This is a genomic window from Cellulomonas dongxiuzhuiae, from assembly GCF_018623035.1.
Lineage (GTDB): Bacteria > Actinomycetota > Actinomycetes > Actinomycetales > Cellulomonadaceae > Cellulomonas > Cellulomonas dongxiuzhuiae.
Genome location: NZ_CP076023.1, coordinates 2,918,897 through 3,031,448 on the forward strand (window position 1 = coordinate 2,918,897; position 112,552 = coordinate 3,031,448).

Here is a 112,552-nt window from a genome sequence, read left to right on the forward strand (position 1 = left end):
CGGTGTCGGTGGCGCTCGTCGCGTAGTCCGTCTGAGCAACCGGTGCGGACGCCCGCACGCCGAAGGCGACCACGCCGGAGGGCATGCTGGCGGACACCGTCTCGACGTCGCGCCACAACGCCAGCGTCCCGCCACCGACCATGCCCACGAGCGCGGCGATCCCGACGGCGAGCGCCAGCACCGCGGCAGTAGGCAAGCTGACGAGCCGCTCTCGAAGGCCGCTCATCGCACCTGCTCCAGGTCGAGCTGCAGCGTCCCGCTGGCCGAGGTGGTGGGCTGGTCGGGCAGCGCTGAGGGCGCGACGACACGGTCGGTGCCGTTCCACTGCAGAGTCGCGACGAGTGTCCACTCCCCCGTGCCGCTGGGCAGGCTCGCCGGTTGCAGCGTCATGGGCGCGCCGAGCCGCGTCGGGCCGCTGGTCACGCCGGACGGAGACGTCACCACGAACGTGCCGTCGACACCCGCCGGGACGGAGGTACCGGCCAGCCAGCGCACCGTGAGCCGAGCGCGCAGGTTGTCGCCCTCCAGGGTCGTCCGGAAGCGCTGCGTCAACGTGAACGAGTCGCCCGGGACCGCGAGGTGGTCGGCGGTGCCACCGGTACCCGTGGCGATCACGTGGCCGGTGAGCCCGGGGGACGTCTCCGCCCACTGGACGCCACCGACGAGCTCGAGGTCGAGATTGCCGGTGCGCAGCACGCCGATCGCCGCCTCGGCGTCGCTCGACCACATGGCGTAGGTCGTCCCGGACGCCAGCGTGGCCGTCAGCACGGCGGCCAGCGCGATCGCGGCAAGGCGGCGGCGCGTCACGAGGCGACCTTGTCGCTCGAGGCGCGCTGCTCGGCGGTCGCGTCGGCGTCCGTGGGGTCCTCCGCGAGGCCCACGGCCGGGTCGGCTGCAGCGTCGCGGGCGGCCCGGCGGGCGCGGTCGGGGCTGAGCACCATCCACGCACCGTAGACGACGAGCGCGATGGCGGCGCCCACGACGATGGTGGAGCGGTGCTGGCCGGCCGCCAGCGTCACGTGCCCGACGTAAGGCACGTGGTAGACGACCTCGGCCTTGATCTGCTGGGCCTGCAGGGGCTCGTCATCGGCGCCGTTCGCGTCGCCGCGCGTGACCCAGCGCGGGCCGTCCGCCGTCGAGCGGAAGGACACGACGCGGTGGGTGACGAGCGTCGGGTCGTCCGGCAACGGCTGGAACGACACGACGTCTCCGACACGGACCTCGGTCGCGGCGTCCTTGACGCCACGCACGACGACCACGTCGCCGGGGTCGTAGGTCGGCACCATCGAGCCCGTCAGCACGGTCAGCGCCGCGCCGTCGAGCATGCGCGGCACGACCGTCAGCGCCACCGCGAGCACCAGCACCGCGAGGACGAGGGCCGTGGTGACGGCCGACAGGACGCCCGACGACCAGCTGTCGCGCGGTGCGCGGGTGGCGGTCATGGCGTCCTCCTGGTCGTGGGTCGCGGGGTGGTGGCGGTACGGACAGTGGTGCGCGGGGGCCGGGCGGTCGGCCGGCCCCCGCGCGGGCCGGTCAGAAGCCGGCGCCCGTGCGGACCTGCTCGAGGCTGACGCCCACGTCGGTGAGGTCGGCCACGACAGTCTGCACGCGGTCCCGGTCCTCGAGCGTGTCGGGGAACGTGACCTCGACGACGACGGTCACGTCCGCCGTCGTCTCGGTGTCGTCCAGCTCGGTGCGGGTGATCGCCGCGCCGCCCAGGTCGCTCGCACCGTCGGCGCCCCGCAGGCGGATCAGGTTGCCCGTGGCGGGCGTGATCTCGGTACCGGCGGCGTTGAACACCTTGTAGTCGACGGTCGCGCCGTTCCCCTCGAGGGCCTCGATGTCGGTGAGGTCGATGTTGGCGACGAGGTTGTCGCCCTCGAGCGCGACCGCGAAGCCGAACTCCGCGACGGCGGTGTCGCCCGGCACGATCCGCCAGTTCGCGTCCACGACGTGGCCGTTGCGGCCCGTGAGGAGGCCGGCCAGGTCCGCACCGTCGGTGCGGTCGCTCGAGACGTCGTACCAGGTGGGCGTGCCGACGGGCGCGACCTCCAGGTTGCCGGACGTGATCGTGCCGCCGTCCTGCGTGGCGTCGTCGCTCCACTCCGCGAACGTCGCACCGCCCGTGAGCAGCGCGATCCCGGCGGTGCCGGCGAGGATGCCCTTGGTCTTCTTGTTCATGGTCGTACCTTTCTGCTGGGTCCGCCCGGAGGCGCGATCTGGGACGTCCGGGCGGGCGTCCCGAGGGGTTGTGGAAGTCGTGGGTCGGGCGTGCAGATGTGTGGCATGAGGTGTCACAGCACCCCCGATGCCTGGCATCGGATCTCCTGGCCGGGTGCCAGGGTGGGGATGGTCACGGTGGTGCCGGCCGCGATGTCGGGGCGGCCCGGGCACGAGATGGACGCGAAGCCGTTGGTCGTCCCGGCTCCGTTCGTCGTGACGGTGGTCGCGTCGCGCAGGAGGATGCCCGACAGGGTCGTCTGGCCCGTGTTGCGCACGGTGTACCGCCACACCAGCGCCGTGCCGGCGTCGCGCGGCTGCGCGGCGGCGAGCGGCGTGGTGAACCCGGTGTCGCTCGCGAGGAACGCCTGCTTGACGAGGCTCACCCCCGGGCGCAGGTTGAGCACGGTGCACGTGTAGCTGCGGCCACGCTCGAGCGTGAGGTCGAAGTGGTTCGCCGTGACCGCGACCGGGACGACGCTCTGGTCGCTGCGGCGGCAGCTCACGCGGTCGAGCACGTAGCCCGCCTGCACGGTCTCGGTGACACGCACGGAGCGGGTCGGGCTCGGGACGTCGATGGTCCCGACGGCTGATCCGGCGGCACCCGCCGTCACCAGCGGTCCCCCGAGCCCGTCCGCCGTGAACGACCAGCCCGCGGTCGGGACCGCCGTCGTGCCGCTCGGGATGGTGGTGCTGACGAGCGTGAGCGTCGTCGGCGCGACGTAGGTGCTGAGGAAGGTGCAGGTGATGGGGGCTGCGGGAGCAGAGGTCGCCTCGGGGACGTTCGCGAGGGTCACGCTGCGGCTGGCCAGGTTGATCTCCAGGCCGGACGGGATTGCAGCGTTCAAGCCGTCACGGCAGGTGATCGAGGACAGCTCCCAGCTCGCGGCCGGCGCGTGCTCGGTCAAAGTGACGCTCTCGCCCGTCACCTGGAAGTCGCGGGCCGCCAGCGCCACGCTGCTGCCGACCGCGGCCGGCGTGAGCGCGAAGTCGGGAGCGAGCCACGGTGAGGTCGGCACGCTCGACCTCGACGTGAACGTCGAGGCGGGGATCGTGGAGGTGCTGTCACCGACCGCCGCGGCCTGCTTGACGACCGTCAAGGGACGAATCTGGTCCAGCCTGCCCCACAGGCAGTTGACGCTGACGGCGCTCTCAACCGTGGTGACTGTCTCGGTGAACGTGCCCGTCGAGCTGTTCGCGCAGCTACCGCTGCTGGCTGCAGGCTTCAAGCCCTGGACGCTCAGCCGGTACTTCATGCCGTTGAGCGTCACCGTCTCCGTGCGCATCAGACCCGCGACGTTCACCGTGCCGGCTGTCTCGTTCAGGACGTAGTCCGTCGAGAGGACGTTTCCGCCGACGCGGAGTTTCAGTGCACCCCGGAAGAACGGGGTTCCCGTCGTGACCCGGTTGTTGTGGTGCCTGAGGGTACCGAGTAGGAAAGAGCCGCCGTTCGGGACGTCGGCCGTCGGCCCCGGCGTCAGGCCGATGACACTTTGGCCTGGCGCCTGTTCCTGGGTGAGGAGACCGATGCTCCTGGGGCCGTATCCGGCCGCGTCGAGCGTGGCGGGGCACGGGGGGTTGCTGTCGTCGTCCCAAGCGAACCACCCGAAGATCCAGTACCGAGTCTGGCGGATCGGACGTCCGTGCGCCGCGCGTACCTCCGTGGACGACCAACGGTCGGCGGAGGGCGAGGTCGGGTCGAACCGGACGCAGTTGTTGGACTCGGAGCCGGCAGGTCCGCCGGTCGCGTCGGTCCCGCGGTGGTTGCTGAGATTGGCGTCGATGGCAACACCGGTCGCAGCCGCGGCGGGGGTCGCCGCCAGGACGCCCACGACCGGCGCGAGCCCCAGACCAAGCACGAGTGCGGCCGCTGCGCCGACGGCGGCACGACGTGTGCCCGCCCTGCGCTGCCTGCTCGCAACTGCGCCCATGTCCGGTGTCCCCTTGATCCTGCGGTGGCTGTCGTGCCGCTCTCCTGACGAGTGCGACGTGGTCCGACATCCGCTTGCAGGTTCAAGTAGGTCATTCGTCCAAGACGGCCGTCCATTACGACACAAAGGTCACACCACGCCACACCCGGATCTACGGGCGCACAACGACGGGTGCTACTCCCCAGGTCGCCGATCTGTTTCACCCGGTCGCTCGAAAGTTGAACTCGTTGCCATCGCCGGTCATGACAACCTCGCGCCGCGTCACCCGTTTGATGCCGAGGCGCAGGTCACAGACGGCAACCGTTCGCCAGAGCGATCGACGGTGCCCCGGCGCCCGCGGCCATCTACCGTGCCGACGCCTGCGTCGCGGGGCCCGACCGCCGTGCCGCACCGGACAAGGCGCCCATCCCGGGACCCTGTCGGCGGCGACGTCGACCGACTTTCGGAGATGCAGAGCCCACTTTCGTCACCGACCAGGCCCGGCGGCGCACCGACATGTGCGCCGGCCGGACCGGACGTGCCGACAACGACGCAGCGGGCGGCCCCGGGATCTCTCCCGGGACCGCCCGCTGCGTGTGGTCCGACCGTGCGGACGTCTGCGGGGCGTCAGCCCTGCGCGACACTCCCGCCGGCGGCCTCGATCTTGTCCTTCGCCGATGCGGAGCACTTGTCCACGTCGACCGAGACCTTGACCGTCAGCTCGCCGTCGCCCAGCACCTTGACGCGGTGGCCCTTGCGGACCGCGCCCTTGGCGACCAGGTCGGCGACCGTCACGTCGCCACCGTCGGGGTACAGCGCCGAGAGCTTGTCCAGGTTGACGACCTGGTACTCGACGCGGAACGGGTTCTTGAAGCCACGGAGCTTGGGCAGCCGCATGTGCAGCGGCATCTGCCCACCCTCGAAGCGGTCCGGCACCTGGTACCGGGCCTTGGTGCCCTTGGTACCACGGCCGGCCGTCTTGCCCTTGGACGCCTCACCACGACCCACGCGGGTCTTGGCGGTCTTGGCGCCCGGGGCCGGACGCAGGTGGTGCACCTTGAGGGTGCCCCCCGCGCCGGGCTGGGCAGCGGCCTCGGCAGCGGCCTTGGCGGCAGCCGTCGGGGCCTTCTTCTTCGCCGGGGCCTTCTCGGCCTTCGCGGAGGACTCAGCCGTGGAGGAGTCGGCCTTGGCGGACGAGGCCGCCTTGGTCTTCTTCTCCGCAGCCGGAGCGGACTCCGTCTTGGCGGTGGCCTTCTTCGCCGGGGCCTTCTTGGCAGCCTTGGGCGCCTCGGTCACCGTCGTGTCGTCGGCCTTCTTGTCAGCCTTCTTGTCGTCGGCCATGGTCACTCGACCTCCTCGACCGCGACCAGGTGCGTCACCGTGTTGACCATGCCGCGGATCTCAGGGCGGTCCTCCTTGACGACGACGTCGCCGATCCGCTTCAGGCCCAGGGTGCGCAGCGTGTCGCGCTGGTTCTGCTTACCGCCGATGGCGGAACGGGTCTGGGTCACCTTGAGGCGGGCCATCATGCACCTGCCTTCGCGGCCGCAGCGGCACGGCCCTCGGCCTGCGCGCGCAGCAGCGCGTGCGGCGCGACGTGGTCGAGCGGCAGCCCACGACGGGCGGCCACGGCCTCGGGCTCCTCGAGGGAGCGCAGGGCCTCGACCGTCGCGTGCACGATGTTGATCGCGTTGGTCGACCCGAGCGACTTGCTGAGCACGTCGTGGATCCCGGCGCACTCGAGCACCGCACGCACCGGACCACCGGCGATCACACCGGTACCCGGCGACGCGGGGCGCAGGAAGACGACACCGGCGGCCTTCTCACCCGTGACGGGGTGAGGGATGGTGCCCTGGATACGGGGGACGCGGAAGAAGCTCTTCTTCGCCTCCTCGACACCCTTGGCGATCGCCGCGGGCACCTCCTTGGCCTTGCCGTAGCCGACGCCGACCGTGCCGTCGCCGTCGCCCACCACGACGAGCGCGGTGAAGCTGAACCGGCGGCCGCCCTTGACGACCTTGGCGACACGGTTGATCGTCACGACGCGCTCGACGAACGCGCTCTTCTCGGGGGCGTCACGCCGCCCGCCGTCACGACGGCCGCCGTCCCGGCGGTCGCCGCCGGTGCCACCGGCACCGGTGTTGCTGCGCTGAGGAGCAGCCATCAGAGAGTCCTCTTCTTCGATGCGGAGTTCGTCGTCACAGGTTCAGACCGCCCTCACGGGCGCCGTCGGCGACCGCAGCGACCCGACCGTGGTACTTGTTGCCGCCACGGTCGAACACGACGGCCTCGACGCCAACAGCCTTGGCACGAGCGGCCACGAGCTCGCCGACCTTGCGGGCCTTGGCGGTCTTGTCGCCGTCGTCGCCACGCAGGTCGACCTCGAGGGTCGACGCAGACGCGAGCGTCTTGCCGATCGCGTCGTCCACGACCTGAGCGGTCATGTGCCGCGCGGAGCGCGTCACGACGAGGCGGGGACGAGCAGCCGTACCGACCACCTTCTTGCGCAGGCGCAGGTGACGACGCCGACGTGCGACGGTCGTGCCCTTGCCTCTGATGCCGATAGCCATGGCTACTTCCCAGCCTTTCCGACCTTGCGGCGCACGTTCTCGCCCGCGTACCGCACGCCCTTGCCCTTGTAGGGCTCCGGCTTGCGGATCTTGCGGATGTTCGCGGCGACCTCGCCCACCTGCTGCTTGTCGATGCCCTGGACCGAGAACTTCGTCGCGGACTCGACCGCGAACGTGATGCCGGCCGGGGGCTCGATGACCACAGGGTGGCTGAAGCCGAGTGCGAACTCGAGGTTGTCACCCTTCGCCAGCACGCGGTAACCGGTGCCGACGATCTCGAGCTTCTTGGTGTAGCCCTCCGTCACGCCGGTGACCAGGTTGGCCAGCAGCGTGCGGGTCAGGCCGTGCAGCGAGCGCGAGTTGCGCTCGTCGTCGGGACGCGACACCACGAGGGCGCCCGCGTCGTCGCGGTCCACCGTGAGGGGCGCCGCGATGGTGTGGCTGAGCGTTCCCTTGGGACCCTTGACCGTCACCACGCGGTCGTCGATGGCGACATCGACGCCTGCCGGCACCGGGACGGGGATCCTGCCGATTCGAGACATGGCTGTTCTCCTCTCCGTCTCGGACTTACCAGACGTAGGCGAGGACTTCCCCACCCACGCCCTTCTTGGCGGCCTGCTTGTCGGTGAGCAGCCCCGAGGACGTGGACAGGATCGCCACACCCAGGCCGCCGAGCACCTTCGGCAGATTGGTCGACTTGGCGTACACGCGCAGGCCCGGCTTGGACACGCGCTTGACGCCGGCGAGCGCACGCTCGCGGTTGGGGCCGTACTTCAGCGTGATCGTGAGGTTCTTGCCCACAGGGGCGTCCTCGACGGTCCAGCCGGAGATGTAGCCCTCGGCCTGCAGGATCTCGGCGACGTGGCTCTTCAGCTTCGAGAACGGGATCGTCACCGTGTCGTGGTGCGCCGAGTTGGCGTTGCGCAGACGAGTCAGGAAGTCTGCGATCGGGTCGGTCATGGTCATCGGGCGTCAGCCCTTTCTCGCCGGGGTATCCGCGGCCCTGTGTTCAGGGCCGCGGACCTACCGACGTCAGGAGGGTGTTACCAGCAGCGCTGGATTACCAGCTGCTCTTCGTCACGCCGGGGAGCTCGCCACGGTGGGCCATCTCCCGCACGCAGATCCGGCACAGGCCGAACTTGCGGTACACCGAGTGCGGACGTCCGCACTTCTGGCAACGCGTGTAACCGCGGACCGCGAACTTGGGCTTCGCAGCCGCCTTGTTGATGAGGGCGGTCTTCGCCATGTCAGTTCTCCTTGAACGGGAAGCCGAGGAGCTTGAGGAGCGCGCGGCCCTCGTCGTCCGTCGTCGCGGTGGTCACGATCGTGATGTCCATACCGCGGACACGGTCGATCTTGTCCTGGTCGATCTCGTGGAACACGGACTGCTCCACGAGGCCGAACGTGTAGTTGCCGTGACCGTCGAACTGCTTGGGCGACAGGCCGCGGAAGTCGCGGATGCGCGGCAGCGCGGTGGAGAGCAGACGGTCGAGGAACTCCCAGGCACGGTCGCCGCGCAGCGTGACGTGCGCGCCGATCGGCATGCCCTCGCGCAGCTTGAACTGCGCGATCGACTTGCGAGCCTTGGTGACCTGCGGCTTCTGGCCCGTGATCTGGGTCAGGTCGCGGATCGCGCCCTCGATGAGCTTGGAGTCCTTCGCGGCGTCACCGACACCCATGTTGACGACGACCTTGACGAGTCGCGCCACCTGGTTGATGTTCTCGTGGCTGAACTGCTCGAAGAGCGCCGACCGGATCTCGTCGTTGTAGCGCGTCTTGAGCCGCGGCAGAGCCGGGGCCTCGATGGTGGTCTCGGTCATCAGATGTCCTTACCGGAGCGCTTGGCGACGCGGACGCGCACGTTGCGCGTGCGCCCGTCGCGCTCGACCTGCTCGGTGCGGTAGCCGACCCGGGTGCCCTTCTTGGTCTCCGGGTCCACGAGCATCACGTTGCTGATGTGGATGGGGGCCTCGATCGTCTCGATGCCACCGGTGCGGGTGCCGCGCGAGGTCTGGCCGGCCTTCGTGTGCTTCTGCACACGCTGGACGCCCTCCACCACGACACGCTGCGTCTCGGGGAGCACCTCGAGGACGCGTCCCTGCTGGCCCTTGTCGCGGCCCGAGATCACGAGGACGAGGTCGCCCTTCTTGATCTTCGCCATGGTCAGATCACCTCCGGAGCGAGCGAGATGATCTTCATGAACTTCTTGTCACGCAGCTCCCGGCCCACCGGGCCGAAGATGCGCGTGCCACGAGGCTCGCCGTCGTTCTTGAGGATCACAGCCGCGTTCTCGTCGAACTTGATGTACGAGCCGTCGGGGCGCCGACGCTCCTTGCGGGTGCGGACGATGACCGCCTTGACGACGTCGCCCTTCTTGACGTTGCCGCCGGGGATGGCGTCCTTCACGGTGGCGACGATGACGTCACCGATGCCCGCGTACCGGCGGCCGGAGCCGCCGAGCACACGGATGCAGAGGATCTCCTTGGCACCCGTGTTGTCGGCGACACGCAGTCGCGACTCCTGCTGGATCATCTACCTACTCCTGTCGTCTGGCGGGTTCTCGCTCGCGCGATGGCGGCGAGCCTGGCCATCCGGATGGTTGCCGTGGTGCACACGCCGCGGGCGGGAGACCCGCCCGCGTCGTGGGCAACTGTCGTCGTGCTGTGCTGCGCAGGCCTCGCGGCCGGCGGCAGGATTACTTGGCCTTCTGGAGGATCTCGACGAGCCGGAAGTGCTTGGCTGCCGACAGCGGCCGGGTCTCCATGATCTCGACCAGGTCGCCGACGCCGGCGGCGTTCAGCTCGTCGTGCGCCTTGACCTTGCTGGTCCGGCGGATGACCTTGCCGTACAGCGGGTGCTTGACGCGGTCCTCGACCTCGACCACGACCGTCTTGTCCATCTTGTCGGACACGACGTAGCCGCGGCGGGTCTTGCGGTCCGCGCGGGGCTCCGACGTCGCCGTCGTCTGCTCGTGCTTGGTGGTCATGATTGCCTCACTCCGCGCTCGGGGCGGTACGGATGCCGAGCTCACGCTCGCGCAGGATCGTGTAGATGCGCGCGATGTCGCGGCGGACGGCCTTGAGCCGTCCGTGGCTCTCGAGCTGACCGGTCGCGGACTGGAAGCGGAGGTTGAACAGCTCCTCCTTGGCCTTCTTCAGCTCGGCGACCAGCTTCTCGTCGTCGAAGGTGTCCAGCTCCGTGGGAGCCAGCTCCTTGGTTCCGATAGCCATCAGTTACCACCCTCGCGCACGATGAAACGTGTCTTCATCGGGAGCTTGTGCTGCGCGCGACGCATGGCCTCGCGCGCGAGCGGCTCCGGGACACCGGCGAGCTCGAACAGAACTCGGCCCGGCTTGACGTTGGCGATCCACCACTCGGGCGAGCCCTTGCCGGAACCCATGCGGGTCTCGGCGGGCTTCTTCGTCAGGGGACGGTCCGGGTAGATGTTGATCCAGACCTTCCCCCCACGCTTGATGTGGCGGGTCATGGCGATACGTGCAGCCTCGATCTGCCGGTTGGTGACGTAGGCGGGCTCGAGAGCCTGGATGCCGTACTCACCGAACGAGATCGTGGTGCCACCCGTCGCGGCGCCGGAGCGCCCCGGGTGGTGCTGCTTGCGGTGCTTCAGCCTGCGCGGGATCAGCACGGCTCAGGCCTCCGTTCCGGACTCGGTGGGCGCCGGCGCCGCGGGTGCCTGCTCGGCAGCCGGGGCGGGGGCGTCCTGACGCTCGGGACGACGGGCCCCGCCGGTGCGAGGACCACGGTCACCACGGTCACCACGGTCACCACGGTCACCACGGTCGCCGCGCGGGCCACCGCGGGAAGGACGGGGAGCCTGCGAGGCCTGCTCGCGCGCCCACTCCTTCTCCGTCATGTCGCCCTTGTAGACCCAGACCTTCACGCCGATGCGGCCGAAGGTCGTGCGGGCCTCGAAGAAGCCGTAGTCGATGTTCGCGCGCAGCGTGTGCAGCGGCACACGACCCTCGCGGTAGAACTCCGTACGGCTCATCTCAGCGCCACCGAGGCGGCCGGACACCTGCACACGGATGCCCTTGGCACCCGCACGCTGGGCCGACTGGATGCCCTTGCGCATGGCGCGGCGGAACGAGACACGGCTCGCCAGCTGCTCGGCGATGCCCTGGGCGACCAGCTGAGCCTCGATCTCGGCGTTCTTGACCTCGAGGATGTTCAGCTGGACCTGCTTGCCCGTGAGCTTCTCGAGCTCGCCGCGGATGCGGTCGGCCTCCGCGCCACGACGCCCGATGACGATGCCCGGGCGGGCGGTGTGGATGTCGACGCGCACACGGTCACGCGTGCGCTCGATCTCGACCTTGGCGATGCCGGCGCGCTCGAGACCCGTGCTCATGAGCTTGCGGATCTGCACGTCCTCACGGACGTAGTCGCGGTAGCGCTGACCCGGCTTCGTCGAGTCCGCGAACCACCGCGAACGGTGATCGGTCGTGATGCCCAGGCGGTACCCGAGCGGGTTGACTTTCTGTCCCACTATCGGGCCCGTCCCTTCGTCTCACGCTCAGCGACGACCACGGTGATGTGGCTCGTGCGCTTGAGGATCTGGCTGGCCCGACCCTGCGCCCGCGGACGGAACCGCTTGAGCGTCGGACCCTCGTCGACGAAGACCTCCGAGATGAAGAGGTCTGCCTCGTCGAGTCGCTCGCTGTTGCGCTTGGCCCCCTCGACCGCATTGGCGACCGCGGACTGCACCGTCTTCAAGACGGGCTCCGCCGCGGCCTGCGGCGCGAACTTCAGCACCGCCACGGCCTCCGCCGCCTGCTTGCCACGGATGAGGTCCACGACGCGGCGGGCCTTCTGGGGCGTGACGCGGACGAACCGCGCCTTCGCCTTGGCTTCCATCGCTGTCCTGCTCTCTTGTCTCTGCCGTCAGGGCGTCACCAGGCTGACCCGGGGGTCAGCGGCGACGGCCCTTACGGTCGTCCTTCTCGTGGCCGCGGAACGTCCGCGTCGGGGCGAACTCGCCGAGCTTGTGCCCGACCATCGACTCCGTCACGAAGACCGGGGTGTGCTTGCGGCCGTCGTGCACCGCGAACGTGTGGCCGAGGAAGTCCGGCGTGATCATCGAACGACGAGACCACGTCTTGATGACGTTCTTCGTACCGGCCTCGTTCTGCGCGTCGACCTTCTTCTGCAGGTGGCCGTCGACGAACGGGCCCTTCTTGAGGCTGCGAGGCATTCTCTCGGGCTCCTATCAGCGCTTCTTGCCGGTGCGCCGACGGCGCACGATGAGCTTGTCGCTCGGCTTGTTCGGACGACGGGTGCGGCCCTCGGACTGGCCCCACGGGCTGACGGGGTGACGTCCACCGGACGTCTTGCCCTCGCCACCACCGTGCGGGTGGTCGATCGGGTTCATGGCGACACCACGGACGGTCGGGCGCTTGCCCTTCCAGCGCATGCGGCCGGCCTTGCCCCAGTTGATGTTGGACTGCTCGGCGTTGCCCACCTCGCCGACCGTCGCGCGGCAGCGCAGGTCGACGTTGCGGATCTCGCCGGACGGCATGCGCAGCTGCGCGTACGGCCCGTCCTTCGCGACGAGCTGCACCGAGGCACCAGCCGAACGTGCGATCTTCGCGCCGCCGCCGGGCTTGAGCTCGATGGCGTGGATGACCGTACCGGTCGGGATGTTGCGCAGCGGGAGGTTGTTGCCGGGCTTGATGTCCGCCCCGGCACCTGCCTCGAGCATGTCGCCCTGCGACACCTTGTTGGGGGCGAGGATGTACCGCTTCTCGCCGTCCGCGTAGTGCAGCAGCGCGATGCGCGCGGTGCGGTTCGGGTCGTACTCGATGTGCGCGACCTTGGCCGGCACGCCGTCCTTGTCGTGACGACGGAAGTCGATCACGCGGTAGGCGCGCTTGTGCCCGCCGCCCTGGTGACGCGTCGTGATGCGGCCGGTCGCGTTACGACCGCCGGTCTTGTGCAGCGGACGGACGAGCGACTTCTCCGGCTGCGAGCGCGTGATCTCGACGAAGTCGGCGACGCTCGAGCCGCGGCGGCCAGGCGTCGTCGGCTTGTACTTGCGGATTCCCATGAAAGTAAGTCCTCTTCGCTCTCGGTCAGCCGACCGGTCCGCCGAAGATGTCGATCGAGCCCTCGCGGAGGGTGACGATCGCACGCTTCGTGTTCTTGCGGCGGCCGATGCCGAAGCGGGTCCGGCGGGCCTTGCCCTGACGGTTCGCGGTGTTGACCGACTCGACCTTGACGCCGAAGACGTGCTCGACGGCGATCTTGATCTCGGTCTTGTTGGCCCGCGGGTCGACGAGGAAGGTGTACTTCCCCTCGTCGAGCAGGCCGTAGCTCTTCTCCGAGACGACCGGCGCGATCAGGATGTCGCGCGGGTCCTTGCCGACGTCGGTCACTTCGTCTCCTCGTTGGCCTCGGACTCGGAAGCGACAGCCTTCGCGCCCTTGACGGGGCCGGCGAGGAACGCGTCGAGCGCGCCCTGCGTGAAGACCACGTCGTCCGAGATGAGGACGTCGTAGGTGTTGAGCTGGTCGGCGACGAGCAGGTGGACCCGCTCGACGTTCCGCAGCGACTTCCAGGTGATCTCGTCCTGACGCTCGACGACCACGAGGACGTGCTTGCGACCGGAGAGGTTGTCGAGCACCGCGATGGCGGACTTGGTCGACGGGACCTCGCCCGGGGCGAAGCCCGTGACGACGTGGACGCGACCGGCACGCGCGCGGTCCGAGAGAGCACCGCGGAGCGCCGCGGCCTTCATCTTCTTCGGGGTCCGCTGCGAGTAGTCACGCGGGGTCGGGCCGTGGACGACGCCACCGCCGGCGAACTGCGGCGCACGGGTCGAGCCCTGACGGGCGCGGCCGGTGCCCTTCTGCTTGTACGGCTTCCTGCCACCACCGCGAACCTCGCCGCGGCTCTTGGTGTCGTGGGTGCCCTGCCGCGCGGCGGCGAGCTGGGCGACGACGACCTGGTGGATCAGCGGGACGTTCGTCGTTGCGTCGAAGACGTCACCGGGCAGGTCGGCCGTTCCGGCCTTCTTGCCCTTCTCGTCGAGGACGTCGACGGTCAGCGTGTCGCTCATCGAGGTCACGCACCCTTCGCAGCGGAACGCACGACCACGACGCCGCCCTTGGGGCCGGGAACTGCGCCCTTGACGAGCAGCAGACCCCTCTCGACGTCGATCGCGTGCACGGTCAGGTTCTGGGTGGTCTGACGGGCGACGCCCATCCGACCGGCCATCTTGATGCCCTTGAACACGCGCGACGGCGTCGATGCGCCACCGATCGAGCCGGGCTTGCGGTGGTTGCGGTGCGCACCGTGGGAGGCGCCGACGCCGTGGAAGCCGTGACGCTTCATCACACCGGCCGTGCCCTTGCCCTTGGTGGTACCGGTGACGTCCACGACCTGGCCGGGCTCGAAGGCGCCGGCCGTGATCTCCTGCCCGAGCGTGTACTCGGCAGCGTTGGACGTACGGATCTCGGCCACATGCCGACGGGGGGTGACCCCCGCCTTCTCGAAGTGGCCCTTGAGCGGCTTGGTGACCTTGCGCGGGTCGATCTGGCCGTAGGCCAGCTGGACCGAGCTGTAGCCGTCGCTCTCAGCGGAGCGGACCTGCGTCACGACGTTCGTACCCACGGCGACGACGGTGACGGGAACGAGGCGGCCTGCCTCGTCCCACACCTGCGTCATGCCGAGCTTGGTGCCGAGCAGCGCCGTGACGGGGCGCGCGTTCTGCTGGGTAACCATGAAGATCAGTCCCTTCCCAGCGGTATCAGAGCTTGATCTCGATGTTCACGTCCGCAGGCAGGTCGAGACGCATGAGCGAGTCGACGGCCTTCGGCGTGGGATCGATGATGTCGATGAGCCGCTTGTGCGTACGCATCTCGAAGTGCTCGCGGCTGTCCTTGTACTTGTGGGGCGACCGGATGACGCAGAAGACGTTCTTCTCCGTCGGCAGCGGCACCGGACCCACGACCGACGCACCAGCGCGAGTCACCGTGTCGACGATCTTGCGCGCCGAGCTGTCGATGACCTCGTGGTCGTAGGACTTGAGCCGGATGCGGATCTTCTGTCCCGCCATGGCGTCGTCTACTTCTCTCTCTCGAAATACCGGTCCGTCCGACCCCCGCACTCGGGCGTGTCGCTCTGCGCGACGCACCTCTGTGCTGCGTTCCGTTTCCGGAAAAGGGGCCGTGGTTGTCGTCGAGCGCCCCCCACCGGGTGACCCCGGGGTCCGAGCGTTCGCCACGTCTGTTCGCCCAGCCGATAGGCGCGCGTGAACGCACACCCCGGCGGGCAACCCCGACAGTCTGCCAGACACGACGACGAAAGGGCAACTCGGTCCCGGTCACACACCCTCACGCCCGCGCCCGAGGACGCCGACGAGCTCAGGGACGGTGGTCGACCGTCACACCGCCGTGGCGGCGTGGGTGGCCGTCGCGTCGTCCCCGGCAACCCGCACGTCGAGCAACGCACCCGCGGGAGCGACGTCGGTGATCAGGATCCGGCCCGCCCGGGCGTCCAGCGCGAGCGTGGCCGCGTCACCGCTCCCCCGCGGCACGCGGACCTGCGCGTCCCGGCCGGCCCCGGCGTCGCCCCGCGGGCGCACGACCAGCGCGACGGCGACGGCGACGAGCACGCCGCCCGCCACCACGGCCCACCCGGTCCGTCGCTGCCGGTTCGCGACCATGCCGGGACCCTCGTGTCGCTGTCGTCCGTGCTCGTCCACCGCGCGACAGCGGCGGCGCACGCTCGTGCGCGCTCGGGGACGAGGCGACCCGGAGCGACGTGCCCGGGCCCGACGAACGACGCAGGGCCCGGGAGCCGAAGCTCCCGGGCCCTGCGTGGTGGATCAGCCCCGAGGGGCCGGGATCACTTGGTGATCTTGATGACGCGACCCGAGCCGACGGTGCGGCCACCCTCGCGGATGGCGAAGCCGAGGCCCTCCTCCATCGCGATGGGCTGGATCAGCGTGACGGAGATCTCCGTGTTGTCGCCGGGCATGACCATCTCGGTGCCCTCGGGCAGCGTGATGACGCCGGTGACGTCGGTGGTGCGGAAGTAGAACTGCGGGCGGTAGTTCCCGTAGAACGGGTTGTGACGGCCACCCTCGTCCTTGGACAGGATGTAGACCTGGCCCTCGAACTCGGTGTGCGGCGTGATCGAGCCGGGCTTGACGACGACCTGGCCGCGCTCGACCTCCTCGCGCTTCGTGCCACGCAGCAGCAGGCCGACGTTCTCGCCCGCCTCGGCGTAGTCGAGCAGCTTGCGGAACATCTCGACGCCGGTGACCGTGGTCTTGATCGCCTTCTCCTTGATGCCGACGATCTCCACCTCCTCGTTCACCTTGAGCGAGCCACGCTCGACACGGCCGGTGACGACCGTGCCACGGCCCGTGATCGTGAAGACGTCCTCGATGGGCATGAGGAACGGCTTGTCGATCTCGCGGACCGGGTCCGGCACGCTCTCGTCCACGGCGTCCAGCAGGTCCTCGACGGACTTGACCCAGACCGGGTCGCCCTCGAGCGCCTTGAGGCCGGACACGCGCACGACCGGCGCGTTGTCGCCGTCGAACTCCTGCGACGACAGCAGCTCGCGGACCTCCATCTCGACGAGCTCGAGGATCTCCTCGTCGTCGACCATGTCGGCCTTGTTGAGCGCCACGAGCAGGTAGGGCACGCCGACCTGACGGGCGAGCAGCACGTGCTCACGCGTCTGGGCCATCGGGCCGTCGGTCGCCGCGACCACGAGGATCGCGCCGTCCATCTGCGCGGCACCCGTGATCATGTTCTTGATGTAGTCGGCGTGACCGGGCGCGTCGACGTGCGCGTAGTGACGCTTCTCGGTCTGGTACTCGACGTGCGCGATGTTGATGGTGATACCGCGCTGCTTCTCCTCCGGCGCCTTGTCGATCTCGTCGAACGGCGTGAAGGGGTTCAGGTCCGGGTACTTGTCGTGCAGCACCTTCGAGATCGCGGCGGTCAGCGTCGTCTTGCCGTGGTCGACGTGACCGATGGTCCCGATGTTGACGTGCGGCTTCGTCCGCTCGAACTTCGCCTTGCCCACTGGGTGTCCTCCTCAGGACTTGGTAGAGATTGCCCGACGGCAGCCACCTGACGGTACCTGCCCGACGTGCGGTCCTACGGGTCGGATGTGTAGCTGGAACTGCAGGGTTCGACCTGTGGGACTTACTCGCCCCGGGTCTTCTTGATGATCTCTTCGGCAACCGCCCGAGGAACCTCGGCGTAGCTGTCGAACTGCATCGAGTACACGGCACGACCCTGGGTCTTCGACCGCAGGTCACCGACGTACCCGAACATCTCGGAAAGGGGCACCTGGGCGCGGACGACCTTGACGCCCGTCGCGTCCTCCATGGACTGGATGATGCCGCGGCGGGAGTTGATGTCGCCGATGACCTCGCCCATGTACTCCTCGGGCGTGCGCACCTCGACGGCCATGATCGGCTCCAGGAGGGCCGGGTCCGCCTTGCGCACCGCCTCCTTGAGGATCATCGAGCCGGCGATCTTGAACGCCATCTCCGAGGAGTCGACGTCGTGCGCGGCACCGTCGAGCAGGATCGCCTTGACGCCCACGAGCGGGTAGCCCGCGAGGACGCCCAGCTGCATCGCGCTCTGGATGCCCGCGTCGACCGACGGGATGTACTCGCGCGGGATGCGCCCACCGGTGACCTTGTTGTCGAACTCGTACAGCTCGCCCTCGGCGGGGTCCAGCGGCTCGAAGGTCATCTGCACCTTGGCGTACTGGCCCGAGCCACCGGTCTGCTTCTTGTGCACGTAGTCGATCTTCACGACGGCGCGACGGATCGTCTCGCGGTAGGCCACCTGCGGCTTGCCGACGTTGGCCTCGACCTTGAACTCGCGACGCATGCGGTCGACGAGGATGTCGAGGTGGAGCTCGCCCATGCCGCCGATGACGGTCTGGCCGGTCTCCTCGTCCAGGCGAACCCGGAACGTCGGGTCCTCCTCGGCGAGCTTCTGGATGGCCGTGGAGAGCTTCTCCTGGTCGGCCTTCGTCTTCGGCTCGATGGCCACGTCGATGACGGGCTCCGGGAAGGTCATCGACTCCAGGATCACCGGCGCGCTCGGGTCGCACAGGGTGTCACCGGTGGTGACGTCCTTGAGGCCGATGAACGCGTAGATGTGCCCGGCCTGCGCCTCCGTGACGGGGTTCTCCTTGTTGGAGTGCATCTGGAAGAGCTTGCCGATGCGCTCCTTCTTGCCCTTGGTCGAGTTGAGCACCGGGGCGCCCTGCTCGACCCGGCCGGAGTACACGCGCACGTACGTCAGCTTGCCGAAGAACGGGTGCGTGGCCACCTTGAACGCGAGGGCCGAGAACGGCTCGGTCGCGTCCGGGTGGCGCTCGACGACGAGCTCCGGGTCCTTGATGTCGTGACCCGCGACCGCCGCGACGTCCAGGGGCGTCGGGAGGTAGTCGATGACGGCGTCGAGCATGGGCTGCACGCCCTTGTTCTTGAAGGCCGACCCGCACAGCACGGGGTACGCCTGCGACGAGATGGTGAGCTGGCGGATGCCGGCCTTGATCTCGGCGACCGTCAGCTCCTCGCCACCGAGGAACTTCTCGAGCAGCTCGTCGCTCGTCTCCGCGACGGACTCGAGGAGCTCGGCCCGGTACTGCTCGGCCTTCTCCTGCAGGTCGGCCGGGATGTCCTCGATCTCGTACTTCTCGCCGAGGGCGGTCTCGCCGCGCCACACGAGGGCACGCATCTCGACCAGGTCCACGACACCGATGAAGTCGTTCTCCGAGCCGATCGGCAGCTGGATGACCAGCGGCTTGGCCTTGAGGCGGTTCACGATGGTGTCGATGGTGAAGTAGAAGTCGGCGCCGAGCTTGTCCATCTTGTTGACGAAGCAGATGCGCGGGACGTCGTACTTGTCGGCCTGGCGCCACACGGTCTCCGACTGGGGCTCCACGCCCTCCTTGCCGTCGAACACGGCGACGGCACCGTCGAGGACGCGCAGCGAGCGCTCGACCTCGACCGTGAAGTCCACGTGGCCGGGCGTGTCGATGATGTTGATCTGGTTGTTCTTCCAGTAGCAGGTCGTCGCGGCCGACGTGATCGTGATGCCGCGCTCCTGCTCCTGCTCCATCCAGTCCATCGTCGAGGCGCCGTCGTGCGTCTCACCGATCTTGTAGTTGACCCCCGTGTAGAACAGGATCCGCTCGGTGGTCGTCGTCTTGCCGGCATCGATGTGCGCCATGATGCCGATGTTGCGGACCTTCGTGAGGTCCGTCAGCACGTCCAGTGCCACGTGGTAGCCCCTTGTCGGTTGGCTTGAGGTGGGTGCCGTTCGCGTCGCCGCGGGCCTGACCGTCAGTCGGACGGGCCCGCGGCGAGCGCCGGGGTCACCAGCGGTAGTGCGCGAACGCCCGGTTGGACTCGGCCATCTTGTGCATGTCCTCGCGACGCTTCACCGCGGCACCCAGGCCGTTGGACGCGTCGAGGATCTCGTTCATGAGGCGCTCGGTCATGGTCTTCTCGCGACGGGCGCGCGAGAAGTCCGTGAGCCAGCGCAGCGCCAGCGTCGTGGCACGCACGGGGCGCACCTCGATCGGCACCTGGTAGGTGGCGCCACCGACGCGACGGGACTTGACCTCGATGGAGGGACGCACGTTGTCCAGCGCGCGCTTGAGCACGACGACCGGGTCGGACTGCGTCTTGTCACGGACGCCCTCGAGCGCGCCGTAGACGATGGCCTCGGCGACGGTCTTCTTGCCGTCGAGGAGGACCTTGTTGATGAGCTGCGTGACCACCGGCGAGCCGTAGACGGGGTCGACGATCAGCGGCCGCTTCGGAGCGGGACCCTTGCGAGGCATCTGTCTCAGCCCTTCTTCGCGCCGTAGCGGCTGCGTGCCTGCTTGCGGTTCTTGACGCCCTGCGTGTCGAGCGCACCGCGCACGATCTTGTAGCGGACGCCGGGGAGGTCCTTCACACGACCGCCGCGCACGAGCACGATGGAGTGCTCCTGCAGGTTGTGGCCGACGCCCGGGATGTACGCCGTGACCTCGATGCCCGAGGAGAGGCGCACGCGCGCCACCTTGCGCAGCGCCGAGTTCGGCTTCTTCGGGGTGGTCGTGTAGACACGGGTGCACACACCGCGTCGCTGGGGGGAGCCCTTGAGGGCAGGCGTCTTCGACTTGTTCGTCTTCGCCTGCCGGCCCTTGCGGACCAGCTGCTGGATCGTAGGCACTACGTCTCCGTCTGTCGGTGTTCTCTGGTCTGACCGGCACCCGTCACCCTGGACGGCCGGCTCGGCCCGGATCGTCGCCCGTCGCGCGACTACCCCGGAGGTCTCGAGTCCCGAACCGACCCCCGCGCCCGGGCGTGTCGCCCCGGCCCTCCGCACGGCGACCGTCCCGTACGGGACCGTTCCGGTAGAGGTGGGAGCCACCCGGTGCATCCCGGACGCACCCCGTCAAGGGGGCGGGCGACCGAGTGCACGCGCAAGGGCCCGACGGCGCGGGCACGGTGTCCTACGCTACCCGCCGTCGCCGGGCGCGTCAAAGGCCGAGGTGCGGGGCGGGAGCCGACCCCGGCAGTACCTCGGCACGACGGAGGCCGACCCGGCGCAGGCCGGTGACGGCCGGTCGTCACCCGGCGGGCAGCACCCAGGCCTGGCCGCTCTCCTCGACGACGTCGTCGCCGGAGCCCTCGACCTCGACCTTCACGAGCTCGAAGCTCTTCCCCTTGACCTCGCCCGACCGCCCGACGGTGAGGTCGACCGCGTCGTCGAAGTCCTGGCCGTCCGAGGCGATCAGTGAGATGCTGTCCTCCCCGAAGTTGGCTGCCGTGAGCGTGAGTCCGTCGACCTCGACCGGCTCCCCCGCCTTCAGGTGCACCGCACCCTCGGGCACGTCCTGACCGCCGCAGGCCGCGAGCAGGGCGACCAGCCCGACGACCAGAGCACTCCGGAACCCTCGTCCGCCTCGTCCCACCGGGCGACCTCATCTCGTCTCGACGCGTCTCGGTGCGCGGTGCGTGCCGACCGGCGCGGGACCGCGGCCCGATGGTAGCGGCTCGCGCGTGCAGCACGGGCGGTTTGTCCGTCTGTGGACGCACGGCGAGCACCCCGGCCCCACCCGGCTCAGTCCTGCTCGACGACCACCCACGCGACCGCGTCGGGCAGGTCGCCCCGGTCGTCCCCGCCCACGTCGGTCGCGACCAGGGTGAACGACACGCCCAGCGCCTCGACCGTCTCACCCACGCGGGCGTCGAGCACGGTCGCCGGCGACGTCCCGTCCGCGACGCTCAGCACGGCCCGGTCCTCCTCGACGTTGCCGGCCACGACGCTCAGCCCCGCGACGTCGGTCGGGATGTTCGCGCGCAGCCGCACGGCGTCGTCCGGCACCGGCTCCTCCTCCGTGCTCGTGCATCCGACCAGCAGCCCCGCCACGGTCACCGCGACCAGCGCGGACCGCCGACCGCCCCTCACGGGTGCACCTCGTTCACGCGGACCTGCCGGAACGACGCGTCGAAGTCCTCGATCGTCATCGTGATCGGTGGGTACGAGGCGGTTCCCCACGGGTTGACCACGGTCACCGTGCCCTTCTTGGTGTCGACGGCGCTCACATAGTAGGCGTGGCCCCGGTGGAGCATGTCGGTCCCGGCCTGCGCCTGGTACGTGGACAGCCCCGTGCCCTCACCCTTGGCCATGGCCGACAGGCCGATGGCGCCGCCGTCCTCGATGATGCCGGCGAGCTCGTCGATGCTCAGGCCGCCCGGGTCGTGGTTCGTCGACGGCACCCCGGTCAGGATCTCCAGGCCCACGTCGGCGGTCCCGCCCTCGGTCTTCTCGTAGTCGCCGTAGTGCAGCGCCAGCGCCTTCTCCATCACCAGGGGCCACAGCTCGTACCCCGTCGTCCGGTCGTCGCCCAGCAGGTACTGCGGCGACCGCGCCAGCGCCGGCGCACCGTCCACGAGCACCATCTCCGGGGTGACCGTGACGTGGACGGGCGAGCCGTCGTCGTAGAGACGGACCGTGTAGGAGCCGTTGGCGTTGGACGTGATCGCGCCCTCGATGACGCCCGGGTCGGCCTGGGCGACCGCGCCCAACGAGGCCATCCACCAGCAGTTGCCGATGGACCCCTGGTCGACGTCGTTCGGGTCCACGCCCTGCACGAACAGGTCGTGCGGCACCTCGCCGTACACGCCGGCGTTGGCCGGGCTGTCCGGCTCGGCCTGGGCGTCGTCGCCGCCCACCGTCGAGAACGACGGCTGCAGCTCGTCCGTGAAGCCCGCCAGCCGGTCCAGCGTCTCCTTGGACGCCTGTCCCGCCATCAGCTCCCACAGCTCGCGACGCTCGTCGCGGGACCAGCCGCTGAAGGCCCAGCCGTCCTCCATCTGGTCGACCCAGTGCTCGAGCTCGTCGTCGCTCATCGCGGCGACGAGGGCGTCGATCTCGCGGCCGTTGAGCTGCTCGACCGCCTCGCGGGCGTCGGCGAGGTCGCCGCTGCGCACCCCCCAGAACCCGCCGTCGAGGGCGTCCCGCACGTCGTCCAGCGCCTCGTCGACGCGCTCCTGGTCCGCCGCGGGCCGCGTGTCGTCCGCGTTGACGAAGTCGGGACCGCCGCCCGTCGCCCCGGTGTCGGCCGTCGTGGGGGCTGCGGGCTCCTCGGCCCGGTCCGGGCCCGTGGCCGCACCGTCCTCGCCCTCCGCGACGGGCGGGGGCGCCGTGTCGTCACCCCCGTAGTACGTGGGCGTGTCCTCACCGCCGCAGTCACCCGCCTGGGTGCCGATCGAGCGCACCGCGCACGTGACGCGCTCGGCGAGCGTCGTCCCGACGTCGGAGACGCGCGCGGCGGCGATGACACCGGCGACGATGATCACCACGACGATGACGACGCCGAGGTACTCGACGGATCCGGCGCCGCGGTCGGACGTCTCGTGCGCACGCGCGCGCGTCCTCAGGGTGGCCATGCCCGAACTCTCGCGTGCCCGGCGGACCGCGTGGCAGTGCCCCTGGTCCCCGTCGCGTGGGCCCATGGGCCCAGCAAGGACACCCGGGTGCGCCCGGGTGCGCCCGGGACGCCCGAGGGGCCCGTCGGTCGAACCGACGGGCCCCTCGGGGGTCGTGCTGGGAGGTGGTCGACCTCAGCGGTAGTCGCCGAAGTCGATGTCCTCGAGCGGGATCGCCTCGCCGGTGCCCAGACCGAGCGCCGGGAAGTCGATCTCGTCGTAGCCGAAGGCCGGGTACAGCTCGGCCTTCGCCTCCTCGGTCGCCTCCACCGCCACGTTCCGGTACCGGGGCAGCCCGGTGCCGGCGGGGATGAGCTTGCCGAGGATGACGTTCTCCTTCAGGCCCAGCAGCGGGTCCGAACGGCTCGACATCGCGGCCTCGGTGAGCACCTTCGTCGTCTCCTGGAAGGAGGCCGCCGAGAGCCACGAGTCCGTCGCGAGCGACGCCTTCGTGATGCCCATGAGCTCGGGACGACCCGAGGCCGGCTGACCGCCCTCGGAGACCGCCTTGCGGTTGAAGTCCTCGAAGCGACCGCGCTCGGCCAGCTCGCCGGGCAGCAGGCCCGTCTCGCCGGAGTCGAGCACCGTCACGCGCCGCAGCATCTGCCGCACGATGACCTCGATGTGCTTGTCGTGGATGTCCACGCCCTGCGAGCGGTAGACCTCCTGGACCTCGTCCACCAGGTGCTTCTGCGTGGCACGCGGGCCGAGGATGCGCAGCACCTTCTTCGGGTCGACGGCGCCCACGACGAGCTGGGTGCCGACCGACACGTGGTCGCCGTCCTGGATGAGCAGGCGCGACCGCTTGGTGATGGCGTAGCGGATCTCCTCGGAACCGTCGTCCGGGGTCAGGACGAGCGCACGTGCACGGTCCGTCTCCTCGATCGCGATCCGGCCCGAGAACTCCGCGATGTGCGCCTCACCCTTGGGGGTGCGGGCCTCGAAGAGCTCCTGGACACGGGGCAGACCCTGCGTGATGTCGTCCGCCGAGGCCACACCACCGGTGTGGAACGTGCGCATCGTCAGCTGCGTGCCGGGCTCACCGATCGACTGGGCGGCGATGATGCCGACCGCCTCGCCGATGTCGACGAGCTTGCCGGTGGCCAGCGAGCGGCCGTAGCACTTGGCGCACGTGCCGACGCGGGACTCGCAGGTGAGCACCGAGCGGATCTTGAGCTCGGTGACGCCCGTCTCCAGCAGCCGGTCGAGCAGGACGTCGCCGACGTCGTCGCCCGAGCGGCCGATGACCTCGCCCTCCACCTCGATGTCGGTGGCGAGCGTCCGCGAGTACACGGACGTCTCCACCTTGTCGTGGCGCCGCAGCGTGCCGTCCGCCGCCGCCACGCCGATCGGCATGGTCAGGCCGCGCTCGGTGCCGCAGTCGTCCTCACGGACGATGACGTCCTGCGAGACGTCCACCAGACGACGCGTGAGGTAGCCCGAGTCGGCGGTCCGCAGAGCGGTGTCCGCGAGACCCTTGCGGGCGCCGTGCGTCGCGATGAAGTACTCGAGGACGGACAGGCCCTCGCGGTAGTTCGCCTTGATCGGGCGAGGGATGATCTCGCCCTTCGGGTTGGCGACCAGGCCACGCATGCCCGCGATCTGGCGGACCTGCATCCAGTTGCCTCGCGCACCGGAGCCGACCATGCGGAACACGGTGTTGCGGGGCGGGAAGTTGGCCTGCATGGCCTTGGCGACCTTGTCGGTGGCGTTCGTCCAGATCTCGATGAGCTCCTGACGACGCTCGTCGTCGGTGATCAGGCCCTTCTCGTACTGGCCCTGCACCTTCGCCGCGCGCGCCTCGTGCTCGTCGAGGATGTCCTGCTTCTCGGCAGGCGTCGCGACGTCGGAGATCGCGATCGTCACGCCCGAGCGGGTGGCCCAGCGGAAGCCGGCCTCCTTCAGGGCGTCGAGCGACGCGGCGACCTCGACCTTCGGGTACCGCTCGGCCAGGTCGTTGACGATGACCGACAGGCGCTTCTTGTCGACGACGCCGTTCTCGTACGGGTAGTCGACGGGCAGCAGCTCGTTGAAGAGCGCACGGCCCAGCGTCGTCTCGAACAGGAGCGTCTGCCCCGGCTCCCAGCCCTCGGGCGCCTGGTCCTCGGAGAGCACCAGGTCGTCGAACCGGATCTTCACGACCGCGTTGAGGTCGAGCGAGCCCTGGTCGAACGCCATGATCGCCTCGGACACCGAGCTGAACGCACGGCCCTGGCCCTCCGGGTCCTCCTTGTCGGAGGTCAGGTGGAACAGACCGATGATCATGTCCTGCGAGGGCATGGTCACGGGCCGGCCGTCGGACGGCTTGAGGATGTTGTTGCTCGAGAGCATGAGGATGCGGGCCTCGGCCTGCGCCTCCGCGCTCAGGGGCAGGTGGACGGCCATCTGGTCACCGTCGAAGTCCGCGTTGAACGCGGCGCACACGAGCGGGTGCAGGTGGATCGCCTTGCCCTCGACGAGCTGCGGCTCGAACGCCTGGATGCCCAGACGGTGCAGCGTGGGTGCACGGTTGAGCAGCACCGGGTGCTCGGTGATGACCTCCTCGAGCACGTCCCACACGACCGGGCGCGCGCGCTCGACCATGCGCTTGGCCGACTTGATGTTCTGCGCGTGGTTGAGGTCCACCAGGCGCTTCATCACGAACGGCTTGAACAGCTCGAGCGCCATCTGCTTGGGCAGGCCGCACTGGTGCAGCTTGAGCTGCGGGCCGACGACGATGACCGAACGGCCCGAGTAGTCGACGCGCTTGCCGAGCAGGTTCTGGCGGAACCGGCCCTGCTTGCCCTTGAGCATGTCCGAGATCGACTTCAGCGGACGGTTGCCGGGGCCCGTGACCGGGCGACCGCGGCGGCCGTTGTCGAACAGCGAGTCCACGGCCTCCTGGAGCATCCGCTTCTCGTTGTTGACGATGATCTCCGGCGCGCCCAGGTCCAGGAGCCGCTTGAGGCGGTTGTTCCGGTTGATGACGCGGCGGTACAGGTCGTTCAGGTCCGACGTGGCGAACCGGCCACCGTCGAGCTGGACCATCGGGCGCAGGTCCGGCGGGATGACCGGGACCGCGTCGAGGACCATGCCCGTCGGCGAGTTGTTCGTCGTGAGGAACGCGTTGACCACCTTGAGCCGCTTGAGCGCGCGCGTCTTGCGCTGGCCCTTGCCGTTCTTGATGGTGTCGCGCAGCGACTCGGACTCCGCGTCGAGGTCGAACGCCTCGAGACGCTTCTGGATCGCCGCGGCGCCCATCGAGCCCTCGAAGTAGTTGCCGTAGCGGTCCTGCAGCGCGCGGTACAGCATCTCGTCGCCCTCGAGGTCGGCGACCTTGAGGTTCTTGAACCGGTCCCAGACCTGCTCGAGGCGGTCGAGCTCGGCGTCCGCACGCTTGCGGATCTGCGCCATCTCGCGCTCGGCGGAGTCGCGGACCTTGCGGCGCGCGTCGGCCTTGGCACCCTCGGCCTCGAGCTCGGCCAGGTCGGCCTCGAGCTTGGCGGCGCGGGTGTTGATGTCGTTGTCGCGGCGGTCCGAGATCTCCTTCTTCTCCAGGTCGATCTCGTTCTGGAGGTTGGGGAGGTCCTCCTGGCGGCCGTCCACGTCGACCCACGTGATCATGTAGGCCGCGAAGTAGATGACCTTCTCCAGGTCCTTGGGCGCCAGGTCGAGCAGGTAGCCCAGCCGCGACGGCACACCCTTGAAGAACCAGATGTGCGTGACGGGGGCGGCGAGCTCGATGTGGCCCATGCGCTCACGGCGGACCTTCGAGCGCGTCACCTCGACGCCGCAGCGCTCGCAGATGATGCCCTTGAAGCGCACGCGCTTGTACTTGCCGCAGTAGCACTCCCAGTCCCGGGTGGGGCCGAAGATCTTCTCGCAGAAGAGTCCGTCCTTCTCCGGCTTGAGGGTGCGGTAGTTGATGGTCTCGGGCTTCTTCACCTCGCCGTGCGACCAGGCACGGATGTCGTCGGCCGTGGCCAGGCCGATGCGCAGCTCGTCGAAGACGTTGACGTCGAGCAAGGGGGTCCTACTTCCTTCGCTTGCCGGTTTCGAGAACCAGCGGAACGGAAATCGTGCTGAGGGGTGCGGGCGCCCGGTCCGGCATCACGGATGTGTGCAGCCGGACCGGGGCTCGACGTCAGATCTCTTCGACGCTGCTGGCGTTCGGGCGCCGCGACAGGTCGATGCCGAGCTCTTCCGCGGCGCGGTAGACCTCGTCGTCGTTCTCCTTCATGTCGATGGAGACGCCGTCGGAGGACAGCACCTCGACGTTCAGGCAGAGGGACTGCATCTCCTTGAGCAGGACCTTGAACGACTCGGGGATCCCGGAGTCCGGGATGTTCTCGCCCTTGACGATCGCCTCGTAGACCTTCACGCGGCCCGGGACGTCGTCCGACTTGATGGTGAGCAGCTCCTGCAGCGTGTAGGCGGCGCCGTACGCCTCGAGTGCCCACACCTCCATCTCGCCGAACCGCTGGCCACCGAACTGCGCCTTACCACCCAGCGGCTGCTGCGTGATCATCGAGTACGGGCCCGTCGAGCGAGCGTGGATCTTGTCGTCCACGAGGTGGTGCAGCTTGAGGATGTACATGTAGCCGACCGACACGGGCTCGGGGAACGGCTCGCCGGAGCGGCCGTCGAACAGCCGCGCCTTGCCGTCGCCCTTGACCATGCGCTCGCCGTCCCGGTTCGGCAGCGTCGAGCCGAGCAGACCGGTGAGGGTCTGCTCCGGCACGCCGTCGAACACGGGGGTGGCGACCGGGTTGCCGGGCTTCGAGCTCGCGACAGCGTCGGGGACGCCCTCGCGCCAGACGGCCTCGCCCTCGGCGAGCTTGATGTCCCAGCCCTGCTTGGCCACCCAGCCGAGGTGCGTCTCGAGGACCTGGCCGACGTTCATGCGGCCGGGCACGCCGAGCGGGTTGAGGACGACGTCGACGGCCGTGCCGTCCTCGAGGAACGGCATGTCCTCGACGGGCAGGATCTTCGAGATGACGCCCTTGTTGCCGTGACGGCCGGCGAGCTTGTCGCCGTCCGTGATCTTGCGGCGCTGCGCGATGTACACGCGGACCAGCTCGTTGACGCCGGCCGGCAGCTCGTCGCCGTCGTCGCGGCTGAACGTGCGGACCTCGATGACCGTGCCGGACTCGCCGTGCGGCACCTTGAGCGACGTGTCGCGGACCTCGCGGGCCTTCTCACCGAAGATCGCGCGCAGGAGGCGCTCCTCCGGGGTCAGCTCGGTCTCGCCCTTGGGCGTGACCTTGCCGACGAGGATGTCGCCTGCGCCGACCTCGGCACCGATGCGGATGATGCCGCGCTCGTCGAGGTCGCCCAGGACCTCCTCGGAGACGTTCGGGATGTCCCGCGTGATCTCCTCGGGGCCGAGCTTGGTGTCGCGCGCGTCGACCTCGTGCTCCTCGATGTGGATCGAGGACAGCACGTCGTCCTGCACGAGGCGCTGCGACAGGATGATCGCGTCCTCGTAGTTGTGGCCCTCCCACGACATGAAGGCGACCAGCAGGTTGCGGCCGAGCGCGAGCTCGCCCTCGTCCGTCGCCGGGCCGTCGGCCAGCACGGAGCCGACCTCGACGCGCGCGCCGTGCTCGACCAGGACCCGCTGGTTGTAGCAGGTGCCCTGGTTGGAGCGGCGGAACTTGGCGATGCGGTACGTCGACGTCGTCGCGTCGTCGTTGGCGACCACGACCAGGTCGGCGGACACCTCGGTGACCACGCCGGGCTTGGTGGCCACGACCACGTCACCCGCGTCGACGGCCGCACGACGCTCCATGCCGGTACCGACCAGCGGAGCCTCGGAGCGGACCAGCGGCACGGCCTGACGCTGCATGTTGGCGCCCATGAGCGCGCGGTTGGCGTCGTCGTGCTCGAGGAACGGGATGAGCGCGGTCGCGACCGAGACCATCTGGCGCGGCGAGACGTCCATGTAGTCGACGCTGGACGGCGGCACGAGGTCGGGCTCGCCGCCCTTGGTGCGCACGAGGATGGCGTCCTCGACGAACGAGCCGTCGTCGGTCAGCGGCGCGTTCGCCTGGGCGATGATGTGCCGGTCCTCGTCGTCGGCGGTCAGGTAGTCGACCTCGTCGGACACCTTCCCGTCCTTGACGCGGCGGTACGGCGTCTCGACGAACCCGAACGGGTTGATGCGCCCGTAGGTCGCGAGCGAGCCGATGAGGCCGATGTTCGGGCCCTCAGGGGTCTCGATCGGGCACATGCGGCCGTAGTGCGAGGTGTGGACGTCACGGACCTCCATGCCGGCGCGGTCGCGGGACAGACCACCCGGGCCGAGGGCCGACAGACGCCGCTTGTGCGTCAGGCCCGCGAGCGGGTTGTTCTGGTCCATGAACTGCGACAGCTGGCTCGTCCCGAAGAACTCCTTGATGGAGGCCACGACGGGGCGGATGTTGATGAGGGTCTGGGGCGTGATCGCCTCGACGTCCTGCGTCGTCATGCGCTCGCGCACGACGCGCTCCATCCGCGACAGGCCCGTGCGGACCTGGTTCTGGATGAGCTCGCCGACCGCGCGGATGCGACGGTTGCCGAAGTGGTCGATGTCGTCGGGCTCGACGCGGATCTCGATCGACTCGCCGCCGCGCGTGCCGGGCAGCGTGGGCTTGTCGATGTGGAGGGCCGCGAGGTACTTGATCGTCGCGACGACGTCCGAGAGCGTGAGCACCGAGTCGGACAGCGGCGCGTCCTGACCGAGCTTCTTGTTCACCTTGTAGCGGCCGACCTTCGCCAGGTCGTAGCGCTTGGAGTTGAAGTAGAAGTTCTCGAGCAGCGCGCGGCCGGCCTCGACGGTCGGCGGCTCGCCCGGGCGGATCTTGCGGTAGAGGTCGAGCAGCGCCTCGTCCTGCGTCTGGACGTGGTCCTTCTCGAGGGTGTCGATGACCGCGGGGTACTCGGCGAACTCCTCGCGGATCTCGCTCTCGGTCATGCCGAGCGCCTTGAGCAGCACCGTGGCGTTCTGCTTGCGCTTGCGGTCGACGCGCACGCCGACGTTGTCGCGCTTGTCGATCTCGAACTCGAGCCACGCACCGCGGCTCGGGATGATCTTGGCCGTGAGGACGTCCTTGTCGGACGTCTTGTCGGCGGTGCGCTCGAAGTACACGCCCGGGGAGCGGACGAGCTGCGACACGACCACGCGCTCGGTGCCGTTGATGATGAAGGTGCCGCGCTCGGTCATCAGGGGGAAGTCACCCATGAAGACCGTCTGCGACTTGATCTCGCCGGTGGTGTAGTTGACGAACTCCGCCGTCACGAACAGCGGCGCGGCGAAGGTGAAGTCCTTCTCCTTGCACTCGTCGGCCGTGTACTTCGGCGGCTCGAAGCGGTGCTCGCGGAACGAGAGGGACATGGTCCCGCCGAAGTCCTCGATCGGGGAGATCTCCTCGAAGATCTCCTCGAGGCCCGCCGTCTCCGGCACGTCGTTGCGACCGACCTCGAGCGCGGCGGCCACGCGGGCCTGCCAGCGCTCGTTGCCCAGCAGCCAGTCGAAGCTCTCCGTCTGCAGGCCGAGCAGATCGGGGACCTCGAGCGGCTCATGGATCTTGGCGAAGGAGATGCGACGGGATGCGGTGCGGTTCGCGATGGCGTCGGCGGACGGTGCAGAAGGGATGCGCGAGGCAGCCAAGAGGGGTCCTTCCCTGCGGATCGTGGCACGCTGCGCCGCCTGGCGAGGCGCAATCCCCGGCCACGACACGAGGTTCGACGCGCACGTACGTCGGAACCGGAGTCGGGATATCTGAGATCGCGGGCACAGGCCAGCGCAAAGCGCTAGCGTACGCACCTTCGTAGGCTCCGTCAAGTCAGCCCACGCGAAGGGTCCTACGGGCCACACCGCCCGTACCGGCGACCTCGTCGTCGCCGCGTGACATGGTGGCACACGCTGCGCCGCGGGGGAAACGCAACGCCCGTGCGCGGCCGCCGACGGCCGCCGTGGCCGTCCCCCCTGCGCCGGTCCCCGGGTACGACGAAGCCCGCACCCCGAGGGGTGCGGGCTTCGTCGTGCGTGGGTGGCCCCGGCGGTCGCCCGACTCGCGTCAGGCGGCCGACCGGGCCCGGATCACTTGAGGGTGATCGTCGCGCCGGCGCCCTCGAGGGCAGCCTTGGCCTTCTCGGCCGTCTCCTTGTTGACACCCTCCAGGACCGGCTTCGGCGCGCCGTCGACGAGGTCCTTGGCCTCCTTCAGGCCGAGGCTCGTGAGCGTGCGCACCTCCTTGATGACCTGGATCTTCTTGTCACCGGCGGCCTCGAGGACGACGTCGAACGAGTCCTTCTCCTCCTCGACCTCGGCCTCGGCGCCACCGCCGGCCGGGCCGGCGACGGCCACGGCGGCGGGAGCAGCGGCGGTGACCTCGAAGGTCTCCTCGAACGCCTTCACGAAGTCGGACAGCTCGATGAGCGTGAGGTCCTTGAACGCGTCGATGAGCTCGTCGGTGGTGAGCTTCGCCATGGTGGCGGTTCCTTCCGTTCGGACCCGCCGCCCGGTGGTCGGGCGGTGGGAGGTGCTGGGGTTGCTACGAGAACGTGCGGCCGGAGCGTCGGGCTCAGGCTGCGGCGTCGGACTCCTCGCGCTTGACGCGCAGGGCCTCGACGGTGCGCACGGCCTGCGAGGCAGGAGCCGTGAACAGGTACGCGGCCTGGTAGAGCTTGGCCTTCATGACGCCTGCGGCCTTGGCCAGCAGGACCTCGCGGGACTCGAGGTCCGCGAGCTTGGTGATGTCCGCAGCGGTCACGGGGCGGCCGTCGACGACGCCCGCCTTGATGACCAGTGCAGGGTTCGCCTTGGCGAAGTCACGCAGTCCCTTGGCCGCCTCGACCGGGTCACCGGTGACGAAGGCGATCGCCGACGGGCCCTCGAGCACGTCGTCGAGGCCCTCGAGGCCGGCTTCCTTGGCCGCGATCGCGGTCAGCGTGTTCTTCACCACGGCGTAGTTCGCGTTGCCGCTGAGCGCCTTGCGCAGGGTCTTGAGCTGCGCAACGGTGAGCCCGCGGTACTCGGTCAGCACGGCCGCGTTCGAGCCGCGGAAGCGCTCCGTCAGCTCCGCGACAGCGGCAGCCTTGTCCGGCCTCGCCATGGCATTCCTTCCGATGGTGGTGCCACCGGGCGTCTTCCGTCACGACGCAGGAACGACAAGAGCCCCGCGCAGGCGCGGGGCTCGGACACGGGCGTCCGCCCGGGCCGGGGCCACGGGCAGCACGTTGACGTGCGACGAACTCTCACCTGCGCAGGCCCCCGCGTCATGCGGAGCTTCGGCCGGTCCGACGAGCGGACCGACGACCGGCGGTCTTGGGCGCGCCCACAGTACGACACACCCCGGGGTGCCTCCAAATCACGGGGACGTCGACCGGCCCCCGAGACACCCGCCACCGAGCGTCACGCCGCGCCGTGGGCGCTGAACGTGCACCAGTTGACGAACCCCGCGGGGGTGTCCCGGTCGATCTCTCCCCGCGCGCCGTGCAGCGCCCTCGCCATGGTCTGCCCCACCGCGAGCCGCCGGTGCAGCGCGAGCATGAGGTCGACGACCTCGACGTCCGGCACCGCGGCGATCGACGCGACGACGCCCGCGGTCCCCCGCGACAGCATGGCTGACACCAGCCCGAGCACCTCGTCGCCCTCGTACGCCACGTCCGCGCCGGAGTGGCACGAGGCGAGCACCAGGCGCCGCGGGGCGACCCCGGCCCGGTGCAGCTCCTGCACCGTGACGGGCCCGTCGGCCAGCACGACCGACGAGAACATGGGGTTGTCCGAGCGCAGCGCGCCATGACAGGCGAGGTGCGCCAGCTCGGCGCGTCCGATCTCCGCCACCACGGCGTCGGCACGGCTCTGCGCCGCGCCCAGGACACGGACCGCCGGGTGCAGGGCACGCAACGCCTCGACCTCGTCCCCCGCACCCCGCAGGTCCGGCCCGGCCACCAGGACCACCGGCATCCCCGGGTCGGGTGCGCGTGCCAGCGTCCGCATCCACGCGGTCGCCGACGGCGCGAGCGCCACCGGTCCGTCGTGCAGCGCGGACCAGGGCGCGCCGTGCAGGACGCCCACCGGCACGACGACGAGCTCGTCGTCGTGCCGCACGCCGAGCGGCGCGACCAGCACCGCCCGCAGCTGCGCGATGCGCAGGTCGGCGCTCGCCCGCGCCGCCTCGGCCGCCGCGCGGCTGCTGGGGTCGACCATGCGACGCAGCGCGAAGACGAGCGCCTGCAGGGTGCCGGCGACGAGACCCGCGACGGTGCCGAGGTCCACGACCCGGGCACGCGCGGCGTCGACCACGACCGCGACCACGCGGTCCCCGTACCGCCCGTACTCGACGAGGACCCGCCCGCCCAGCGCGCGCCGGACCGTGCCGAGGCCGGGCACCAGGGTCGCGGACCCCCCGGAGGACACGTCCTCGAGCCACGCCGAACGACGGGTGTCGGCCGCGAGGTCGTCGTCCGCGACGATCACGGATCCCCGACGGGCCGGGCCCGGACCGGGCACCTCACGGGGCGCCCGCGCCGCAGGTCGCGACACGTGGACCGGCGTGCCTGCCCCCGCCGGGACGAGCTCGAGCGCCGCCCCACGGGTCTGCTCCATCCAGCGCAGGACGGCCGCCGGTGACCCGCGACGCACGACCACGTCGAGCCCGAGCTCTCCGAGCTCGGCGCCGTGGCCCGACGCGAGCGCCCGCAGCTCCATCGTCGGCAGCGTGGCCCGGTGCCGCGCCAGGTCGCGCAGGCCCGCGCGGCACTCGGCGAGCAGGGCGTCGTCCAGGCCCCGGAGCCGGGCCGCGAGCGCGGCTGCGATCCTGCCCCGCAGCCGCACCGACAGCGGCCCGCCACGCGCGAGGTCGGCCGCGGCGTCGTACCGAGCGACCGCGCGACGGTGCGCGCCGAGCGCGGCCGCGACACGCGCCCCGACGAGGTGCGCGTCGGCACCCTGGGCCAGCTCGCCCGACCGCGTGAGCCGCATCGCCGCACGCTGCACCGACGCCAGCTCGGGGGCTCCCGCGCGACCCAGCCGCGTGAGCGCCTGCACCGACACCAGGACCGCGCGGTCGTAGGCCCCGGGACGTCCCTGCCGTCGGGCGCGCTCACGCACGACCGCGGCGTGCTCGGCGGCCTGCTCGGCGTCACCCGCGAGCAGCAGGGTCTCCGCGAGCGAGATCCGCGCGTCGACCTCGAGGAGGTCCGCACCCGCACCCACGATCTCCTCGAGCGCGCGGCGCCCGGCGGCCGCGGCCTCGGGCAGCAGCCGCAGCTCCCGCATGGTCTCGGCGTACTGGAGGTAGTACTCCCCCGGCGACTGGCCGGCCTCCTGCAGAGCCCGCGCCGCCGCGTCGAGGTCCCGCAGGCCCTGGGCCAGCCGCCCGGTGTGGACCTCGATGAGCGAGCGGGTGAGGTACGGCCACGACCGCAGCGCGGGCCCGAGCCTGGCCGCGCCGTCGACCGCGGCCTGGGCCCAGAGCAGCGCCTCGGAGTACTCGGCACGACCCACCAGCACGAGAGCGAGGTTGTTCGCGGCCCGGACGAGGTCCGCGCTGTCGGCCGCCGCCTCGCGCGCGACGGTCCGGTAGCGCTCCTCGGCGTGCGTGAGCCGCCCCGAGTTGTGGTCCATGACGGCGAGCTGCAGCTGGAGCCGCAGGTGGAGACCGACCAGGTCCGGGTCGTTCCCCCCGCGCTCGTCGACCACACGCAGCGCCGCCAGCGCGTCCGACCGCGACTGCGCCGTCCGCCCCAGCTCGAGCCGGGCCACGGACCTGCTCGCGAGCAACCAGGCGCCCACCACGGGCAGGTGCGCGCGACGCGCGACACGTATCGCCTCGCCGAGGATCGTCTCCGCCGCGGCCGGGTCGCCGTCGTGCCGGTGCAGCACGGCCAGGGCACGCAGTCCCCAGGCGAGCGGCTCCGGCTCGCGCAGGGCCCGGGCGGTGGCGACGACGCGCGTGGCATCGGGCCGCGCACCGGCGGGGTCCTTGTCGAGCGCGTCCCGCAGCGCCCGCGCGTCCTGCAGCAGGCCCGCGCGCACCTCACCGTCGGACGGCCCCGCCGGTGTCTCGTGCTGCACTCTCGGATCTTAGGGTCCGCGATGTATCAGGTGGGCGCCGGGGCGACTCTGCAGCGTGAGACCGACCGAGGACGAGGAGCACTGACGTGACACGATTCCGGGACCGCGGAGCCGGGCAGCCGTTCGGCGCGGAGTACGAGCAGCGCCTGACCGGAGGCTCGCCCCCGAGGCGCGGGGCCGAGAGCGCGCCGCGCGGCACACCACGTCCCGTCGTCGGCTACGCCGAGCGCCTGCGCGCCGACCTGTCCCCCGGCGGGGGCGGACCGGACGTCCTGGCACGCCGGGACGCTGTCGTGGGCCGCCTGCAGGAGGGCTGGTCGAGCCGTGGTGGGGAGCTCGACGTCGTGCGCAACCGCCACGGGTCCGACGTCTTCCCGGTGGTCGGCGAGCTGCTGGTCGCGCCGTCGACGTGGCAGGACGTCCGCGCGGAGGTGGAGGCGGCCGGGCTCGAGCAGGTCGACCTCGGCCACCCGGAGCTCGAGGGCCGGATCGTCCGCCTGCGGGCCACCGACCCTCGCCGCGCACGCCGCCTGACGGGCCTCGTCAGCTCGCTGCGGTCGCGGGGGCACGCCGTCTCACCGTCCTACGTGACGCCGCTGGGCGGCGGACCGATCATGAAACCCACGTCGGGGGCGTTCGCCCCGCAGGTCGCGTCCTTCCGCGAGTACGAGGCGTCCACCTCCCCACACGGCCAGGGCGTCGTCGTCGCCGTGATCGACACCGGCGTGACGGCCGAGCAGCGCACCGACGGCTGGCTCGGGACCGTGGCGCGCGTGGCCGTGGACGACCCCACGGACCACGGCGACCAGTCCAACATCGACCCGCTCGACGCCGAGCCGCGGGACGGCTACCTCGACGTCTACGCCGGCCACGGCACGTTCGTCGCGGGCATCGTGGCCCAGGTGGCGCCTGCGGCCGAGATCCGCCTGTACAAGGCCGTCGGCCCCGGCGGCGCGGGCAGCGAGCTCGACGTCGCCTGTGCGCTGATCCGTGCCGTCCGCGACGGCGCGCACGTCGTCAACCTCTCGCTCGGCACGCAGACGCTGTTCGACGAGCCGTCCCTCGCGCTGGGCATCGCCCTCGACGTGGTGCGCGAGATCGAGGACGAGCGCGGCTGGCCGAGCGTCCTGGTGTCGTCCGCGGGGAACTACGGCGACGACACCCCGACCTGGCCGGCCGCGTTCGGCCGCGTCATCGCCGTCGGGGGCCTGACCGCCGACCTGCGACCGACCGACTGGTCGAGCAGGGGCTCCTGGGTCGACTTCTCCGCCGTCGGCGAGGGGGTGCTGTCCACGTTCGTCCGTGGCCGGCAGAACCCGGTGTTCGGCTCCGACCCGCAGGACTTCGGCGCGAACGCCTTCGCCCAGTGGGTGGGCACGTCCTTCGCCGCCCCCCAGGTCGCCGGGGCGATCGCACGCACCATGACCGAGCTCGGGGTCGACGGGCCGCAGGCCGTCCACGCTCTTCTCGCCGCCGGCAAGCCCGTCGCAGGCTTCGGCCGGGCCCTGCAGATCCTCCCGGGAGCCTGACGTGCTGGGCACCTGCCTCGTCGAGCGTCATGATGGCCTTCGGGATAAACCCGACAGGCGAAGGAGCCGTGCCGTGAGCAGCCGAGAACAGCTGGGCAGACCGTACGGCGAGCGCACCGCGACACAGCTCGTGGCGGGGGCGCTCACGGGCGACGAGGGGTCGTGGTCGGAGATCGTGCGTCGGCACACCAACCTCGTGATGTCCCGGGTCCGGCAGTTCCGGCTCACCCCGCAGCAGGCGGAGGACGTCGCGCAGACCGTGTGGCTCAACCTCCTGGAGCACCTGGGGGACCTGCGCGAGCCGGAGGCGCTGCCGGGGTGGATCTCCACCGCGACCCGGCACGAGTGCATCCGCATGTCGAACCTCGCGCGACGGTCGATCCCCGTCGACCCGACGACCGGGCGGCTCGACGCCCAGGACGACGCCGAGCTCGACGACGAGCTGCTGCGCGGCGAGCGGCACGCGGCGCTGCGGGCCGCGCTGGCCGAGCTGCCGGCGCACCAGCGGGACCTGCTGCTCCTGCTGTCGACGGACCCGGCGCCCAGCTACCAGGAGGTGTCCGCACGGCTGGGCATCCCCGTGGGGTCCATCGGTCCCACCCGGCAGCGCGGACTGGCCCGGCTCCGTCAGACGGAGGCCATCCGCACCTACCTCGCGACGCCGTCCGGCGCCGTGCTCGGCGAAGGAGGCCACGATGTCCTGGCACTCGGATGACGTGAGCCTCCCGCAGCCACGCCCCGCGAACGCGTGGGAGGACGACGACGCGCTCGCCGCGGACCTCGTCCAGGCGGTCGCGGAGGAGGACGTGCTGCGCCGGGTCACCGCCGCGGCGTCGACGGCGTTCCACGCCCACCGCGGCATGCTCGCCCTGCGCGACGAGCTGGCGACGGACCTGCTGCTGCTCTCCCTCGTCCACGACTCGTGCACCGCGGACGAGCCGGCGGGCGTCCGTGACCGCAGCGGCCAGCCGTCGCGCACCCTCGTGTTCGAGGGTGAGGGCGTCGGGGTCGAGGTCGAGGTGTCCGACGGCGTGATCGAGGGCCAGCTCATCCCGGCGCGGCCCGGTCGCGTCGTGCTGCGCCGCCCCGACGGCGACGTCGCGGGTGTCGACACCGACGAGGTGGGGTACTTCCGCCTCGCCGCCCGCCCCGAGGGGCCGGTGCGGCTGGTCTGCGAGAGCGCGGACGGCACGTGCGTGACCGAATGGCTGCCCTGGTGAGGGGCTGACCGTCACGGCACGTCCGTGGCGGTGCGCAGGGCCCGGTCCGCAGGGGGGACCGGGCCCTGTCGCGCCTGCGGGCGCGGGACGCACCGGCGACGGCCCGGGACGCACGACGGCCCGGCACCCTCGCGGGTGCCGGGCCGTCGTCGCGGTGGTGGAGGCGACCGTCAGGCGGCCTCGTCCTCCGTGAGGTTGCGGGTCTTGCTCTGGTCCAGCGGGATGCCGGGGCCGTTCGTGGTCGACAGCGTCGCCTTGGCGATGTAGCGACCCTTCGACGACGCCGGCTTCAGACGCAGGATCTCGTCCAGCGCGGCGGCGTAGTTCTCCACCAGCTGGGTCTCCGAGAAGGAGGCCTTGCCGATGATGAAGTGCAGGTTCGCGTGCCGGTCGACACGGAACTCGATCTTGCCGCCCTTGATGTCGGACACGGCCTTGGCCACGTCCATCGTCACGGTGCCGGTCTTCGGGTTCGGCATGAGGCCGCGCGGGCCCAGCACCTTGCCCAGTCGACCGACCTTGCCCATGAGGTCCGGCGTCGCGACGGCGGCGTCGAAGTCGGTCCAGCCGTCCGCGACCTTGGCGATGAGGTCGTCGCCGCCGACCTCGTCGGCGCCGGCGGCGCGGGCCTGCTCGGCACGCTCACCGTTCGCGAACACGATGACGCGGGCCGTCTTGCCGGTGCCGTGGGGCAGGTTGACGGTGCCGCGGACCATCTGGTCGGCCTTGCGGGGGTCGACACCGAGACGGAACGCGACCTCGACGGTCGAGTCGTACTTGGTGGTCGAGGTCTCCTTGGCGAGGCGCACGGCCTCGAGCGGCGTGTAGATCCGGTCCGCCTCGAGCTTCTCGGCGGCGGCGCGGTACGCCTTGCTGTGCTTGGGCATCTGCCTGTGTCTCCTTGTGTCAGCAGTCGTGGTCATCCGGGCCGCACACGGGCCCTGCCACCTGTCGGCGAGCGCAGGTCGCGCTCGCCGACACGTCTTTCAGGACGGAGCGGACGCTCAGCCCTCGACCTTGATGCCCATCGACCGGGCGGTGCCGGCGATGATCTTCTCGGCCGAGGCCAGGTCGTTCGCGTTGAGGTCCTCGAGCTTGGTGCTGGCGATCTCGCGCACCTGGTCGGCCGACAGCGTGCCGACCTTGACGGTGTGCGGCGTCGGCGAGCCCTTGGCCACGCCCGCGGCCTTCTTGATGAGCTCGGCGGCCGGCGGCGTCTTCGTGATGAAGGTGAACGAGCGGTCCTCGTACACCGTGATCTCGACGGGGATGACGTTGCCGCGCTGCGACTCGGTCGCCGCGTTGTACGCCTTGCAGAACTCCATGATGTTGACGCCGTGCTGGCCCAGCGCGGGGCCGATCGGCGGCGCGGGGGTCGCGGCACCGGCGTTGATCTGGAGCTTGATCAGCCCGGTGACCTTCTTCTTGGGGGGCATGATGCCTTCCGTTCGTGTCGTGGGCCGACGCCGTGGGCGATGACCCGGTTGCAGTACCCCGCGGGGCGGGGATCAGCAGGTCAGATCTTGGAGACCTGGCTGAAGGACAGCTCGACCGGGGTCTCCCGGCCGAAGAGCGAGACGAGGACCTTGAGCTTCTGGTTCTCGGGGTTGATCTCGGAGATCGTCGCCGGCAGCGTGTCGAACGGCCCGCCGTCGGTGACGGTGACCGACTCGCCGACCGTGAAGTCGACCTCGACCGGCTTGCTCGACGCCTTGGCGGCCTGCTGCGCCGGGGACTTCGCCTCGATCGCGGGGGCCAGCATCGAGAAGACCTCGTCGAGCGTGAGCGGCACGGGCTGGTGCGTGTGGCCGACGAACCCGGTGACGCCCGGCGTGTGGCGCACGGCGCCCCACGACTCGTCGGTCAGGTCCATGCGGACGAGGACGTAGCCGGGGATCCGCACGCGCTTGACGACCTTGCGCTGCGCGTTCTTGATCTCGACGACCTCCTCCATGGGGACCTCCACCTGGTGGATGTAGTCCTCCATGTTGAGGCTCTGCGTGCGCGACTCGAGGTTCGCCTTCACGCGGTTCTCGTACCCCGCGTAGGAGTGGATGACGAACCAGTCGCCGGGCATGCGGCGCAGCTGGGCCTTGAACGCGGCGACCGGGTCCTCGTCGGGGTCGATCTCGTCGTCCCCCGCCGCGGTGTCCTCGGCGGCGACGTCCTCGGCAGCGGTGTCCTCGGCGGCGACGTCCTCGGCCGCGGTGTCCTCCTCGGCGGCGTCCTCCGCGGCGGCGACGTCGTCCTCGGCGTCGTCCTCGGTGGCAACGGCGGCGGCGTCGCCATCGACCGTGTCGGCGAGCTCGTCACCCGCGCTCGCCTCGACGGCCTCGACGGACGCGAGGGCGTCCGCGAGCTCGGCCTCGGCGCCCGACGTGGGCTCCTGCGACTCCTGCGACACGTGCAACCTGCTTTCTCCGTTGTGGACCGGCGCGTGGCCGGTGCGTGCGCGGCCGTGAGCCGCGCGGGTGGGGTGAGGCGTCGGCGTCAGCCGGCGGACGTCACCCGAAGACCCAGAACGTCAGCTTCCCGATGCCCAGGTCGATCAGCGTCACGAACAGCATGACGACGGTGACGAACACGAGCACGACGCTGGTGTACGTGACCAGCTCCTGGCGGGTGGGCCGGACGACCTTCTTGAGCTCGGCGACGACCTGACGGACGAAGAGCGCGATGCGCGCGAACAGCCCGCGCTTCTCCTCGCCGCGACGCGGCGTGTGCTCGCTCCTGCTGGCAGCCGAGCCCTCGGCGTCGGACGCCGCGGCGGCAGCGGTATCGCTCACGTCTGGCCCCTGTCTGGTCGTCGGTGCAGCGCCCGGGACGGGTGCCGCTGTCGAGGACGGACGGACTGGCCGACGCGACGCGCCGGACCGACCGGCGGTCCTGCTCACGACACCGACCCGGACCTCGGGAGTCCCGAGGCCGAGCCGGTCGCGTGCGCAGGGCAGACAGGACTCGAACCTGCAACCTGCGGTTTTGGAGACCGCTGCGCTACCAATTGCGCCACTGCCCTACGACGGCCGGGTCACCACGACTCCGCGACCACCGCCCGACCTGCCCGAACATCTCGGGCTCGACCTGAAGGCGTGCTTCATCATGGCGGACGTCAACCGCCGGTGGACCACTGTACGCGACGCGAGGCCGTACGGTCGAACCGCTCGCGCGCGGGGCCTCGTACCACGTCGTGATATCCCGTGGCCGCGGACCCTGGAGCCTCTGCGAGGATGTCCGCGTGACCGACCACAGCGCACCGACGACGACGTCCACCCGCGCCCGGGTCTCCGCCCGGGTCGCCGCGATCGCGGAGTCCGCGACCCTCGCGGTCGACGCGAAGGCGAAGGCGCTCAAGGCGGCCGGCCGTCCCGTGATCGGGTTCGGGGCCGGCGAGCCCGACTTCCCGACGCCGGACTACATCGTGGAGGCCGCGGTGCGCGCCGCGCAGGACCCGGTCAACCACCGCTACTCCCCCGCGGCCGGCCTGCCGGTGCTGCGCGAGGCGATCGCCGCCAAGACGCTGCGCGACTCGGGCTACGAGGTGCGGCCCGCGGACGTGCTGGTGACCAACGGGGGCAAGCAGGCCGTCTTCCAGGCGTTCGCCGCGATCCTGGACCCGGGCGACGAGGTCCTGCTGCCCGCGCCGTACTGGACGACCTACCCCGAGGCGATCCGCCTGACGGGCGCCGAGCCCGTCGAGGTGTTCGCGGGCGTGGACCAGGGCTACCTGGTCACCGTCGAGCAGCTCGAGGCCGCGCGCACGCCGCGCACCAAGGCGCTGCTGTTCAACTCGCCGTCCAACCCGACGGGCGCGGTGTACTCCCCCGAGCAGACCGAGGAGATCGGCCGCTGGGCGCTGGAGCACGGCATCTGGGTCGTCACCGACGAGATCTACGAGCACCTGACGTACGACGACGCCGTGTTCACGCCGATCGTGCGGGTCGTCCCGGAACTCGCCGACACCACGATCGTGCTCAACGGCGTCGCGAAGACCTACGCGATGACCGGGTGGCGCGTCGGCTGGATGATCGGCCCGACGGACGTCATCAAGGCCGCGACCAACCTGCAGTCGCACCTGTCGTCCAACGTCGCCAACGTCTCGCAGCGCGCGGCCGTGGCCGCGCTGACGGGCGACCTGTCCGCCGTCGAGACGATGCGCGCGGCGTTCGACCGCCGCCGCCGCACGATGGTCGGCATGCTCGAGCAGATCGACGGCGTGCGCTGCCCCGCGCCGCAGGGCGCGTTCTACGCGTACCCGTCCGTGGAGGGCGTCCTCGGGCGCACCATCCGGGGCGTCACGCCCAGGACCTCGGCGGAGCTCGCGTCACTGATCCTCGACGAGGTCGAGGTCGCGGTCGTGCCCGGCGAGGCGTTCGGGCCCAGCGGCTACCTGCGGCTGTCGTACGCCCTGGGCGACGACGACCTGGCCGAGGGCGTGGGCCGCATCCAGTCGCTGCTGGCGGAGGCGGTCCCGGGCGCCTGACGCCCACGGCTGACGCCGGGGTCCACCCGCCGCGCAGTTCGGCGCGGCGCTGATCTTCGCGGTGGTCCTCGGGCTGTGGGGATCGGGCGTGAGCTGTTCATCACGGAGGCCACGGTCAAGACGCACCTGCTGCGGGCGTTCGCCAAGCTCGGGGTCGACGACCGCACGCACGCCGTGACCGTCGCGATCGCGCGGGGGATCCTGCCGGGCGCATGACCCGTGGGCGGCTCCCGACCGGCGCTCGGACGGGCCTACTGCCGCGGTGGACGCGCGACCATACTGTCCCCCATGCGGAGCGGGCCGACGACGGGGCACGCCCTCGTCGTGCCCCCCGAGGCCGCCCGCCGGCCTGCGTCACGGGTCACCGTCCGCGGTCGGCTCATGACCGCGGTCGTCGCGCTGACCGCGGCCGCCATGACGATCTCCGGCGTCACGGGCCTCGCGCTGCAGCTGCGCGCGACGGACGCCCGCATCGACGACTCGTTGACGCGCGCCGTCAGCGCGCTGCGCACCGCGCAGGTCGAGGGCGAGGCGCAGCCCGACGGCTCACGCGTCCCCTGGTCGTCCGTCGAGCGGCTGCTGCTCAAGGCCGTGGAGGCGCGCGTGCCGGGTGAGCACGAGGGTGTGCTCTCGACCCTCGACGGGACGTTCTTCGTGCGGCCGGCCGACGAGACGCGCGCCGTCCGCCTCGACACCGACGAGGAGCTCATGGCGTGGCTCCGCGCGCTGCCCGCGGACGACGCGCTCGCCGGCTTCCCCCGCACCGTGCGCACGTCCGTCACCGAGTACCGGCTCGTCGCGGTGCCCGTACGGCTCGCGGCGGACCCCGACGTCGCGGGCATGTTCGTGGTCGCGTCCGACCGCACCGCGCAGAACGCGGGCGTGTGGCGCATCTTCCTGACGTACTCCGCGGTCGGGGCAGCCGCGCTGGTCGTCACGTCGCTCGTCGCGTGGTTCGTCGTGGGCCGCATGCTGCGACCCGTGCGGGTGCTGCGCGACACCGTGCGCCGCGTCACCGAGTCGGACCTGTCCGAGCGGATCGAGGTGACCGGCAATGACGACCTCGCCGACCTGGCCGCATCGGTCAACTCGATGCTCGAGCGTCTCGAGCGCGCGTTCGGCTCGCAGCGTGAGCTGCTGGACGACGTCGGGCACGAGCTGCGGACCCCCCTGACGATCGTGCGCGGCCACCTCGAGCTGCTCGACCCGGGCGACGAGACCGACGTGCGCGCGACGCAGTCGCTCGCGCTCGACGAGCTCGACCGCATGCAGCGCCTCGTCGACGACCTCGTGACCCTGGCCACCGTGGACCGGCCCGACTTCGTGCGTCGGGCGCCGGTCGACGTCGGACGCCTGACGGACGATGTGCTGGAGAAGGCCCGGGGCCTGGGCGAGCGTCGGTTCGTCGTCGTGTCGCGCGCCGACGTCGTCGTCGACCTCGACGCGCAGCGCGTCACGCAGGCGTGGCTGCAGCTGCTCGCGAACGCCGTGCGCTTCTCCGCACCCGGTGCCCTCGTGCGCCTCGGCAGCGAGGTCGCGAACGGCCGCCTGCTGGTCTGGGTCCGGGACGAAGGACCGGGCGTCCCCCGTGAGGAGGAGGACCGGATCTTCGAGCGCTTCCACCGGGGCCAGGCCGACCGCGTGCAGCACGGCGCCGGCCTGGGCCTGCCGATCGTCGCGGCCATCGCCGCCGCCCACGGGGGACGCGTGTTCCTCGAGCACCCCCCTCCCGGCGCCGGTCCCGGCGTCGGGTTCGTCCTCGACCTGCCTGCCGTCGGCCTCGTCGACGGCGAGGCCGAGTCGTTCGATCTCGTGGAGCCCCACAGATGACCCACATCCTGATCGCCGAGGACGAGGAGCGCATCGCCGCCTTCGTCGCCAAGGGCCTGCGCGCCCACGGGTACGAGGCGACCGCCGTGCTGACCGGTGAAGCCGCCCTCGAGCACGTCGAGGCCGGTGGGGTCGACCTGCTCGTGCTCGACCTGGGCCTGGGCGACATGGACGGCTTCGACGTGCTGCGCTTCCTGCGCGCCGAGGGGTACGAGCTGCCGGTCATCGTGCTCACCGCGCGGTCGTCCGTGACCGACACCGTCACGGGCCTGGAGTCGGGCGCCGACGACTACATGGCCAAGCCCTTCCGGTTCGAGGAGCTGCTGGCGCGGGTCCGGCTGCGGCTGCGCAGCCAGCCCGCCGCGACGGCCCGCGGCAACGTGCTCGCGCACGGCCGGCTGCAGCTCGACCTGCGCACGCGGCGCATGCGTGTCGACGACACCGAGGTCGACCTGTCCGCGCGCGAGTTCGCGCTCGCGGAGACGTTCATGCGTCACCCCGGGGACGTGCTGACGCGCGAGCGCCTGCTCTCCGAGGTGTGGGGCTACGACTTCGACCCCGGCTCCAACGTCGTGGACGTGTACGTCCGGTACCTGCGACGCAAGCTCGGTGCGGAGCACTTCGACACGATCCGCGGGGTCGGCTACCGGCTGGTGGACGCGCAGGCGTGACGCCGCGCCCGCGACGCACCGCCGCGCGACCGGTGACGCCGGCCTGGCAGACTGGCAGCGATGCGTGACCTGAACCTGCTCCCCAAGGCGCACCTGCACCTGCACTTCACCGGTTCGATGCGCGTCGGGACGCTTGCCGAGCTCGCGGAGCGCCACGGCATCCGGCTCCCCCAGGTCCTGCTCGACGACGACCCGCTGATGGTCCCCGCGGGTGAGCGCGGGTGGTTCCGGTTCCAGCGCATGTACGACGCGGCGCGCGCGTGCGTGCGCTCGGAGGCGGACATGCGCCGGCTCGTGGCGGAGGCGGCCGCGGACGACGCCGCCGAGGGGTCGGGCCGCCTCGAGATCCAGGTCGACCCGACGTCGTACGCGCCGTTCGTCGGGGGCCTGACGCCGGCGCTGGAGATCGTGCTCGACGAGGCACGTGCCGCGCAGGCGGCGACGGGCGTCGAGATCGGCGTCGTCGTGGCCGCGTCCCGCATGCGGCACCCGCTGGACGCGCGCACTCTGGCGAGGCTCGCCGCGAAGCACGCGGGCGACGGCCCGGGGCAGGTCGTCGGGTTCGGGCTGTCCAACGACGAGCGGCGCGGCTCGACCGCCGACTTCGCGGGTGCGTTCGCGATCGCCCACCGCGCGGGCCTGCTGTCCGTCCCGCACGGCGGCGAGCTGCTGGGGCCCGCGCACGTCGAGGAGGTGCTCGAGCACCTGCGGCCCGACCGGCTCGGGCACGGCGTGCGCAGCGCCGAGGACCCCCGGGTCCTGGCACGCGTCCTCGAGGACGACGTCCCCCTCGAGGTCTGCCCCGCCTCCAACGTGTCGCTGGGCGTGTACGCCGCCCCGGGCGACGTGCCGCTGCGCACCCTGGTCGACGCGGGCGCACGCGTGGCGCTCGGCGCGGACGACCCGCTGCTGTTCCGCTCCCGCCTCGTCGACCAGTACCGCATCGCCCGTGACCACCACGGGTTCACGGACGCGGAGCTGGCCGACCTCGCCCGGGCGTCCATCACCGCGAGCGCCGCGTCCCCGGGCGCCCGGGCCCGGCTGCTCGCCGGTGTGGACGCGTGGCTCGCGACGGAGCCCGCGGCCGCCTGACGGCGCGGGACGGGGGCCCGGCCGTCGTGGCCGGGCCCCCACCCTCATGCGTCGCTCACGACGTCACGACGTGCGCGGCTCCGCACCCGGCACCGGCGGCACCACCGGCGGCAGGGCGCGCGGCTGGGCGCCGCGGGACATCGGCTGGTCGACGAACGGCTGCACGTCGCCCGTGCACCGCGTGCCCTCGGCCGGCAGCTCGACGCCGACGAGGTAGCGGTCGATGGCGTCGGTGGCGCACGCGGACGTGCCGTACGCCGTGTGCCCCCAGCTGTCCGACGACAGCAGGCGGCTGTTCGGGAGCACGTTCGCGGCCGCGACGGCACCCTCGTAGGCGGTCGCCGGGTCCCACAGGTTGCCGACGACGAGCACCGGCGAGGAGGTGCGGGCGTCGAACCGGCTTGTCCACGCGTCCTCGTCGCGCGCGGTCCACGCCTTGCTCGCGCACTGCGCCGAACCCCACGTCCACAACGGCCCGAAGCCCGGCGCGAGCGCGTCCTGCCGGGCGGAGGCCGCGATCCAGTCCTCCGGCCGCCGGGGGTTCACGGAGTCGGTGCAGAGCACCGCCGAGAACGCCTCGGTGCCGTTGTAGTACGGGAACGCGAACCCGAGCTCGGACGCCCGCTCCGTGCGGGTGGCGGCGTGCTCCGCGGCGACCAGCTGCTGTGCGCGCTCGTAGCCCACCAGGGACGCCAGCGCCTCGGCGCGGATCTCGGCGTTCTCCGGCGTCTCCGGCTGGAGCAGCCAGTGGATCGCCCACGTGAGCGCGTCGACGCTGAGGTACGCGTCCGGCGCGTACAGCGTCCCGAGCACGGTGCTGACGAACACCGGCCAGTCGACCGTCACGATCAGCTCGTCGGTCTCCGGGTCGCGCAGCTCGACCGGTGTGGCGCGCAGACCTGCGGCCACGCCGTCCCACACGGCCCGCGGCTCACCGATCCCGGCCGTGCGGCACAGGTCGGGCCCGGCCTGCTCACAACGGTCGAGGATCTCCTGCGTGGCGCGCCAGGCAGCGGTCCCGGACGCGAGGCGCTCGGTCACCGGGATGTTCGCGGTGCCGCGGGTACCCGCCCATGCGAGCGGGTCGAGGACCCCGTCGATCGTGACCGCACGCACACGGTCGGGGAACATGTTGGCGTACACCTGGCCCAGGTAGCTGCCGTACGAGAAGCCCAGGAACGTCAGCCTCTCGTCGCCGACGGCCCGCCGCACGACGTCCATGTCACGCGCGACCTGGGCGGTCGACATGGACGCGCTCAGCGGCGCGCCCGTCGTCGAGCACGCCTTGCCGAGCTTCCAGGCCGAGTCGACGAACGCCGCGGTCTGCTCCTGCCCCTGCGGGAACGGCACGTACATGCCGGACAGCGCGGCGTCCTGCTCGCCGACGTCGCGGAAGCACCGCACGTTCGACGAGTAGTTGGTGCCGCGCGGGTCGAGGCCGACGACATCGAACTTCGCCAGCACCTCGGGCGACAGGAAGTACGGTGCGAAGGCCGCCATGTCCACGCCGGAGCCCCCCGGCCCGCCCGGGTTGACGAACAGCGACCCGATCCGCTGGGCAGGGTCCGTGGCCCGGACCCGCAGCAGCGCCACCTCGGTGGTGCCCTTGCGCGGCTGGTCGTAGTCGAGCGGGAGCTCGACGGTGCCGCACTCGCTGCCCGGCAGGAAGATGGACGAGCAGTCGTACCAGCCCGGGTCGGGCGTCGGCACCCGGTCGACGCGCGCGGCCTCCGCGCGGCTCGTGCGGTCGTGGCCGGCGCCCGGCCTGCCGTGCGCGGTCGCGCCCGTCGCCGTGAACGCCGTGACGGTCGTGGCCAGACAGGCCGCGACGGTCGTCACGGCGAGGGCACGGCGGAACTGTGCTTTCGTCATGGTGATCCCCCTGGATCGCGCCCGCCGGTGCCCCTGCGACCCGGCCGTCGGCGCACCTCCACCCTGGCGGCCCCACGGGGGGCAGGACGTCGGCCGCAGGGCGGACACCGGTGCCCGACCTGCGGCGGTTGTCCCGATCCGTGCGGATCGCTAGATTCCCGCGCGCGCGACCCACCGGGGCCGCGCGCGGCCGCCTCAGAGGGTGACGCCGACCAGCACGGGCTCGGGCTCCAGGACCACGCCGAACCGCTCCCGGACGCCGTCGCGGACCTCGCGGGCCAGCGCGAGGAGGTCGTCGGCGCGCGCCCCACCACGGTTCGTCACCGCGAGCGTGTGCTTCGTCGAGAGCGTCGCCGGGCCGGGAGCGCCGAACCCGCGGCCGAAGCCCGCGTGGTCGATGAGCCACGCCGCGCTCGTCTTGACCGAGCCGTCGGGCAGCGGCCAGCGGGGCGCGTCGGCGGGCAGCGCGCCCGCGTCCGCGGCCGCGACGACGGGGTTGGTGAAGAACGACCCCGCGCTCCACGTGTCGTGGTCGGCAGGGTCGAGCACCATGCCCTTGCGCGCCCGCAGCGCGAGCACCGCCGCCCGCACGTCGGCGAGCGGGGCGCGCTCCCCCACGGCGACGTCGAGCGCCCGCGCGAGCTCCGGGTACGCCACGGGTGCCGACAGCGAGCCCTCCCTGACCTGGAACGTCACGTCCAGGACGACGTACCGGGGCGTCGGGCCCCAGGGCGCGGCGGGGTCGGCCGGGTCGGGACGCATCGAGCGCTTGAGGACCGACGTGCGGTAGCCGAAGCCGAGGGACACGAACGGCAGCGTGCGCACCCGTGCGCGGCCGCGGTCCCACACGCGCACCTGCGCGACGGTCTGCGCGACCTCCTGGCCGTAGGCCCCGACGTTCTGCACGGGCGTCGCGCCGGTCGACCCGGGGATGCCGGACAGCGCCTCGACGCCGACGAGCTCGTGCGCCACCGCGTAGGCGACCACGTCGTCCCACACGGTGCCCGCGGGCACCGTGAGCGTGATCCCGCCGCACGCGGACGCGTCGGGCACCTCGACGCCGCCGCGCACGTCGCGCACGACGACCCCGGGGAAGCCGTCGTCGGCGACCAGGACGTTCGAGCCGCCGCCGAGGACGAGCAGCGGCTCACCGGCCTCGTCCGCGGCACGCACGGTCGCGACGAGCTCCGCCTCGGACGTCGTCTCGACGTAGCGCCCGACGGGCCCGCCGACGCGCAGCGTCGTCAGGTCCGCGAGCGCGGGCGTGCCGGGGTAGGTCGGGACGGGCGGGTGCGCCGACGCGGGGGCCGGGCCGGGCAGGGCGCAGGTGTCGGGCTCCACGCGTCCAGGCTAGACCGCGGGCGGCGCGGCACGGTCCGCGGCGCTCGGCACCGCGGCGCCCGCGGGCGGCCGGGCCGCGCCGGTGACCAGCAGACCGAGCACGACGGGCGCGAGGATGGCCAGCAGCGCGTGCCGGTAGCCGACGTGCTCCGCGAGCAGGCCGAGCAGCGGGGGGCCCGCGAGGAAGGCCGCGTAGCCGACCGTCGAGACGACCGCGACGCGCGGCGCGGCGCGCTGCGGGTCGTCGGCGGCCGCGCTCATCCCGACGGGGAAGCCCAGCGCGGCGCCCGCACCCCATGCGGCGACGCCGACGAGCGCGAGCCACAGCTGGTCCGCCAGACCGAAGACCAGCAGGCCGGCGCCGGCCAGCCCGACGCACAGCCGCAGCACCGCGACACGGCCGTAGCGGTCGAGCAGCGCGGTGCCGAACATCCGCATCGCCGTCATCGCCGTGACGAACAGCCCGAAGGCGACGGCTCCGGTCGCGTGCGCGGTGCCGAAGCCGTCGACGACCGCGAGGCTCACCCAGTCGTTCGCGGCGCCCTCGGTGAGCGCGGCGGCGAGCACCACGAGACCCAGGAGCAGGGTCCTCGGCTCGAGCCACGCACCGAGCGCACCGCGCGCACCGCCGGCAGGCCGTGCGGCGCGTGGGCCGTCCCCGTCGACGATCGCGTGGGCACCGCGGGGTGCCGGGTCGGCGAGGAACGCGCGCACGGCCACCACGACGGCGGTCGTCGACAGGACGAGGACCACGGGCAGGTGCACCTGGACGGGCACGTGCAGCGCCGCCGCGCCCGCGGCGACGCCGGCGGCTGCCATCGTGCCGAGCGAGAAGCCCGCGTGGTAACGCGGCATGACGGTCCGGCCCAGCCGCTGCTCGACCACCGCCCCCTCGATGTTCATCGCCGCGTCCCAGACGCCGGCACCGGCCCCCGCGAGCACGAGCCCGACGCCCACGAGGACGACGTGGCCCGTGGTGACGCCGAGGGCGGCCAGCGCGAACCCCGACGCGTTGACGCACGCGAACCCGAGCACGGTGCGGCGCGCGCCCCAGCGCTCGACCACGAGCCCGGACAGCGGCAGCGAGACGAGCGAGCCGGCGGCGCCGATGAGCAGCAGGACGCCCATCCGCTCGGGCGTCAGGCTCAGCGCGTCGCGCACGGCCGGGAGCCGGGCGGCCCAGGAGGCGAAGTTCACCCCCGAGAGCAGGAAGACGGCGAACACGGCCGCCGACGCGAGCCGGACGTCGCGCGGCGCGGGTGCGGGGCGGACGTCGGCCACGCCGCTCATCGTGCACCTCCGCGTGCGCCGGGTCGACCGGCCCGTGGCCGTCGGCGCAGCCGGACCGCGCGGACCGACGGCAGGTGGCGGCGGGCCCGGACGAGGTGGTCGAGGTCGGCGGACGCGACCGGGTCGCCACCGAGGCGGGGCGGCCCGTCACCGGGCGTGGCAGGACCCGCACCTCCCGGCGCGGGCACGTCGGACGTCTGCGGGGCGACGGCCGGGGCGACCACGACGCTCGCGACCATGGCGGCGACGATGAGCACGAGAGCCTGGCGCGCGCCGACGGACTGCGCGGCGAGCCCCAGCACGGGCGGCGCGACGAGCGACGCGACCGACGCGAACGCCGAGACCACCGCGACGCGACCTGCGGCCCGCACGGGGTCGTCGGACGCGGCGGCGATGCCGACGGGCACCGCGAGGGCGGCGCCGGCGCCCCACAGGACCACGCCCGCGCACGCGAGCGCGAGGCTCGGCGCGAAGCCGAAGAGCAGCAGGCCGACGACCGACGCACCACCGGACGCGCGCAGCACGGCGACACGCCCGTACCGGTCGATGAGCCGCGTCCCGAGCAGGCGCACGACGGTCATCGAGGCGACGAAGAGGCCGAGCACCGCGCCGCCGACGGACTCCGAGCGGGCGAAACCGTCGACGACCGCGAGCGACAGCCAGTTGTTGGCGGCGCCCTCGGAGAACGCGGCGGACAGCACGACGACGCCGACGAGCAGCGTGCGCGGCTCACGCCACGCGTCGAGCGCCGTCGCGAGGCGTCGTGCGCCGCGCCGTGCGCGCGAGACCGGGGGCGCCGCGACGGGCGGGGCCGCCGCCCGCGCAGCCGCGGCCACGACGGGTGCCGGCAGCACCACGCCCCGCAGCGACGCCAGGCGCCACACCACGACGACGACCGCGGTGAGCGGCAGCTGCACGCCCACGGGCACGCCCGCCGCGGAGGCGACGGCTCCCGCACCCGACCCGACGACCGCACCGATCGAGAAGGCGGCGTGGAACTGCGGGATGACGGTGCGCCCCAGGGCACGCTCGATGCGGGCCGACTCGACGTTGATCGCGACGTTGCCGAGCGCGACCGCGACGCCGTTGAGGAAGATGCCCGCGGCGAGCAGCGCACGGGAACCCACGGTCGGGCCGACGCCGAGCAGCACGAGCGCGGTGGCGAGCACGAGGGTCGAGACGAGCAGCACGCGACGGCTGCCCAGACGCTGCACCAGGGCGCCTGCCGTGGTGACCGTCAGCAGGGAGCCGACCGACCCGACGAGCAGCAGCAGCCCGAGGTCGGCCGTGCTGAGGTCCAGGAGGTCGCGGACGGTGGGGATGCGCGCGAGCCAGCTCGCGAAGGCGAGGCCGGCGAGGGCGAAGAGCCCGACGAGCAGGAGGCGCGCGCGGGAGACGACCGACGGGGCGTGCGGGGACACAGAGGGGCTCCGGGTGGGCAGGGGCCGGGGGTGCGGACGCGAGGTCCGGGGGCACGCCGTGGCGGCGCACCTCACCCTCGAATCGATTCGAGGGTTCCCCTCCATGGTGCGGGTACGCTGACCGCGACGTCAAACGTCCCCTGACCGCCTCGCCGGCCCCGGAGGTCCGCCCTGTCCGCGCAGCGCACCACCCTGGCCGACGTCGCCGCGAGCGCAGGTGTGTCGGTCTCGACCGCCTCCCTCGCGTTCTCCGGCTCGGGACCCATCGCGGACGCCACGCGCTCACGCGTCCTGGCGGCCGCCCGCGCGCTCGGGTACGCGGGCCCCAACCCCCTCGGACGTCAGCTGCGTCGCGGACGGTCCGGGATCGTCGGCGTGATCATGGGCGACGCGCTGCGGCGTGCGTTCCGCGACCCGGTCGCCGTGCAGGTCCTCGACGGCCTGACCGGCACGCTCGGACCGCTCGGCCTCGGCGTGCTGCTGATCCCCGGACCGGACGACCCGTCGCAGCCGGCGGTCGACCCGCTGCTGGAGTCGGCAGCCATGGACGTCGCCGTGCAGATGTGGGGCGGCACCACCGACGACCCCGTCCTGGAGATGCTCCGCCGCCGAGGCACGCCGACCGTCCTGGTCGAGGGCACGCCGCAGCCCGACGTCGCGGCCGTGGGCATCGACGACCACGGCGGGATGATCGAGCTCACCCAGCACGTGCTCGGCCTCGGCCACACCCGCATCGCGACCGTGACCATGCCGTTCGACCGGGACCGCTCGGAGGGCGCCGCCGACCCCGTGCGCCTCGCCGGCATCTCCTGGGAGATCACGCGGCGGCGGCTCGCGGGCGTCACCGACGCGGGCGTCACGCCCACGGTCGTCTGGGAGACGCCCGCGTCGCTCGTCGAGAACGGTGCGGCCGCCGGGCGCGCGCTCCTGTCGCGACCCGACCGGCCCACCGCGATCGTGTGCCAGTCGGACCTGCTCGCGTCGGGCGTCGTGCTGGCGGCGCGCGAGCTCGGGCTGCGGGTGCCGCAGGACGTGTCCGTCGCCGGGTTCGACGGCCTGGATCTGCCCTGGCTGGCGCCCGACGTGCTGACGAGCGTCGCCCAGCCGCTCGCCGAGAAGGGCGCGGCCATCGGCGAGGCCGTCGCGGAGCTGCTCGCGGGCCGCACGCCGGAGCCGCGCGTGCTGCCGGTGCAGCTGCGCATCGGCACGACGACCGGGCCGGTCCCACCGGGCGCCTGACGCGCGGCGGCGGCGGCTCAGACGAGGCGGACGACCGCCTGTGCCTTGCCCAGGACACGCACGCCCTCGACGCTCACCGTGAGGTCGAGCCGGACCGTGCCCGCGTCGGCGTCCAGCGCGCCGACCGTGGCGACCACCTCGACGGAGGCCTCACCGGGGTCCGGGACGGGCACGGGACGCGTGAAGCGCGTCCGGTAGTCGACGACGGCGCCGGGGTCCCCCGCCCAGTCCTCGACCACCGCGGCGGCCGCACCCATCGTCCACATGCCGTGCGCGATCACACCGGGCAGCCCGACGGACGTGGCCACCCGCTCGTTCCAGTGGATGGGGTTGAAGTCGCCGGAGGCGCCCGCGTACCGCACGAGGCGCGCGCGGTCGACGGCGATGGTGCGCCGGGCGACCTCCTGGCCGACCGCGAGGTCGCCCGCCTCGGGCCGGGTGCCCGCGGTCACGCGTCGTCCTCGGGTCGCACGGCGAGGGTCGAGACGACGGTCGCGACGGGCTCCCCGGCCGCGTCGGCGATCTCGCACCGGGTGGTGATCATCGACAGCCCCGCACGCTGCGTGACGGCGTCGACGTGCAGCGTGGTCCGCAGGTGGTCCCCGGCGCGGATGGGCCGGTGGTGCCTGAACCGCTCGTCGGCGTGCACGACGCGGCTGAAGTCGACGCCCGCGGCGGGGTCCTCGACGTACTGCGCCTCGGCGCGCTGCGCGACCACCACGGCGAACGTGGGCGGCGCGACGACGTCGGGATGCCCCAGGGCACGGGCTGCGTCCACGTCCGTGTGGGCCGGGTGCGTGGCACCCGTCGCCTCGGCGAACTCCCGGAGCTTCTCACGGGAGACCACATACGTGTCGCCGGGCGGGTAGACCCGCCCGGCGAACGTGGTGTCGACCGGCACGTCAGCTGGTCGGTCGGCTGCCGTGGCCCGCGTCAGCGGGTCTCGCGGTGCACCGTGTGCTTGTTGTCCCGCGGGCAGTACTTCTTCATCTCGAGCCGGTCGGGGTTGTTCCGACGGTTCTTCTTGGTGATGTAGTTCCGCTCCTTGCACTCCGTGCAGGCGAGAGTGATCTTGGGGCGGACGTCCGCGCTCTTGCTGGCCATGTTCGTGTCACCTCTCGCGCCCCGCGGGGGCTGCGTTTCTTCTCCTGGCGCGCGCCGGCCGACGCGCGCTGCTGCGACGGATCTTCGCCGGACGTGGTAGCGGGAGCGGGATTCGAACCCGCGACACCACGATTATGAGCCGTGTGCTCTAACCACCTGAGCTATCCCGCCACAGCGGTCATGTCCCGGGCCGACCGTCTGAGGACGACCGGCCCGTGACACACCACAGAGCCCCGAAAGGGAATCGAACCCTTGACCTTCTCCTTACCATGGAGACGCTCTGCCGACTGAGCTATCGGGGCAGCGCGGACCAGAGTACACGCGCAGCGGGGTGCCCGTGAAATCGTCTCCGCAGAGCCCCCTCGAGCCCGCGGCCGGGCCCGCCGGTACGGCTCCTGGAGCACCCTGCCGAAGCGTTTCAGTTCGTCGCGGGCGGCCGCCTCGCGTGCCACGATCCGGCGCATGCGCACCCCCCGTCACCGTCGCGTCCGCACGGCCGCCGCCGTCCTGTCCGTCGCCGCCCTGCTCACCGTCGCCGCCTGCAGCGGCGACGACGGCGTCGACCCCTCCACCGCCGAGTGGCCGGAGGCGATCACGCCCGCGGACGCCGACGGCGAGTTCTTCGTCGTGTGGACCGCCATCGCCGAGAACGGCGACGACCCCGCGCTCGCCACCGAGGTCGGCCGCCTCGCCGAGGAGGGCTACGAGGTCGAGCCCTGGTCCCCCGGCTGCCAGAGCGGTGCGCAGGAGCAGCTCTCGGGGCTCACCGGGTACGCCGAGCCGGTGGGCGTCGGGGTGTCCTTCGCGTCCGAGGAGGACGCCGGGATCTTCGACACGCGCGACGAGGGCACCACGGTGTCGCTCACCCAGGGCACCTGGACCTGCTGACGCACGGGCACCGCGACCCCGCCCCCGGGGACGACGAAGGGGACGTCCGGCAGGACGTCCCCTTCGGTGCGTGGCGGGTGAGGGATTCGAACCCCCGTAGGCGTTGCCAGCTGATTTACAGTCAGCCCCCTTTGGCCACTCGGGTAACCCGCCAAGGGGCGCGCGGCCGCGTCGTCGGCGTCGTCCCCTGCGTACGAGAGCTCGTACGACGGGGGCGGCGCGTCCGCGCGAACGGCGTGCGGATGGAAGGATAGCAACTCCGAGAGGGGGCTCGTGCACATCGCCGCGTCGCGACACGTGGACCACGTCCCGCGCCCCGCGCGCCACGGTCCCGCACGGCCCCCCTCCGCCGGACCGCAGACGCACCCGCACGGGTGCAGGGAGGGAGCAGCATGGCGAGCGAGTCGTCGTTCGACGTCGTCAGCAAGGTCGACCGCCAGGAGGTCGACAACGCGCTGAACCAGGCCGCGAAGGAGATCACGCAGCGCTACGACTTCAAGGGGGTCGGTGCGTCCATCGCCTGGAGCGGAGACAGCGTCCTGATGGTCGCGAACTCCCCCGAGCGGGTGCTCGCGGTGCTCGACGTCTTCCAGACCAAGCTCATCAAGCGCGGCATCTCCCTCAAGGCCCTCGACACGGGCGAGAACGAGCCGCAGCCGTCGGGCAAGGAGTACCGGCTGTCCGGGGCCATCAAGGAGGGCCTGAGCACCGAGATCGCCAAGAAGCTCGCGAAGATCGTGCGCGACGAGGGGCCCAAGGGCGTCAAGACGCAGATCCAGGGCGACGAGCTGCGGGTGACCGCGAAGAGCCGGGACGACCTGCAGACGGTCATCGCACTGCTCAAGGGCGCCGACGTCGACGCCGCCCTGCAGTTCGTCAACTACCGGTAGGACGTATCCCGCACGACGTCCGCGTGCTCCTCGATGGTGCCGGCCACGACGGCCGGGGCCGGCACCCCGGGGGGACGTCATGCCGCTGGACCGCTTCACCGTCGCGACCGTCAACCTGTTCAACCTGCAGCTGCCGGGCCGGCCCATGAACCCGGGCCAGGCGCCGTGGACCGAGAGTGAGTACGCCCGCAAGACCGCGTGGCTCGCCGAGCGGCTGCGCGACCTGCGGGCCGACGTGGTCGGCCTGCAGGAGCTGTGGCACCGCGACGCGCTCGTCGCGGCCCTGGAGCGCGCCGATCTCGACGACGACTACGACGTCGTCGCGGACACGGCGACGGGCGGACGCATCACGTGCGCCGCGCTCGTGCGGCGCGGGCTGCTGCACGGCACGCCGCAGTGGGTCGCGGACTTCCCGTCCGCCGTCCGGCTGCACGCCTCGGACACCCACGACCCGCAGGCACCCGAGATCGACGTGCGCGTCCGGCGGTTCTCACGCCCCGTGCTGCGGTTCGCGGTGGCCCCGCGCGCGGACCGTCCGCCCGTGGAGGTCGCGGTCGTGCACCTCAAGTCCAAGGTCCCGACGCGGGTCGACCGCGAGGCCTGGTACCGCGACGACCCGGACACGTTCAGCCCGCACGTCGAGGCGCTCGGCGCCGCGATCTCGACGATCCGCCGGACCGCGGAGGCGGCGGCGCTGCGGGTCGTCCTCACCGACCTCATGAAGGGCAGCGACACGCCCGTGGTCGTGCTCGGCGACGTCAACGACGGCCAGCACAGCAACACGGTGAACATCCTCACGGGCCAGCCGCGCTACCTCGTCGGCGACGCCCGTGGCGGCACCGACGCCGGGCTCTACACCGCCCAGACGCTCCAGGAGTACCGCGACACCCGCGACGTGTACTACACCCACGTGCACGAGGACCTGCGCGAGTCGCTCGACCACGTCCTGGTCAGCGAGCAGCTCTACGACAACAGCCGGCGCCGGGTGTGGCTGTTCGACGGCCTCACGATCGTCAACGACCACCTGAGCGCGCCCGACCACCGCGCGGACGGCTCCGGCGACCACGGCCTGGTGCGCGTGGCGTTCCGGTGGGCACCCGCCGCCGCGTGAGCGCGCGACTCAGTACCGCGTGATCCCGCCGCCCGCCATCGCCTCGAGGCGCGCGATGCGCTCGGGCATCGGGGGGTGCGTCGCGAAGATCCGCGCCAGCCCGGCGCCGCGGAACGGGTTCGCGATCATGAGGTGCGACACGTCGACGAGCTCCCGGTCCTGCGGCAGGGGGCGCGCGTTCGTGCCCGCCTCGAGCTTGCGCAGGGCCGACGCGAGGGCCAGCGGGTCCCCGGTGAGCCGGGCGCCGTCCTCGTCGGCGTCGAACTCCCGCGTGCGCGAGATCGCCAGCTGGACCGTCGTCGCCGCGAGGGGCGCCAGGAAGACCATCAGCAGGGCCGCGAGCGGGTTGCCGCCGTCGCGTCGGTCCCCGCCGCCGAGGTACAGCGCCAGGTGCGCCAGCGAGGTGATGATGCCCGCGACCGCGGCGGCCACCGACGACGTGAGGATGTCCCGGTTGTAGACGTGCATGAGCTCGTGGCCCAGGACGCCGCGCAGCTCGCGCTCGTCGAGGATCGCCAGGATGCCGTCGGTGCAGCAGACCGCGGCGTGCTGCGGGTTGCGCCCCGTGGCGAACGCGTTCGGCGCCATCGTCGGCGACACGTACAGCCGAGGCATGGGCTGGCGGGCCGCCGTCGACAGCTCACGCACGATCCGGTACATCACCGGCTGCTCGAGCTCGCTGACGGGCCGCGCGCGCATCGCGCGGATCGCGATCTTGTCGGAGTTCCAGTAGCTGTACGCCGTCATCGCCACGCCCAGCAGGGCGAAGAGCCACAGGTACCGTGCGCCCCCGACGAGCCACCCGATCCCGAGCAGCACCACCCACAGGGCGCCGAACAGCGCCGCCGTCTTCAGCCCGTTGTAGTGCCGGTGCCCCATGTGCGTTCCTCGTCCTCCCCCACGTCCCACGTCGAGCGTGACATGCCTACCGGCAGAACGCCCGGTGCCCCGCGGACGTTCCCGTGCGGACGGCGCGTGGGCGCAGCACGCAGGCCCCCGGACGGGCGGACCGTCCGGGGGCCTGCGTGCGACGTGCTCAGTCCTGCGGGACCTCGCGCCCCAGCGCGACCGCGACCATGTGCTCGCGCGGGACGACCTTGACGCGCTCCCGGCCGTGGGGCTCGCCCAGGGACCGCTCGTACGCGTCGAGGAGCTCCCAGCCGGACCACTCGATGGTGTCCGCTCCCCGCTGCGCGAGGAAGTCGAGCACCGCCTGCGGGTCGCGCTCGGTCGCCGTGTAGAACGCCTCCCCCGCCGCCGCGACGTCCTCGCCGAGGTGACGGATCGTCTCCGAGGCGTCCGACTTGGTGTGGCCGATGAGCCCGACCGGGCCGCGCTTGATCCACCCGGTCGCGTACACGCCCGGCAGGTGGTCGCCGTCGACGTCGAGGACGCGGCCCTCGCGGTTGGGGATGACCCCGGCGACGTCGTCGAACGGGATGTCCACGAGCGGCGAGCCGAAGTACCCGACCGCGCGGTAGACGGCCTGGACGGGCCACTCGTGGAGCTGGCCGGTGCCGGTGACGTTGCCGTCGCCGTTGAGCGCCGTGCGCTCGGTGCGCAGGCCGACGACGTGGCCGTCCTCGCCGAGCACCTCGACCGGCTTGTGCAGGAAGTGCAGGTGGATGCGGCGCGAGGCCGTGAGGTCCTCGGGCTCCTTGAGGGTCCAGTCCGTGAGCGTCTTGACGACCTGCTTGGTCTGGTTGCTCGAGTGGATCGCGGCCATCGAGCCCTCGTCGAACTCGAAGTCCTCGGGGTAGACGACCGTGTCGACGTCCGGCACGTGGCCGAGCTCGCGCAGCTCCAGCGGCGAGAACTTGGCCTGGGCCGGGCCACGACGCGCGAAGACGTGGACGTCGGTGACCGGGTTCGCCTTGAGGATGTCGTAGACGTTCTGCGGGAGCTCGGTGGGCAGCAGGTCGTCGGCGTGCTTGGCCAGGATGCGGGCCACGTCGAGCGCGACGTTGCCCGCGCCCAGCACGGCGACCTGCGTGGCCTCCAGGGGCCACGTGCGCGGCACGTCGGGGTGCCCGTCGTACCAGGAGACGAAGTCGGCGGCACCGTAGGAGCCCTCGAGGTCGATGCCCGGGATCGGCAGGTCCGCGTCGCGGATCGAGCCCGTGGAGAAGATGACCGCGTCGTAGAAGGTGCGCAGGTCGTCGAGCTTGAGGTCGGTCCCGTAGTCGACGTTCGCGAGCAGGCGGATGTCACCGCGCTCGAGCACCTTGTGCAGCGCGACGATGATCTGCTTGATCCGCGGGTGGTCGGGGGCCACGCCGTAGCGCACGAGGCCGAACGGTGCCGGGAGCCGCTCGAACAGGTCGATGCTGACGTCGAGGTCGGTCTTCGACAGGATGTCGGCCGCGTAGATGCCGGCCGGACCGGCGCCGACGATCGCGACGCGCAGGGTCGGGGTGCTCACGGGACCTGGTTGCCTTCCGCTGTGGGGAGCCCTCGCACGACGGGGCGTCCGGACGGAGGTGACGTCGCGCCACACGGCCGCGCCCCGCCGTCGGTGCGAGAGCAGTGCCTGCCAAGTCTAGGACGCGGGCACGCACCTGCTCGACGTCCACTCCACGATACGGACAGCCCACGATGTGGACAGCACGCGGACCCCGCCTAGAGTCGCCGCGTGGACGCACCCGCCCCCGGTCGCCGCGGCGGCCTCGCCGCCGGCGTCGGCGCCTACGCGCTGTGGGGCGCCCTCCCCCTGTACTTCCCGCTGCTGACCCCCTCCGACCCGGTCGAGATCATCGCGCACCGCGTCGTGTGGTCGCTCCTGTTCTGCCTGGTCCTGCTGCAGGTCACCGGCACGTGGCGCCCCTTCGTCACGATCCTGCGGGACCGCGCGCTGCTCCTGCGGCTCACGCTCGCGGCCGTGCTCCTCGCGGTCAACTGGCTCGTGTTCGTCCACGGTGTGACCACCGGCCACGTCGTGGACGCGGCGCTGGGGTACTTCATCAACCCGCTCGTCACGATCGCGCTCGCGGTGGTCGTGCTCAAGGAGCGCCTGCGCACGGTGCAGTGGGTCGCGGTCGGCTGCGGCGTCGCCGCGGTCGTCGTGCTGTCGGTCGGCTACGGGCGCCTGCCGTGGATCGCCCTGGTGCTGGCGGGCAGCTTCGGCACCTACGGGCTCATCAAGAGCCGCGTCGGGCCGCGCGTCACCGCGCTGCCGGGACTGGCCGCCGAGACCACGGTCCTGGCGCCCGTCGCCGTGCTCTACCTCGTGTGGCTCCACGCCACGGGTGCCGGCACGTTCGCGCTCGACCTGCACGGCCTCGCGCTCGTCGGCACGGGCGTCCTCACGGCGGTGCCGCTGCTGCTGTTCAACTCGGCCGCGCGGCGCCTGCCGCTGACGACCGTGGGCCTGCTGCAGTACCTGGCACCGGTCCTGCAGCTGGCCATCGGCGTGCTGGTCGCGGGCGAGCAGATGCCCCCCGCCCGGTGGTGGGGCTTCGGGCTGGTGTGGCTCGCGCTCGTCGTGCTGACGGTGGACGGGCTGCGGCACTCGCGGCGGCCCTCGCCGCGCGCGCCGACCGCCGCCTGACGACGTCGCGTGCGGCCGTCAGTCGGCCTCGACGCGCGCCTCACGGTCGCCCAGGCGCACGGTCCAGCCGGCGCCGACGAGGGCCCGGGTGTTCGCCGGCAGCACGCGGGCCGTGCCCGCAGGGTCGATGACGACCGTGCCGTTGGTGGAGCCGCGGTCGCACACCCAGATGGCGGAGTCCTCGTCGGCCGTCGCCGCCTCGGGGCCGAACTCGGCGTGCACGCGCGAGAGCGACCGCGCGGCATCGCTCAGCACGACCACGTGCAGGATGTCCTGGCCGTCCTCGGCCCGTGGCCCACGGCCCACGAGGCCGCGACCCACGACGCGCACGCGCTCACCGGTGTCGAAGTGCAGCGCGAGGGTGCCGGTGCGGCGGCGCAGGGACTCCGGGTCCCGCACGCGCGTGTGCTCGAGCTCCGCGAGGTCCTCGTCCAGCGCGTGCGCCACGGCCTGCCCGGCGGCCGGACGCGCGCCGCCCTGCCCCGGGACCGCAGCGGGGGGCGGGGGCAGCAGATCGACCTCGGGCAGCCCGGCAGCGGGCCGCGGGGTGGCCCCGGCGGGCGCCGCGGGGACGAGGTCGGCGAGCGGGGGCGTCACGGGCGTCGTCGCCGACGCCGGCGGCGGCAGGACCGGGACGGCCGGCGGCGCGGGGGCGAAGAGGAAGTCGTCCACGGAGGCGTCGGGGGCAGGGGCGGCGGGGACGGGGGCGGTGGGGACGGCGGGACCCGAGGGCGCCGAGGGCGTCCACGGCCGCGCGGCGCCCTGCGGGCCGGCGGCCGCAGCGGGACGGGCCGGACGTGCGGACGACGCGTGCGCGTGCACCACCGTGGTGCCCGACGCCTTGTCGTGCCACCCGCGACGGCGCGGACCGGAGTCCCACGCGGCCGAGGCTGCCACGACCCAGTTGCCGACGAGGCAGGCGAGGGTCCCCGCACCGACCACGAGCTGCCGGAGCAGCGCGCGCCAGACGCCCGGGACGCCGCCCGTGCGCTCGTCGACGGTCCGCAGGCCCATCAGGCGCGCCCCGAGCGTCGCCCCACCGAGGCCCTCCGCGAGCACCTGCGCGACGGCGACCAGCAGGCCCAGCAGCGCGGGCAGCAGCACCATCCCGCCGTCGGTGAGCCGGACCACGAGCAGCCCCACGCCGGCCGCGGCCGCCGCGGCGACGACGTCGATCGCGTACGCCAGCACGCGCGTCCCGACGGGCGGCGGGACGTCCGCGGCGCGCGACGGGGCGGGGCGCGTCGGTCGGGCCGAGGCCCGCACGTCACGCGCGGCCGCGGCCGCGTCGAAGGCGGCGGGCGGCGTCGGCACGGGCGGTGCGGGGAGCGGTGCAGCGCCGGGGAGCGGCGCGGGGCCCAGGGACGGGGCAGAACCCGTGAGCGGGGCGTCCGCGCGGTGCGACGAGGGTGGGCGCAGACCGCTCGCGGTGCCACCGGCAGGCGGTGAGGCCGCGGATGCGACGCTCTCCCGCGACGCGGTGCCGCCCGCGGCTGCCCGGCGCGCGGCCAGACCGCCCGCACGGGGGGCGTCGTCGTCGCCCGGGACGTCGTCGTCCTCCGTCGCGGGGCGCGCGATCAGCGGGACCCGGGCCCCGCAGACGGCGCAGGACTCGGCGTCGGGGGCGAGCGGCATGCCGCACGATGCGCAGCGCGGGGCCGAGGCGCGGGTGCTCACGGGCGGTCCTCCGGGGTCGGGTGCGCGGTCATCGTGCCACGTCGGCGCCCGTGGCCGCGCCCGGTTCCCGGGTGACGGCCACCGCGTCCACGACCACGACGGTCACGTTGTCCTGCGCACCGGCGGCGAGCGCCTCGCGCACGAGGCGGTCGGCGGCGGCCCGCGGGTGCCGCTCGGTGCGCAGCACCGCCTGGACGCGCGCGTCGGACAGCGCCTCCGTCAGGCCGTCGGAGCACATCACCATGCGGTCGCCGGGGCTGACCGGGAACATCCGCAGGTCGGGGTCCACACGGGACGCGGCGCCGCCCAGCACCCGCGTCACGACGTGCCGCCGAGGGTGGCGCGCGGCGTCCTCGACCGCGACCAGCCCCTGCTCGACGAGCTCGGCCACCTCCGAGTGGTCCTGCGTGACCTGCTCGAGCATGCCGCCCGCCATGCGGTACGTGCGCGAGTCGCCGACGTTGAGGACGAGCCAGCACGGCACGCCCGCGTGCTCGGTGACGACGACACCCGTGAGCGTCGTCCCGGGACGCCGCTGCCCCTCCGCGGGCAGCTCCCGGACGGCGCTGTGGGCCTCGCGCACGACGCGCGTGACGTCGTCCATGGTCGGGGTCGTCCCGGCGAGCCGGGCCACGACGTCCACGGCGACGCGCGACGCGACCTCGCCGGCCTCGTGCCCACCCATGCCGTCGGCGACGAGGAACAACCCGTCCGACGCCGACGCCGTGTCCTCGTTGGTCTCCCGCGCCGCCTGGTCGGTGGCGACGCCGTACCGCAGCCGGACGCCCGCAACCATCGCCGCTACCGCGTCACGACGCGCGGTCGACGAGGGCGTCGGCGAACGCGACCAGGGCGTCCTTCACGGCGCCGGGCGGCAGCGGCGCCAGCTCCGTGACGGCCTGGCGCGCCAGCTCGACGGCGCGACGGCGGGTGACGGCGACGACCTCGTGCTCACGCAGCGCTGCGACGGCGACCGCGAGGTCGCCGTCGTCGCTCAGGTCGGAGTCCAGGAGCGCCACGACCTCCCGGTCGGCCGAGCCGGCAGGCCCCGACGCGGCACGCGAGCGCAGCAGCAGCGCCGGCATCGTCGGCACGCCCTCGCGCAGGTCGGTGCCGGGGGTCTTGCCGGTGACGGTGCCGTCGGAGGTGAGGTCGATGACGTCGTCCGCGAGCTGGAACGCGACGCCGATGGTCTCGCCGAACTGCGTGACCGTGCGCACCTCGTCCGGCCGGCAGCCGGCGAACATCGCACCGAACCGTGCGGAGGTCGCGATGAGCGACGCCGTCTTGTCCGCGAGCACCTGGAGGTAATGCTCGACGGGGTCCTCGTCGGGCCGCGGCCCGACCGTCTCGTGGAGCTGCCCGAGGCACAGCCGCTCGAACGTCTGCGCCTGGATCCGCACGGCCTCCGGGCCGAGGCCCGAGACGATGGACGACGCGCGGGCGAACAGCAGGTCACCGGTGAGGATGGCCACCGAGTTGCCCCACACCTCGTGCGCCGAGGGTGCCCCGCGGCGCAGCGGTGCGGAGTCCATGACGTCGTCGTGGTAGAGCGTCGCGAGGTGCGTGAGCTCGACGACGGCCGCGGCGTCGACGACCTCGCGCCGGTTGCCGTCGCCGAGCTCGGCCGTCAGGAGCGTCAGCAGCGGACGCAGCCGCTTGCCGCCGGCGTCGACGAGGTGCCGGGACGCGTCGTGGGCGATCGGGTCGGCGTACGAGACCGCGTCACGCAGCAGCTCCTCGACGAGCCGGAGGCGCCCCGTGAGGCGCTCGGCGAGCGCGGCGTCGTGCAGGGGCAGGGCGAGGGCGGTCGTCACAGCACGAACCTATCCGCACCACGGCCGCGGGAAGGAACCGAGGGGGCGTGATGTCCGGTCGCTCCCGGTCCGCCCCGTCGGCGCCGTCCGCGTCGGCTCACGGCAGCAGGACCGCCACCGACGCGATCGCGTCGAGCACGGGCGACGGCGCGACGCCGAGCACGACCGTGATCGCCGCGCACACCGCGACGGCGACGACCGTCAGACCCTCGCCACCCACCGCGACCGTGCGCGTGGTCCGCTCGGCCTCGGCCGTCGCGACCGCCACCGGGACACGGACCGGGTCGGCGCCGCCGGCCGGCGGCGCGGTGGTGCCGGACGCGAGCGAGGAGACCTCGGTGTGGTCCGCGTCGGTCCCGTCGTGGCTCTCCGTGAAGAACATGAGCACGATGATGCGGACGTAGAAGAACGCCGCCGCGGCCGAGGCGAGCACGCCGACCAGCGCCAGCTGCCACGCCCCGCCCTCCACCGCCGCGGAGAACACCGCGAACTTGCCGACGAAGCCCGCGGTGAGCGGGATGCCGGCGAACGACAGCAGGAAGAGCGTGAACGTGACGGCCACCACCGGGTGCGAGCGTCCCAGCCCCGCCCACTGCGGCAGGCGCGTGGCCTCGCCGAGCACGGCCGGGGCGCCGTCGGCGCCGGTGCCCTGCTCGCGCACGAGCGACACGAGCCCGAACGCGCCCACCGTGGCCGCGCCGTACGCCAGCAGGTAGAACAGCACGGCCGTGATGCCGGAGTCCTCGAGCGCGACGACACCCGTCAGGACGAAGCCGGCGTGCGCGATCGACGAGTACGCGAGCAGACGCTTGACGTCGGTCTGCACGAGGGCCGCGACCGTCCCGACGACCATCGTGAGGATCGCCACGACCCACAGGACGACCTCGAGGTCCCAGGCCATCCCCGGCAGCATGCCGTAGACGACGCGCAGCAGGGCGCCGAAGGCCGCGACCTTGGTGCAGGCGGCCATGAAGGCTGTCACGGGCGTCGGGGCGCCCTGGTAGACGTCGGGCGTCCACATGTGGAACGGCACCGCGCCGACCTTGAAGAACAGCCCGGCGAGCAGCAGCAGCGCACCGACGACGAGCAGGCCCTCGAGCCCGTTCGGCGTCGCGGTGGCCGCCGCGATGTCGGCGTACCGCAGCGAGCCGGCGTAGCCGTAGAGCAGGCCGATGCCGAACAGCATGACCGCCGAGATGAACGCGCCCAGCAGGAAGTACTTCATCGACGCCTCCTGCGACAGCAGGCGTCGGCGCCGACCCATGCCGGACAGCAGGTACAGCGGGAGCGAGAGCACCTCGAGCGCGACGAAGAGCGTCAGCAGGTCGGTCGTCGCGGGGAAGATCATCATGCCGCCGGTGGCGAACAGCAGGAGCGGGAAGACCTCGGTCTGCCGCAGGCCCTTGCTCCGCGCGAGCTCCTCGTAGTCCGAGCCCGGGACCGCGGCTGCGGACGGCGCGAACGCGTCCTCACCGCCCGCGACGCGGTCGGCGAAGATCAGCGTCGACAGCAGCGCGAGCAGCACGATCGTGGCCTGCAGCACGAGCGTCGGGCCGTCGACGACCAGCGAGCCGCCCAGCACGTCGGTGCCGCCCGTCCGCTCGACGCCCGACCACAGCGCGGCGACCGCCAGCAGCGCGCCGGCGAGCGACGCGAGGGTCAGGACGAGCTGCACGGTGCGGCGACGCGCGGCGGGCACGAACGCCTCGACCAGCACGCCGACGACGGCCGCCAGCAGCACGACCAGCACGGGGACCATCGGCCCCCACGCGATCTCGGGGGCGGTGAAGCCGCTCACTGGTCACTCCCTTCGGTACCGGCGGTGGTCGTCGCGGGCTGCACGTCGTCGACGCCGAGCTGCCCGACGCTCTCCTGCGCGGGCGGCCGGACCAGGTCGAGCGCCGGCCCGGGCACGAACCCGAGGACCAGCATGAGCGCGATGAGCGGCCCGACGACCCAGCGCTCGCGCGCGTCGACGTCGGTCATGGTCGCGAGCTCGGGCCGGACGGGTCCGGTGAACACGCGCTGGTAGAGCCACAGGACGTAGATCGCGGCGAGCACGACGCCGAGCGTCGCGACGACCGCTGCCGCCGGGTGACGCGCGAAGGTGCCGACGATGACGAGGAACTCGCTGACGAACGTCGAGAGCCCCGGCAGGGACAGGGCCGACAGGCCGACCACGAGGAACAGGCCGGCGAGCACCGGCACGACCTTCTGCAGGCCGCCGAAGTCGACGATCTGCTGCGAGCCGCGCCGCGCGGCGAGGAACCCGACGAGCAGGAACAGCGCACCCGTCGAGAGCCCGTGGTTGACCATGTAGAACGACGAGCCGGCGATCGAGGTCGACGTGAAGGCGAAGATCCCCAGGACGATGAACCCGAAGTGCGACACGGACGTGTAGGCGACCAGGCGCATCATGTCCTTCTGGCCGATGGCCAGCAGCGCCCCGTACAGGATCGACACGACCGCGAGCACGATGATCACGGGAGCGGCCCAGCGGGACGCCGCCGGGAACAGCGGCAGGCACAGCGTGAGCATCCCGAACGTGCCGACCTTGTCGAGCACGCCGACCAGCAGCGTCGACGTCCCGGCCGGCGCCTGCTGCGCCGCGTCGGGCAGCCAGGTGTGCACGGGGAACATCGGCGCCTTGATGGCGAAGGCCAGGAAGAACGACAGGAACAGCCACTTCTCGACCGTCGGGTCGAGGTCGAGGCCGACGAGGTTCTCCACGAGGAAGCCCTCGGGACCGCCCGGGCCCTGCAGGTACAGCGCGATGACGCCCACGAGCATGACGAGCCCGCCGGCCAGCGAGTACAGCAGGAACTTCACGGCGGCGTAGCGCCGCTGGGCACCGCCGAACGCGCCGATCATGAAGTAGACGGGGATGAGCATCGCCTCGAAGACGACGTAGAACAGGAAGACGTCGCGCGCCGCGAACACCAGGACGATGAACGCCTCGAGCAGCAGGACGAGCGCCAGGTAGTGCCGCAACCGGTCGGTGGGACCGTCCGTGGAGCCCTGCTCGCGCCACGCCGCCAGCACCACCAGCGGCACCAGGACCACCGACATGCCGATCAGCGCGAGACCGACACCGTCGACGCCGAGCGCCCACGAGACCCCGAGCGCCGGGATCCAGGGCGCGGTCTCGACGAGCTGGTGGGCCGCGGCGTCGGCCGTGTCGAAGGCCGCGAAGGCCGCGACCGCGAGCAGGACCTCGGCGAGCGCGAACCCGAGCGCGACCGTCCGCGCACGCGCACGGGCACCGGCGGGCAGCAGCCACAGGGCCGCGGCGCCGAGCAGCGGCAGCACCACCAGCGCGGTGAGCCAGGGGAAGTTCGACATCAGTTCTCAGATCTCCTGTCGGCTCTTCGGTCAGCCGCGCACGGCGAGGACGACGACCGCCAGCGCGACGACGCCGACGACCATGACGGCGGCGTACGAGCGGGCGAACCCGTTCTGGACGCGGCGGACGACGTCACCGACGCCGACCGTCGCCCGGGCGACCCCGGTCACCGCACCGTCGACCACGGCCTTGTCGCCGTACACCAGCGACCGCGTGAGGTACTGGCCGGGTGCGACGAGCAGCGCGTCGTTGACGGCGTCCTGGTAGAGGTCGGCGCGGGCGGCGCGGGTGACCGCGGTGCCCAGGGGCGGCGTCACCGGCACGGTCGAGACCGCGTAGTGGCGCCACGCGAGGACGAGCCCGAGCGCCACGGCGACGAGCGTGAGCCCGATGAGGACCGGTACCGCGAGCACGGGCTCGCCGTGCTCGGCGTGCCCGACGGACGGCTCGAGCCACTCCACGAAGCCGACGCTCGAGAGCACCCAGCCCAGACCGACGGACCCGACCGCGAGCACGATCATCGGCCACGTCATGAGCGCCGGGGACTCGTGCGGGTGCTGCTCGCTACCGTCCTTCTTCCTGCTCCAGCGCTTCTGCCCCTCGAACGTCATGAAGAACAGGCGGGACATGTAGAAGGCGGTGATGCCCGCGCCGATGAGCGCGACACTGCCGAAGACCCACGCGCGCCACGGCTGACCGTCGACGGGCACGAACGCCGCCTCGATGATCTTGTCCTTGCTGAAGAACCCGGCGAAGGGCGGGATCCCGAGGATCGCGAGCCAGCCCGCCATGAACGTGAAGTACGTGATCTTCATGTACCGGCCGAGGCCGCCGAAGCGCCGCATGTCGACCTGGTCGTCCATGCCGTGCATGACGGAGCCGGCACCGAGGAACATGCCGGCCTTGAAGAAGCCGTGCGTCACCAGGTGGAAGATCGCGAACGCGTAGCCGATGGGCCCGAGGCCGGCGGCCAGCACCATGTACCCGATCTGCGACATCGTCGAGGCGGCCAGCGCCTTCTTGATGTCGTCCTTGGCGCAGCCGACGATCGCCCCGAACAGCAGGGTGATCGCACCGACGATCGCGACGACGAGCTGGGCGGTCGGCGCCGCCGTGAACACGGCGCCCGACCGGATGATGAGGTACACGCCCGCGGTGACCATGGTCGCGGCGTGGATGAGCGCGGACACCGGCGTCGGGCCCGCCATCGCGTCACCGAGCCAGGACTGCAGCGGGAACTGCGCCGACTTGCCGCACGCGGCGAGCAGGAGCATGAGGCCGATCGCGGTGAGCGTGCCCTGCGAGACGTCGCCGGACGCGGCACCCGCCTCGACCGTCGCGAAGTCCAGGCTGCCGAACGTCGCGAACAGCAGCCCCATCGCGATCAGGAGGCCGACGTCGCCGATGCGGTTGGCCACGAACGCCTTCTTCGCGGCGACCGCGTACGGCGTGTGGTGGTTCCAGAAGCCGATGAGCAGGTACGACGCGAGGCCGACGCCCTCCCAGCCGACGAACAGCAGCACGTAGGAGTCCGCCAGGACCAGCAGCAGCATGGCCGCGACGAAGAGGTTGAGGTAGGCGAAGAACCGGCGCCGCGCCGCGTCGTGCTCCATGTACGCCACGGAGTACACGTGGATCAGGGTGCCGACGAAGGTCACGAGCAGGACGAACGTCAGCGACAGCGGGTCCACCCGCAGACCGGCGTCGATGCTCAGGGCACCCGCGTCCAGCCACGTGGCCAGGTGCACGTCGTGCACGCGCTGGCCGGCGGGCTGGCCGAGCACGGCCAGGAGCAGCACGACGCCGACGACGAAGGCGCCGGCCGAGGCGAGGACGCCGAGCCAGTGGCCCCACCGGTCGGCACGGCGGCCGAGCAGCAGGAGCACCGCGGCGGACAGCAGCGGCAGCGCGACGAGCCAGACGGCCGCCTGCCCGCCGCTCCACTCGGGGGCAGCGACGACCGGGTCGACCGCCGGCAGCACGGCAGGCGCGGTCAGGGAGATCAGGGTGTGCACGTGCTGCCCCTCAGCTCTTCAGCAGGTTGACGTCGTCGACCGACGCCGAGCGCCTGGTCCGGAAGATGGAGACGATGATCGCCAGACCGACGACCACCTCGGCCGCCGCGACGACCATGACGAAGAACGCGAGCACCTGGCCGGAGAGGTTGCCGTGCAGGCGCGCGAACGTCACGAGCAGCAGGTTGGTCGAGTTGAGCATGAGCTCGACGCCCATGAACACGATGATCGCGTTGCGCCGCAGCAGCACCGTGGTCGCGCCGATCGCGAACAGGATCGCGGCCAGCACCAGGTAGTGGGTGAGGCTCACCGGCCGTCCTCCTCGTCGTGGGTCGGGGCGTCGGTCGGCCGGTCCGCGGGGCCGTCCGGCCCGGCGACGGGGTCGTGCACGACGACCCCACCGGCGACGGTGCCCTCCGGGCCCCCGACGTACTCGTCGTCGGACGTGAACGTGCCCGCGCCGATCGCCCAGCCGCCCGCGAGGACACGGTCGATGCGCGCCGCGTACTCGCGCGCGTCCGCCTCCTGCCCGCGCACGCGCAGCACGCGCGGCACGGAGCTCTCGAGCGGGGTGCCGTCCGGCAGCAGCGCCGGGACGTCCATGGCGTTGTGCCGGGCGTAGACGCCGGGCGCAGGCAGCGAGACCGGGTGCACGCCGTCGCGCAGGCGGCGCTCGGCGCGCTCGCGCTGGCCCACCTTCGGCACCAGGCGACCGCGGTGGGTGAGCACCAGGGCACCGAGCGCGGCGACGACCAGCAGGGCGCCGACAGCCTCCATGGCCAGCACGTGGTCGGCGAAGAGCAGGTGCGCGACGGCCTCGGGGTTCGACGGCGCGTTCGCCGCCGCGAGCCCGACCGGCGGGTCGTACGTGGCTCGTCCGACGACGCCGGCGAGCACGACACCCAGCCCGAGGCCCGCGAGCACGCCGATCCAGCGCTGCCCGCGGATGGTCTCCACGAGCGAGTCCGAGCGGTCGACGCCGACGAGCATGAGGACGAACAGGAAGAGCATCATCACGGCGCCGGTGTAGACGACGACCTGCACGACGCCGAGGAACTCGGCCCCCTGGGCGACGTACATGAACGCGAGCGAGATCATGATGAAGATGACCGCCAGCGCCGCGTGCACGGCCTTGCGTGCCAGGAGCAGGCCCAGCGCCGCGAGCACCATGAGCGGCGCGAGGACCCAGAACAGCACGGCCTCGGCGGTGCTCGTCTGGCCGGAGTCCGTCAGCGCGCCGGCGGCAGCCGGCAGCGCGGTGAGCAGCGGGTTCACCTGGCACCCCCCTGGCGGTGCGCGCCCGCCGTGATCGCGCGCTGCGCGAGACGCGTCTCGCCGAGGTCGGGGACCGTGGCGCCCTTCGCGGCGTTCTCGGGCAGCGTCGGGTCGTCCGGCCGGTGCTCCGTGACCCAGGCGACCTGGTCGTCCGTGACCCCGGTGACCTCGCCGCGGTAGTAGTCCGTGTCGGACGTCCCCTCGACCATCGGGTGCGGCGCGGCGAGCTGGCCCGAGCGCAGCGGCGCGAGCAGGTCCTGCTTCTCCCAGATCATCCCGGGGCGCGTCGGACCGGCGAGCTCGTACTCGTTGGTCATCGTCAGGGCGCGCGTGGGGCACGCCTCGATGCACAGGCCGCAGAAGATGCAGCGCAGGTAGTTGATCTGGTAGACGCGGCCGTACCGCTCCCCCGGCGAGAACTGCGCGTCCGGGGTGTTGTCGCCGCCCTCGACGTAGATCGCGTCCGCGGGGCACGCCCACGCGCACAGCTCGCAGCCGATGCACTTCTCGAGGCCGTCGGCGTAGCGGTTGAGCTGGTGCCGGCCGTGGTAGCGCGGCTTGGTGGGCACCTGCTCGCGCGGGTACTGCTCCGTCACCGTGGGCTTGAACATGTTCGCGAACGTCACGCCGAAGCCGGCCACGGGCGCGAGCAGCTCGCTCAGGCCCGAGCGCTTCTCGATGAGCGACTCGTACTCGGACGACGGGCGGTCGACGGCCCCGCCCGTGCGCGGCGTGGGCTGCACCTGGCCACCGGGCGCGGACGCGCCGGGCGCGGGCCTCTTCTTGCGCTGCTCAGCCACCGCGCACCTCCAGCGGGGTCTCGGGTTCGGACGGGTCGTCGGCGGCGGTCGCCGCGAGGCGGCGCTGCGCGCGGGGGGACGGGGGCAGGACCTGCCCCGGCAGCGGCGGCACCGGGTAGCCGTCGGCGAAGGGGTCGAAGTCCTGCGGCTCCGTGGGCTCGGGCGCCGGCTCGGGCTTCTTCTCCGGCACCAGGAAGGAGAGCACGAGGCCCACCACGACGACGCCCGCGAGCCCGAACAGCAGCGTGCGCAGGTCGACGTCCCACAGCTGGCGCGCGGCCTGCACGAGCGTCACGCACACGACCCAGACGAGGGCCGCCGGGATGAGGATCTTCCAGCCGATCTTCATGAACTGGTCGTAGCGGAAGCGCAGCACCGAGCCGCGGATCCACACGAACAGGAACATGAACAGCCAGACCTTGGCGACGAACCACAGGACGGGCCACCAGCCGGTGTTGAACATGCCGTCGTTGATGGCCGAGATCGGCCACGGGGCGCGCCAGCCGCCGAAGAACAGCGTGGTGGCGACCGCCGACACGTTGAGCATGTTGATGTACTCGGCGAGGAAGAACCACGCGAACTTCATCGACGAGTACTCGGTGGTGTACCCGCCGACGAGCTCGCCCTCGGCCTCGGGCAGGTCGAACGGCAGGCGGTTGGTCTCGCCGACCATCGAGATGACGTAGATGACGAACGCGGGCAGCAGCGGCAGGAACCACCACATCTGCGTCTGGGAGTTGACGATCTGCGACGTCGACATCGACCCGGCCATGATGAACACGCTCACCAGGGACAGGCCCATCGCGAGCTCGTAGGAGATGACCTGCGCCGTCGAGCGGACACCGCCGAGCAGCGGGTACGTCGAGTTGGAGGACCAGCCGCCCAGGACGATGCCGTACACGCCGACCGCCGCGCACGCCAGGATGTACAGGACGGCCACCGAGAAGTCGGTGAGCTGCAGCGGCGTGACGACCCCGAAGATGCTCACCTCGGGCCCGAACGGGATGACCGCGTACACCAGCAGCGAGCACAGCACCGCGATCATCGGCGCGAGGATGTAGACGAGCTTGTCCGCCGCCCGGACGGTGACGTCCTCCTTGACCAGGAGCTTCATGGCGTCCGCGAGCGACTGCAGCAGGCCGAGCGGCCCGTGCACGTTGGGCCCGGGGCGCAGCTGCATGCGTCCCACGACCCGCCGCTCGAACCAGATGGCGATGAGGACGCTGGTCAGCAGGAACACGATGATCGCGACGGCCTTGAGCAGCCACACCCAGAACACGTCCTGGCTGAAGTCCGCCGAGACCGCGCCGACCGTCCCGTCACCGACCGCGCTCGGCAGCGCACCCAGCGCCGTGGCCAGCCCGCTCATGCCCGCTCCTCCTCGTCCACGCGGACGCCGGCGACGGCCTCCGCGGTGTCCCCGGTCAGCCCGGAGCCTGCGTGCGCCGTGACGCCCGGGGCGTCGCTGCGGCCCGCGGGAGCGAGCCGGACGACCGTGCCGCCGACCCCGCCGAGCACGTCGCGCACCGCGGCACCCCGGGGGTTCGTCGGGAGCCACACGACGTGGTCGGCCATGTCGGTGACCTGCACGGCTGCCGTGACGGTGCCGCGGTCCGTGCTGACGGCCACGTCGTCGCCGTCGGCGAGACCGGCCGCCTGCGCGGTCACCGGCGAGACGCGCGCGACCGGCTGCTTGGCAGTGCCGGCCAGGTACGGCTCACCGTCCTGCAGGCGACCGGCGTCGAGCAGCTGGTGCCATGTCGCGAGCACCGCGTGACCCGGGGGCACCGCGGGCGGTTCGGCCGGGCTCGTCGCGGGCTGCTCGACACGGCCGCCGTCCCAGCCGCCGAGCTGGTCCAGCTCGGCGTGCACGTCCGCCAGCGTGAGCAGACCGAGGTCGGCCCCCATGGCGTCGGCCAGCCGGTCCAGCACGCGGAAGTCGGACAGGTGGGTCGTCGTGAGCACCTGCGCGAACGGGCGCGGACGCCCCTCCCAGGTGACGAACGTGCCGGCCTTCTCGACCGGCGGCGCCACGGGGAGCACGACGTCCGCGCGGTCGGTGACCTCGCTGCGCCGCACCTCGAGCGAGACGAGGAAGGGCACGGCGTCGAGCGCGGCCCGGGCGAGCACCGGGTCCGCGTGGTCGGCGGGGTCCACACCACCGACGACGAGCGCCCCGAGCCGACCGGCCGCGGCGGCGGCGAGGATCTCGTCCGCGCTGCGACCCGGCGTCGTGGGCAGGTCGTCGACGCCCCAGACGGCGGCCACGTCGACGCGCGCCGACGGGTCGGCGACCGGACGCCCGCCCGGCAGCAGCGTCGGCAGCGTGCCGGCCTCGATCGCACCGCGCTCACCGGCACGCCGCGGGATCCACGCGACGCGTGCCCCCGTGCGCTCCGCGAGTCGCAGCACCGCGGTCAGGGCACCGGGCACCGTCGCGGCACGCTCGCCGACGAGGATGACGGAGCCCTCGGCGCCGAGCGCGTCGGCGGTCGCGCCGAGCACGTCGTCCGCGCCGGTCGTGATCGCGTCGAGCACCTCGGGCTCGGTGCCCGGTGCGGCGGCCAGGAGCGTGCCGTCGAGCCGCTCGATGCCGCGGCTCGCCAGGGCGGCGACCGCGAAGACCCGGGTGCGACCGGCGACGACCGACGAGCGCAGGCGCAGGAAGGCGATGCCGCCCTCCTCCTCGGGCTCGTACCCGACGCACAGCACGGCCGGTGCGGCGACCAGGTCGCCGAACGTCACCCGCAGCGTGCGACCCGCGACGTGGTGACCGAGGAAGGTCTCCTCCTCCGCCGAGTGCGGACGCGCGCGGTGGTCGACGTCGTTGGTGCCGAGCACGGTGCGCGCGAGCTTGGAGTACGCGTAGGCGTCCTCGAGCGTGAGCCGCCCGCCGGGCAGCACGCCCACGGTCGCGCCCCGCAGCCCGGCGGCCGCCGTGTCCAGCGCCTCGGTCCACGAGCACGGCTCGAGCTCGCCCCGCGTGCCGTCGGCCAGCGGCCGGCGCACGAGCGGCGTCGTGACGCGGTCGGGGGCGGACTGCCAGTGGAACGCGAACCGGTCCTTGTCGGTGATCCACTCCTGGTTGACCGCCGGGTCGTCGCCCGCGAGGCGCCGCAGCACCACGCCGCGCCGGTGGTCGACACGGATCGCGGACCCGTTGGCGTCGTGCTCGGCGATCGACGCCGCCGACACGAGGTCGAACGGCCGCGAGCGGAACCGGTAGGCCGCCGACGTCAGCGCGCCGACCGGGCAGATCTGCACGGTGTTGCCGGAGAAGTACGACGCGAACGGCCGGCCGCTCGTGTCGAGCGTGGACGCACCCACGGGCGCGTCGCCCGCGAAGCCCAGCACCCGGGTGTCGAACGTGCCGATCTGCTGCGCCGCGCCCCGCTTCTGCAGGTCGATCCACACGTCGCCCGCGATCTCCTCGGAGAACCGCGTGCAGCGCTGGCACAGGATGCACCGCTCACGGTCGAGCAGGACCTGCGTCGAGATCGCGATCGGCTTGGGGAACGTGCGCTTGACGTCGACGAACCGCGTCGCGGCGCGCCCGTTGCTCATCGCCTGGTTCTGCAGGGGGCACTCGCCGCCCTTGTCGCAGACCGGGCAGTCGAGCGGGTGGTTGATGAGCAGCAGCTCCATGACGCCGTGCTGCGCCTTGTCGGCCTCGGGCGACGTGTGCTGCGTCTTGACCTGCATGCCGGGCGTCGCCTCGAGGGTGCAGGACGCCTGCGGCTTGGGCATCTTGGCGACGTTGCCGTCACGCCCGGGCGCCCACACCTCGACGAGGCACTGGCGGCAGGCACCGGCGGGCGCGAGCAGCGGGTGGTCGCAGAAGCGCGGGATCTGGATGCCGAGCTGCTCGGCGGCACGGATGACGAGCGTGCCCTTCGGCACGGTCGTCTCGATGCCGTCGACGGTGAACGTCACCGTCGCCGCCGGCTCGGGCGCCACGGTGGGCGGCGCGGCCGGCACCAGCGGTGTCGTGTCGGTGGGCCTCGGGGTCGTGGTGGTCATGCGTGCACCCCCGCCAGCTGCGTGCTGCGACGCGGCGTGTAGTCGAAGAGCGAGCTGCGCTCGGGCGGGAACAGGACGTCGGCCGGCGTGTGCGTGCCCGCCTCGAACTCCTCCCGGAAGTACTGGATGGCGCTGGTGACGGGACTCGTCGCACCGTCGCCGAGCGCGCAGAAGGCGCGGCCGAGGATGTTGTCGCACAGGTCGAGCAGCAGGTCGATGTCGGAGGGCGTGCCCTGACCGGCCTCGAGCCGCGACATGATCTGCTCCAGCCAGAACGTGCCCTCGCGGCAGGGCGTGCACTTGCCGCAGGACTCGTGCTTGTAGAACTGGATCCAGCGCGACACGGCCTTCACGACCGACGTCGTCTCGTCGAAGATCTGCAGCGCGCGCGTGCCCAGCATGGAGCCGGCCTTGCCGACGGACTCGTAGTCGAGGGGCACGTCGAGGTGCTCCGCGGTGAAGATCGGCGTCGAGGAGCCCCCGGGCGTCCAGAACTTCAGCTCGTGCCCCTCGCGCACACCGCCCGCCATGTCGAGCAGCTCGCGCAGCGTGATGCCCAGCGGGGCCTCGTACTGGCCGGGCCGCGTGACGTGGCCCGACAGCGAGAACAGGCCGTGACCGGCGGAGCGCTCGGTGCCCATCGAGGTGAACCAGTCGGCGCCGCCGACGAGGATGCCGGGCACCGACGCGACGGACTCGACGTTGTTGACGACGGTCGGCCGCGCGTACAGACCTGCCACGGCGGGGAACGGCGGCTTCAGGCGCGGCTGGCCGCGCAGGCCCTCGAGGGAGTCGAGCAGCGCCGTCTCCTCGCCGCAGATGTAGGCGCCGGCACCGGCGTGCACGGTGATCTCGAGGTCGAAGCCCGACCCGAGGATGTCGGTGCCCAGGTAACCGGCCTCGCGCGCCTCACGGACGGCCTCGAGCAGCCGGCGGTAGACGTGCAGGACCTCGCCCCGCACGTAGATGAACGCGTGGTGGCAGCCGATCGCGTAGGACGTGATGATCACGCCCTCGATGAGGTCCTGCGGGCTCGCCAGCATCAGCGGGATGTCCTTGCAGGTGCCCGGCTCCGACTCGTCGGCGTTGACGACGAGGTAGCGGGGCCCACCGTCGGGCGCGGGCAGGAAGCCCCACTTCATGCCCGTCGGGAAGCCCGCCCCGCCGCGGCCGCGCAGCCCGGAGTCCTTCACCGCCGTCACGACGTCGGCCGGCGCCATGCCCAGCGCGCGGCGCAGACCGCGGTAGCCGCCGTCGGCCTCGTACCGGTCGAGCTTCCACGACCGGTCCGCGTCCCAGTGCGCGGACAGCACGGGGGTCAGGGTCGTCATCACGACTCCTTCGCGTCGTCGGACTTCTGCTTGCGCTGCTCGCCGGCGGGCGAGACGTCGGCCGGCGTCGTCGGGGCCCGGTCGGCGCTGGACTGCGCCTCGCCGGCCTCCGGCTCGCCGTGGCTCGCGCCGCTCGTGGCCACGCGCTCGTCGGCGTCGAACGACGGTGCCGTCCAGCCGCGCTCGCGCGCCAGCTCGGTGCCGCGCACGGTCGCCGGACCGGCACCCACGCCCTCGTCGGCGCGGCCGTCGGGGAAGCCCGCCAGGACGCGGCTCATCTCCTTGAACGTGCAGACCGACGACGCCCCGCGCGTCGGCGCGACGGGCGCACCCTCGACGAGCCGGTCGACGACGTCCACGGCCGAGGCCGGCGTCTGGTTGTCGAAGAACTCCCAGTTGACCATCACGACGGGCGCGTAGTCGCAGGCCGCGTTGCACTCGATGCGCTCGAGCGTGATCGCGCCGTCGCCGGTCGTCTCGTCGTGCCCGATCCCGAGGTGCGCGCTGAGCTCCTCCCAGATCGCGTCACCGCCCATGACCGCGCACAGCGTGTTGGTGCACACGCCCACCGTGTAGGTGCCGTTGGGGTGCCGCTTGTACTGCGTGTAGAAGGTCGCGACCGCGGAGACCTCGGCGGTCGAGATGCCCAGCGTCGCGGCGCAGAACGCGATGCCGCGCGGGCTGACGTAGCCGTCCTCCGCCTGCACCAGGTGCAGCATCGGCAGCAGCGCCGAACGCGCCTGCGGGTACCGCGCGATGATCTCCTGCGCGTCGGCCGTCAGGCGGGCGCGCGTCGCGTCGTCGAAGCCCGTGGCGTGCCGCTCCCCCGGGGTCCGGCCGTGGTCGTGGGGCGCCGGGGCGCCCGCGTGCTCGACGGACATCAGCGGTCCACCCCTCCCAGCACCGGGTCGATCGACGCGACGGCGACGACGACGTCGGCGATCTGCCCGCCCTCGCACATCATCGAGACGGCCTGCAGGTTGTTGAACGACGGGTCGCGGAAGTGCGCCCGGTACGGCTTGGTGCCGCCGTCGGAGACCAGGTGGACGCCCAGCTCGCCGCGCGGGTGCTCGACGGTCTGGAAGACCTGGCCCGCCGGCACGCGGAAGCCCTCGGTGACCAGCTTGAAGTGGTGGATCAGGGCCTCCATGGAGGTACCCATGATCTCCTTGATGTGGTCCAGCGAGTTGCCCATGCCGTCGGTCCCGATGGCGAGCTGCGCGGGCCACGCGATCTTCTTGTCGGCGACCATCACGGGCCCCGGCTTCGCGAGCCGCTCGAGGCACTGCTCGACGATCCGCATCGACTGGTAGCACTCCTCGATGCGCACCAGCAGGCGCGCCCACGAGTCGGCCGCGTCCTGCGTCGGGACGTCGAAGTCGTACGTCTCGTACCCGCAGTACGGGTCGGTCTTGCGCACGTCGTACGGCAGGCCGGTCGCGCGCAGCAGCGGACCCGTGACGCCCAGCGACATGCAGGCCGCGAGGCTGAGCGCCCCGACGTCCTTCATGCGCGCCTGCAGGATGGGGTTGGCCAGCATGAGGTCCTCGAGCTGGCGGAAGTAGCCGCGGACCGTGGTCATGGCCTCGCGCACCGAGTCGATGGCGCCCGGGGGCACGTCCTGCGCGACCCCGCCCGGGCGGATGTACGCGTGGTTCATGCGCAGGCCGGAGATCAGCTCGAAGACCTTGAGGATCTCCTCGCGGGCCGTGAAGCCCAGGATCATGATCGTCGTCGCGCCGAGCTCGTTGCCGCCCGTCGCCAGGAAGACCAGGTGCGAGGAGATGCGGTTGAGCTCCATCATCAGCACGCGGATGACCGAGGCGCGCTCGGGCACGTCGTCGGTGATGCCGAGGAGCTTCTCCACCGCGAGGCAGTAGGCCGCCTCCTGGAACAGCGGGGCGACGTAGTCCATGCGGGTGCAGAACGTCACGCCCTGGGTCCAGGTGCGGTACTCCATGTTCTTCTCGATGCCCGTGTGGAGGTAGCCGATGCCAGCCCGGGCCTCGGTGACGGTCTCGCCGTCGATCTCGAGCATGAGGCGCAGCACGCCGTGCGTCGACGGGTGCTGCGGGCCCATGTTGACGACGATGCGCTCCTCGCCGAGGCGAGCGGCCTCCTCGGCGATGTCGGACCAGTCGCCGCCCGAGGCCTCGAACGAGGGCACGCCCTGCGTCTCGTCCAGCGGGACGTGGCGGGTCGCGTGGGGGGTCTGTGAGGTGGGAGCGGTCATCAGCTGTACGACCTCCGCTGGTCCGGGGGCGGGATGGTCGCGCCCTTGTACTCGACCGGGATCCCGCCGAGGGGGTAGTCCTTGCGCTGCGGGTGGCCCGGCCAGTCGTCGGGCATCTCGATGCGCGCCAGGCCGGGGTGGCCGTCGAACACGATCCCGAAGAAGTCCCAGGTCTCGCGCTCGTGCCAGTCGTTGGCGGGGTAGACCGCCACGGTCGAGGGGATGTGGGGGTCGCCCTCGGGTGCCGCGACCTCGAGCCGCAGGCGGCGGCCGTGGGTCACCGACACCACGTGGTACACCGCGTGCAGCTCGCGTCCGGCGTCGTGCGGGAAGTGGACCCCGGAGACCCCGAGCGAGAGCTCGAAGCGCAGGTCGGGGTCGTCGCGCAGCGCCTGGACGACCTCGACGAGGTGCTCGCGCGCGACCTCCAGCGTGAGCTCGCCGCGGTCGACCACGACGGCCTCGACCGCGTGCGCGAAGCCGGTGCCGGACTCGTCGAGGACCTCGGTGAGGACGTCGACGACCTCGTCGAACCAGCCGCCGTACGGACGCTCGCTGGGGCCGGGCATCGCGACGGTCCGCACGAGACCGCCGAAGCCCGAGGTGTCGCCCGTGCCGGCCACACCGAACATGCCGGTGCGGACGTCGACGATGTCGAGGGGCGTGCGCGGGCCCGTCGGGTCGGGACCCGCCGGGAGGTTCTGGGACCCCGCCTCGAGGGCTGCCGCGCTCGTGCGCTGCGTCCCGGCCGGTGCGGGCTCGCCCGGCTTGACCGCGGCCGACGCGTCCGCCTTCTCGGCGGTGGGCTTGGTGCCCTCGGTCGGCCGGTCGGCCGCGGGGGACGTCGCGTCCTCGGGCGGCGTCGACACCGCGGCGGGCTTGGTGCCCGTCGTGGGGTCCGTGCCCTCGCCCGGCGTCGCGTCCTGCTCGGGCTGCGTGCCCTCGTCGCTCATCGCAGCAGTCCCGTCATGTGCGACGTGGGGGTCGCGGCCATCGCGGCCTCCTGCGCCTTGCGCGCGGCCTCCTGGCGGTTGACGCCCAGCGGCTGGTCCTGGATCTGCTGGTGGAGCGCGAGGATCGCGTGCAGCAGCATCTCGGGGCGCGGCGGGCAGCCGGGCAGGTAGATGTCCACGGGGACGATGTGGTCGACCCCCTGCACGATCGCGTAGTTGTTGAACATGCCGCCGGACGACGCGCACACGCCCATCGACAGCACCCACTTGGGGCCGGCCATCTGGTCGTAGACCTGGCGGACGACGGGCGCCATCTTCTGGCTCACGCGGCCGGCCACGATCATGAGGTCGGACTGGCGCGGCGACGCGCGGAAGACCTCCATGCCGAAGCGGGAGATGTCGAACCGGCTCGTGCCGGCCGCCATCATCTCGATCGCGCAGCACGCGAGCCCGAACGTGACGGGCCACAGCGAGGCCTTGCGGAAGTAGCCGACGAGGTCCTCGACCGTCGTCAGCAGGAAGCCCGAGGGCGCTTCCTCGATGCCCATGTCAGCTCCTCCTCGAAGTCGGTCGGCTGCGCGTCGTGGCAGCGGTGGGGCCCGGTCGTGCGGGTCCGTGCACGGTCAGTCCCACTCCAGGCCGCCGCGCTTCCACTCGTAGACGAACGGCACCGTGATGATCAGCAGGAACGCCATCATCGCCACGAGGCCGAACGTCGCGAGCTCCGCGAATCCGACGGCCCAGGGGTAGAGGAAGACGACCTCGATGTCGAAGATGATGAAGGTCATCGCGACCAGGTAGTACTTGATCGGGAAGCGCCCGCCGCCGATGGCGTGGGGCGTGGGCTCGATGCCGCACTCGTAGGCCTCGAGCTTCGCGCGGTTGTACCGCTTGGGTCCGAGGATCGCGCTCGCGCCGACCCCACCGAGGGCGAGGACGGCCGCGATCCCGATCATCACCAGGAGCGGGACGTACGGGTTGCTCATCGAGCGGTCCTCCTCGTCGAAGACGTCCGGCCGGGCCGGCCCTGCGTCGCGTTGGTCATGCTCGCTGCCTCAGGCATCCGGCGCCAGCCGGGCGAGCGCGGAGATGACGCGGTCGACCACGTCGCCGCCGCGAGGTTCGTAGGAGTCGGACAGCAGCTTGAGCACGAACTTCATGAGCAGCGGGCGCGGCAGCCCGTAGCGCGTGCACAGGTGCATGACCTGGGGGTGCTCGATGAGGCGCACGAACACCCGGCCGAGCGTGTAGTACCCGCCGAGGTCGTCCTTCATGCGCTGCTGGTACGTCGCGAGCGCCCGTTCCCGGCCGGCGGCCGAACCGCGCGCCAGACCCTGCGCGATCGCGTCCGCCGCGACCCTACCGGCCTGCAGCCCGTAGGCGATGCCCTCGCCGTTGAAGGGGCTGATCATGCCCGCGGAGTCGCCCGCGAGCAGGAGGCCGTCGGCGTACAGCGGGCCGCGGTTGAAGCCCATCGGGAGCGCCGCACCGCGCACGGGCGCGACCTGGTTGTCGGGCGTGAACTCCCACTCGCGCGGCGCGTTGGCCATCCAGCGGGAGAAGAGGTCCTTGTAGTCGACCTTGGTCGCCGCGGCGGTGGAGCTCACCGAGCCCAGGCCGACGTTCGCGGTGCCGTCGCCGAGCGAGAAGATCCAGCCGTACCCGGGCATGAGGTTCGAGGCCCCGGGCGCACCGTCCCACAGCTCGAGGTGCGACTCCATCCACGGGTCGTCGTGGCGCGGGGTGCGGAAGTACGTGCGGACCGCGACGCCCATCGGGCGGTCGTCGCGCTTCACGCGTCCGACGGCGGTCGCGAGCCGCGCGGAGACGCCGTCGGCGGCGATGACGACGGGTGCGCGGTACTCGACCTCGGCACCCGCGTCCACGGTGCGCCGACCGTCGGCCGCGACGGGCCGCGCCCGCACACCGACGACGCGGCCGGTGCGCTCGTCACGCACGGGCGCCGTGACCGACGTGCCCTCGAGGAGCTTGGCGCCCGCGGCGCGGGCGTGCTCGGCGAGCGTCTGGTCGAAGGACGTGCGTGCGCGGGCCAGGCCGTAGGACGGGTAGCTCGACAGCTCGGGCCACGGCAGCTCGATCCGGTGGCCGCCGCCGATGACGCGCAGGCCCGCGTTGCGGATCCAGCCGTCCTGCTCGCGGATCGGCACACCCATGCGCACCAGCTCGGCGACCGCACGCGGGGTCAGGCCGTCGCCGCAGATCTTGTCGCGCGGGAACGTCGCCTTCTCCAGCAGGAGGACGTCGAGCCCCGCGGCCGCGCAGTGGTAGGCGGCGGAGGACCCTGCCGGACCGGCGCCGACGACGATGACGTCCGCGTCATCGACCGCTCCGACCACCGTGCCACCCCACTTGTGACGTTGTTCACGTGCAACCCCGGCGAGTGTAACCAGCGCCTCGGAGCCTGTCTGCGAAGGCTTGGCTTACCTCAGCCGCGGCCCGGGCCGAACGTCCCGGGGACGCACGGCCACCAGCGCCGCCGACCACCTCGCGACGCCGTACGTCCGCGCACCGCGGGACGCGCCGTGCTCATCCTGCCCCCGCCCCGCGAGGCCCCCCGACGGGGGTGGTGCACCGCACGGTCGCCCGCCCGGCGGGGTCAGGGACGGGTCGCGCGGTGCAGGGCGACGATCCCGCCGGAGAGGTTGCGGAAGGCCACCTTGTCCCACCCGGCGTCCCGCACCAGGAGGCCGAGCTCGCGCTGGTCGGGCCAGCTGCGGATGGACTCGGCGAGGTACACGTAGGCGTCCGGCTCCTTGGACACCGCGCGCGCCACGGGCGGCAGGGCGCGCATGAGGTAGTTCGTGTAGACCGTGCGGAACGGCGCGAACGTCGGCCGGGAGAACTCGCACACGACCATGCGCCCCCCCGGGCGCGTGACGCGCAGCAGCTCGCGCAGCGCCGCGTCGACGTCGGAGACGTTGCGCAGGCCGAACGACATCGTCACGGCGTCGAAGGACTCGTCGGCGAACGGCAGGTGCAGCGCGTCACCCGCCACGAACGGCAGGTCGGGGCGGCGGCGCCGGCCGACGCGCAGCATGCCCGTCGACAGGTCGCACGGCACGACGTGCACACCCGCGTCGGCGAGCGGCTCGCTCGACGTCCCCGTGCCGGCGGCGAGGTCGAGCACCGTCTCGCCGCGCTCGGCGCCGAGCGCGGCGAGCGTGGCCCTGCGCCACGCCCGGTCCTGCCCGAGGGAGATGACGTCGTTCGTGAGGTCGTACCGGTGCGCGACCGCGTCGAACATGGCGGCGACGTCGCGGGGGTCCTTGTCGAGGGCGGCGCGAGGCATGCGCCCATGGTCGCAGGTCCGCGCCGCGGGCCGCGCACCGTGCTCGGGTAGCGTGCGCCGTGGGCCCGGCGTCGGCCGGGCCGCAGAGCCGACCCCCGGGGGCGTCACCACCCATGCCGCAGTACGCGATCCTCGTCCAGCCCTCGGCGAACCGGGTCTACTCGCAGCAGGCCGCGCGTCTCGTGCGCAACGAGCTGCTCGCCCTCGACGAGCTGCTCCTCGACGGCCGCGTCGGAGCGCGTGGTGGGCCCGTCGAGCGCACGATCGGCGGTGTCCCGTACCTCGTCGTCGACGCGCCGGACCTCGCGGCCGACGACCTGCGCGTGGTCGCCAACCTGTCCTCGCTGTTCGCGCTGTTCGAGCTGCGGGACGACGGCGCGCTGCTGCCCGTCGACCTGCAGCGGCTCGACCGCTACGACGACGACCTCCTGACGATCCTCAAGTACGTGGGCAAGACGAACGAGCAGCTCACGCGGCTCCTGCTCAACCTCACCGCGGCGGCCGCGCTGCCGCTCGACGGCTTCCTCGGCTCGCGCGTGCGCGTCCTCGACCCGGTGTGCGGGCGCGGGACGACGCTCAACCAGGCGCTCATGTACGGCTGGGACGCGTACGGCGTCGACGTCGACCGCCGCGACGTCGAGGCCTACACGGCGTTCGCGGCGCGGTGGTTGCAGGACAAGCGGCTCAAGCACCGGTCGAGCTCGAGCCGCGTCCGGGTCGCCGGCGCCAAGCTGGGGCGACGCACGACCTTCGAGCTCGCCGCGACCAAGGACGAGTACCGGGCGGGCGACGTGCAGACGCTCGAGATCACCCAGGGCGACACGCTCGACACCGACCGGATGTACCGCGCCGGGTTCTTCGACGTCGTCGTCGCGGACGCCCCGTACGGCATCCAGCACGGCTCGGTAACGGGCCCGCGCACACCGTCGCGCTCGCCGCGCGACCTGCTGACCGACGCGATCCCCGTGTGGACGCGCGTGCTGCGCCGCGGCGGGGCGATGGGCCTGGCGTGGAACACCAAGGTGCTGCCCCGCGAGGACCTCGTCGCGATGCTCGAGGACGCCGGGCTCGAGCCGCTGGAGGACGCCCCGTTCCTGGGGCTCTCCCACCGCGTCGACCAGGCGATCGAGCGCGACGTCGTCGTGGCGCGCAAGCCCCGCTGAAGCCTGGGCTGAGACGAGCGTCGCACGCCGCTCGACGCGGTCGGCGCCCGTCGAGGGCCTACCCTGGGCGGCGATGAGCACGTCGCCGAGCACCCCCGTCACCGGTGGCGTCCCCCGCCCCCTGGTGGTCCGCACCGTCCCGTGCGACCTGCCCGCGGGCGCCGTGCCGGACGCCGACGACCTGCTGGACCTCCTGGGTCCCGACGCCCCGCTCGCATGGGTGCGCCGCGGCGACGGGCTCGTGGCGTGGGGCGAGGCCGCCCGCATCGAGGTGCACGGCGCCGACCGGTTTGCCGACGCCGAGCGGGCCTGGCGGCAGCTCCTGGAGCACGCGATCGTCCGCGACGAGGTGCGGCTGCCCGGCACGGGGCCGATCGCGTTCGGGTCCTTCGCGTTCGACGACGACTCCCCCGCGGGCGGCGTGGTCGTCGTGCCGCGCGTCGTCGTGGGACGACGCGACGGACGCGCGTGGCTGACGACCCTGAGCGCGCCGGGCGAGCTCGGTCCCCTGCCTCGCCTGCGCGACGTCGCGCCGCGGCACGTCCCGCCGGCCGCACCCGGCGAGGTCACCTACACCGACGGCGCGGTCGACGCCGAGAGCTGGCTCGACGTGGTCGCGCGCGGCGTCGCCGCGATCCGCTCGGGCGAGGTCGAGAAGGTCGTGCTCGCGCGCGACGTGCACGCGCGCACGCAGCACCCGCTGGACGTGCGCTGGGCGCTGCACCGGCTCGCCGACCGGTACCGGTCGTGCTGGACCTTCAGCGTGGACGGCATGATCGGGGCGACGCCCGAGCTGCTGGTCCGCTCGGAGCGGGGGCTCGTCACGTCCCGCGTGCTCGCCGGCACGATCCGGCGCACGGGCGACGACGACGCCGACATGGGTCGCGCCGCGATCCTCGCGCACTCGTCGAAGGACCTCGAGGAGCACGAGTACGCCGTGACGTCGGTCGCGCGGGCGCTCGCGCCGTTCTGCTCGTCGTCCAACGTGCCCGACCTGCCGTTCGTCCTGCCGCTGCCCAACGTCCTGCACCTCGCGTCCGACGTCACGGGCGTCCTGACGGCACCGCAGGGCGACGACGCGCACCCCTCGTCCCTGGCACTGGCCGCCGCGCTGCACCCGACGGCGGCGGTGTGCGGCACCCCCACGCAGGCCGCACGCGCTCTCATCACCCGCATCGAGGGCATGGACCGCGGTCGGTACGCCGGCCCGGTCGGCTGGTTCGGCGCGGACGGCGACGGCGAGTGGGGCATCGCGCTGCGCTGCGCGGAGGTCGACCGCGACGACCCCCGCCGGCTGCGCCTGTTCGCCGGCTGCGGCGTCGTCGCCGCGTCCGACCCCGCCGCCGAGCTGGCGGAGTCGCGCGCGAAGCTCGACCCCATGCGGCACGCGCTGTCCTGAGGCCCCGCGGCCGGTCCTGCCCCCGTGCGCCAGGGTGCACGAGGGCCCGCCGCGGGAGGGGGGGTGCCCACGGCGGGCCCGTGCCTGCACCGCGCGCGACGGCGCGGTGCTCGGGCGCGGCCCCCGTGGGGGCCGCGCCCGGGTCTGTCGTCAGCCCTGGTCCTGCTGCTGCTGCAGCCACTCCCAGAACTGGTCGGGCGTCATGCCGCCCGGCATCGTGCCCTGGCCGTCGTCCTGACCCTGACCGCCCTGGCCCTGGTCACCCTGGCCCTGGTCGCCCTGGCCCGGCTGCTGGCCGGTCGCGGCGTCGTCGGGACGCGTCGCGAGCGTGACGTCCAGCTCGATCGCCCTGCCGTCCCGCACGACGGTCAGCGTGGCGTCGTCACCCGAGGCCATCGCGCGGACGAACGCGGTGAGCGACTCGGCGCCGCCGACCGGCTCGTCGCCGATCGCGACGATCACGTCGCCCGGCTGCAGCCCGGCCTGCGCGGCGGGCGAGCCCTCGGTGACGGACTCGACCACGGCGCCGCGGCGCGTGATCCCGTCGGCCGTGGCGGTGCCGTCGGACAGCGTGACCCCGAGGAAGGCGTGCTCGGCCTGCCCGTCGTCGATGAGCTGGTCCGCGATGGTCTTGGCGAGGTTCACGGGGATCGCGAAGCCCAGGCCGATGGACCCGGACTGCTGGCTCAGCGTGGCGATCGACGACGTGATGCCGATGACCCGGCCGCTCGCGTCGAACAGCGGACCACCGGAGTTGCCCGGGTTGATCGCGGCGTCGACCTGGATCGCGTTGGTCACGGCGCCGGCGCTGCCGTCCTCGCCCTGCGTGGAGACCGGACGGTCGACCGCCGAGACGATGCCGGTGGTCACGGTGTTGGCCAGGCCCAGGGGGTTGCCGACGGCCATGACCGGCTCGCCCACCGTCACGTCGTCGGAGTTGCCGAGGGCCGCGGCCTCGAGGTCGTCGGGGGCGTCGAGGAGCCGCACGACCGCCAGGTCCGTGCTGACGTCGGTGCCGACGATCTCGCCCTCCAGGATCCGTCCGTCGGTGAGGGTCACCTGGACGTTGCCCTGCGCACCGGAGACCACGTGGTCGTTGGTCAGGACGAGCCCGGAGTCGTCGATGATGACGCCCGACCCCTGGCCCCCGCCGGCCTGCGTCTGCACCTGGATCGCGACGACGGACGCCTGCACGGCGGCCGCGACGCGCTGCCAGTCCGGGGCCTTGGCGCTCGACCCGGCGACGGGGACCTCGTCGTTCTCCGAGCGCCCGAGGTCCGTCAACGACGCGACGCGGTCCGACGAGCCGGACCCGTCGCCGTCGAGCAGACCGAGGGTCGCGACCGAGCCACCACCGACCAGCAGCCCGACGACCGCGGCCGACGCGATCCACGCCCAGGCGCGCGAGCTCGTGCGGCGCTCGGGGGCGGGCGGCGCACCCCACGGGTCGGACGGCGGCACGGCACCCGGCGGCCGGCCCGGGCCGGGCGCGGCGCCGGACGCGGCACCGGGAGCGTGGCCCGCCGGCCCGTGGCCGGTCGGGGTGCCGCCGCCGACGCCCGCGGCGACGGGCTGGCGCGCGGCACGCTGGGCCGCCTCGTAGCGGGCCCACTGCTGAGCGGGCGTGTCGCGGGTCGCGGCCCCGGCGGACGGACCGCTCGGGCCGGAGGCCTGCGGAGCGTGGGCTGCGGGCAGCGGCTCGGTGACGCCGTCTGCGGGCAGCGGGGCGGTCGGCTCGGCGTCGGGTCCGGGGACGTGCCCGGAGCGCCGCGGCTCGGGAGTGGTGGTCATGGCTGCCTCCTTGTCGACTCCCATCACACCCCCTCGTGCTGGGATCGGCCTCTCAGGAACCTGGGAGCTTCCTGTGGAACTCGCAGCGAGGTGCGCGCTCAGGACAACGGGGACAACGCCTTGTCGACCGCGGCGGCGACCTCGACCTCGAGCCGCTCGACCAGGGACCGGCGGTGCGCACGGTCCACGCGCACCTCGACCACGCTGGTCCCCGTCCCGGGTGCGGCGAGCGCGGGCAGCAGACCGTCGGTGTCGACGACCCGCGTGTGCCGTACGCCGTACGCCGCGCACAGCGCCGCGACGTCCACCCCGTGCGGTGTCGCGAACACCCGCTCGAACACCTCGGCCCGCTCCGGCGCGCCGTGCTCCAGCGTCGCGAACACCGAGCCGCCGTCGTCGTTGGCGACAACGATCTGCAGGTTCACCGACGGCTCCGCCGGACCCCGCAGCAGGCCACCCACGTCGTGCAGGAACGTCACGTCACCCAGGTAGGCCCGCACGCGCCGGGTCGGCAGCGCGAGCGCGACTCCCGTCGCGGTCGCGATGGTGCCGTCGATCCCGGCCAGGCCGCGGTTGGCCAGCACGAGGGGTGCCAGGTCCCACCGCGCGACGAGATCGAGGTCGCGCACGGGGTTCGAGGCACCGACGACCAGCACGTCGTCCGGCGCGCTGGCCCGCGCCACGGCGCGCGCCAGCGCCCAGCCGCTGACCCGGGGACCGCTGCGCGAGCGGCGCGCGTCCTCCGGGGTGTCGAGGACACCGTCGAGCACGTCCTGGGTGGCCGCGTCGGCCGTGCGCCACGCGTCGAGCCAGCCGGCGGGGGCGCCGACCTTGCCCTGCCGCATGCGCGACGGCACCTCGAGCAGCACCTGGGACGCGTTGCGTACGGCGTCGGGCCAGTCCGCGCCGCGGGGCGCGACGACGAGCACGTCGACGTCGGGACGCCCCAGCAGGGCCTGCACGGGCCGGGTGAGCGTGGGACGGCCGAGCACGACGACGCGACCGACGCGGCCACCGAGCCGCTCGTCGGCCAGCAGGAGCCGGTAGGCACCGACCGCGTTCGGTCCCTGCCGCGCACCCGACGACGGCTCGGCCAGCAGCGGCCAGCCGTTCGCCTCGGCGAGGCGCGCTGCCCCGGGCCCGGCGCCGTCGCCCGCGACGACGACCGTGGGCACCGCGCCGCGGGCCCGCCGCGGGGCCCGTGCGCGGTCGTCCCCCGCGTCGTCGACCAGGTCGACGACGAGCGGCAGGGCACCGGTCGCGGCAGCCACGTGCTCCGCCGGCTGGGCGCGCGTGGTGACCTGCGACAGGCCCGCCTCGGCGGGTACCGGCCATGGCTCGGCGCCCGGCACGAGCGGGTCGCGGAACGCGAGGTTGAGGTGCACGGGCCCCGGGTCGCCCGTGCGGGCGCCGGTCGCCGCGGCCAGCGCGCGCGACACCGTGCGGCGCAGGTCGCGGTCCTCGCCGGGCAGCCCGCCGGGCGCCGGCACGTCGACCACGAGGCGCACGGCGGACGCGAACATCTGCGGCTGCTCGGTCGTCTGGTTCGCGCCCGTGCCGCGCAGCTCGTGGGGGCGGTCGGCCGTGAGCAGGACGAGCGGCAGACCCGCGTGGTGCGCCTCGAGGACCGCGGGATGCAGGTTCGCCACCGCCGTGCCGGAGGTCGTGACGACCGCGACGGGGCGCGCGGGCGACGGGCCACGCTCGCCCGCGTGCACGGACGCCTTGGCCAGGCCCAGGGCCAGGAACCCGGCGTCCCGCTCGTCGATGCGCACGTGCAGCCGCAGCGCGGGCGCACCCGCGGGGCGCTCGTCGTCCGGGAGGGCCGCGTCGGCGAGCGCGTACGCCAGCGGGGCGCTGCGCGACCCGGGAGCCAGCACGACGTCCCGCACGCCGAGGGCCGCGAGCGCCTGCACCAGGACGCGTGCGGCCGCGACGGCCGGCGACGGCGGCGGGCCGGCGGCGCGTGCCGGGCCCGCCGGCGTGCGGCGCCGGCGGCGCACGGGCGGGTCCTCGGGCGGGGGCGTCACGCCCGCCATCATGCCCGAGCCCGCACGGCCGCGAGCCGCGCGTCCCAGCGCGCCACGAGCGACGGCGGCGCGGCGGCGGCACGCAGCAGCGCCGCGCTCGGGACGGGCCGCCGGACGTCGATCGCGCCGTCGCGCGGCAGGAGCGGGTCCGGCACGAGGTCGTCGGCCAGCAGAGCCGCGGTGGCGAGGCCGCACGCGTACGGCAGCTCCGGCAGCGCGGCGGCCAGCGCGAGACCGGCGGCGAGCCCGACGGACGACTCGAGCGCCGACGACACGACCACGGGGAGTCCGGCCTGCTCGGCGAGCCGCAGGCACGCGCGCACCCCGCCGAGCGGCTGCACCTTGAGGACGATGACGTCGGCGGCGTGCCGGCGCACCACCTCGAGCGGGTCGTCGGTGCGCCGCACCGCCTCGTCCGCCGCGAGCGGCACGTGCGTGCGGCGGCGCAGCGCGACGAGGTCGTCGACCCCGGGCACGGGCTGCTCGGCGTACTCGAGGCCGCCGGCGGCACGGTCGAGGGCCGCGAGCCGCTCGGTCGCGGTGTCCACGTCCCAGGCGGCGTTGGCGTCGATGCGGATCGCGCCGTGGGGCCCCAGCGCGTCGCGCACGGCCTCGAGGCGGGCCTCGTCGGCGCCCGTGGGCTGCCCCGGCTCGGCGACCTTGACCTTGGCGGTGCGGCACCCGCCGGACCCGGTCACGATGCGGTGCGCGTGCTCGGGGTCGACGGCCGGGACGGTGACGTTCACGGGGACGTGCGTGCGCACGGCGGCCGGCCACCCCTCGTCGGCGGCCTCGCGCGCCGCGCGCCACCAGCGCACCGCGGCGTCGTCGTCGTAGTCCCAGAACGGGCTGAACTCACCCCACCCCGCGTCGCCGCGCACCAGGACGCCGTCCCGCCGCGTCAGACCGCGGAACCGCGTGCGCAGGGGCACGTCCCACACGACCACGTCCGGCTCGGCGCCCATCGTCCCAGGCTATGCCGCCCGTGCCGCACCGCCGACCGGGCGCGGGCCGGCGGCGGGTGTCGGTCGCGGCCTCGTTAGGGTGGTCCGGTGAGTGAGAACGGTGGCCCTGCCCCCCTGCCCGTGCGCGTCTCGGAGACGTTCGACCCGACGCGCTGGCGCGACGTGGAGGGCTTCGAGCACCTCACCGACGTCACCTACCACCGCGGACGGGCGCGCCCCACGGCGGAGCAGCGCGCGGCGGGCGCGCTCGAGCGGGACCTGCCGGTCGTACGGGTCGCGTTCCACCGTCCCGAGGTGCGCAACGCGTTCCGGCCGCACACGGTCGACGAGCTCTACGGCGTCCTCGACCACGCGCGCACGACGTCCGACGTGGGGACCGTGCTGCTCACGGGCAACGGACCGTCCCCCAAGGACGGCGGCTGGGCGTTCTGCTCGGGCGGGGACCAGCGCATCCGGGGCCGCGACGGCTACCGGTACGCCGACGGCGACACCGCCGCGGCCGTCGACCCGGCGCGTGCGGGGAGGCTGCACATCCTCGAGGTGCAGCGGCTGCTGCGCACGATGCCCAAGGTGGTCGTCGCCCTCGTCAACGGCTGGGCCGCAGGCGGCGGGCACTCGCTGCACGTCGTCGCGGACCTCACGATCGCGAGCCGCGAGCACGCGAGGTTCATGCAGACCGACGCGAACGTCGGGTCCTTCGACGGCGGGTACGGCTCCGCGCTCCTGGCGCGTCAGGTCGGTCAGAAGCGGGCGCGGGAGATCTTCTTCCTGGCGCGCGAGTACTCGGCCGACGACGCGCTCGCGTGGGGGGCCGTCAACGACGTCGTCGCGCACGGCGACCTCGAGGAGGCCGGCCTGGAGTACGCGCGCATCGTGGCGACCAAGTCGCCGCAGGCGGTGCGGATGCTGAAGTTCGCGTTCAACCTCGCCGACGACGGCCTGGCGGGCCAGCAGGTGTTCGCCGGCGAGGCGACCCGCCTGGCGTACATGACGGACGAGGCCGTCGAGGGGCGCGACGCGTTCCTGCAGCGCCGCGACCCGGACTGGTCCGGGTTCCCGTACGCGTACTGAGGGCCGCGCGAGGTCGGCCGACGTCCCGCAGGGGCGCGGTTCGTGCGCGACCGGTGGTCGGGCGGCCGGCGTCAGTCGGTGCCCACCCAGGACGTGAGGTCGATGAGCGTGGCGACGACGGCGCCGCCCCCGACGAGCAGCGCGACGAGGACCACGCCCGCGACGACGACGGCGACCGCCGAGCGCACCGAGTGGTCCTCGGCGTCACGACGGGGGGCACCTGCGGGTGGGACGGAGGCGGGGAGCGGGGTGTGTGCGGCCATGCCACCAGCGTCGTCCGGGACCGTCCCGCGGGGCATCGCCCCACGGGACGGTCCGTGCGGCCCGGCGTCAGCCCGCAGGTAGCACGGTCTCCACCGTGGGGAGGACCCCGCCGCACGCGGTTGTCCGCCCCAGGTATCGCAACGGACCACCGCGGCCGTCAGGAGGCCGGCAGGAAGGTCAGGAGACCGTCAGCGAGCCCGAGCCGGCCGGGACCAGCTCGACCCAGGTGTTGCCGGGCGCTAGCTGTGCCTGCGACCCGTCGGGCAGCAGCAGCCGCATCGGCTGGTCCTGCGCGTCCTTCTGCCACCGAGCCGCGACCGTCTTGCCACCCGACGCGATGACCGCGTCCCCGGAGCCGACGAGCTCGTACGTGGGGACGGGGGCACCGCCCTGCGCGCCGAAGGGCGTGTTGGGGTGGGGGGCCGTGACGGCGACGACGTTGACCGCCGACAGCCGGTTCCCGCTCGCCGCCGTCGCCGGCGCGGAGCCCTCCGAGCGCAGCCACGTCCCGCTGGCCGCGTCCCACGTCCAGACGGGCTGCGACTGGCCGGACAGGCGGAACGACAGCGTCGCGGCCGGGCTGCCGGCCGTCGCGGCGGCGGCCCGGTCCGCGCTGCGCGCGAACCCGAACTGCTCCGGCGGCGCCGTGCGCCCCGGCTCGGCGATGCCCCACCAGGTGCTCAGCGAGCCGTAGACGTTGTGCGGCGCCGACCGCGTCCTGATGCGCTGGAGCCCCGGGGCGCCCGCGTCGTGCGAGATCTCCTGCACGCCCGACGCGGCCACGAGGTCGAGGATGCCGGGCTGCCCGCCCGAGAAGGCGAGCATCCCGCCCAGCGGCGCGACGATCAGCGGGTCCATCGGACGCACGGACCGGATGGGCCCGACCTCCTGCGGCGCCTGCGAGTGGAACACGGCGACGAGCCGCGAGACCTCGAACTCGACGATCGTCTCCCAGACGACGTCGGCCTGGTCCAGCCCGGACTGCGGGCGCGCGACCGCGGTGTTCTCGATCTTCACCGCGATCGCAGGACGCGGGTCGGGGGTGCCCGCGACGCCCGTCAGCGGCCACGTCGGCGGCACCTCGGGTGCGGGCACGGCCTGCTTGTCGGCGACGACGTCGGCACGGGCCGTCACCGTCGGCGCGGGCGAGCTCGTCGCCGGCGAGCCGCACGCCGCGAGCGCGAGGAGCGCGCAGGCCGTCAGCGCACCGGACCGCGCCCGCCACCTGCGGGCCGGGACCGTGCGCGTCGAGCCCCTGCGTGCCACCGTCGCTGCCATCGTCGCTCCCGTCCCCCGCCGCCGCGGCGATCTGCCACCGCGTGATCCGGTCGCGCCGGGCGGGACCCCGCCCGGGCCTGCTGGATCGCGGGACACTCTACGACGCCTGCCTCCGCACCCGCGCTCACCGCCCCGATCGGCTCCGTGCGCCGCCGCGTCGACGCAACGCCCCCGATCCGCGGCGCGGGGCGCGGGGCGGACGACCTACGCTGTGCGGGTGAACCGGCCGCTGCGCGACGTGCCCGCGGACGCGCAGGACCTCGTCCGCGCACTGCCCGCGGCGCTGGACGGCACGGGCCCCGCGGTGCGGGCGCTCGACGACGCCTCGCCCGGTCGCCCGGTCCACGTGCCGACCGACGTGGCGCTCGTCGTGCGGACGTCCGGCTCGACCGGCCACCCCCGCGACGTCATGCTCTCGGCCGACGCCCTGCGCGCGTCGGCCGACGCGACCGCGGCACGCCTCGGCGGGCCGGGCTCCTGGTTCCTGGCGCTCCCCGTGCACCACGTGGCGGGGCTGCAGGTGCTCGTGCGCGCGCTGCTCGCGGGCCGCGGGCTCGCGATTCTCCCCGCCGGCCCCTTCCGTGCCCCGACGTTCGCGCAGGTCGTCCGCGCGGAGACCGCCGGCCCCGGACCGCACTACACGTCCCTGGTCCCCACGCAGCTCGTGCGCGTGCTCGACGACCCGGACGCCACGGCCGCGACGCGGGCCTTCGACGCGGTCCTCGTGGGCGGCGCCGCGTGCCCGCCGTCGCTGCTGGCGCGCGCGCACGCCGCCGGGCTGCGCGTCGTGACGACCTACGGCATGACCGAGACGTGCGGCGGCTGCGTCTACGACGGGCGCGCCCTGGACGGCGTCACGGTGGCCGTGGACGCCGAGCAGCGCGTGTCCCTCGCGGGCCCCGTCCTCGCGACCGGCTACCTGCACCGCCCCGACCTGGACGCCACCGCGTTCGCCACCAGCGGCGGCCGCCGCTGGCTGCGCACGTCCGACCGCGGGCGGGTCGACGACGGCGTCCTGCACGTCCTGGGACGGCTCGACGACGTCCTGGTCACCGGCGGGGTCAAGGTCGACCCGCTCGCGGTCGAGGAGGTCGTCGCCGGGCTGCCGGGCGTGCGCGAGGTGTGCGTCGTCGGCGTGGCCGACCAGCACTGGGGGCAGTCGGTCGTCGCCGTCGTCGTGACGCAGGACGGGACGGCGCCACCGCTGACGGCGCTGCGCACCGCCGTCGCCTCCGTGCTGGGGCCGGCCAGCGCGCCCCGCCAGGTCCTCGCCGTCGACGCGCTGCCCCTGCGGGGGCCCGGCAAGGCGGACCGCCGCGCCGTCGCGCGGCTCGCGACCGAGCTGATGACCCGGCCCCCGGCCACCTGACCCGCCCCGCGTCCGACCGGACGCGCTCCCCCCTGACGAACAGGAGCACGATGGCCACCGCCTCCGAATGGCTCGCCGGTGCGCGTCCGCGCACGCTGCCCGCCGCCGTCGCCCCCGTGCTCGTCGGGACCGGCGCGGCGGCGCAGGTCGACGCCGCGCACGCCGGCCGGGCCCTGCTCGCCGCAGGCATCGGCCTCGCGCTGCAGATCGCGGTCAACTTCGCCAACGACTACTCCGACGGCGTGCGCGGCACCGACGTGAACCGGGTGGGACCGCTGCGCCTCACGGCGTCCGGGACCGCACCGCCGCACCAGGTGCGCAACGCCGCCTTCCTCGCGATCGCGGTCGCGTGCGCCCTGGGCATGTGGCTGATCGTGCTGACGAGCGCGTGGTGGCTCATCGCCGTCGGCGTGCTGTGCGTCGTCGGCGCGTGGACGTACACGGGCGGCAAGCGGCCGTACGGGTACATGGGGCTCGGGGAGGTCGGGGTGTTCGTCTTCTTCGGCCTCGTCGCCGTGCTCGGCACGACGTACACGCAGGCGGGGTACGTGACGTGGCCCGCCGTGCTGGGGGCCGTGGCGATCGGGCTCCTCGCGTGCGCGCTGCTGATGGTCAACAACCTGCGCGACGTGCCGACCGACGTCCTGGCCGGCAAGCGCACGCTCGCGGTGCGCATCGGCGACCGCCGCGCACGCCGCCTGTACGCCGTGATGGTCCTGCTGCCCATGCTGCTCGGCGCGCTGTGCGCCTTCGCGGCGCCGTGGTCGCTGCTCGTCCTGCTGCTGCTGGCGCCCGCCGCGATCCTGGCCGGCGGGGTGCTCGCGGGGGCCCGGGGCATCGCGCTCGTCCCGGTGCTCGGCGGTACCGGTCTGCTCGAGCTCGCGTTCGGCATGCTGCTCGGGCTCGGCCTCGCGGTCTGAGGTCGGGCCTACCGGTCGGGCGTGCCGTCGGCGGCCGCGTCCTCGGCGGCCGCGTCCTCGCGGGCGCGGGCCCCGAGGCCGCCGCTGCCGCGGCGCTGCGCGGCGCGCTCCGCGAGGTGCACCGCGGCGGCGTCGCGCTGCCGCGGCAGCAGGACGTAGGACAGCCCCCACGCGATCACGGCGGCGAGGACGGGGGCGAGCCACGAGCGCAGCCCCGCCCACCAGAGCAGACCGGTGGCGGCGAGGAAGAGGGCGGCGCGCAGCAGGGAGTAGACGACGACGGGCACTCCCCCAGCGTAGGCGCCCGCCGTCCCGTCTAGGGTGGACAGGTGCTCAGGTACCTGCCGATCGTCCTCGTCGTCGCCTTCGCCGTCTACTGCGTCTTCGACGTCCTGGGCAGTGACGCCCGCGCGCGGCGCGGGCTGCCCGTCCCGCTGTGGCTGCTGCTCGTCGTGCTGGTCCCCGTCGTCGGCGGCGTGGTCTGGCTCGTCGTGAGCCGCGGCACCCCGCAGACGGGGGCAGCGGGTCCGCGCGGCGGTGGGCCGGTCGCGCCCGACGACGACCCCGAGTTCCTGTTCCGGCTCGACCAGGAGCGCCGGCGGCGCGAGCGGCAGGACGGTGCGCAGGACCAGGGCCCGGACGACGACCACGTCGACGGCACCGGCCCTGCCGGGACGACGGACGGCACGCCGTCCTCCTGAGACGCTCGAGCCCACCTCACGACCTGCGCACCACGGGCACCCGCGGCGGACCGCGGCCGGCGCTGGTGGCTCAGAGCCCCGAGTACGAGTGGTTGCCGGGGATGAACAGGTTGACGACCGTGAAGTTGGCGAGCACGACGCCGTAGGCGACGAACACGAGGTACGCGGCGCGGCGTCCCGCCCAGCCGCGCGTCGTGCGGGCGTGCAGGTAGGCGGCGTACACCACCCACGTGACGAACGTGCCGACCTCCTTGGGGTCCCAGCCCCAGTACCGGCCCCACGCCTCCTCGGCCCAGATCGAGCCGCCGATGAGGGTCAGCGTCCACAGCACGAAGGCGACCGCGTGCTGGCGGAAGGCCGAGGCCTCGAGCCGTCGCGCGTCGGGCACCTGCTCGAGCCAGGCGAAGGCCGGCCCGGTGACGCGTGCCCCCTGGAACGCCTGCCGTACGCCGTCGAGCCGCGACCAGGGCTGCTCGAGCCGCGACCGGCCCTCCTCACGGGCACCGCGCAGGACCTGCAGGACGGTCGTCGCGAACCCCACGGTCGAGATGCCGGTGGCGATGATCGCGACGCCCACGTGGATGACCAGCCAGTACCGCTGCAGCGCCGGCTGGACCGCGTCCGCCTGCACGTGCAGCGTGTTCAGCGCCAGGACGAGCCCCAGCACCGCGATGCCGGACACGACCACCCCGACGAAGGCGATGGGCCGGCGACGCTGCTGGACGACGAGCGCGACGAGCGCGCAGAACGTCCCGACGATCGTGAACTCGTACATGTTCGCGGTCGGCCAGCGCCCGGCGGCGACACCGCGCAGCACGATGCCGACGAGCAGCAGCAGGGTCCCGAGCGCGAGGGTCGAGCGCGCGATCCCCGCGGCGCGGCCCGCCGGCGACACAGCCGTCGTGCCGCCCGCGGGCGACTCCGCGGCGGTGCCGCCCCCGACGCCGACGGGCACCCGCGCCGTGCGGGCGGCCTGGGCCGCCTCGGTGATCCGCGCGAGCTCGACCGCGTAGGCGATCAGCGTGATGGTCAACGCGGTCGCCGCCGACCAGACGAACAGGTCGCTCAGCTCGGCGACGGTCATGTCGTGCCCTCCTGCGGGGTGTCGGGCGCGGTCGTGCCGGGCCCGGTCGTGTCGGGCACGGTCGTGCCGGGCCCGGTCGTGTCGTCGTGCACGTCGGACGCGGTCGACGGGGCCATCGACGCCTCGAGCACCTCCGCGAGCACGCGGTCGAGCTCGGGCTGGAGGCCCACGTCGTCGCCGCGAGCGAGCCCGGCGGCGCTCACCACTGTAGCCGCGGTGCCGGGACCTTCGTCCGGGGCGCCGGGCGTCGCGCGCACCCACAGCCGGCGGCGGGGCGCGAACAGCGACGCCATGAGCCCGGCCACCGCGAGCAGCGCGAACGTGAGCACCCACGCGAGCGACGGGTCGTGGCGCAGGTCGAGCGCGACGAACCGCGGCAGGGCGTCGAACGTCAGGGTGCCCAGCCCGTCGGGCAGCTCGACCGTCTCACCGGGTCGGACGTAGAGCGTCACCGCGTCCCCGGCCTCGTCGACGGCCTGCTCCATGCGCGACTCGTCGAGCCGGTACACGTTCTGCGGCACGCCGGTGTCGAGCCCGAGGTTGCCCTTCCACACCGACAGCACGAGCAGCGGGTCCTCGGGCTGCGGGTCGACCGAGCGCCACAGGCCCGGGGCGGGCTCGACGGCCGTCGGCAGGAGGAAGCCGTCGAGGCCGATCTGCGGCTGGTCGCCGGAGACGTCGGGCACCTTGATCACGCCTTTCGACGTGTACACCTCGTCCCGCGGGAGGAACGGCACGGGGCCCGAGAACGCGACCTCGCCGGCGGCGTCGCGCACCGTGACCGCGGGCGCGTAGCCGTTGCCCTGGAGGTACACCTTGGCGCCGCCCGCCACCGTCGGGTGGTTGACCTTGACCGTGCGCTGCTCGGGCTCCTGCCCGGGCTCGGTGACCGTCACGTGCGCGGTGAAGTCGCGGGACTGCAGCGTCTCGGGGTCGAACCGGGCCTCGAACTCGTCGAGGCGCATCGTGAACGGCACCAGGTCGGCGGGGTCGAACGCGGTCCCGCGCTCGAACGTGTCGTACGACGCCTGCACGTTGGCGAACCCGGTGCCCTGCACGACGATCGCCTGACCGCGGTAGTGCAGCATCTGGCCGGTCGCCACGGCGACGAGCAGCCCGAGCAGCGCGAGGTGGAACACGAGGTTGCCGGTCTCGCGCAGGTAGCCGCGCTCGGCGGACACCGACCAGGTCCCCGCACCCTCGTCGTGCACGTCGACGCGGAACGCCGGCACGCCGATCCGGCGACGGCGCAGGACGGCCGCCGCGCGCTCCGCGACGACCTGCGGTGCGGCGTCGGACGTCCCGGCACCCTGCGCCGGGAAGCGGCCGAACCGGCGCGGCGTGCGCGGCGGGCGGCCGCGCAACGCCGCCGCGTGCACGCGGACGCGGGGCACGATGCAGCCGACGAGGGACACGAACAGCAGCAGGTAGACGGCCGAGAACCAGACCGAGGCGTAGACGTCGAAGAAGCCGAGCCGGTCGAGCCACGGCCCGGTCGACGGGTGCTCGGCGACGTAGGCCGCGACGCCCGCGGGGTCCTGCGGCCGCTGCGGGAACATGGTGCCGGGCACGGCCGCCACCGCGAGCAGCACGAGCAGCAGCAGCGCGACGCGCATGCTCGTGAGCTGGCGCCACGCCCAGCGCAGCCAGCCCAGCGCGCCGATGGCGGGCAGCGCGCTGTCCGTGCCCTGCGCGTCGGGGGTCCGCTGGGCACCGCCGTCGCTGAACGCGTCGTCGAGGCCCTCCGGGCGGTACGCGGTCCGGGGGGCGCCGGGCGTCGGGTCGCCGCTCACAGCGCGGGCACGAACGGGTCGCCGCCGGTCAGGACGCCCTGCAGCCAGGCCGCCCACGCGCCCCACGCGCCGGTGAGCAGCGCGAGGCCCAGCACGACGAGGACGGCGCCGCCGGTGCGCTGCACGGCGAGCCTGTGCCGCCGCAGCCACGCCAGCGCGCGCTGCGACCGCTGCAGGCCGAGCCCGACGAGGACGAAGGGCAGCCCCAGCCCGAGGCAGAACGCGGCCGCGAGCAGCGCGCCGCGTCCCGCGGAGCCGCCGGTGAGGGACAGCGTGAGGATCGCCGCGAGCGTGGGGCCGATGCAGGGGGTCCAGCCCAGGCCGAACGCGACCCCGAGCAGCGGCGCACCCCACACGCCGGCGCGCGGCGCGAGCCGCAGGCGCCGCTCGCGCGCGAGGAACGGCACGGCACCGAGGAACGCGAGGCCGAGCACGACGGTCAGCGCGCCGAGCACGCGGCTCACCGGGTCCTGCCACTGCCACAGGGCGGCGCCGAGCGAGCCCGCGAGCGCCCCGAAGGCGATGAAGACCGCGGAGAACCCGGCGACGAAGAGCGAGACGCCGAGCGCGAGGGTGCGCCGACCGGCCGGCCGGCGCAGCGGCACCGCGTCGCCGACCGGCGGGAGCGCCACGGGCGCGACGTGCGGGGTGCGGGCGATCTCCGGGCGTACGCCGGTCCGGACCACGTCGGTCGCGTCGACGATGCCGAGCTGCGCACCCGGCGTGCGGCGCGGTCCGCCGCCGACCAGGCCCCCGAGCAGCCCGAGGTACCCCGGGACGAGCGGCAGCACGCAGGGTGACGCGAACGACACGAGGCCGGCGAGCAGCGCGACCGGCACGGCGAGCAGCAGGGAGCCGTCGGCGACGGTCGAGCCGACGCCGAGCGCGACCAGGCCGGCACTCACGCTGCCTCCTCGGCGAGCAGCTCCTCGACGAGCGAGCGCAGCGTCGAGGGCTCGACGAGCCCGAGCACGCGCGCGGCGACCCTGCCCTCGCGGTCGAGCAGGACGGTCGTGGGCACCGCGTTGACGGGCACGACGCCCTGGAGCGCGGCGATCGCGCCGCCGCCGGTGTCGTCGAGCGAGGGGTAGGGCACCTCGAGCTGCCGCTGGAAGGCCTGGGCGGCGCCCGCGGCGTCGCGGCTGTTGATGCCCAGCACGTGGAGGCCCTGGTCGGCGTAGTCGGTGGCCACCGCCGCGAGGTCCGGGGCCTCGGCGCGGCACGGGGGGCACGCGGCGTACCAGGTGTTGAGCAGCACGACGTCCCCGCGCCACTGCGCGAGGTCGTGCGTCGTGCCCTCGTAGTCCGTGCCGGTGATCTCGAGCGGCCCGAGCCGGTCGGCGGCGGGCCACGTCGTGGTGGACCCGTCGCCGGACTGGTAGCCCTGGTCCACGACGTCCTGCGGGGTGCCGCGGCCGTCGTCCGCGCAGCCGCCCAGGACGAGCGCGAGCGCGGTGCCCGCGGTCAGCAGGGCGAGGACGGCGCGCGGCCGGGCGGGGCGTCGGCGCACGTCAGGCTCCGGAGACGGCCGAGGCCCCGGGCAGCAGGGCGGCGGCGGGCTCGCCGTAGCCGACCCCGACGAGCGTGTCGTCCTCGAACCGCAGGGACGTGAGGGACGCGAGCGAGCACTGCCGGCGCCGGGGGTCGTGCCACAGCCGACGGTTCTCGAGCGCGAGGCGCGTCACCCAGATCGGCAGCTGGTGGCTGACGAGGACGGCCTCGTGGCCGCGCGCGGCGGCGCGGGCCGCGTCCACCGCGGCGAGCATGCGGTCGACCTGCTCGGCGTACGGCTCGCCCCACGACGGGCGGAACGGGTTGCGCAGGTGGGGCCAGTGCTCGGGGTGGCGCAGCGAGCCGTCGCCGACACCGAACCGCTGGCCCTGGAAGTGGTTCTCGGCCTCGATGAGCCGGTCGTCCGTGCCGACGGCGAGCCCGAAGCCCGCGGCGATGGGTGCGGCCGTCTCCTGCGCCCGCTGCAGCGGGGACGCGGTGACGACGACGACGTCGCGGCGGGGCGCGTCCTGCTCACCGGCGAGCGTCCGGGCGACGAGCTCGGCCATCTGCTGGCCGCGCTCGGAGAGCCGGTAGCCGGGCAGCCTGCCGTAGAGCAGGCCCTCGGGATTGTGGACCTCACCGTGCCGCAGCAGGTGGACCGTCGTGGCGACCATGCGCACAGTGTCGCAAAGTCTCCTGGGTGCCCGGTCCGCGTCCTCAGGCGGGCGGTGCGGGCGAGGTGCCGCCCGCCGGCGGGCCCGCGGGCCCGCGCAGGTGCTCGACGACGACCTGCATGGCGGCACCGAGCGCCGCGAGCTGCTCGTCGTCGAGGACGTCCACGAGGTGGGCACGGACGGACTCCACGTGCCCGGGGGCGGCGTCGACGAGCACCTGCCACCCGTGCTCGGTGAGCACGCAGTTCACGCCGCGCGCGTCGTCGCGCGCGGGCTCGCGGCGGACGATCCCGTCGCGCTCCATGCGGGCCACGGTGTGGGTGAGCCGGCTGCGCGAGTGCGCGAGGTCGTCGGCCAGCTCGGACATCCGCAGCGCGCGGCCGGGCGCCTCCGACAGCCGGACCAGCACCTCGTACTCCCCCAGCGACAGGCCGCTGCCGTCGTCGAGCTCGCGGGCGAGGACGTCGAAGAGCAGGGCGGTGCCGTCGCGGAACGCGCGCCACTGGCGCTGCTGCGGCTCGCTCAGCCAGCGCACGCCTGCGTCCTGCGGGGGCTCGTCCTGCGCGTCCTGCGCCTGCCGTGCGACCGTCGACGCAGGGTCACGCGGGGCAGCAGGCTCGTCGTCGGTCCGGCGATCGGCGGTCGTGCTGCGGGTCGGCACGTCGTCCTCCTGGTGTGAGGGGGTTGCGGCTCGCACCCCACTGTAGTAGAAAGATCAACAACACATACTTGTCGAATCAACGATTCGCTCGCGCCCGACCACGGAGGACCCCATGACCGCGCTCCCCACCGGCCTCACCGCCGGCACCTGGAACATCGACCCCTCGCACACGGAGGCGTCCTTCACCGTCCGCCACGCGGGCATCTCCAAGGTCCGGGGCACCGTCGCGGTGACCTCCGGCGTCCTCACCGTCGGCGAGGACCTCGAGTCGTCGTCCGTCGCCGTCACGCTCGACCCCGCGACCGTCAACACGGGTGACGCCAACCGCGACGGGCACCTCAAGAGCAACGACTTCTTCGAGGTCGAGACGCATGGCGAGTGGACGTTCACGTCGACCGCGATCCGCACGTCCGGCAAGGACCACGTCATCGTCGGCGACCTGACGATCCACGGCATCACGCGCGAGGTCGAGCTCGAGACCGAGTTCAACGGCTCGGCCGTCGACCCCTTCGGCAACACCCGCGCGGGCTTCGAGGCCAAGGTCACCATCTCGCGCAAGGACTTCGGCCTGACGTGGAACGCCGCGCTCGAGACGGGCGGCGTGCTCGTCGCCGACAAGGTGCGCATCGACCTGGACGTCTCCGCCATCAAGGCCTGACGCACCCCGCCGCTCACCGGCGGCCCGCACGTCCCTGCGAGGGCGCGACCGCACCGGTCGCGTCCTCGCGGCGCGCGCGTCGCACCCCGCGTCGGCGGCACCCGGCCGGCTGCGCGACTCACGACGCACCGCCCCCGACGCTGCGCGCACGGTCGTGGAACGCCAGGATCTGCAGCTCGGACGCGACGTCCACCGCCCGCACGTCCACGTGCGCGGGGACGCGCAGCGCACGCGGAGCGAACGTGAGGATCCCGACCACGCCGGCCGCGACGAGCTCGTCGCACACGCGCTGCGCGACCGCGGCCGGGGTCGTCAGCACCGCGATCGTCGCCCCCGTCCGGTGCACGACCGTCCGCAGGTCGTCGGCGTGCTCGACCTCCAGGCCCGCCACCGTCGTGCCGACCACCGACGGGTCCGTGTCGACCAGCCCCACCAGGACGAAGCCGCGCTCCGCGATGCCCGCGTAGTTCGCGAGCGCGTGCCCCAGGTTGCCCACCCCGACGAGCAGCACGCGCCGCACGTCCGCCAGGCCCAGCACCACCGTGATCTGCTCGCGCAGGTGCCCCACGTCGTAGCCGACGCCGCGGCGGCCGTACGACCCCAGGAACGACAGGTCCTTGCGCAGCTGCGCCGGCGTCACGCCGGCCCGCGCCGCGAGCTCCTCGGACGACGTCAGGACGGCACCGTCGGACGCCGTCGCCTCCAGCGCACGCAGGTAGCCCGGCAGCCGACCGACCGTCGCGGGCGGCACCGGCTGCCCGTCACGACCGGCACGCCCGTCGCCGGCACGTCGCCCAGCGGTGCGCCGATCGTCCACACGACCCTCCGTACGCCGCGCGCCGGGCACGGCCCCGGCGCCAGGTGTCACACGCTAGGGCCTGCCGCCCCCCGGAGCGAGGGCGCGCCGCAGGCGCGCCTCGTCGATCCGCCAGTACCCACGGCGCACGCCGTCCACGTCGACGACCGGCACCATCTCGCCCAGCTCGTCCGCCAGGACGCGCCCGTCGGGCCCCGGCACGTCCACGTCGACCTCGGCCCACGTCGCGCCCACGTCCGCGCACACCCGCTCGACGAGCGCACGCGCCACGTCGCACAGGTGGCAGCCGGCACGCCCGTAGAGCACCACGCGGGCCGTCGTCGTCTCGCTCACGAGGCCCAACGCTAGACCGCCACGCCGACCACGCCCCGGTCGGGTTCGCCACGCGCGCCGCCCCGCTCGTTAGAGTGGCCGGATGCACGCTGGGGACGGATCGGACGAGCGCGCCGTCGTCGCCGCGACCGTCGAGACGCCGCGCGCCGCGCTGGTCCCCGACGACACGCGCGTCGCCGCGTTCTTCGACGTCGACAACACGATCATCCGCGGGGCCAGCTCGTTCCACCTGGCCGTGGGGCTGTACCGCCGGGGCTTCTTCCGCAACTTCGACCTCGTCCGGTTCGCCGTGCAGCAGGCCCGCTACCGGGTGTTCGGGGAGGACCGCGACCAGATCGACGAGCTGCGCACGCGCGCCCTGGACATCATGCGTGGGCGCTCCGTCGCCGAGGTCACCGCGGTCGCCGAGGACGTCTACGACGAGGTCCTGAGCCTGCGCATCTACCCCGGCACGCGCGCGCTGCTCGACGCGCACCTGGCCGAGGGGCACGCCGTGTGGCTCGTCACCGCGACCCCCGTGGAGATCGGCGAGCTCATCGCGCGCCGCCTCGGCGCGTCCGGCGCGCTGGGCACCGTCGCCGAGCACGAGGACGGGTTCTACACCGGCCGGCTGGTGGGCGACCTGCTGCACGGCGAGGCCAAGGCGAGCGCCGTCCGTGCGCTGGCGCTGCGCGAGGGGTACGACCTGCGCGCGTGCCACGCGTACGGCGACTCGACGAACGACGTGCCGATCCTGTCGACCGTCGGGCACCCGTGCGCCATCAACCCCGACGGGCGGCTGCGCCGGCACGCCGCCGAGGTGGGCTGGCCCGTGCGCGAGTTCCGGTCGCGACGCCGCCAGGCCCGGCGCGGCGTCAACGCCGCGAGCCTCGCCGGGGTCGCCTGGGCGGTGGCCGTGGTGGTGCGCGCCGTGAGCCGCTCGATCCGACGACGGGTCGGGGCAGGATGACGGCCCGGACCAGGTGGGCCGTGCGGACCGCCCGGCCGCAGGACGCGACCGCGCTCGCCGAGCTCGCCGCGGTCACGTTCCCCCTGGCGTGCCCGCCGGGCTCGACCGCGCAGGACCAGCAAGCCTTCCTCGCGGCGCACCTGAGCGCCGAGCGGTTCGTCGAGCACACGTCCGCCGCGGACCGTGCGGTCCTGGTCACCGCGACGCCCGACGACGAGCTCCTGGGCTACACGGTGCTCGTGACCGGGGAGCCCGCCGACGAGGACGCCCGCGCCGCCGTGCACATCCGTCCCGCCGTCGAGCTCTCCAAGTGCTACGTCCACCCCGACCACCACGGGGCGGGGGTGGCGTCCGCGCTGCTGCGCACGTCGTTCGAACACGCCCGCGCCCTCGGCGGCATGGGCATGTGGCTGGGCGTCAACCAGCACAACGCCCGCGCGCAGGCCTTCTACGCGCGCGAGGGCTTCGCGGTCGTCGGGGTCAAGCACTTCCGCGTCGGGTCGCGCCTCGAGGACGACTACGTGCTGGAGCGCCCGCTCTGACGCGTCCGGTCGGGACGACGCCCGGGGCGGGTGTCAGCCGGGTGCGTCGGGCCCGACGGGGTCGAGGGCGACCCAGCGCACGCCGTGCGACGGCACGTCGAGCGTGAGCCGACCCCCCGGCTCGGCGGTCGGCTCCGGCGGTGGCAGCGGGTCGCCCGACCACAGGTCGCGCACGGTCCAGCCGCGTACCGCTGCCGCGTCCCCCACGAGACCCGAGAGCGGCAGCCGCTGCGTGCGGGTGCCCGTGCCCGTCCAGAACACGGCGACGTAGCGGGTCGCCCCGGTGGCGCAGCGTGCCGACCACACGACGACCTCGCCGTCGTCGGCCGGCTCGCGCAGGAGCTCGCGGCCGTCGGTGGCGGTGCGCAGGACGTGCCCGACGGCGGGCGTGGTCAGCAGCGCGACGGTCGCGGCGTCGGACGTCGGCAGGTCGCCGCCCATCATGAGCGGCGAGCGCGCCATGACCCACAGCGTCAGCAGCGTGCGCTGCTCGTCGGGCGTCAGGCGCGACGCGCGGTCCTCGCCGCGCTCGGCGCGGATGCCGATGCGTCCGAGCGGCAGCATGTCGGCGTCGGCCCACCCGCCGGGCTGCTGGAACGGCGCCCAGCGCGCGAGCCGCGCGAAGTTCGCGTGCACGTCCTCCCAGCGGTCCCAGAGGTCGTCGCACACGCGCCACATCTGGGCGTGCGCGCGCAGCACCGGAAGGTGCGCGGTCGACAGCGCGGTGCCGGGTGACAGCGACAGCACGATCTGGCGCCCGGAGCGCTCGATCGCGCGGGACCACGCCGTGACGGCGTCGGCGTGGAACGGCGCGAGCATGTCGTCGACCTTGACGAGGTCGACGCCCCACGACGCGAGCTGCGCGACGAGGCCGTCGAGCCAGGTCTGCGCGGCGGGGTGCGCGTGGTCGAGCCCGTACATGTGACCGTTCCAGGCGCAGGTCGACGACGTGTCGGCGATGTCGGCGGTGGTGACCGGGCCGCCCGACGGCGCGCTGTCGGCGCCCGCCACGGGCAGGCGCGCCGCGACCGCGCGGCGCGGGATGCCCCGCAGCACGTGGACGCCGAACCGCAGACCCATCGCGTGCACCTGCGCGGCGAGGTCGGCGAACCCGCGCCCGCCGGCGGCGGACGGGAAGCGTCCGGGTGCCGGCTGGGGGTAGCCGTTGCCGTCGAGGACGAGGTCGGCGTCCTGCGTGTAGCCGTGAGGACGTGCGTCGGGGTCGGACCAGTCGATGTCGACCACGACCGTGTCCCAGCCGTGGGGCAGCAGCCGCTCGGCCATGAAGCGCGCGTTGGCCAGCACCTCGGCCTCGGTGACGGTCGTGCCGTAGCAGTCCCAGCTGTTCCACCCCATCGGAGGGGTGAGTGCCCATGTCATGCACGGCTCCAGTCGACGTCGTTGTAGGGGGACATCTCCACCGCCCGGCGGCGGCGTCATGCGCCTGCGTGCTCACCCAGGGTGGACTGGCGCGGCACGACGGCGAAGTCGGGGACGACCTGCTGGAACGGCCCGCCGTCACCGGCCGCCCCGATGCGCGCGGCCAGCAGGTCGACGGCCGTCTGCGCGATCTGGTCCCGGCCGGGGCGGACGGTCGACAGGGTCGGCGACGAGTAGGCGGTCTCCTCGATGTCGTCGAAGCCGATGACCGCGATCTGCCCGGGCACGTCGATGCGACGCAGGTGCAGGGTGTGCAGCGCGCCCAGCGCGAGCACGTCGTTGAGCCCGAACACCGCGTCGATGCCGAGGTCGGCGTCGAGCAGGCGTGCCATGGTCTCGGCGCCCGCGGGGCGCCGCCACGGGCCGGCCTCGCCGACCAGCCGCGGGTCGAACGGCACACCATTCTCCGCGAGCGCAGCGGCGTAGCCCTGCACGCGCAGCGCCGCGGAGCCGACCGTCTCCCCCGGGTGCGCGCCGACCACCGCGATGCGGCGACGCCCCAGGTCCAGCAGGTGCTGGGTCGCGGCCCTGGCGGCCTCCACGTTGCTCATCGTCACGTGGTCGGCAGGTCCGCCGAAGATCCGCTCGCCGAGCAGCACCATGGGGTGGCCGATGCCGTCGAGCTCGTGCACGTCGTCGGGGCCCAGCGCCAGCGGCGAGTAGATGAGGCCGTCGGTGAACTGCCGCCGCTGACCCCGCAGCACCTCCAGCTCGCGCTCCCGCACCGCACCCGTCTGCTCGATCAGGACGGTGAGCCCCCGCGCCTCGGCCGCGCGGATGACGGAGTCCGCCAGCTCGGCGAAGTACGGCAGCGACAGCTCGGGCAGGGCCAGGCCGACGAGCCCGGTGCGCCCGCTGCGCAGGTTCCGCGCCGTGACGTTGACGTGGTAACCGAGCTCGTCGATCGCGTGCTGGACCCTCTCGCGCGTCGTGTCGCGGATGTACGGGTACCCGTTGACGACGTTCGACACGGTCTTGATGGAGACGCCGGCGCGGGCGGCCACCTCGTGCATCGTCACCGCACCGTTGCGTCGTCGGTTCACCGTGCCGCCTCGTCGCTCGTCGTCGCTCATCGCCGCGCCGCCGGGTCACGGCCCTCGAGCACCGGGCCGACGGGCACGTCGGACACTACATCGTTGTAGAGGACGAATGACGTCCTGCGGACACACGTCGGGCCCGGTCGTCCGACCGGGCCCGTGGTGCACTGCGCGCCGACGAGCGGCGCTCAGCTCACTTCTTGTTACGACGCTGGTGGCGCGTCTTGCGCAGCAGCTTGCGGTGCTTCTTCTTCGCCATGCGCTTGCGACGCTTCTTGATGACGGAGCCCATAGCGGTCCTCACTCGTGTCCGGTCGCGACCCGACATGGCCGCGAGTTGGTGGTCGATCGACGCGCGGTGCGCATCGGGTCCACCCGAATCACCCACGCACGCAGAAGTCCGAGCACCCACACTACGCGATCACGCGCCGCGACCGCGAACTCCGACCCCGCGAGGCACGAGCGCTCAGGAGGAGCGGCGCCCCTCGCCGAAGGCCTCGGGCTCGACCGTGGCCGACGAGCGCAGGTACGCGTCGAGCGCGTCCTGCGGCACCCGGAACGAGCGTCCGACGCGCACGGCGGGCAGCTCCCCCGCGTGCACCAGCCGGTACACGGTCATCCGCGAGACGCGCATGAGCTCCGCGACCTCGACGACCGTGAGGAAACGCACGCGGCCCTGCGACCCGCCCCGCTCCTCGTCCATGCTCCGGCCCTCCTGCTGGCCGGGCGCGCCGGCGTCGCTCACCCGACGTGCCGGGTGCTGGCCTCACAGTAGTGGCGCGTGTGACGGGTGGGAAAGGGGAGACACCCGCCCGGCCCACCGACGCGCGCGCACGGCCGCGGCGACCCGCGCGCGGTCAGTCGAGGTCCGGATCCAGCCCCAGGGACGGGAAGACGGCTCCGCGCGTCGCGCGGATCGCGCGGTCGACGTCGTCCGCGGGGTCGTACCCGGTCGACCACGGCTTGAACGTGGCCGGGGCGTCGTCCGTCATCAGCGCCACGGCCTGGCGTCCGTACCGCTGCCGGACGACGTCCAGCCACACCGGTGGCACGGGCGTGGCGGGGTCGACCGGGCGGTGAGCCGCGACCCCCAGCAGGTGCGCCCATGCGCGCGGGACGACGTCGAGGATCGCGTAACCGCCGCCGCCCAGCGCGACCCACCGCCCGTCGCACACCTCGTGCGCCAGGTCGTGCAGCAGCGTCGAGGCGAGGAGCTGGGCGTCGACCGACACGCGCAGCGTCGCCAGCGGGTCCATGAGGTGCGTGTCGCAGCCGTGCTGGGTGACCAGGACGTCGGGGGCGAAGTCGCGCACCACGGCGGGCACCACCGCGTCGATCGCCCGCAACCACCCCGCGTCACCGGTGCGCGACGGCAGCGCGACGTTGACGGCGGTCCCGTCGGCGTGCGGGCCCCCGGTCTCCGTCGGGTACCCCGTGCCGGGGAACAGCGCGTGACCCGTCTCGTGCACCGACACCGTCAGGACACGCGGGTCGTCCCAGAACACCGCCTGCACGCCGTCGCCGTGGTGCGCGTCCACGTCGACGTACGCCACACGCTGCGCACCGGCCGCCAGCAGCTCGCGGATCGCGACCGCGGCGTCGTTGTAGACGCAGAACCCCGACGCCGCGCCGGGGCGCGCGTGGTGCAGCCCGCCGCCGACGTTGACGGCGTGCTCGGCACGGCCCTGCCACACCGCCAGCGCCGCGTCGACCGTCCCCGCGACGACGCGGGCCGCCGCGTCGTGCATCTGGGGGAACACCGGGTCGTCGCGCGTGCCCAGGCCACGGACGAGGTCGGGCACCCCGTGCTCCGCCGCGGCGTGCACGGCGGCGACGTACTCGGGGTCGTGCACCGTCGTGAGCAGCGCGTCGGGCGCGGGCTCGGCGCCCACCACCTCGACCTCGGGCTCCTCGAGGATGCCCAGCTGCGCCGCGAGCGCGATCGTCAGGTCGATGCGGTCGGACGTCATGGGGTGGCCGAACCCGAAGTCGTAGGCGAGCAGCTCGGTCGACCACACCACCCGCGCCGTCACAGGACGGCGGCCGGTCGCCGTGGGTCGCCCGTCGCTGGCCGTCATGGGGTCACCGTCCCACCGGCGCGGCGCACGTGTCGACCTGGCGGGCCGTGGCGGGTCAACCCGGGCGCCGCGTGCCAGAGTGTGCCTGTCGGCACGACGGGAGCAGCGGGAGGTCGGATGGCAGCGGGGCCCGGCCTGCTGTGGCGTGCGCGCGAGTACGTCGACCGGTCGGCACGTCAGTCCCCCGCCCGTCTCGCGCTCGGCGTGTTCGCCCTCGTCATCGCCGTGATCACGGCGCTGCTGTCGGCGCCCTGGGCGACGGCGCACGGCGAGCGCGCGCCGTTCGTCGACGCGCTGTTCACCGCGACGTCCGCCACGACGGTGACCGGGCTCGTCGTCGTCCCGACCGGCGAGTACTGGTCCGGCTGGGGGCTGGCCGTCATCCTGCTCGCCATCAAGATCGGCGGCCTGGGCGTCATGACGCTCGCGTCGCTGCTGGGGATGGCGGTCTCGCGGCGCATCGGCCTGACCCAGCGCCTCCTGGTGTCGTCCGAGACCAAGGTCACCCGGCTGGGCGAGGTCGGGTCGCTGGTCCGCACGGTCATCGTGACCTCGACGGCGCTCGAGCTCGTCATCGCGATCGCGCTGTTCCCGCGACTCCTCGTCCATGGTGAGCCGGTGCCCACAGCCGCCTGGCACGCGGGGTTCTACGCGGTCTCGGCGTTCAACAACGCGGGGTTCGTGCCGACCCCGGATGGCCTCGCGCCGTTCGTGTCCGACTGGTGGATGCTGCTGCCGATCATCATCGGGGTGTTCATCGGGTCCCTCGGCTTCCCGGTCATCCTCAACGTCGCGCACCACCTGCGTCAGCCCCGCCGCTGGAACCTGCACTCCAAGCTGACGCTGACGACCAGCCTCGGGCTCGTCGTCTTCGGGTCCGTCGTCGTCGCGGCGTTCGAGTGGACCAACCCGGGCACGTTCCGTCCCCTCGACCCCGGCGGCACGGCACTCGCGTCGCTGTTCGCCGGTGTCATGCCCCGATCCGGCGGGTTCTCGACCGTGGACGTCGGCCAGATGCACGAGGGCACGTGGCTGCTCCTCGACGCCCTGATGTTCGTCGGCGGCGGGTCCGCGTCCACCGCGGGCGGCATCAAGGTCACGACGCTCGCCGTCATGCTGCTGGCGATCGTCGCCGAAGGCCGCGGCGACCGCGACGTCGAGGCGTTCGGCCGACGCATCCCGCGCGAGACGCTGCAGGTGGCGATCGCCGTCAGCTTCGTCTCCGCGACCATCGTGCTGATCGCCTCGCTGCTGCTGCTCGCGATGACAGGGCTCACCCTGGACCGCATCCTGTTCGAGACGATCTCCGCGTTCGCGACGTGCGGCCTGACGACCGGCATCACCGCGACGCTGCCGCCGCCGGCGAAGTACGTCCTCGTCGTGCTCATGTTCATCGGCCGGACCGGCACGATGACGCTTGCCGCGGCGCTCGCGCTGCGCAACCGTCGTCGCGTCATCCGCTACCCGGAGGAGAGGCCCATCGTTGGCTGAGAACCTGCGCGCGAGCGGCGGCGAGCCCCGCACCGCGCCCCGCACCCCGAAGAAGGACCAGGGCGTCCTGGTGATCGGCCTGGGTCGCTTCGGCTCGTCCATCGCGGCCACGCTGGACCGGCTCGGTCAGGACGTGCTCGCGGTCGAGCGCAACCCCGAGCTCGTCGCCCAGTGGGCCGGCCGGATCCCGCTGGTCGAGGCCGACGCGGTGAACCCCGACGCCCTCGAGCAGCTCGGTGCGCGCGAGTTCCCCGTCGCGGTCGTCGGTGTCGGCTCCTACCTCGAGGCGTCGGTGCTCATCACCGGCAACCTCGTCGACATCGGCGTGCCGCAGATCTGGGCCAAGGCCATCAGCTCCGAGCACGCACGCATCCTGCAGCGCATCGGCGCCCACCACGTGGTGCTGCCCGAGGCCGACGCCGGGTCCCGCGTCGCCCACCTCGTGAGCGGCAAGATGCTCGACTACATCGAGGTCGAGGACGGGTTCACGGTCGTGAAGATGCGACCCCCGAAGGAGACGCAGGGGTTCACGATCGCGCAGTCCAAGGTGCGCGAGCGCTACGGCGTGACGATCATCGGTGTGAAGTCACCCGGCATCGACTTCCAGTACGCGACGCCGGAGACGCGCATCTCGGCCAACGACCTCATCATCGTCGGAGGGCACGCCGACCTGCTCGAACGCTTCGCCGCGCGCCCCTGAGCACGCGCGCGACCCGCACCGCCGCAGTTCCGCACGCCGCAGTTCCGCACGCCGCAGTTCCGCACGCCGCAGTTCCGCACTCGGCACCCGAGGAGACCGCCATGGCAAAGGGCTCGAAGAAGAAGAAGAAGGACAAGAGCAAGAACGAGGACAAGAAGAAGCACGACGTGAAGCCCGCGCGGAAGGCAGCCGCCAAGAACGCCGAGAAGGCGGCTGCGAAGGCGGCCAAGGCGGACCGCAAGGCAGCCGAGAAGGCGGCTGCTGCCCACGAGGCCGCCGCCGCGGGGCTCCTCGCGCGGCGTGACGCCGTGGCGGACCTGCTGCGCGTCGCCCCGGGGTTCCGGCTCGCGGACGTCGACACGGGTGCGACGCCGGGCTTCGACGGGTCGCGCCGCGACGGTGAGGCCGCGCTCGCCGCGGTCGGCGCCGAGCTGTCCGACCTGCAGGAGCGTCTCTTCGCGCACGGCCGTACCGGCGGGACGAGGTCCGTGCTGCTCGTCCTGCAGGGGCTGGACACGGCCGGCAAGGGCGGCATCGTGCGCCACGTGGTCGGGCTGGTCGACCCCCAGGGCGTGGCGCTGCGCTCGTTCGGGGTCCCGACGCCCGAGGAGCGTCGCCACCACTTCCTGTGGCGGATCCGTCGTGCGCTGCCCCGCGGCGGCATGATCGGCGTCTTCGACCGCTCGCACTACGAGGACGTGCTCGTGGCGCGCGTCGACGACCTGGTCGCGCCGGAGGTGTGGGAGCGGCGCTTCGACGAGATCAACCGGTTCGAGGCCCAGGCCGCGGCGGCGGGGGCCACGATCGTCAAGGTCGCGCTGTG

At 73.1% G+C, this 112,552-nt stretch carries 114 protein-coding genes, 4 tRNA genes and 1 pseudogene (2 of these 119 cut by a window edge); 25 read left to right on the top strand and 94 right to left on the bottom strand.

Annotated elements, in window-relative coordinates; all coding sequences use genetic code 11:
- The 39 genes from KKR89_RS13045 to KKR89_RS13235 all read right to left on the bottom strand — a co-directional run.
- Positions 1-226, bottom strand: partial view of a hypothetical protein gene (locus KKR89_RS13045; protein ID WP_208195824.1) — the beginning only. 491 nt of this gene lie to the left of the window's left edge; only the first 226 of its 717 coding nucleotides appear in the window; the start codon lies at positions 224-226; its stop codon lies off the left edge, out of view.
- Positions 223-807: a hypothetical protein gene (locus KKR89_RS13050; RefSeq protein WP_208195825.1), complete on the bottom strand. Its 585-nt coding sequence runs from the start codon at positions 805-807 to the stop codon at positions 223-225. Before KKR89_RS13050 ends, KKR89_RS13045 begins: the two co-directional genes overlap by 4 nt.
- Positions 804-1,442 carry a signal peptidase I gene (locus KKR89_RS13055; RefSeq protein ID WP_208195826.1) on the bottom strand — a complete coding sequence of 213 codons (639 nt, stop codon included), beginning with the start codon at positions 1,440-1,442 and terminating at the stop codon, positions 804-806. Before KKR89_RS13055 ends, KKR89_RS13050 begins: the two co-directional genes overlap by 4 nt.
- 91 nt (positions 1,443-1,533) lie before the next feature.
- The gene (locus KKR89_RS13060; protein WP_208195827.1) at positions 1,534-2,181 is read right to left on the bottom strand and encodes an alternate-type signal peptide domain-containing protein; all 648 of its coding nucleotides are present in this window, start codon (positions 2,179-2,181) and stop codon (positions 1,534-1,536) included.
- A gap of 113 nt (positions 2,182-2,294) precedes the next feature.
- Complete coding sequence (locus tag KKR89_RS13065; RefSeq protein ID WP_214765496.1) at positions 2,295-4,151, bottom strand: prealbumin-like fold domain-containing protein; 1,857 nt, start codon at positions 4,149-4,151, stop codon at positions 2,295-2,297.
- 606 nt (positions 4,152-4,757) lie between these two features.
- Positions 4,758-5,471, bottom strand: coding sequence for a 50S ribosomal protein L15 (gene rplO / locus KKR89_RS13070; RefSeq protein WP_208196359.1), 714 nt, complete (start codon positions 5,469-5,471; stop codon positions 4,758-4,760).
- Between the two features lie 2 nt (positions 5,472-5,473).
- On the bottom strand, positions 5,474-5,656 hold the full coding sequence (gene rpmD, locus KKR89_RS13075; RefSeq protein WP_191782373.1) for a 50S ribosomal protein L30: 183 nt from the start codon (positions 5,654-5,656) through the stop codon (positions 5,474-5,476).
- On the bottom strand, positions 5,656-6,294 hold the full coding sequence (rpsE, locus tag KKR89_RS13080; protein ID WP_208195830.1) for a 30S ribosomal protein S5: 639 nt from the start codon (positions 6,292-6,294) through the stop codon (positions 5,656-5,658). The genes rpmD and rpsE overlap by 1 nt, the downstream gene beginning before the upstream one ends.
- A gap of 34 nt (positions 6,295-6,328) precedes the next feature.
- Entirely contained in the window at positions 6,329-6,700 is a 372-nt protein-coding gene (rplR, locus tag KKR89_RS13085) for a 50S ribosomal protein L18 (RefSeq protein ID WP_208195831.1), read from the bottom strand.
- A 2-nt stretch (positions 6,701-6,702) separates the two neighbouring features.
- Entirely contained in the window at positions 6,703-7,242 is a 540-nt protein-coding gene (gene rplF, locus KKR89_RS13090) for a 50S ribosomal protein L6 (protein ID WP_191782365.1), read from the bottom strand.
- 25 nt (positions 7,243-7,267) lie between these two features.
- Positions 7,268-7,666 (bottom strand): 30S ribosomal protein S8, encoded by a 399-nt coding sequence (gene rpsH, locus KKR89_RS13095; RefSeq protein WP_191782362.1) that lies wholly within the window; start codon positions 7,664-7,666, stop codon positions 7,268-7,270.
- 94 nt (positions 7,667-7,760) lie between these two features.
- The gene (locus KKR89_RS13100; RefSeq protein WP_046528982.1) at positions 7,761-7,946 is read right to left on the bottom strand and encodes a type Z 30S ribosomal protein S14; all 186 of its coding nucleotides are present in this window, start codon (positions 7,944-7,946) and stop codon (positions 7,761-7,763) included.
- Between the two features lies 1 nt (position 7,947).
- Positions 7,948-8,520, bottom strand: a complete 573-nt coding sequence (rplE, locus tag KKR89_RS13105; RefSeq protein ID WP_191782357.1) for a 50S ribosomal protein L5 — start codon at positions 8,518-8,520, stop codon at positions 7,948-7,950.
- Positions 8,520-8,861 (bottom strand): 50S ribosomal protein L24, encoded by a 342-nt coding sequence (gene rplX / locus KKR89_RS13110; RefSeq protein WP_191782356.1) that lies wholly within the window; start codon positions 8,859-8,861, stop codon positions 8,520-8,522. The genes rplE and rplX overlap by 1 nt, the downstream gene beginning before the upstream one ends.
- Before the next feature lie 2 nt (positions 8,862-8,863).
- On the bottom strand, positions 8,864-9,232 hold the full coding sequence (gene rplN, locus KKR89_RS13115) for a 50S ribosomal protein L14 (RefSeq protein WP_013117868.1): 369 nt from the start codon (positions 9,230-9,232) through the stop codon (positions 8,864-8,866).
- 163 nt (positions 9,233-9,395) lie between these two features.
- The gene (rpsQ, locus tag KKR89_RS13120; RefSeq protein ID WP_191782355.1) at positions 9,396-9,686 is read right to left on the bottom strand and encodes a 30S ribosomal protein S17; all 291 of its coding nucleotides are present in this window, start codon (positions 9,684-9,686) and stop codon (positions 9,396-9,398) included.
- 7 nt (positions 9,687-9,693) lie between these two features.
- On the bottom strand, positions 9,694-9,930 hold the full coding sequence (gene rpmC, locus KKR89_RS13125) for a 50S ribosomal protein L29 (RefSeq protein WP_225214955.1): 237 nt from the start codon (positions 9,928-9,930) through the stop codon (positions 9,694-9,696).
- Positions 9,930-10,346 (bottom strand): 50S ribosomal protein L16, encoded by a 417-nt coding sequence (gene rplP, locus KKR89_RS13130; protein WP_191782354.1) that lies wholly within the window; start codon positions 10,344-10,346, stop codon positions 9,930-9,932. Before rplP ends, rpmC begins: the two co-directional genes overlap by 1 nt.
- Positions 10,347-10,349: 3 nt before the next feature.
- The gene (gene rpsC / locus KKR89_RS13135; protein ID WP_208195832.1) at positions 10,350-11,204 is read right to left on the bottom strand and encodes a 30S ribosomal protein S3; all 855 of its coding nucleotides are present in this window, start codon (positions 11,202-11,204) and stop codon (positions 10,350-10,352) included.
- Positions 11,204-11,572 carry a 50S ribosomal protein L22 gene (gene rplV / locus KKR89_RS13140; protein WP_013117873.1) on the bottom strand — a complete coding sequence of 123 codons (369 nt, stop codon included), beginning with the start codon at positions 11,570-11,572 and terminating at the stop codon, positions 11,204-11,206. Before rplV ends, rpsC begins: the two co-directional genes overlap by 1 nt.
- A 55-nt stretch (positions 11,573-11,627) precedes the next feature.
- On the bottom strand, positions 11,628-11,909 hold the full coding sequence (gene rpsS, locus KKR89_RS13145; protein ID WP_013117874.1) for a 30S ribosomal protein S19: 282 nt from the start codon (positions 11,907-11,909) through the stop codon (positions 11,628-11,630).
- Positions 11,910-11,924: 15 nt separating this feature from the next.
- Complete coding sequence (gene rplB, locus KKR89_RS13150; RefSeq protein ID WP_191782352.1) at positions 11,925-12,761, bottom strand: 50S ribosomal protein L2; 837 nt, start codon at positions 12,759-12,761, stop codon at positions 11,925-11,927.
- Between the two features lie 25 nt (positions 12,762-12,786).
- On the bottom strand, positions 12,787-13,089 hold the full coding sequence (gene rplW, locus KKR89_RS13155) for a 50S ribosomal protein L23 (protein ID WP_191782351.1): 303 nt from the start codon (positions 13,087-13,089) through the stop codon (positions 12,787-12,789).
- Positions 13,086-13,772, bottom strand: coding sequence for a 50S ribosomal protein L4 (gene rplD, locus KKR89_RS13160; protein WP_208195833.1), 687 nt, complete (start codon positions 13,770-13,772; stop codon positions 13,086-13,088). Before rplD ends, rplW begins: the two co-directional genes overlap by 4 nt.
- Before the next feature lie 5 nt (positions 13,773-13,777).
- On the bottom strand, positions 13,778-14,437 hold the full coding sequence (gene rplC / locus KKR89_RS13165) for a 50S ribosomal protein L3 (RefSeq protein ID WP_208195834.1): 660 nt from the start codon (positions 14,435-14,437) through the stop codon (positions 13,778-13,780).
- Between the two features lie 25 nt (positions 14,438-14,462).
- The gene (gene rpsJ / locus KKR89_RS13170) at positions 14,463-14,771 is read right to left on the bottom strand and encodes a 30S ribosomal protein S10 (RefSeq protein ID WP_013117879.1); all 309 of its coding nucleotides are present in this window, start codon (positions 14,769-14,771) and stop codon (positions 14,463-14,465) included.
- 327 nt (positions 14,772-15,098) lie between these two features.
- Positions 15,099-15,380 (bottom strand): hypothetical protein, encoded by a 282-nt coding sequence (locus tag KKR89_RS13175; protein ID WP_208195835.1) that lies wholly within the window; start codon positions 15,378-15,380, stop codon positions 15,099-15,101.
- Between the two features lie 182 nt (positions 15,381-15,562).
- The gene (gene tuf / locus KKR89_RS13180) at positions 15,563-16,756 is read right to left on the bottom strand and encodes an elongation factor Tu (RefSeq protein ID WP_208195836.1); all 1,194 of its coding nucleotides are present in this window, start codon (positions 16,754-16,756) and stop codon (positions 15,563-15,565) included.
- A gap of 122 nt (positions 16,757-16,878) precedes the next feature.
- Complete coding sequence (gene fusA, locus KKR89_RS13185) at positions 16,879-18,981, bottom strand: elongation factor G (RefSeq protein ID WP_208195837.1); 2,103 nt, start codon at positions 18,979-18,981, stop codon at positions 16,879-16,881.
- A gap of 94 nt (positions 18,982-19,075) precedes the next feature.
- Complete coding sequence (gene rpsG / locus KKR89_RS13190) at positions 19,076-19,546, bottom strand: 30S ribosomal protein S7 (protein ID WP_135973049.1); 471 nt, start codon at positions 19,544-19,546, stop codon at positions 19,076-19,078.
- Between the two features lie 5 nt (positions 19,547-19,551).
- On the bottom strand, positions 19,552-19,920 hold the full coding sequence (rpsL, locus tag KKR89_RS13195; protein ID WP_013117883.1) for a 30S ribosomal protein S12: 369 nt from the start codon (positions 19,918-19,920) through the stop codon (positions 19,552-19,554).
- A 400-nt stretch (positions 19,921-20,320) separates the two neighbouring features.
- Positions 20,321-20,665 carry a hypothetical protein gene (locus tag KKR89_RS13200; protein ID WP_208195838.1) on the bottom strand — a complete coding sequence of 115 codons (345 nt, stop codon included), beginning with the start codon at positions 20,663-20,665 and terminating at the stop codon, positions 20,321-20,323.
- A gap of 149 nt (positions 20,666-20,814) precedes the next feature.
- Positions 20,815-21,162, bottom strand: a complete 348-nt coding sequence (locus KKR89_RS13205) for a hypothetical protein (protein WP_208195839.1) — start codon at positions 21,160-21,162, stop codon at positions 20,815-20,817.
- A complete protein-coding gene (locus KKR89_RS13210) occupies positions 21,159-22,646 on the bottom strand; it encodes a C2 family cysteine protease (RefSeq protein WP_208195840.1) in 1,488 nt (495 codons plus the stop codon). The genes KKR89_RS13205 and KKR89_RS13210 overlap by 4 nt, the downstream gene beginning before the upstream one ends.
- Positions 22,647-22,820: 174 nt before the next feature.
- Positions 22,821-26,690 (bottom strand): DNA-directed RNA polymerase subunit beta', encoded by a 3,870-nt coding sequence (locus KKR89_RS13215; protein ID WP_208195841.1) that lies wholly within the window; start codon positions 26,688-26,690, stop codon positions 22,821-22,823.
- 118 nt (positions 26,691-26,808) lie between these two features.
- The gene (gene rpoB / locus KKR89_RS13220) at positions 26,809-30,315 is read right to left on the bottom strand and encodes a DNA-directed RNA polymerase subunit beta (protein WP_208195842.1); all 3,507 of its coding nucleotides are present in this window, start codon (positions 30,313-30,315) and stop codon (positions 26,809-26,811) included.
- Positions 30,316-30,747: 432 nt separating this feature from the next.
- Positions 30,748-31,137, bottom strand: a complete 390-nt coding sequence (gene rplL / locus KKR89_RS13225; RefSeq protein ID WP_208195843.1) for a 50S ribosomal protein L7/L12 — start codon at positions 31,135-31,137, stop codon at positions 30,748-30,750.
- Positions 31,138-31,231: 94 nt separating this feature from the next.
- Positions 31,232-31,762, bottom strand: a complete 531-nt coding sequence (rplJ, locus tag KKR89_RS13230; protein WP_208195844.1) for a 50S ribosomal protein L10 — start codon at positions 31,760-31,762, stop codon at positions 31,232-31,234.
- A 299-nt stretch (positions 31,763-32,061) separates the two neighbouring features.
- Positions 32,062-34,728, bottom strand: a complete 2,667-nt coding sequence (locus tag KKR89_RS13235; RefSeq protein ID WP_208195845.1) for a CHAT domain-containing protein — start codon at positions 34,726-34,728, stop codon at positions 32,062-32,064.
- 86 nt (positions 34,729-34,814) lie between these two features.
- On the opposite strand from KKR89_RS13235, the gene KKR89_RS13240 reads away from it, so the two are divergent.
- From KKR89_RS13240 to KKR89_RS13250, 3 genes are all read left to right on the top strand, one after another.
- Positions 34,815-36,257: a S8 family peptidase gene (locus KKR89_RS13240; protein ID WP_208195846.1), complete on the top strand. Its 1,443-nt coding sequence runs from the start codon at positions 34,815-34,817 to the stop codon at positions 36,255-36,257.
- Positions 36,258-36,330: 73 nt separating this feature from the next.
- A complete protein-coding gene (locus tag KKR89_RS13245) occupies positions 36,331-36,972 on the top strand; it encodes an RNA polymerase sigma factor (RefSeq protein WP_208195847.1) in 642 nt (213 codons plus the stop codon).
- Positions 36,953-37,477, top strand: coding sequence for a hypothetical protein (locus tag KKR89_RS13250; protein WP_208195848.1), 525 nt, complete (start codon positions 36,953-36,955; stop codon positions 37,475-37,477). Before KKR89_RS13245 ends, KKR89_RS13250 begins: the two co-directional genes overlap by 20 nt.
- A 170-nt stretch (positions 37,478-37,647) precedes the next feature.
- On the opposite strand, the gene rplA is transcribed toward KKR89_RS13250, so the two are convergent.
- The 5 genes from rplA to KKR89_RS13275 all read right to left on the bottom strand — a co-directional run bounded on the left by rplA (position 37,648) and on the right by KKR89_RS13275 (position 40,493).
- Positions 37,648-38,364, bottom strand: coding sequence for a 50S ribosomal protein L1 (rplA, locus tag KKR89_RS13255; RefSeq protein ID WP_208195849.1), 717 nt, complete (start codon positions 38,362-38,364; stop codon positions 37,648-37,650).
- A gap of 117 nt (positions 38,365-38,481) precedes the next feature.
- On the bottom strand, positions 38,482-38,913 hold the full coding sequence (rplK, locus tag KKR89_RS13260; protein WP_191782310.1) for a 50S ribosomal protein L11: 432 nt from the start codon (positions 38,911-38,913) through the stop codon (positions 38,482-38,484).
- Positions 38,914-38,993: 80 nt separating this feature from the next.
- Entirely contained in the window at positions 38,994-39,881 is an 888-nt protein-coding gene (nusG, locus tag KKR89_RS13265; RefSeq protein WP_208195850.1) for a transcription termination/antitermination protein NusG, read from the bottom strand.
- Between the two features lie 100 nt (positions 39,882-39,981).
- Positions 39,982-40,263 carry a preprotein translocase subunit SecE gene (gene secE / locus KKR89_RS13270; RefSeq protein WP_208195851.1) on the bottom strand — a complete coding sequence of 94 codons (282 nt, stop codon included), beginning with the start codon at positions 40,261-40,263 and terminating at the stop codon, positions 39,982-39,984.
- Between the two features lie 157 nt (positions 40,264-40,420).
- Positions 40,421-40,493 (bottom strand) — tRNA-Trp (locus KKR89_RS13275).
- Positions 40,494-40,712: 219 nt separating this feature from the next.
- Here KKR89_RS13275 and KKR89_RS13280 point away from each other — a divergent pair.
- The 5 genes and pseudogenes from KKR89_RS13280 to KKR89_RS13300 all read left to right on the top strand — a co-directional run bounded on the left by KKR89_RS13280 (position 40,713) and on the right by KKR89_RS13300 (position 45,550).
- On the top strand, positions 40,713-41,957 hold the full coding sequence (locus KKR89_RS13280; RefSeq protein ID WP_208195852.1) for a pyridoxal phosphate-dependent aminotransferase: 1,245 nt from the start codon (positions 40,713-40,715) through the stop codon (positions 41,955-41,957).
- A gap of 81 nt (positions 41,958-42,038) precedes the next feature.
- A pseudogene (locus KKR89_RS13285) lies at positions 42,039-42,173 on the top strand (response regulator transcription factor); the annotation flags it as partial.
- Positions 42,174-42,245: 72 nt separating this feature from the next.
- Positions 42,246-43,787, top strand: coding sequence for a sensor histidine kinase (locus KKR89_RS13290; protein ID WP_208195853.1), 1,542 nt, complete (start codon positions 42,246-42,248; stop codon positions 43,785-43,787).
- Positions 43,784-44,458, top strand: coding sequence for a response regulator transcription factor (locus tag KKR89_RS13295; protein WP_208195854.1), 675 nt, complete (start codon positions 43,784-43,786; stop codon positions 44,456-44,458). The genes KKR89_RS13290 and KKR89_RS13295 overlap by 4 nt, the downstream gene beginning before the upstream one ends.
- A 60-nt stretch (positions 44,459-44,518) precedes the next feature.
- Positions 44,519-45,550 (top strand): adenosine deaminase, encoded by a 1,032-nt coding sequence (locus KKR89_RS13300; RefSeq protein WP_208195855.1) that lies wholly within the window; start codon positions 44,519-44,521, stop codon positions 45,548-45,550.
- Positions 45,551-45,613: 63 nt separating this feature from the next.
- On the opposite strand, the gene KKR89_RS13305 is transcribed toward KKR89_RS13300, so the two are convergent.
- The 4 genes from KKR89_RS13305 to KKR89_RS13320 all read right to left on the bottom strand — a co-directional run bounded on the left by KKR89_RS13305 (position 45,614) and on the right by KKR89_RS13320 (position 51,474).
- Positions 45,614-47,422: an alpha/beta hydrolase gene (locus KKR89_RS13305; RefSeq protein WP_208195856.1), complete on the bottom strand. Its 1,809-nt coding sequence runs from the start codon at positions 47,420-47,422 to the stop codon at positions 45,614-45,616.
- 195 nt (positions 47,423-47,617) lie between these two features.
- A complete protein-coding gene (locus KKR89_RS13310) occupies positions 47,618-48,763 on the bottom strand; it encodes a UDP-N-acetylmuramate dehydrogenase (protein WP_208195857.1) in 1,146 nt (381 codons plus the stop codon).
- Positions 48,764-48,772: 9 nt separating this feature from the next.
- Positions 48,773-50,053, bottom strand: coding sequence for an MFS transporter (locus tag KKR89_RS13315; RefSeq protein ID WP_208195858.1), 1,281 nt, complete (start codon positions 50,051-50,053; stop codon positions 48,773-48,775).
- The gene (locus KKR89_RS13320; protein WP_251140892.1) at positions 50,050-51,474 is read right to left on the bottom strand and encodes an MFS transporter; all 1,425 of its coding nucleotides are present in this window, start codon (positions 51,472-51,474) and stop codon (positions 50,050-50,052) included. Before KKR89_RS13320 ends, KKR89_RS13315 begins: the two co-directional genes overlap by 4 nt.
- A gap of 171 nt (positions 51,475-51,645) precedes the next feature.
- Between KKR89_RS13320 and KKR89_RS13325 the strand changes: the two genes are divergently transcribed.
- Positions 51,646-52,713, top strand: a complete 1,068-nt coding sequence (locus KKR89_RS13325) for a LacI family DNA-binding transcriptional regulator (protein ID WP_208196361.1) — start codon at positions 51,646-51,648, stop codon at positions 52,711-52,713.
- Positions 52,714-52,730: 17 nt separating this feature from the next.
- On the opposite strand, the gene KKR89_RS13330 is transcribed toward KKR89_RS13325, so the two are convergent.
- From KKR89_RS13330 to KKR89_RS13350, 5 genes are all read right to left on the bottom strand, one after another.
- The gene (locus KKR89_RS13330) at positions 52,731-53,165 is read right to left on the bottom strand and encodes a MaoC family dehydratase (protein WP_208195860.1); all 435 of its coding nucleotides are present in this window, start codon (positions 53,163-53,165) and stop codon (positions 52,731-52,733) included.
- The gene (locus tag KKR89_RS13335; RefSeq protein WP_208195861.1) at positions 53,162-53,614 is read right to left on the bottom strand and encodes a MaoC family dehydratase N-terminal domain-containing protein; all 453 of its coding nucleotides are present in this window, start codon (positions 53,612-53,614) and stop codon (positions 53,162-53,164) included. Before KKR89_RS13335 ends, KKR89_RS13330 begins: the two co-directional genes overlap by 4 nt.
- 32 nt (positions 53,615-53,646) lie before the next feature.
- Complete coding sequence (gene rpmG / locus KKR89_RS13340) at positions 53,647-53,817, bottom strand: 50S ribosomal protein L33 (RefSeq protein WP_191782268.1); 171 nt, start codon at positions 53,815-53,817, stop codon at positions 53,647-53,649.
- A 94-nt stretch (positions 53,818-53,911) separates the two neighbouring features.
- Positions 53,912-53,988 (bottom strand) — tRNA-Met (locus tag KKR89_RS13345).
- A gap of 58 nt (positions 53,989-54,046) precedes the next feature.
- A tRNA-Thr gene (locus KKR89_RS13350) sits at positions 54,047-54,119 on the bottom strand.
- A 160-nt stretch (positions 54,120-54,279) separates the two neighbouring features.
- On the opposite strand from KKR89_RS13350, the gene KKR89_RS13355 reads away from it, so the two are divergent.
- Positions 54,280-54,705, top strand: a complete 426-nt coding sequence (locus tag KKR89_RS13355; RefSeq protein WP_208195862.1) for a hypothetical protein — start codon at positions 54,280-54,282, stop codon at positions 54,703-54,705.
- 71 nt (positions 54,706-54,776) lie between these two features.
- On the opposite strand, the gene KKR89_RS13360 is transcribed toward KKR89_RS13355, so the two are convergent.
- A tRNA-Tyr gene (locus tag KKR89_RS13360) sits at positions 54,777-54,858 on the bottom strand.
- A gap of 239 nt (positions 54,859-55,097) precedes the next feature.
- On the opposite strand from KKR89_RS13360, the gene KKR89_RS13365 reads away from it, so the two are divergent.
- Together KKR89_RS13365 and KKR89_RS13370 are read left to right on the top strand one after the other, a co-directional pair.
- Positions 55,098-55,595, top strand: a complete 498-nt coding sequence (locus KKR89_RS13365; RefSeq protein ID WP_208195863.1) for a YajQ family cyclic di-GMP-binding protein — start codon at positions 55,098-55,100, stop codon at positions 55,593-55,595.
- A 79-nt stretch (positions 55,596-55,674) separates the two neighbouring features.
- Positions 55,675-56,706, top strand: a complete 1,032-nt coding sequence (locus tag KKR89_RS13370; protein WP_208195864.1) for an endonuclease/exonuclease/phosphatase family protein — start codon at positions 55,675-55,677, stop codon at positions 56,704-56,706.
- Between the two features lie 9 nt (positions 56,707-56,715).
- Here the strand turns inward: KKR89_RS13370 and htpX are convergent, their stop codons facing one another.
- The gene (gene htpX, locus KKR89_RS13375) at positions 56,716-57,585 is read right to left on the bottom strand and encodes a zinc metalloprotease HtpX (protein WP_208195865.1); all 870 of its coding nucleotides are present in this window, start codon (positions 57,583-57,585) and stop codon (positions 56,716-56,718) included.
- A 157-nt stretch (positions 57,586-57,742) separates the two neighbouring features.
- Positions 57,743-59,128, bottom strand: a complete 1,386-nt coding sequence (locus KKR89_RS13380; protein ID WP_208195866.1) for an FAD-dependent oxidoreductase — start codon at positions 59,126-59,128, stop codon at positions 57,743-57,745.
- 210 nt (positions 59,129-59,338) lie between these two features.
- Between KKR89_RS13380 and rarD the strand changes: the two genes are divergently transcribed.
- The gene (rarD, locus tag KKR89_RS13385; protein WP_208195867.1) at positions 59,339-60,253 is read left to right on the top strand and encodes an EamA family transporter RarD; all 915 of its coding nucleotides are present in this window, start codon (positions 59,339-59,341) and stop codon (positions 60,251-60,253) included.
- Between the two features lie 18 nt (positions 60,254-60,271).
- On the opposite strand, the gene KKR89_RS13390 is transcribed toward rarD, so the two are convergent.
- The 19 genes from KKR89_RS13390 to KKR89_RS13480 all read right to left on the bottom strand — a co-directional run bounded on the left by KKR89_RS13390 (position 60,272) and on the right by KKR89_RS13480 (position 83,027).
- Complete coding sequence (locus KKR89_RS13390; RefSeq protein WP_208195868.1) at positions 60,272-61,930, bottom strand: RDD family protein; 1,659 nt, start codon at positions 61,928-61,930, stop codon at positions 60,272-60,274.
- A 28-nt stretch (positions 61,931-61,958) separates the two neighbouring features.
- Positions 61,959-62,726, bottom strand: a complete 768-nt coding sequence (locus KKR89_RS13395) for a PP2C family protein-serine/threonine phosphatase (protein ID WP_208195869.1) — start codon at positions 62,724-62,726, stop codon at positions 61,959-61,961.
- A 13-nt stretch (positions 62,727-62,739) separates the two neighbouring features.
- Positions 62,740-63,747 (bottom strand): polyprenyl synthetase family protein, encoded by a 1,008-nt coding sequence (locus KKR89_RS13400; RefSeq protein WP_208195870.1) that lies wholly within the window; start codon positions 63,745-63,747, stop codon positions 62,740-62,742.
- Between the two features lie 97 nt (positions 63,748-63,844).
- A complete protein-coding gene (nuoN, locus tag KKR89_RS13405) occupies positions 63,845-65,545 on the bottom strand; it encodes an NADH-quinone oxidoreductase subunit NuoN (protein ID WP_208195871.1) in 1,701 nt (566 codons plus the stop codon).
- A complete protein-coding gene (locus KKR89_RS13410) occupies positions 65,542-67,089 on the bottom strand; it encodes an NADH-quinone oxidoreductase subunit M (RefSeq protein WP_208195872.1) in 1,548 nt (515 codons plus the stop codon). Before KKR89_RS13410 ends, nuoN begins: the two co-directional genes overlap by 4 nt.
- 30 nt (positions 67,090-67,119) lie before the next feature.
- Positions 67,120-69,105, bottom strand: a complete 1,986-nt coding sequence (gene nuoL, locus KKR89_RS13415) for an NADH-quinone oxidoreductase subunit L (protein WP_372438567.1) — start codon at positions 69,103-69,105, stop codon at positions 67,120-67,122.
- A gap of 10 nt (positions 69,106-69,115) precedes the next feature.
- Positions 69,116-69,415: an NADH-quinone oxidoreductase subunit NuoK gene (nuoK, locus tag KKR89_RS13420; RefSeq protein WP_191782240.1), complete on the bottom strand. Its 300-nt coding sequence runs from the start codon at positions 69,413-69,415 to the stop codon at positions 69,116-69,118.
- Positions 69,412-70,380 (bottom strand): NADH-quinone oxidoreductase subunit J, encoded by a 969-nt coding sequence (locus KKR89_RS13425; RefSeq protein ID WP_208195873.1) that lies wholly within the window; start codon positions 70,378-70,380, stop codon positions 69,412-69,414. Before KKR89_RS13425 ends, nuoK begins: the two co-directional genes overlap by 4 nt.
- Positions 70,377-71,180 (bottom strand): NADH-quinone oxidoreductase subunit NuoI, encoded by an 804-nt coding sequence (gene nuoI / locus KKR89_RS13430; protein WP_372438568.1) that lies wholly within the window; start codon positions 71,178-71,180, stop codon positions 70,377-70,379. The genes KKR89_RS13425 and nuoI overlap by 4 nt, the downstream gene beginning before the upstream one ends.
- Entirely contained in the window at positions 71,173-72,549 is a 1,377-nt protein-coding gene (gene nuoH / locus KKR89_RS13435) for an NADH-quinone oxidoreductase subunit NuoH (RefSeq protein ID WP_208195874.1), read from the bottom strand. The genes nuoI and nuoH overlap by 8 nt, the downstream gene beginning before the upstream one ends.
- On the bottom strand, positions 72,546-75,200 hold the full coding sequence (locus tag KKR89_RS13440) for an NADH-quinone oxidoreductase subunit G (RefSeq protein ID WP_208195875.1): 2,655 nt from the start codon (positions 75,198-75,200) through the stop codon (positions 72,546-72,548). Before KKR89_RS13440 ends, nuoH begins: the two co-directional genes overlap by 4 nt.
- The gene (nuoF, locus tag KKR89_RS13445; RefSeq protein ID WP_208195876.1) at positions 75,197-76,531 is read right to left on the bottom strand and encodes an NADH-quinone oxidoreductase subunit NuoF; all 1,335 of its coding nucleotides are present in this window, start codon (positions 76,529-76,531) and stop codon (positions 75,197-75,199) included. Before nuoF ends, KKR89_RS13440 begins: the two co-directional genes overlap by 4 nt.
- A complete protein-coding gene (gene nuoE / locus KKR89_RS13450) occupies positions 76,531-77,412 on the bottom strand; it encodes an NADH-quinone oxidoreductase subunit NuoE (RefSeq protein ID WP_208195877.1) in 882 nt (293 codons plus the stop codon). The genes nuoF and nuoE overlap by 1 nt, the downstream gene beginning before the upstream one ends.
- Positions 77,412-78,764 (bottom strand): NADH-quinone oxidoreductase subunit D, encoded by a 1,353-nt coding sequence (locus tag KKR89_RS13455; RefSeq protein WP_208195878.1) that lies wholly within the window; start codon positions 78,762-78,764, stop codon positions 77,412-77,414. The genes nuoE and KKR89_RS13455 overlap by 1 nt, the downstream gene beginning before the upstream one ends.
- Positions 78,764-79,633, bottom strand: coding sequence for an NADH-quinone oxidoreductase subunit C (locus KKR89_RS13460; RefSeq protein WP_372438574.1), 870 nt, complete (start codon positions 79,631-79,633; stop codon positions 78,764-78,766). The genes KKR89_RS13455 and KKR89_RS13460 overlap by 1 nt, the downstream gene beginning before the upstream one ends.
- A gap of 80 nt (positions 79,634-79,713) precedes the next feature.
- Positions 79,714-80,265, bottom strand: coding sequence for a NuoB/complex I 20 kDa subunit family protein (locus tag KKR89_RS13465; RefSeq protein ID WP_208195880.1), 552 nt, complete (start codon positions 80,263-80,265; stop codon positions 79,714-79,716).
- Positions 80,266-80,340: 75 nt separating this feature from the next.
- A complete protein-coding gene (locus KKR89_RS13470; RefSeq protein ID WP_191782222.1) occupies positions 80,341-80,703 on the bottom strand; it encodes an NADH-quinone oxidoreductase subunit A in 363 nt (120 codons plus the stop codon).
- 69 nt (positions 80,704-80,772) lie between these two features.
- A complete protein-coding gene (locus KKR89_RS13475; RefSeq protein WP_208195881.1) occupies positions 80,773-82,074 on the bottom strand; it encodes a geranylgeranyl reductase family protein in 1,302 nt (433 codons plus the stop codon).
- A gap of 260 nt (positions 82,075-82,334) precedes the next feature.
- Positions 82,335-83,027: a demethylmenaquinone methyltransferase gene (locus KKR89_RS13480; protein ID WP_191782216.1), complete on the bottom strand. Its 693-nt coding sequence runs from the start codon at positions 83,025-83,027 to the stop codon at positions 82,335-82,337.
- Positions 83,028-83,140: 113 nt separating this feature from the next.
- On the opposite strand from KKR89_RS13480, the gene KKR89_RS13485 reads away from it, so the two are divergent.
- Both KKR89_RS13485 and KKR89_RS13490 read left to right on the top strand, forming a co-directional pair.
- The gene (locus tag KKR89_RS13485) at positions 83,141-84,190 is read left to right on the top strand and encodes a TRM11 family SAM-dependent methyltransferase (RefSeq protein ID WP_208195882.1); all 1,050 of its coding nucleotides are present in this window, start codon (positions 83,141-83,143) and stop codon (positions 84,188-84,190) included.
- A 73-nt stretch (positions 84,191-84,263) separates the two neighbouring features.
- On the top strand, positions 84,264-85,589 hold the full coding sequence (locus KKR89_RS13490) for an isochorismate synthase (RefSeq protein WP_208195883.1): 1,326 nt from the start codon (positions 84,264-84,266) through the stop codon (positions 85,587-85,589).
- 150 nt (positions 85,590-85,739) lie between these two features.
- Here KKR89_RS13490 and KKR89_RS13495 read toward each other — a convergent pair whose 3' ends face one another.
- From KKR89_RS13495 to KKR89_RS13505, 3 genes are all read right to left on the bottom strand, one after another.
- Positions 85,740-87,380 carry a S1C family serine protease gene (locus KKR89_RS13495; protein ID WP_243882617.1) on the bottom strand — a complete coding sequence of 547 codons (1,641 nt, stop codon included), beginning with the start codon at positions 87,378-87,380 and terminating at the stop codon, positions 85,740-85,742.
- A 98-nt stretch (positions 87,381-87,478) separates the two neighbouring features.
- Entirely contained in the window at positions 87,479-89,422 is a 1,944-nt protein-coding gene (gene menD, locus KKR89_RS13500) for a 2-succinyl-5-enolpyruvyl-6-hydroxy-3-cyclohexene-1-carboxylic-acid synthase (protein ID WP_208195885.1), read from the bottom strand.
- Positions 89,419-90,375, bottom strand: coding sequence for an o-succinylbenzoate synthase (locus KKR89_RS13505; protein WP_208195886.1), 957 nt, complete (start codon positions 90,373-90,375; stop codon positions 89,419-89,421). The genes menD and KKR89_RS13505 overlap by 4 nt, the downstream gene beginning before the upstream one ends.
- An 87-nt stretch (positions 90,376-90,462) precedes the next feature.
- Between KKR89_RS13505 and KKR89_RS13510 the strand changes: the two genes are divergently transcribed.
- Positions 90,463-91,446 (top strand): 1,4-dihydroxy-2-naphthoyl-CoA synthase, encoded by a 984-nt coding sequence (locus tag KKR89_RS13510; protein ID WP_208195887.1) that lies wholly within the window; start codon positions 90,463-90,465, stop codon positions 91,444-91,446.
- Between the two features lie 71 nt (positions 91,447-91,517).
- Here the strand turns inward: KKR89_RS13510 and KKR89_RS13515 are convergent, their stop codons facing one another.
- A complete protein-coding gene (locus KKR89_RS13515) occupies positions 91,518-91,709 on the bottom strand; it encodes a hypothetical protein (protein WP_208195888.1) in 192 nt (63 codons plus the stop codon).
- Between the two features lie 178 nt (positions 91,710-91,887).
- Positions 91,888-92,988 carry a DUF3048 domain-containing protein gene (locus KKR89_RS13520; protein ID WP_208195889.1) on the bottom strand — a complete coding sequence of 367 codons (1,101 nt, stop codon included), beginning with the start codon at positions 92,986-92,988 and terminating at the stop codon, positions 91,888-91,890.
- A 217-nt stretch (positions 92,989-93,205) separates the two neighbouring features.
- Between KKR89_RS13520 and menE the strand changes: the two genes are divergently transcribed.
- Positions 93,206-94,357: an o-succinylbenzoate--CoA ligase gene (menE, locus tag KKR89_RS13525; protein WP_208195890.1), complete on the top strand. Its 1,152-nt coding sequence runs from the start codon at positions 93,206-93,208 to the stop codon at positions 94,355-94,357.
- Between the two features lie 50 nt (positions 94,358-94,407).
- On the top strand, positions 94,408-95,277 hold the full coding sequence (locus KKR89_RS13530; RefSeq protein ID WP_208195891.1) for a 1,4-dihydroxy-2-naphthoate polyprenyltransferase: 870 nt from the start codon (positions 94,408-94,410) through the stop codon (positions 95,275-95,277).
- Positions 95,278-95,285: 8 nt separating this feature from the next.
- On the opposite strand, the gene KKR89_RS13535 is transcribed toward KKR89_RS13530, so the two are convergent.
- Positions 95,286-95,564 (bottom strand): DUF4229 domain-containing protein, encoded by a 279-nt coding sequence (locus tag KKR89_RS13535; RefSeq protein ID WP_208195892.1) that lies wholly within the window; start codon positions 95,562-95,564, stop codon positions 95,286-95,288.
- Between the two features lie 42 nt (positions 95,565-95,606).
- Between KKR89_RS13535 and KKR89_RS13540 the strand changes: the two genes are divergently transcribed.
- Positions 95,607-95,978 (top strand): PLDc N-terminal domain-containing protein, encoded by a 372-nt coding sequence (locus KKR89_RS13540; protein ID WP_208195893.1) that lies wholly within the window; start codon positions 95,607-95,609, stop codon positions 95,976-95,978.
- Positions 95,979-96,048: 70 nt separating this feature from the next.
- Here the strand turns inward: KKR89_RS13540 and ccsB are convergent, their stop codons facing one another.
- Genes ccsB through KKR89_RS13570 form a run of 6 tightly spaced genes read right to left on the bottom strand, consistent with a single transcriptional unit; the run spans position 96,049 to position 101,684 of the window.
- Positions 96,049-97,062: a c-type cytochrome biogenesis protein CcsB gene (gene ccsB, locus KKR89_RS13545; RefSeq protein WP_208195894.1), complete on the bottom strand. Its 1,014-nt coding sequence runs from the start codon at positions 97,060-97,062 to the stop codon at positions 96,049-96,051.
- Positions 97,059-98,855: a cytochrome c biogenesis protein ResB gene (gene resB / locus KKR89_RS13550; RefSeq protein ID WP_208195895.1), complete on the bottom strand. Its 1,797-nt coding sequence runs from the start codon at positions 98,853-98,855 to the stop codon at positions 97,059-97,061. The genes ccsB and resB overlap by 4 nt, the downstream gene beginning before the upstream one ends.
- Positions 98,852-99,760 carry a cytochrome c biogenesis CcdA family protein gene (locus KKR89_RS13555; RefSeq protein ID WP_208195896.1) on the bottom strand — a complete coding sequence of 303 codons (909 nt, stop codon included), beginning with the start codon at positions 99,758-99,760 and terminating at the stop codon, positions 98,852-98,854. The genes resB and KKR89_RS13555 overlap by 4 nt, the downstream gene beginning before the upstream one ends.
- The gene (locus KKR89_RS13560) at positions 99,757-100,365 is read right to left on the bottom strand and encodes a TlpA family protein disulfide reductase (protein WP_208195897.1); all 609 of its coding nucleotides are present in this window, start codon (positions 100,363-100,365) and stop codon (positions 99,757-99,759) included. The genes KKR89_RS13555 and KKR89_RS13560 overlap by 4 nt, the downstream gene beginning before the upstream one ends.
- 1 nt (position 100,366) lies before the next feature.
- On the bottom strand, positions 100,367-101,023 hold the full coding sequence (locus KKR89_RS13565) for a histidine phosphatase family protein (RefSeq protein WP_208195898.1): 657 nt from the start codon (positions 101,021-101,023) through the stop codon (positions 100,367-100,369).
- A 43-nt stretch (positions 101,024-101,066) separates the two neighbouring features.
- Entirely contained in the window at positions 101,067-101,684 is a 618-nt protein-coding gene (locus tag KKR89_RS13570; protein ID WP_372438569.1) for a MarR family winged helix-turn-helix transcriptional regulator, read from the bottom strand.
- 112 nt (positions 101,685-101,796) lie between these two features.
- On the opposite strand from KKR89_RS13570, the gene KKR89_RS13575 reads away from it, so the two are divergent.
- Positions 101,797-102,342 carry a YceI family protein gene (locus tag KKR89_RS13575; RefSeq protein ID WP_208195899.1) on the top strand — a complete coding sequence of 182 codons (546 nt, stop codon included), beginning with the start codon at positions 101,797-101,799 and terminating at the stop codon, positions 102,340-102,342.
- A 118-nt stretch (positions 102,343-102,460) separates the two neighbouring features.
- On the opposite strand, the gene KKR89_RS13580 is transcribed toward KKR89_RS13575, so the two are convergent.
- Entirely contained in the window at positions 102,461-103,159 is a 699-nt protein-coding gene (locus tag KKR89_RS13580) for a redox-sensing transcriptional repressor Rex (protein ID WP_208195900.1), read from the bottom strand.
- Positions 103,160-103,213: 54 nt separating this feature from the next.
- The gene (locus tag KKR89_RS13585; protein WP_208195901.1) at positions 103,214-103,492 is read right to left on the bottom strand and encodes a glutaredoxin family protein; all 279 of its coding nucleotides are present in this window, start codon (positions 103,490-103,492) and stop codon (positions 103,214-103,216) included.
- A gap of 82 nt (positions 103,493-103,574) precedes the next feature.
- Between KKR89_RS13585 and KKR89_RS13590 the strand changes: the two genes are divergently transcribed.
- Positions 103,575-104,441 carry an HAD family hydrolase gene (locus tag KKR89_RS13590; RefSeq protein WP_208195902.1) on the top strand — a complete coding sequence of 289 codons (867 nt, stop codon included), beginning with the start codon at positions 103,575-103,577 and terminating at the stop codon, positions 104,439-104,441.
- 20 nt (positions 104,442-104,461) lie between these two features.
- Positions 104,462-104,983 carry a GNAT family N-acetyltransferase gene (locus tag KKR89_RS13595; protein ID WP_307802211.1) on the top strand — a complete coding sequence of 174 codons (522 nt, stop codon included), beginning with the start codon at positions 104,462-104,464 and terminating at the stop codon, positions 104,981-104,983.
- 33 nt (positions 104,984-105,016) lie between these two features.
- Here the strand turns inward: KKR89_RS13595 and KKR89_RS13600 are convergent, their stop codons facing one another.
- From KKR89_RS13600 to KKR89_RS13620, 5 genes are all read right to left on the bottom strand, one after another.
- The gene (locus KKR89_RS13600) at positions 105,017-106,363 is read right to left on the bottom strand and encodes a TIM-barrel domain-containing protein (protein WP_208195904.1); all 1,347 of its coding nucleotides are present in this window, start codon (positions 106,361-106,363) and stop codon (positions 105,017-105,019) included.
- Between the two features lie 56 nt (positions 106,364-106,419).
- Positions 106,420-107,436, bottom strand: a complete 1,017-nt coding sequence (locus KKR89_RS13605; RefSeq protein ID WP_208196365.1) for a LacI family DNA-binding transcriptional regulator — start codon at positions 107,434-107,436, stop codon at positions 106,420-106,422.
- Between the two features lie 217 nt (positions 107,437-107,653).
- Positions 107,654-107,752, bottom strand: a complete 99-nt coding sequence (locus KKR89_RS13610) for a 30S ribosomal protein bS22 (protein WP_003792170.1) — start codon at positions 107,750-107,752, stop codon at positions 107,654-107,656.
- A gap of 174 nt (positions 107,753-107,926) precedes the next feature.
- Positions 107,927-108,163: a helix-turn-helix domain-containing protein gene (locus KKR89_RS13615; protein ID WP_208196366.1), complete on the bottom strand. Its 237-nt coding sequence runs from the start codon at positions 108,161-108,163 to the stop codon at positions 107,927-107,929.
- A gap of 154 nt (positions 108,164-108,317) precedes the next feature.
- The gene (locus KKR89_RS13620) at positions 108,318-109,538 is read right to left on the bottom strand and encodes an acetoin utilization protein AcuC (RefSeq protein WP_208195905.1); all 1,221 of its coding nucleotides are present in this window, start codon (positions 109,536-109,538) and stop codon (positions 108,318-108,320) included.
- 117 nt (positions 109,539-109,655) lie between these two features.
- Here KKR89_RS13620 and KKR89_RS13625 point away from each other — a divergent pair, with 117 nt between their 5' ends.
- The 3 genes from KKR89_RS13625 to KKR89_RS13635 all read left to right on the top strand — a co-directional run.
- Entirely contained in the window at positions 109,656-111,029 is a 1,374-nt protein-coding gene (locus KKR89_RS13625; RefSeq protein ID WP_208195906.1) for a TrkH family potassium uptake protein, read from the top strand.
- Complete coding sequence (locus KKR89_RS13630) at positions 111,022-111,729, top strand: potassium channel family protein (protein WP_243882620.1); 708 nt, start codon at positions 111,022-111,024, stop codon at positions 111,727-111,729. The genes KKR89_RS13625 and KKR89_RS13630 overlap by 8 nt, the downstream gene beginning before the upstream one ends.
- 101 nt (positions 111,730-111,830) lie before the next feature.
- Positions 111,831-112,552 carry the 5' portion of a PPK2 family polyphosphate kinase gene (locus KKR89_RS13635; protein ID WP_208195907.1) on the top strand. 313 nt of this gene lie beyond the right edge of the window, so only the first 722 of its 1,035 coding nucleotides appear in the window; its start codon is at positions 111,831-111,833; its stop codon lies beyond the right edge, outside the window.

Excerpts from the sequence above, each read along its gene's own strand:
- KKR89_RS13055 (WP_208195826.1), bottom strand. The coding sequence starts at position 1,442 with ATGACCGCCACCCGCGCACCGCGCGACAGCTGGTCGTCGGGCGTCCTG.
- KKR89_RS13060 (WP_208195827.1), bottom strand. The coding sequence starts at position 2,181 with ATGAACAAGAAGACCAAGGGCATCCTCGCCGGCACCGCCGGGATCGCG.
- KKR89_RS13065 (WP_214765496.1), bottom strand. The coding sequence starts at position 4,151 with ATGGGCGCAGTTGCGAGCAGGCAGCGCAGGGCGGGCACACGTCGTGCC.
- rplO (WP_208196359.1), bottom strand. The coding sequence starts at position 5,471 with ATGGCCGACGACAAGAAGGCTGACAAGAAGGCCGACGACACGACGGTG.
- rpmD (WP_191782373.1), bottom strand. The coding sequence starts at position 5,656 with ATGGCCCGCCTCAAGGTGACCCAGACCCGTTCCGCCATCGGCGGTAAG.
- rpsE (WP_208195830.1), bottom strand. The coding sequence starts at position 6,294 with ATGGCTGCTCCTCAGCGCAGCAACACCGGTGCCGGTGGCACCGGCGGC.
- rplR (WP_208195831.1), bottom strand. The coding sequence starts at position 6,700 with ATGGCTATCGGCATCAGAGGCAAGGGCACGACCGTCGCACGTCGGCGT.
- rplF (WP_191782365.1), bottom strand. The coding sequence starts at position 7,242 with ATGTCTCGAATCGGCAGGATCCCCGTCCCGGTGCCGGCAGGCGTCGAT.
- rpsH (WP_191782362.1), bottom strand. The coding sequence starts at position 7,666 with ATGACCATGACCGACCCGATCGCAGACTTCCTGACTCGTCTGCGCAAC.
- KKR89_RS13100 (WP_046528982.1), bottom strand. The coding sequence starts at position 7,946 with ATGGCGAAGACCGCCCTCATCAACAAGGCGGCTGCGAAGCCCAAGTTC.
- rplE (WP_191782357.1), bottom strand. The coding sequence starts at position 8,520 with ATGACCGAGACCACCATCGAGGCCCCGGCTCTGCCGCGGCTCAAGACG.
- rplX (WP_191782356.1), bottom strand. The coding sequence starts at position 8,861 with ATGGCGAAGATCAAGAAGGGCGACCTCGTCCTCGTGATCTCGGGCCGC.
- rplN (WP_013117868.1), bottom strand. The coding sequence starts at position 9,232 with ATGATCCAGCAGGAGTCGCGACTGCGTGTCGCCGACAACACGGGTGCC.
- rpsQ (WP_191782355.1), bottom strand. The coding sequence starts at position 9,686 with ATGACCACCAAGCACGAGCAGACGACGGCGACGTCGGAGCCCCGCGCG.
- rpmC (WP_225214955.1), bottom strand. The coding sequence starts at position 9,930 with ATGGCTATCGGAACCAAGGAGCTGGCTCCCACGGAGCTGGACACCTTC.
- rplV (WP_013117873.1), bottom strand. The coding sequence starts at position 11,572 with ATGGAAGCCAAGGCGAAGGCGCGGTTCGTCCGCGTCACGCCCCAGAAG.
- rpsS (WP_013117874.1), bottom strand. The coding sequence starts at position 11,909 with ATGCCTCGCAGCCTCAAGAAGGGCCCGTTCGTCGACGGCCACCTGCAG.
- rplB (WP_191782352.1), bottom strand. The coding sequence starts at position 12,761 with ATGGGAATCCGCAAGTACAAGCCGACGACGCCTGGCCGCCGCGGCTCG.
- rplD (WP_208195833.1), bottom strand. The coding sequence starts at position 13,772 with ATGAGCGACACGCTGACCGTCGACGTCCTCGACGAGAAGGGCAAGAAG.
- rplC (WP_208195834.1), bottom strand. The coding sequence starts at position 14,437 with ATGGTTACCCAGCAGAACGCGCGCCCCGTCACGGCGCTGCTCGGCACC.
- rpsJ (WP_013117879.1), bottom strand. The coding sequence starts at position 14,771 with ATGGCGGGACAGAAGATCCGCATCCGGCTCAAGTCCTACGACCACGAG.
- KKR89_RS13175 (WP_208195835.1), bottom strand. The coding sequence starts at position 15,380 with ATGGTCGCGAACCGGCAGCGACGGACCGGGTGGGCCGTGGTGGCGGGC.
- rpsG (WP_135973049.1), bottom strand. The coding sequence starts at position 19,546 with ATGCCTCGCAAGGGTCCCGCTCCGAAGCGGCCGCTGATCGTCGACCCC.
- KKR89_RS13210 (WP_208195840.1), bottom strand. The coding sequence starts at position 22,646 with ATGGCCACCCTGAGGACGCGCGCGCGTGCGCACGAGACGTCCGACCGC.
- rplL (WP_208195843.1), bottom strand. The coding sequence starts at position 31,137 with ATGGCGAAGCTCACCACCGACGAGCTCATCGACGCGTTCAAGGACCTC.
- rplJ (WP_208195844.1), bottom strand. The coding sequence starts at position 31,762 with ATGGCGAGGCCGGACAAGGCTGCCGCTGTCGCGGAGCTGACGGAGCGC.
- KKR89_RS13250 (WP_208195848.1), top strand. The coding sequence starts at position 36,953 with ATGTCCTGGCACTCGGATGACGTGAGCCTCCCGCAGCCACGCCCCGCG.
- rplA (WP_208195849.1), bottom strand. The coding sequence starts at position 38,364 with ATGCCCAAGCACAGCAAGGCGTACCGCGCCGCCGCCGAGAAGCTCGAG.
- rplK (WP_191782310.1), bottom strand. The coding sequence starts at position 38,913 with ATGCCCCCCAAGAAGAAGGTCACCGGGCTGATCAAGCTCCAGATCAAC.
- KKR89_RS13290 (WP_208195853.1), top strand. The coding sequence starts at position 42,246 with ATGCGGAGCGGGCCGACGACGGGGCACGCCCTCGTCGTGCCCCCCGAG.
- KKR89_RS13295 (WP_208195854.1), top strand. The coding sequence starts at position 43,784 with ATGACCCACATCCTGATCGCCGAGGACGAGGAGCGCATCGCCGCCTTC.
- KKR89_RS13300 (WP_208195855.1), top strand. The coding sequence starts at position 44,519 with ATGCGTGACCTGAACCTGCTCCCCAAGGCGCACCTGCACCTGCACTTC.
- KKR89_RS13305 (WP_208195856.1), bottom strand. The coding sequence starts at position 47,422 with ATGACGAAAGCACAGTTCCGCCGTGCCCTCGCCGTGACGACCGTCGCG.
- KKR89_RS13315 (WP_208195858.1), bottom strand. The coding sequence starts at position 50,053 with ATGAGCGGCGTGGCCGACGTCCGCCCCGCACCCGCGCCGCGCGACGTC.
- rpmG (WP_191782268.1), bottom strand. The coding sequence starts at position 53,817 with ATGGCCAGCAAGAGCGCGGACGTCCGCCCCAAGATCACTCTCGCCTGC.
- KKR89_RS13355 (WP_208195862.1), top strand. The coding sequence starts at position 54,280 with ATGCGCACCCCCCGTCACCGTCGCGTCCGCACGGCCGCCGCCGTCCTG.
- KKR89_RS13365 (WP_208195863.1), top strand. The coding sequence starts at position 55,098 with ATGGCGAGCGAGTCGTCGTTCGACGTCGTCAGCAAGGTCGACCGCCAG.
- KKR89_RS13370 (WP_208195864.1), top strand. The coding sequence starts at position 55,675 with ATGCCGCTGGACCGCTTCACCGTCGCGACCGTCAACCTGTTCAACCTG.
- htpX (WP_208195865.1), bottom strand. The coding sequence starts at position 57,585 with ATGGGGCACCGGCACTACAACGGGCTGAAGACGGCGGCGCTGTTCGGC.
- KKR89_RS13395 (WP_208195869.1), bottom strand. The coding sequence starts at position 62,726 with ATGGTTGCGGGCGTCCGGCTGCGGTACGGCGTCGCCACCGACCAGGCG.
- KKR89_RS13410 (WP_208195872.1), bottom strand. The coding sequence starts at position 67,089 with ATGTCGAACTTCCCCTGGCTCACCGCGCTGGTGGTGCTGCCGCTGCTC.
- nuoH (WP_208195874.1), bottom strand. The coding sequence starts at position 72,549 with ATGAGCGGGCTGGCCACGGCGCTGGGTGCGCTGCCGAGCGCGGTCGGT.
- KKR89_RS13440 (WP_208195875.1), bottom strand. The coding sequence starts at position 75,200 with ATGACCACCACGACCCCGAGGCCCACCGACACGACACCGCTGGTGCCG.
- nuoF (WP_208195876.1), bottom strand. The coding sequence starts at position 76,531 with ATGACGACCCTGACCCCCGTGCTGTCCGCGCACTGGGACGCGGACCGG.
- nuoE (WP_208195877.1), bottom strand. The coding sequence starts at position 77,412 with ATGTCCGTCGAGCACGCGGGCGCCCCGGCGCCCCACGACCACGGCCGG.
- KKR89_RS13455 (WP_208195878.1), bottom strand. The coding sequence starts at position 78,764 with ATGACCGCTCCCACCTCACAGACCCCCCACGCGACCCGCCACGTCCCG.
- KKR89_RS13465 (WP_208195880.1), bottom strand. The coding sequence starts at position 80,265 with ATGGGCATCGAGGAAGCGCCCTCGGGCTTCCTGCTGACGACGGTCGAG.
- KKR89_RS13470 (WP_191782222.1), bottom strand. The coding sequence starts at position 80,703 with ATGAGCAACCCGTACGTCCCGCTCCTGGTGATGATCGGGATCGCGGCC.
- KKR89_RS13480 (WP_191782216.1), bottom strand. The coding sequence starts at position 83,027 with ATGCCTCGCGCCGCCCTCGACAAGGACCCCCGCGACGTCGCCGCCATG.
- KKR89_RS13485 (WP_208195882.1), top strand. The coding sequence starts at position 83,141 with ATGCCGCAGTACGCGATCCTCGTCCAGCCCTCGGCGAACCGGGTCTAC.
- KKR89_RS13490 (WP_208195883.1), top strand. The coding sequence starts at position 84,264 with ATGAGCACGTCGCCGAGCACCCCCGTCACCGGTGGCGTCCCCCGCCCC.
- KKR89_RS13495 (WP_243882617.1), bottom strand. The coding sequence starts at position 87,380 with ATGACCACCACTCCCGAGCCGCGGCGCTCCGGGCACGTCCCCGGACCC.
- menD (WP_208195885.1), bottom strand. The coding sequence starts at position 89,422 with ATGATGGCGGGCGTGACGCCCCCGCCCGAGGACCCGCCCGTGCGCCGC.
- KKR89_RS13505 (WP_208195886.1), bottom strand. The coding sequence starts at position 90,375 with ATGGGCGCCGAGCCGGACGTGGTCGTGTGGGACGTGCCCCTGCGCACG.
- KKR89_RS13515 (WP_208195888.1), bottom strand. The coding sequence starts at position 91,709 with ATGGCCGCACACACCCCGCTCCCCGCCTCCGTCCCACCCGCAGGTGCC.
- KKR89_RS13520 (WP_208195889.1), bottom strand. The coding sequence starts at position 92,988 with ATGGCAGCGACGGTGGCACGCAGGGGCTCGACGCGCACGGTCCCGGCC.
- KKR89_RS13530 (WP_208195891.1), top strand. The coding sequence starts at position 94,408 with ATGGCCACCGCCTCCGAATGGCTCGCCGGTGCGCGTCCGCGCACGCTG.
- ccsB (WP_208195894.1), bottom strand. The coding sequence starts at position 97,062 with ATGACCGTCGCCGAGCTGAGCGACCTGTTCGTCTGGTCGGCGGCGACC.
- KKR89_RS13565 (WP_208195898.1), bottom strand. The coding sequence starts at position 101,023 with ATGGTCGCCACGACGGTCCACCTGCTGCGGCACGGTGAGGTCCACAAT.
- KKR89_RS13575 (WP_208195899.1), top strand. The coding sequence starts at position 101,797 with ATGACCGCGCTCCCCACCGGCCTCACCGCCGGCACCTGGAACATCGAC.
- KKR89_RS13590 (WP_208195902.1), top strand. The coding sequence starts at position 103,575 with ATGCACGCTGGGGACGGATCGGACGAGCGCGCCGTCGTCGCCGCGACC.
- KKR89_RS13600 (WP_208195904.1), bottom strand. The coding sequence starts at position 106,363 with ATGACATGGGCACTCACCCCTCCGATGGGGTGGAACAGCTGGGACTGC.
- KKR89_RS13605 (WP_208196365.1), bottom strand. The coding sequence starts at position 107,436 with ATGCACGAGGTGGCCGCCCGCGCCGGCGTCTCCATCAAGACCGTGTCG.
- KKR89_RS13610 (WP_003792170.1), bottom strand. The coding sequence starts at position 107,752 with ATGGGCTCCGTCATCAAGAAGCGTCGCAAGCGCATGGCGAAGAAGAAG.
- KKR89_RS13615 (WP_208196366.1), bottom strand. The coding sequence starts at position 108,163 with ATGGACGAGGAGCGGGGCGGGTCGCAGGGCCGCGTGCGTTTCCTCACG.
- KKR89_RS13620 (WP_208195905.1), bottom strand. The coding sequence starts at position 109,538 with ATGACGGCCAGCGACGGGCGACCCACGGCGACCGGCCGCCGTCCTGTG.
- KKR89_RS13625 (WP_208195906.1), top strand. The coding sequence starts at position 109,656 with ATGGCAGCGGGGCCCGGCCTGCTGTGGCGTGCGCGCGAGTACGTCGAC.